Below are 115,343 nucleotides of genomic sequence, written 5' to 3' on the forward strand. Positions count from 1 at the left end.
CCACGTTGCGTGAGTTGGGGAAGATGTTCGCCATGCCCACCGTCGCCCGCCCTTCGGCACCCTGCTCCAGGCCGATCTGGTTCACCGCCTCCACCACCCGCGCAAACCCGAGCAACGCATCTAGGCGATGATCCATCGGCGTCGTCCCGGCATGGGCACTGCGCCCGCTCAGTTCCACTTCATACCAGCGCTGGCCCTGGGCACCGGTGACCACACCAATGGTGAGGTCCTGGGCTTCAAGAATCGGCCCCTGCTCAATATGCAGCTCAAACGCCGCATGCACCGCCTGGCCACCCACTTGATGCGGACCGGCATAACCAATCTGCTGCAACGCCTGGCCGATGGTGATGCCAGCCTTGTCTTCCCGGGACAGGCCGTACTCCAGGTCAAACACCCCGGCATACACCCCCGAGGAAATCATCGCCGGGGCAAACCGCGAGCCTTCTTCGTTGGTCCAGTTGACCACTTCGATAGGCCGCTCGGTCTCGATCCCCAGGTCATTCAAAGTGCGCAGCACTTCCAGCCCGGCCAGCACGCCGTAGATACCGTCGTACTTGCCACCCGCCGGCTGGGAGTCGCCGTGGGAGCCGGTCAGCACCGGGGCCAGGTGATCCTGCCGCCCGGCGCGTCGGGCAAAGATATTGCCCATGGCATCCACCCGGATACTGCAACCCGCCGCCTCGCACCACTGCACAAACAGGTCACGTCCCCGACGATCCTCATCGGTGAGGGCCAGGCGCGAGACCCCGCCCTTTTCGGTGCCGCCGATCTGCGCCATTTCCATCAGCGAGTCCCACAGGCGCTCGCCATTGACCCGTGCCAAGTCGCTCATGAACGCGGCTCCTGGGGTTTGGCCCGGTAGCGGAAGTCACAGTGATGGGCGCCGCCCATGATGGTCTGGGTTCGGGTCAGCTTGATGTCCGGGTTGTAGCCGACGATAAACAACTCATCGCGGTTGCACGACAGCAAGTGCCCGATCTCCCCCAGGCCCATCTCGTGGTACATCTCGGCGTAGCGGCAGCGCTTCACGTCGTAGTCGTAGTGCTCGGCGTCGCTGGCGATGATCTCGACCTTGAGCGCATCGTCTTTTTCCCAGAGCACCTGCAGCTCGACGAAGCTCTTGAGGTCGGCGCCCTGCTCTTCCAGCTCGGCAAAGTGCTTGCCGGCCTGGATCGCCGCATTGCCCACCGCCTCGCCGATCACCGCCGCCGCAAAGTCCTTGCCCTGCTCGCGTACCAGGATCTCGTAGATCGGCTTGATGATTTCAGCTTCGATCCGCCGCCGGGCCAGGATGCCCAGTTCACCTTCCAGCTTGCTCATTGTGTGCCTCCTACAGGGGTGGGTTGTTACTTGCCGCCCGCCACACTGACTGGCTGCCACTGATTACTTTTGACCTGATACACGGTGAACGACGGCTTCTTCAGATTGCCCTCGGCATCAAACGCAATGGTCCCGGTCACGCCCTGATAGCTGATGGCGCGCAACACCGGCAGGTACTTTTGCGGGTCGACCGAATCGGCCTTCTCAATTGCCGCCACCAATACCCCGACGCCGTCATAGGCAAACGGCGCATGCAGTTCGATCGGCGCCTTGTAGCGATCCTTGTAAGCCTGTTCAAACGCATTGCCACCGGGCATCTGCGACACCGCCAGACCCGGCTCCAGGGCAATCACGCCCTCGCCTTCGTTCTGCGCCAGTTGCAGGAAGGTCTGGCTGACAAACCCACCGGCGCCCATCAACGGTGCCTTAATGCCCAGTTGCTTGATACGCCTGGCCAAAGGCGCGGCCTGGGAATCGACGCCACCAAAGAAAATCAGGTCCGGGTTCTGGCTGCGGATGTTGGTCAGCACCGCGCTGAAGTCGATGGTCTTGTCGTCCACGTATTCACGGGAGACGACCTTGGCGCCACCGGCCTCAATGGATTTGACGAACTGGTCCGCCAGGCCCTGGCCGAACGCGGTACGGTCGTCGATCACCGCAATGCGCCGGGCCTTGAGGGTGTTCAAAGCATAGTCGCCGGCCACCTGGCCGCCATCGTCGTCATGGCCCATGATCCGGAAGCTGGTGTCGAAGCCCTGCTGGGTGTACGCATGCCCGGTGGCCACCGGCGCCACCTGGGCGATACCCGCATCGTGATAAACCCGTGCAGCAGGAATGCTGGTGCCGGTATTCCAGTGGCCGACCACGCCCACCACGCCTTCGTCCACCAGGCGCTGGGCCACGGTGACGGCAGTGCGCGGGTCGGATTGATCGTCTTCGGACAGCAGCTTGAAGGTCACCGCCTCGCCGTTGATTTTCGGGTGTTTGGCGTTGGCCGCGTCGATGGCCAGTTGCGCGCCGTTTTCCAGGTCCTTACCGATCCGCGCCGACGGACCGGTCAACGGCCCGGCCAGGCCGATCAATACGGTCTGGTCGGCCTGGGCCATGGCACTCGCCAGGCTGCTCAGGGCCAGGCCGATCACTAGGGTGTGCTTGAAAGTCTTCATAAGGGGTTCCTGTTTCTTTACGGGCTGGTCGGAACACGCTGGGCGTCCGGTAGCGTCAGGGTTGATTCATTCACCGAGGTAGGCACTGCGCACCTCGGGGTGGTCGAGCAATTCATGGGACGGGCCAGTGAGGCTGATGCGCCCGGTGTCCATTACATAGGCGCGGTCGGTGACCTGCAGCGCGAGCCGGGCGTTCTGCTCCACCAGCAGCAGGGTCATGCCCTGGCGGCACACGTCGTCGATCACCTGGAAGATCTTCTCCACCATGATCGGCGCCAGGCCCATGGACGGCTCATCCAGCACCAGCAAGCGCGGCTTGGAGAGCAGTGCCCGAGCCAGGGCGAGCATTTGCTGCTCGCCACCGGAGAGCAGGCCGGCGGACTGTTGCAGGCGCTCTTCCAAACGCGGGAAGTGCTCGAACAGCTGGCGGATCTCGCGGTTGACCTGCTCGGTGTCACGACGCAGGAAGGCTCCGGCCTGGAGGTTTTCCAGCACGCTCATGCGCGCAAAAATGCCGCGCCCTTCCGGCACCATGGCAATGCCCTGGCGCAGCAGTTGGTCCGGTGCCTGGCCGAGGATCGAACGCCCGGCAAAATGGATCTGCCCCGCCGCTGCCGGCAGCAGTCCGGTGAGGGCCTTGAGGCTGGATGTCTTGCCGGCCCCGTTGGCACCAATCAAGGTCACTCGCTCGCCTTCGCCGATCTGCAAATCCAGGGACTTGACTGCTTCGATGGCGCCGTAACGCACCTGCAAGCCGACAACATTCAAGAGTGCTTCAGACATGGGCACTGGCTCCCAGATAAGCCTGGATCACCGCCGGATCGCGGCGCACCTCGGCAGGCGCGCCCACGGCAATCACTTGCCCGTAATCCAGCACGCTGATGCGGTCGCAAACTCCCATCACCAGCTTTACGTCGTGCTCGATCAGCAGCAGCGTGTGGCCATCGTCGCGGATCTTTTCCAGCAGGCCGCGCAGTTGCACTTTCTCGGCAGCATTCATCCCGGCGGCGGGTTCGTCGAGGGCGAGCAGGCGCGGTTCGGTGGCCAAGGCACGGGCGATTTCCAGGCGGCGTTGATGACCGTAGGACAGGCTGTCGGCGCGGTAATTGGCGAACCCCGCCAGCCCGACATACGCCAACAGGCGATGGGCATGGGCGCGGGTTTGCGCTTCTTCTTCCCGGGCCTGGCGATGCCGACTCAAGGCGGCCCACAAGCCGTTACGGGTGCGCACATGGCGGCCGACCATGACGTTTTCCAACGCGCTCATGGCGTTGAACAGGCGGATATTCTGGAAAGTCCGGGCAATGCCGGCCTGGGCAACCTGATGTACGCTGGTCGGTTTGTAGTCCTGGCCGTCCAGCTGAAAGCGGCCGGAATCCGGGGTATAGAGGCCGGTCATCACGTTGAAGAAGGTAGTTTTACCGGCGCCATTCGGCCCGATCAATCCGTAGATTTCGCCAGGCTGGATACTCAGACTCACGTTCGTCAGCGCCGCCACGCCGCCGAAGTGTTTGTTCACCTGATCGATCTGCAACAACGGCTGATTCATCGCGCAACTCCTTTCGGCCACAGGCCTGCCGGGCGATAGAGCATCGCCAGGATCAAGGCCAGCCCGTAGAACAACTGGCGGATGATCTCCGGGTCCACCAGCACCTGGCCGAACAGCGCCTGCTGCAACGGCCCCATGCTGGCGCGCAACGCTTCAGGCAACGCCGCCAGCAGTACACAGCCAAGAATCACCCCAGGGATGTGGCCCATGCCGCCGAGCACCACCATCGCCAGCACCGCGATCGACTCGTTGAGGGTGAAGGATTCCGGCGAGACAAAGCCCTGGAACGCGGCAAACAGCGCCCCGCTCACACCACCAAACCCGGCGCCGATGGCGAACGCCAACAGCTTCAAGCGCAGGGTGTTGACGCCCATGGCCTGGGCCGCCTCTTCGTCTTCGCGAATAGCCACCCAGGCCCGCCCGATGCGCGAGCGCTCCAGGCGGATGCAGGCAAACAGGATCAGCACCACCAGCGCGGCGAACAGGTAGTAATACAGATAGACCGAAGGCAGGCGCAGGCCGAACAGCTCCTGGGTGCGCCCGAGGTTGATCCCCAGCAGGTTGATCGGATCGACCTGGGAAATACCTTTGGGCCCGTTGGTGATGTTCACCGGACGGTCGAGGTTGCGCAGCAGGATGCGGATGATTTCACCAAAGCCCAGGGTCACGATGGCCAGGTAATCGCCACGCAGGCGCAGGGTCGGCGCGCCCAGCAATACGCCAAAACCCGCCGCCAGCAACGCGGCCAATGGCAGGATCAACCAGATAGAGGTGTGCATGCCCGCCGGCAGCAGCGCCATCAGCGCCGGGAATTGCTGCAACAGATGCGGCGAGGACAGCAATGCGGCGAGGTACGCGCCCACTGCGTAGAACGCGATAAAGCCCATGTCCAGCAGCCCGGCGTAGCCCACGACGATATTCAGGCCCAGGGCCAACATGATGTACAGCAACGCGAAATCGAGGGTGCGCACCCAGGTATTGCCGCCGGCATGCCCGACAATCCACGGCGCCAGCACCAGCGCCACGGCGAACAATACAAGGCCAAAGCTGGCGCGCTGTCGGGAGGTATTCAGGAAACTCATGCGCGGGTCGCCAGTCGTTCACCCAACAGCCCCGAAGGACGAAATACCAGCACCGCGATCAACACGATAAAGGCAAACACATCCTGGTAATTGCTGCCGAACACACCATGGGTGGCGGCGCCCAGGTAGCCGGTACCCAGGGCCTCGATCAACCCCAGCAGCAGGCCGCCAAGCATCGCGCCCTTGAGGTTGCCGATACCGCCCAATACTGCCGCGGTGAACGCCTTGATGCCCGGCAGGAAGCCCATGTAGAAATGTGCACTGCCGTAGTTGCTCGCCATCATGATCCCGGCCAACGCCGCCAGGGCGCCGCCGATGGCGAAGGTCAGCACGATGATGCGGTTCGGGTTGATGCCCATCAGGCTCGCCACCTGCGGGTTCTCGGCCACGGCGCGCATGGCCCGGCCAAAGCGTGTGCGCTCCACCAGCACCAGCAGCGCGACCATCACCGACAGCGCCACGGCGATGGTGGTCAGGGCAGTGGCGTTGGTGATCGCCGGATGCGCCGAAGCCCCGGCGAGGACTTCAATCGGTTCCAGCGGCAGCAGTTGCGGGAACATCTGCGGGTTACGCGTCCACACCAACATGGCGATGGTTTGCAGCAACAACGAGACACCGATGCCGCTGATCAATGGCGCCAGGCGCGGCGCATTGCGCAGGCGCCGATACGCGACCCGCTCAATCAGCACTGCAAGGACCGCGCAGAACGCCATGGCAATCACGGTGGCCACCAGCAGCACCAGCACCGGCGGCATCGCCGGCCATGTCGCCTGCAGCAGGCGAATCACCGAGAGGCCCACCAACGCGCCAATCATCAACACATCGCCGTGGGCAAAGTTGATGATCCGCAAAATGCCGTAGACCATGGTGTAACCCAAGGCCACTAGCGCATAGAGACTGCCCGTCATCAAGCCATTGAGCAGTTGCTGGATAAACGCATCCATGAAAACCATCGACCTCATTTCTTACGAGGGCGGCACACTAAGCATCTATTCTATTTTTATCAAATATCAGAAATTCATATGGTTATGCCAAATGCATTAAGCGCTATAACCGCCATAAATACGGCATTTATGGCTCTTTATTTGCCACATCACTTAGTATTTAATTCAACACATGAATAATTTAGAACAGTTAGCTAATGACCCACCACTGCGTGCCGTGCGCACCTTCGAAGCGTTCGCCCGCCACGGCGGAGTGAATTCCGCCGCCCGCGAGCTGGACGTGTCGCCCTCCGCCGTCAGCCATCAACTGCACCTGCTGGAAAGCTTTCTGCAGCAACCGCTGACCTTGCGTCAGGGCCGCAACCTGGTGCTCACCGAAGAAGGCCGCGAGTACTACCGGGCAATCCGCTCGGCCTTCGCCGTGCTGCGCAGCGCCACCGAACACGTGCGGGAAAAAAGCGCCACGCGCCAGGTCACCATCAGCCTGATCCCGCTGTTCGGCATCAACCTGTTCATCCCGCGCCTGGCACAGTTCCTCAAGGACCACCCGGCGCTGGACATCAACGTCACCTACGCCAACCACCGCAGCTACCCCAGCGACGCCGCCGACCTGTCGATCCGCTTCGGCACCGGGCACTGGCCGGGATACCACAGCGAACCGCTGATCTCGGGCGCCGTCACGCCGTATTGCAGCCGCGCCTTCCTGGAGCAACACGGCCCGATCGACACACCTGAGGCGTTGAGTGAATTGCCGTTGCTGCATGACGAAGAGCGCGGCACCTGGAGCCAATGGTTCCAGGCCGCCGACGTGCATCACGGGACCGCGCTGAATGGTTTGCTGCTGGAGGATGGTCAGTTGGCGCTGACGGCCACGCTGACCGGGTTGGGCTGCGCACTGCTGCGCGAGCCGCTGGTGGCGCCGCATGAGGCAAATGGGGAGTTGGTGAAGCTGTTTGATCTACAGGTCGATGATGGCCGCCAGTACTACCTGTGCCGCCGGGCCAGCAGCGAGTTGTCGAGTGAGGGGAATCACTTGTATGACTGGATCAAGAGCAACCTGGCAGGAACCTGAAAACACCGCAGATCCAATGTGGGAGCTGGCTTGCCTGCTCCCACATTTTGTACTCATTTCAATTCGAGACAGAGTCAGCTGCCGTTCCCGCCATGCGCCTCTTCAAAGAAGTAATCCTTCCAGCTCCCCGCCTTGTTCTTCAACACCCCCAACTCCTGCAATTTCTCGGCATAGATATAGGTACGCTGCGGCACGATGGTGAAGTCGATTTCCGGGTCCTGCACAATCTTCTCCACCAGCGCCAGCGGCAGCTTCGACTGCTCGACACGAATGTATGCCTGGGCCGCTGCCGGTTTGTCAGCCTTGATAATCTTCTCCGCCTCGGCCAACGCGTCGTAGAACGCCTTGTAGGTCTTGGGGTTTTCGTCGTGGAATTTCTCGGTGGTGTACAGCACGTTGAACGTGGCCGGGCCGCCGAGGATGTCGTAGGAACTCAGCACCTTGTGCACCTTGGGATTCAACAGTTCCTGGTACTGGAACGGCGGGCTGGAAAAGTGCGCGTTGATCTCTGAGCCGCCGGCAATCAACGCCGCGGTGGCATCCGGATGCGCCAGGCTGATGGAGATGTCATCGAACTTCTTGTAGTTGGCATCACCGAACTGCTTGGCCGTTTCAATCTGCAAGGTGCGCGACTGGAAACCCACGCCCGCCGCCGGCACGGCGATGCGGTCTTTTTCGCTGAAGTCCTTGAGGGTCTTCACGTCCGGGTTATTGGTCAGCAGGTAGTTGGGCATCGACCCCAGCGAGGCGATGGCCTTGACGTTCTGCTTGCCCTTGGTGCGGTCCCACAGCGTCAGCATCGGCGGTACACCCGCCGAGACCACGTCCAGCGCGCCGGCCAGCAGCGACTCGTTCATCGCCGTGGCGCCGGAGATGCTGTTCCACTCCACCTTGATGTCCAGGCCCTGCTCCTTGCCGTGCTTCTCGATCAGGTTCTGGTCGCGCACCACATCGAGGATCAAGTAGCCAATGCCGAATTGCTGGGCGATGCTGATTTTGCCTTCGGCGTGTGCACCAAGGCTGAGGAGCACGCTGGCTGCTGCCAGGAGCGTCAGGGTGGGTCGTTTTATTATCATGAGAACGCTGCCGCGATGTTGAGAAGGGATGCGAGCGTAGCGACCTACGTACGGTGCGAAAAAGAATATCGGGATCTATGGATATACGAAAAACACTGCCAGCCGGCACTGCTATATTGCGCGCCTGTTCCTGATGATGTGCCTCGGAGCCAACTGAATGCTGCGCACCAACCTCAACGAGATGCTGATCTTCATGGCGGTGGTCGATGGCGCCAGCTTCGTCGCCGGTGGCCAGGCCATGGGGCTGACCCGTTCGGCGGCCGGCAAGGCGGTGGCGCGCCTGGAGGACAGCCTTGGCGTGCGCCTGCTGAACCGCACCACCCGCACCTTGAGTCTCACCGACGAAGGCCGCGCGCTGTATGACCAGGGGCTGGAGATCCTCGCCGCGGTGGACAACGCCCAAAGCAGCATCGGCCAGCCCACCGGCGTACCGCGTGGGCTGCTGAGGCTTACGGTGCCGGACGCCTTCGGGCGCAAGGTGCTTCTACCGTTGTTGAAAAAATACCTGCAAGCCTGGCCCGAGGTGCAGGTGGAGGTCAGCTTCACCGACCGCATGGCCGATATTGTCGAAGACGGCTTCGACCTGGCGATCCGCATCGGCGGCGCCAACACTGACCGCCAGTTGGTGTCCCGGGTGGTTGCCCGCTACCAGGCGCTTCTCTGCGCCTCACCCGAGTATCTCGCTGAGCACAGCGCCCCCCGAGACATGGACGCCCTCGCCCACCACAACTGCCTGTATTTCAGCAGCCGCACGCGCAAGCAAAGCTGGCGTTTTCGTGAGGCGGACGGCACCTGGGCCAAGGCTTATGGGCGCAGCCGCCTGCGCCTGGACAGCGGCGAAGCACTGCGCGACGCCGCCGTGTCCGGGCTGGGCATCGCCTTGCTGCCCGATTTCGTAGTGGCCGAAGACCTGGCTGCCGGGCGCCTCGTGCAGGTGCTGCCCGGCCTGGACGCAGGCGATGTGGAGATTCTGGCGATGTACCCGAGCAAACGCTTTCTGGAGCCACGGGTACGGCGCTTTATCGACCTGATGGTGGATGAACTGGCGGGCTGATCAAGCCGCGTGGGCAATCACCTTGATCTCGACGATCTGCGCATCTGACGCCAGGTAATTCACACCGACCAGGGTCGCCGCCGGGCGATGCTCGCCGATATACGCCTTCCACACATTGACCACCGCTTCAAAATCGCGCTTGGCGTGCACCAGAAAGAAATCCACCGCAGCAATGTTCGAACGATCGACGCCAAAGCCGGCCAGCACATGGTCCAGGTTCTCCAGGGTTTGACGCGTCTGGACGGCGGCATCACCGTCAACGAACTCACCTTCCAAGGTGTGAGAAAACTGCCCGGCAATGTAAATCGTACCGTTCACGCGGTAGCCCTGGCTGACGCTGTTACCCTCTTCCCATGAAACGCCGTGGTTGTAGACCGTGGGTTTGCTGCTCATGTCGGTTTCCTTGGGGATGATTTAAGGAAACTGTAACAAGGGCATTGGCGAATGGACGTCCCCACTGAAGCGACCAAAAATTACCCGCCCACGGCCTTCGGCTGGTATCGTGCCGCCCTTGAAAAAACCGCTGCGAGGAAATCGACCTTGAACACTGACGAAAAAATGACCGGGGACCTGTTCGAGGTGGACAAGCGCCTGTCACTCAAGCCCGTGGTGGACTTCAACAACTACTTGCGCAGCGCCTTCGGCGATGGCCCCTGCACTTGCATCCGCTGCGTCGCCAGCGAAGGCAGCGAGGCCGGTTACGAGTTCCAGCACACCTTCGACTTCGACGGTAAAAAGACCCACCGCCGCTTTGCCTCCACCGCCGGCAGCGACGTGCTGCTGATGCTGAAAAAGGCCTGGCTGTCCTACACCAAGGCCGAGCTGCCGCTGAGTGGCGCGCTGGCCCTGGACACGGTGAAAGAATTTGTCGAGCCACAGCTGCACAAGCGCGTGGCGCCGCTGTTCCTGGCCAGTGGGTTGGTCAAGGATGTGGAAGGTGAGTGGCGGATGCAGCCGCAGGCAGCGGGCTGATCGTCACCCTTTTCGGTGGCTATCGCTGAGCGTGCTGCCAGTTCTTGTAGACAAATTCCAGGCTGTAGCCGTCGGGGTCCAGGACGTTGGCGGCGTAGTAGTTCGGGTCATAGTGCAAACGTGCACCCGGTGCGCCGTTGTCAATAGCGCCGGCATTGATTGCCGCCAGGTAAGCCCCATCGACCTCTGCCCTGCTGCTGGCGACAAACCCCACATGCACCGCCCTGCCCTCAACCACGCCCTCGCGCAGCCAGAAGAAGATCCGCCCATTGGCGCCGAAACCCTTGAGGTCCGGATGGCCCGGCGGGCCGTCCTTGCCGTCGTAGTCGTGGCGCGTGGTGATGCCCAGCGTTGTCAGTGCCGCCTGGTAGAAATCGATAGAGCGTTGAATGTCGCTGACCGACAAAAAGATATGATCCAGCATGCTGTCGCCTCGCCCTTCAGATGATGTAGCCACCCGCGACCTCGATCGTCTGGGCATTGACCCAACGGCCTTCCTCCGACAGCAACATGGCGATCACGCGCGCCACATCCTCGGGTTCGCCCACTCGGCCGAGGGCCGTTTGGGAAGCCAGCAGCGCCTCGAATTCATCATTGAGCCCGCCGCCCAGTTCGGTGCGGATGGCTCCCGGGGAGACGGCATTCGCACGGATCTGCCGCTCGCCAAACTCCTTGGCCATGTAACGGGTCAGTACATCCAGCGCGCCCTTGAAGGCTGCATAAGGCGCAACTCCGGCGGTGGCCACGCGAGTCGTGGCACTGGTGAGGTTGACGATGCAGGCCTGTGCTTGCAGCAACGGCAATAACGTTTGAGTCAGGAAAAAAGGGCCTTTGAGGTGCACATTCAGCAGGCCGTCGAACTGGGCCTCGGTGACCGACTCCAGGGGGTTGAACAGGCCATAGCCGGCGTTATTCACCAGCCCACTCAAGCCACTTACGCCCCAGGTCGCCGACAACGCCCGTTTTACCGCCTCGCCAAAACCGTCAAAGGAACTCACGTCAGCCACGTCCAATGGCAGCGCGACCGCCTTGCCGCCTGCAACCTCAATCTTCTGCACTACGGCGTGTGCGGCCTCTGGATGGCTGTTGTAGGTCAGGATCACGCCCATGCCTTGCCGGGCACACAACTCTGCAGTGCTGGCACCAATGCCACGGCTGCCGCCGGTGATGAGGATAACGCCCATGTGTGGCTCCACTGCTTGCTCAAATGAGTCACCACAGTAGGCCTGCGCGCCTGCGCCGGCGCAGCGGTTCCTGCTCGAAACCTGCCTGTTTCTGCTTTTTTCTTGCACAGGGCCCACCTGGGCGCTCAGCATGCCCGGCATGAACACACAACTGATCGAACTGCGTGCCTTGGCCGCCAAGACCGAAAACCGCCGCACTGAAACGGGTATACCGCGGGTGGCCATGGTCCAGGGCGCGATTCCCGAGCATATGCTGGCCGCCGTGTATGACCCGATGATCAACCTGATCCTGCAGGGCAGCAAATCCATGACCGTGGGCGACCGCACCCTGCGGTACGACCCGGCGACGTATTTCGTGATGTCCATCGAGCTGCCCGCGGTGGGCACTGTGCACCCGGCGGCGACCGGTGAACCCTACCTGGCGGTCAGCCTGACACTGGACCCGACGGTACTCGCGACGCTGCTGAGCGACTTGCCCGAACCTGCCGGGCGCTACGACCACAATGCCGGCTTTTCCGTGGCCGCCGTCACTCCGGAGTTGATGGACGCCTGGCTGCGCATGCTGCGGCTGATGGGCAACCCCGAGGCGATCGCCGCCCTCGCGCCGGTTTACGAGCGCGAGATTCTCTACCGTGTACTGCAAGGCCCCCACGGCTGGATGCTGCGTGAAATCGCCGCGCCGGACACCGCCATGGCTCGGGTGAGCCAGGCCATCCAGTGGATTCGCCGGGACTTCGCCGAACCGATCCGGGTAGAAGCCCTGGCGCAGAAAGCCGCGATGAGCGTGTCAGCCTTCCACCGCCACTTCAAGGCCGTCACCAACCTGAGCCCGTTGCAGTATCAAAAACGCGTGCGCTTGCTGCAGGCCCGCACACTGATGGTAGCCAGCGCCAAAAACGTCACCAGCGCCGCCTTCGAAGTCGGCTATGAAAGCGCCACCCAGTTCAGCCGGGATTACGCCCGAGTGTTCGGCCTGCCACCGGCTCGGGACGCGGCGCGAATCCTGGGAGAAAACCGAGGCCCGAAGGCGCAGTGACCACAACATGCTAGCCTGCCTTCGCACGCCCCACGACAAGGAGTTGCCGATGGCCGAGCCAAGCAAAAAGATGAGCCTGATGGGCCTGACCACCCTGGTGGCGATCAACATGATGGGCTCGGGCATCATCATGCTGCCCGCCAGCATGGCGCAGTTGGGCGCGATCTCGCTGCTGTCGTGGCTGATCACCGCCGTGGGCTCGATGGCCATTGCGTACTGCTTTGCCCAGTGCGGCCTGTTCTGTACCCGCACGGGCGGCATGTCGGCCTACACCGAAGAGGCCCACGGCAAGTCCGGGTTCTTCCTCTGTTCGTTTCTGTATTTCCTGTCGCTGATCATTGCCAATGTGGCGATTGCGATTTCGGCGGTGGGCTATCTATCGTCCTTCATCCCGTGGCTGGGCAGCGGGCCGATCCCGTTGTTTATCGGCACCCTTGCGCTGATCTGGCTGACCACCATTGCCAACTTCGGCGGCCCGCGCCTGACTGGCCGGATCGGCGTGGTCACCGTATGGGGCGTGATCATTCCCGTGGCGGGCTTGAGCGTGTTCGGCTGGTTCTATTTCAAAGCCGAGGTGTTCAGCGACGCCTGGAACCCCAACCAACTTCAACTGTGGGATGCGATTGGCGCGAGTATTCCGCTGACCCTCTGGGCGTTCCTCGGCATGGAGTCCGCGGCCCAGGGCTATGACGCGGTGGAAGATCCCAAGCGTACCGTGCCGCTGGCCTGCCTGTTGGGCACCCTCGGCGCGGCGCTGGTGTATGTGCTGTCGACCACGGTGATTCAGGGCATCGTGCCCAATGCTGAACTGGCCGAGTCTTCTGCGCCGTTTGCCCTGGTGTATGCGCAGATTTTCACGCCGCTGGTGGGCGATATCATCATGGCGCTGGCGGTGGTGGCGTGCATGGGTTCGCTGTTGGGCTGGCAATTCACCTTGGCGCAAACGGCCAAGATGTCGGCGGACCAGCGTCTGTTTCCGCGGTTCTTCAGCCGGGTGAGCCGTGCCCAGGCACCCGTGTGGGGGCTGATTGCCTGCGCGGCGTTGCAGAGCCTGATTGCCTTGTCGACCGTCTCGCCCACGGCCAGTGCGCAGTTTGGCAAGTTGGTGAACCTGGCGGTGGTGACTAATTTGATTCCTTACGTCACTGCGCTGACTGGGCTGCTGGTGATGATGCACAAAGCGCGGGTGGCGGCCTCGATTTATGCACGCAATACCACGGTGTTGCTGATTGCCGTGGGGTATTCGCTGTATGCGATTTATGCGTGTGGTGAGGAGGCGGTGTTTGGTGCGACGCTGGTGTTGGCGTTTGGGTATCTGTTGTATGGGTTTTTGGCGCGGCGGTTTGTTACGGCCGGTGGGGGGTGAATATCCGTTATTTAGGTAACGGCCGCTTATGGTTCCGCTCTTACAGCGGCTCACTTTTGAAAAGCGCAAAAGTAAGCAAAACGCTCTTGCCCCACCACTCGGCACCTCGCCTAGGCTCGGTGTGCCCTCACTCCGGCTTTGGACCGTGGGCCGCCGCGATGGGCCATCCATGGCCCAGCGCGGCTAACCCGGCGTCCTGCCGGGTTACCCACGCTCCAAAGCCTGCGTTCGGCCAGCGTGGTTTAACGGGGCGCCTAAGATCAAGATCAAAAGCAGATCAAGGGCACAGCGGCCTCCCGGCCGGCTTGAGTGTTTTAGAGCAACAGCAAAATCAAAAGCTAAAGCGGGCATGGTCAAATGTGGGAGCTGGCTTGCCTGCGATGGCATCAACTGGGTGTACCTGATGCACCGAGTTGTCTGCATCGCAGGCAAGCCAGCTCCCACAGAAAAGCAGAGCTGCATCCGCTTCAGATTTGGCTTTCGCTCTGGATCTTGCCTTTGCTTTCAACACTCAAGCCGGCCGGTAGGCCGCTGTGCTCTTGCTTTTGATCTTGATCTGACTGCCCCAATAAGCCCGAGGCCGAACGCAGGTATTGCGGAGCGGGTAAACCGGCAGGACGCCGGTTTAGCCGCGCCGGGCCATGGATGGCCCGTCGCGGCGGCCCGCGGAGCAATGCCGGAGTGAGGGAACGCCGAGCCCCAGCGAGGCGCCGACAGGCGGGGCAGAGCCCTTTGCTTACTTTGGGGCTTTTCCAAAGTGAGTCGCTGTAAGAGCGAAACCATAAGCAGCCGTTACCGAAGAAACGGATATGTACTCAATCAATCAAACCACTCCCCCGCTCAAGAAACGTATTCCGAATCATCTCCACCACCCACCCCACCTCCTGCGGATGCCGCACCTGAGCACTCACCCCCATCCAAACCTGCCGCTGCATCCCCTCCAGAAACACCCCATCCAACGCCGTCAACCCACGATCAAAACAACTCATATACCGCGGCAACAACCCAATACACGCACTGCACCGAATCATCTCCAGCATCAACGGATACGCCTGCACCTGCACCACCCCCGCCAACCGCTGCTCCACCAGACTGTTCCAGGGCCGCAACGCTTCCACCTGCCGGTCCGGCTGCCACTGCACCAGCATGTAATCCGCGAGATCTTCAATGCTGTCGGGCCGCACCGCCAACCGCGAATACCGCTTGGCAATATGCGGCGAATAATCCAGCCGCGCCAACACCTCAGGCGCATCAATGGCAAAGCTCGGCCCGGCCCCCGGCGAATCCATCCCCGACAACCACACCACCACATCCGCATCCAACGCCTGCAACCCCAACTCGCTGTCGATGGAAATAATCTCCAACCGCACACTCGCATTGCGCCGCAGCAGCGCAATCAGGTCGCGCCCCAGAATGTCATGCAGGATCGACTCGGCAACCGCCAGGCGAATCAACGGTTGCTCCAGTACCGGCAAGCGTCGCTCATGGGACAGGGCAATCAGTTGCGCCTGCAGCTGCTGCCCTTCACGACTCAGGGTCAGGACATTGCCCTGATAGCTGAACAGCGAACGCCGGAGCTGCTCTTCCAGTTGCGCCAGGCGCTTGCGCAATTGCGTGGCCTTGATATTGAGGCTGCGAGCCGCCTGCATGAAACACCCACAGCGCGCGCTGATCAGGAAATATTGCGCCACCTCGGGTTCGATGGTGGCCGCCACGGCCAGCCAGGCCTCGCGGGACTCTGTCAGCCCGCGATAGGGCGTGGTGCCGTGGGGTACAGCCGGGTCAAGAAATACCATGGGAGACTCCCTGTCTTGTGGGTACTGTGCATCCAATGCAGTGAGACGTTTTTTACTCGAGCACCTTGTTCAGCTCGGCACCGTCGATGCTCAAGGTGGCGGTATTCAGCATGCCTTCCAGGTAGGCCTTGGCGATTTGCTCCTGGCGTTGCGTACGCAGGGCCTCCGTCAGGCGGCCCCGCAGTTCATCCAGCGTGGCGGTGCGCGCCGGTTGTTGCCCGGTGAGCTTGAGCACGTGAAAACCCGCAGCACTTTGTACCGGCTCGGACACCGCGCCCGTCTTGAGTCGCGCCACCACACTGCGCATTTCGGGCACCAGTTGCTGCAATGGCTGCATCCCGGAATCGCCACCGCGCCGGGCGCTGTCGGGGTCCTGGGAATATTGGCTGGCCAACGCGGCAAACTCGCCTGGCGAGGCTTGCGCCTTGCGGCTTAATTCCTGCGCTTGACGGCGTACGGTGTCGACGGCTTGGGGGTCGGTCACGGCCAGGAAAATCTGGCTTACCTGGTACAACGGCGGTGTCACCCATTGCGCCTTGCCGCTGTCATAGGCTTGCTGCAATTCGGCGGCGCTGGGGTAATCCGCCGGCACCTGGCTGACCGACAGCATGTAGTCGCGAAACACGATCTGTTCGGCGGCGGCGCGGGTTTGCTGCTCCACTTCCGGGCGCTGGCGCCAGCCCTGGGCATCGGCCTGTTCAAGCACGGCCTTTTGCGCCAGGCGTGAACGCAGCCAGGTTTCCAGGGCGCCACGGTTGCCACGCAGTTGCTCGCGGGTTTCAACCGGCAAGGCAGCCAGCACCGACTTGAGCTCGGTGAGGTCGATCTGTTGGTTGCCCAGGCGCGCCACCGCCGGCCCGTCCTTCACGGCCACCGGCGCCGGCTGCTGGGCTGCAACCGGGTCACTGCCCGGTCGCAGGCTCAACCCCACCGCGACCGCCAGCACCACCAGGGCGCCGGCGCCGACCACCAGGGTTGGTTTCTTCACAGGGCAGGCGCCTCTTCACGGGCATCGACGGCAGGCGTGGGGGCGGCCTGGGCCTGGGCCTGAAGCTGTGCGGCTTGCTGGCTGTATTCACGCAGGTAGACGATGAATTCCTGCAGCAGCCGGTCCCACAGTTCCAGCTGGTTGCGCAGGTACGGGGCGCCCACGCCGGCGGCCACCACGTCCATCTCCATCAGCAGGAACTCACCCTGCAACGACAAGCGGGCAAAACGCCGGGAAGCGTTCCAGACCTGGGCCAAACCCTCGGGCAACTCGCCCTGCACCCGCAGCGCGCAGCTGTAGGTGAAGTCCACATAGCTGCCCTGCTCTGCCGCCGGGTTGCCGAAACGCACGGCAAAGCCAATGCCCTGGCTGGCGCTGAGCAATTGCACGATACCGTTCTGCTCGGTGTGGTTGACCCGGTAGCCGGCTTCCTGCAGCAGCTCGGTCAAGGCATGCGGGGTCACGCTGGTGATCAGTTGTACGTCGCTCATAGTGGTCTCTTCCTTGTTGATCAATGATTAGTGACGGTCTGTGGAGCATCGAACCGATTAAGGTATAGACCATCACCAAAACCCTGGGCGAGTTCCTCGAACTTGACCCGGGTGCTGCTGGCGAACGGTTGGCGGATGCTCATCACGTCGGCCACGTCGATTTTTTCGTAGGCCGTCAGCAATTGCTGGGCCACGCCGTACATCTGTTGATTCTTGGCTGAACATTGCTGCACTTGTGTGTCACGTTCCGTAAGTTGCGCCTGCAAGCGCGCCCGCTCGGTTTCTTTGCCCCGGGCGATCACCAGCAAATCTTCATAGGCTTTCTTGAACTTGCCCACCTGTTCATTGCTGGCGGCAACCTGAGCCTGGGCCTGGCTGTGCAGGTTCTGTTGCTGGCCGACCAGTTGCTCAGCCACGCCCCGGGACTTTTCCAGCTCGGCGGTCAGTTGCTTGATCTGCGCCTGAGCCTGCTTGGCCTGGGTTTCGGCGGCGATACGCGCGGCACTGGCCTGGGCCTGCTCGCTTTGCAGCGCCTGCAACTGCTGGGTAGTGCTGCGCAGTTGGGTGCGCAGGCGCTCCTCCATGCCTTCAGCCGAAGCGCCGGTGGTGACGAGCAGCAAAAGCAGGCCGCAAATTCGCGTGTTCATGAGCTTTCTCCGGCGCATCAGAAGCGCGTGTTGAGTTCCAGTTGCATGACATCCACTTCAAACGGCGCGCCATACACTTCGGAGGCACTGAGCCAACGGGCGCTGGCGTAGATGTTCTTGTCGAGGCCGTAGTTGGCACCGATGAAATAGCCCTTGGCGTTGGTGCCGCCGAGGTGGAAGGAGGAGTCGTTGAAGCCGTCCGGCAAGGCATCCGGCTGGATGTATTTGTAGCCGGCCAGCACGTTCCAGTCGCCCTTCCTGCGCATCTCCAGCGCACTGCCGAGGGTGAACTGCACCAGCAATGCGTTGCCGCCGCTTTCAAACTGGCCGTCGCTGTTGAGGTTGTTGACGATCTGGCCTTCGCTGCGCTTGAGCATCTCGCCCTTGTCGTAGGCCAGGTTGTGAATGAAGTTGGTCTGGCTGCGCAGCTTGAGGTCTTCCGGCAGCTCGCTGTCCCACGCCAGGTTCAGGTCCAGCACATTGAACTTGGACGCCAGGCCGACGAATTGCGGTTGCGGGGTCAGGCCCGGTGTCGCCGGGTTGGGGGCGATGTCCCGCAGCAGGAATACGCTGTTGCCCTTCTGCATGAAGGCCAGGCGCGTGCCGTCGGTGTCGCACGCCGGCTGGCCGGCCCACGGCGAGCAAGGGCTGGAGCGTTCGCCCTGAATGTCACCGAAGTGGTAGTAGGCCATCGAGCCTTTCAGGCTGTTGCTGCGGTTGATCTTCCAGTCGGCGCCGATCTGCCCGCCGAACATCCATTTGTTTTCACTCTCGTCCTTGTCGAAACCGTTGGTGGTGGCCGTGTCGGGGCTGTACTCCACCGGGAATGCGCCGAGGGTGCCGAACAGGCCCCAGTCGCTGTTGAGCTTGTGGTTGAAGATCGCCGCCACACCGTCGAAGTTGAGGTCGCCGGAATACATCATGTCGGTGGAATAAAACGGGTTGGCGAAGCGCCCGGCGGTCAGGGTCATGTAGTCGGTGGTTTTCCAGGTGAGGTAACCCTGGTCGAGCCAGATGTCTTTCTTGCCAAAGCCGCCGCCCAACGTTTGGGTGGTGGACACCGGGTTGTTGTCGTTGCCGGTGCCAAGGCGAATCCCGGCGGTCCATTCGGGCGAGATCACGGCCTTCATGCCCAGGCGGGCGCGCAGGCGGAACAGGTTTTCGCGGTCTTCGCGGGTGTTGAGCAACGGCGGCAGTTGGGTGTTGGTGTTCTTGTTGACGTCGTAGGGCCCGTTTTGATTGAGCTTGGCGTAGTCGACGATTTCGTTGCTGTTGTTGCCCGAGAAATAGCGCGACTCATCCCGCAGGCGAATGTCGCCGTCGAAGCTGATGCGCGAGACCCAGTCCGGAAAGGTGTTGGGCTGGGCCCAGTTTTCCTGCTTGGCGGTGGCCATGACCTCGGCCTTGACCTGGTCGCGAATCTGGTCGCGCACCGCTGCCGGCACGTACTGCACCCGCACATCGCCGGGGGCCGCAGTTGGACCTGCCGCTACTGCTGTGGCGGTGCTGGCCTGGCGTGCCTGCTGGGCTTCTTTTTCAGCCTGGGCGATCAGCCCGTCGGCCTGTTCCTGCTTGAGCACACCTTGCTGCACCAGCAGGCGGATCAGGTTGATCGTGGCGTTTTCCGAAGGCGCGGCCGTGGCTGCCGTCGCCTGGCCGACCAGGGTCGCGATGACCATGCCGACCGCCAGGGTCAATCGATTCACGTGGGAAATCATCTGCACACAACTCCTGTAGAAAACTGCAAAAAAGGGTTCGATCAATCCGGGCGCCGGCCCTTGAGGGACAGGCGTACCGGCAGGGTCAATGACGCGGGTGCGCGTTCCTTCAGGCGCGGTGTGGCGCGCAATGCGGCCAACACCTGAGCGTCGGTCTCGGTGTCGCCGCTGGACTTGGCCAGCTCCACGCGGGTCACCTCGCCGTCTGCGCTCAGCCACAGGTCGGCCTGCACCGTGTAGGCCTTCTTGCGCAACTCCGGGTCTTCCCGCAGCAGGCGCTGGAACACCCCGGCCAGGTACTGCTTGAACGTCCCGGTCCCCAGGCCGCCACCGCCAGAACCGGCCATGCCGCCGCCCTTGCCGGCACCGATGTTGAAACCGTCATTGCCGGACTGCGCGTCGCCGTCGATCTGCATCGGGTTGGCCAGGTCGTCCGCCGGTGAAGGCGGTGCTTCTTCCTCGGGCTTGACCTCATCCGGGGTTGGCGTGGGCTCCGGCTCGGGGACTTTCTCCTGCACCTCGGGCTCCGGTTCCTTGGGTTTTTCCGGCGGCGGTGGTGGCGGTGGCGGCAGCGGAATAATCGTCGGCACCTTGGGCGCTTCACGGCGCACGCCACTCATGTCATTGGCCCATTGCCAGAGAAACCAGGCAGCCACGGCCCCCAGCAGCAGGCCAATGCCCCACTTCAGCGGGCGTAACGGCGGCTTGTTCTTCAGCGGCGTCGGCGTGATCGGCATCTGTGCGGTCATGGCTCAGCCCTGGCTCGGTTTGCCGGTGACCAGCCCGACCTGGGACAGCTCCAGGCGACGCAGCAAGTCGAGCACTTCGATGACCTTCTGGTACTGCACCATGGCGTCGCCGCGCACGATTACCGGGAAGTCCGGGTTCAGCGCTTTCTCGATGCGCAGGCGTTCCTCCAGCTCCGGCAAGGTCACCGGGTAAGCGTCGAGAAACACCTGGCCGCCATCGTTCACCGAGATCGCCTTGGTCTTGGCCTCGGACAGCGACACCGAAGCACTGGCCTTGGGCAGGTGGATCTGGATCCCCGAGACCTGGGCGGTGGCAGTGAGGATAAACATCACCAACACCACCATCAGCACGTCCACCAGGGGCGTGATGTTGATGCTGTCGACGGGTGCGTCATCGTCATCGTCGTGGGAGGCATTCACGGAAGCCATGCTGATTCTCCTCAGGCCGGGACGTGGGCGTGGTGGTCGCGACGGTGCGCCGCTTCACTGTGCTGGCTCTCGCCGTGCATCTCCGCCAGGCGGGTGATGAACTCGTCGACGAACACACGCATGTCGGCGCTGACTTCCTTGTTGCGGGTAATCAGGCGGTTGTAGCCAAACAGCGCCGGGATCGCGACAAACAGGCCCATGGCCGTGGCCAGCAGGGCCGCCGCCATGCCCGGAGCGATGGCGTTAATGTTCACGTCACCGGCCATCGCCGTGCCGAGGAACACCACCATGATCCCCAGCACGGTGCCGAGCAGGCCGATATACGGGCCACCGGCGATGGCGTTGGACAGGGTCGACAACTTGGCGCCGAGTTGCTGGTTTTCCCGGGTGCGCACGCCGTCCATGGAGCAGCGGATGGCTTCGATGGTGGCTGCCGAGACCGACGAGGTGTCGGCGCCCTGGGCCCGGCGGGTGCGAATTTCCTTGACCGCGACCCGGTACAGGCGCCACAGCGAGGAATGGGTCAGGCGCTCAGCCAGCAACGCGTCGTCGTAGTACATCTCCAGGCGCGTACCGATCTGCGCGAACTCCTCGCGGAAGAGATCGTTGGCGGCACTCACGCGGCTGACCTGGCGGTTCTTGCGAATCATGATGAACCACGACTGGAACATCATCCCCACCAGCACCAGGATGATCACCCAGGCGTCCACCGGCACCGCCTTGAGCAGGAAACCCAGGCTGCCGAAACCGAAGCCCGACTGTTCTTCATCCACGCCATAAGTCACCAGTTTCGACTCGGCGCCCTGGGCGGTGGCATCGGCCAGCAACAGCGCTGCCGGGCGCGCGACCTTGGACAGGCGCAGCTCGTCCATGGCTCCGGTAAACGGCAGGTGACCGCCGGTGGCTTCCGGCAAATCGGCACCGATCACCAGTTGCGAATTGAACGCCGGCATCGCCACTGCGAGGGTCGCCGTCTCACGGCCGTTGACGTACAGCGAGACCTTGTCGCCCTCGGCGGTGAACGCCAGGTGCTGCCATTGGCCCGGGTTCAGCGGCTGGGTCGAGACGGCGCGCTGGCCGTCGATTTCAATAAACGGCATGCCCTGGTTCAAGCCCAGCAACAGGCTGTGAGCGCCCTCGCGACGGGCCATGACCAGTTGCTCGCCGCCGGCCTGGTCCAGGCGCAGCCAGGCACTGAAGGTAAACGCACCGCCCGCGACGTGTTGCAGCGACGGGCTGGCCGGCAACAGCAACGGCTGGCCACTGAACTGCAACGCACGACCGATCACCCCGTCGATGCTCGCACCGGTGGCGTTCACGGCGGTGTTGCCATAGGCCGTGGTGTCCCGGGGCGGCGTGCCGTTGGCGCCGTCGAAGTGGTAGAGCGCGGTGTAGTTCGGGTCGAAAGTCAGTTGGCCGTTGGCAGTGGCCGGAGCCTTCTGGTTGCCGTAGTACATCCACAGGTCCTGGCGCTGGCCGCCTTCGACCTTGGGCACATCGACCCAGATCAGCGCCATGCCCATCAGCGGGTCGAAACTTTCGATCTGGTGGTTGAACACGGTCTTGTCATCGGCGCTGACAAAGCGCAGGTCGGCGCCGTCGTCCTTGACCCCGTCAAAGGTGAAGTTGCCGGTGTGCAGGCGCACCAGCAACGCGGTACGGCCCAGGGCCTGGCTGATGGCTGCGCCCTGGGAGGTGGTGTCCACTGTGATCTGTTTACGGTAGTGCCAATCGTCCTGCCACCAGGCGTGGGCGGTGGCCGGAAGCGCGAAGCCCAGGCAGATCAACAGGCTCAGAAATAGGCGTTGCATGTCAGGAGTCTCCGAAAAAAGGGGTCAGAAAGTCGCCTGCACACTGAAGTGCAGTCGCGAGTCCTGTTTCTGGGTGTTTGGGCCGTCGAGCAGCGGGTAGCCCCAATCCAGGCTGCCGGACAACCACTTGCTCAAACTGGCGCGGGTGCCGAGGCCGACACTGGCCAGGCTGTATTCGTCTTCCTGCTCGGGCAGCGGGTCATGCAGGCGCAGGCGCGCGCCTTCGGCAAACGCGTAGAAGCGCCACTCCTGCACGTAACTGCCGAGGAACTTGGCCAGCGAAGGCGTACGCAGCTCCTGGGAGAGCAGGTAGCCTTCATCGCCGGTGCGCTCGGCGGCGAGATAACCGCGTACCGACGTGGCGCCACCGGCGGAATATTGCTCGTTGGACACCAGCGGCCCCGAGGCCAACTGGAAGCCGGCCTTGGACGCCGATTGCCAGTCGTTGCCGAAGGTGTAGGTGTAATTCAGGTCGCCCTTGAGCACCGCAAAACTCGGGCTGGCCTTGTCGCGCTTGTACTGGAACTCCTCGGCGTCGCTCCCGTAGCCGAAGAACGCGCGTGTACCCACCACCAGGCTCAAGCCCAGCCCCAATTGCGACTGCTCGGTGTAGCGGTAGCCGTTGTAGCCGAAGGTCAGCGGTGCGTACTTCAGCGGGATATCGTCCGTGCTGCCGCCAAACTTCATCTGCTCCTTGAAGTCCTTGAAGTCGACCCCGACGGAGAACGAATTGGCCCAATTGCCACTGGCCGGCAGGCTGTAGATCGCCGACACGCCGTAGGAATGGCCCTTGCCCAACACGTTGCTGCCGCCGATGGTGGCGATGTTGCTGTCGGACTGATAACCGGAGAACTGCAGGCTCCAGCGATCAGTCAGCGGCGCGGTGTAGGCGCCCGACCAGACCTTGGCGTTGTCGCTGTCCTGGGGCGCGGTGAAGTAGGTCAGGGAAATGCTGTGGCCCAGTTGCCAGAGGTTGTCGTAACCCAGGGTGGCAACGCTGCGCAGTTCCTTGGTGTCGGCGCTGTAGTCGTTGTTCAGGCCAAGGCTGGCGTGCCAGGGATTCTGGTCTTCCACCTGCAGGTCGACGTCCATGGTGCCGGGGCGCTGGCCTTCGCGGACCAGCGGCGTGACCTGCCGCCCGGCGCTGCGATTGAGGCCGGCCAGTTGGGTTTGCACGCGGGTGAAATCCGGGACGGCGCCCTCCTTCAGGCCCGGCACTTCGTCGCGGATTTCTACCGGCGAATAGTGCTTGGCGCCGACCACGCGGACGCGGCCGACCTTGGTTTCGCTGACTTGCAGGTAGACGATACCGTCATCGACCTTCTGCTCCGGCAGTTCGACGAACACCGACTGGTAGCCGCGTTCCTGATAGATCTTCTGCAAGGCATCCCGGGCGCCTTCGATATCGGCGAGGGTCTTTTGCGGGCCGAGGAACGGGTACACCGCCTCTTCGATGGCGCGGGCATCGAGCACGGTGTTGCCGCGCACGAAGTACTCGTTGACGTCCACCAGCCGTGCCGGAGGCTCGCCTTCGGCCTGCGCCGGTTGCGCCAGTGCACCCAGCGTCAGCCAGCACAGCGCCAGCGTTGATTTGAACAGATGCTCCACACCGCCCCCTGGTCTACTAAGAATGATTGCCGTCGCCGTTTGCCCGGCGTTTGGCCTGTTCAATTGCTGGATATCGAGGTGTTGCCGTGCCGGGCGAGCCAGGTGTGCAGCAGGGCGAAGTTCAGGGAGAACTCCGGCATGTGCAGCAAGGCGCCACAGAACACTTCACCGATGATTTTCTGGATCAACTGCACCGCCTGCGGGTTATTCAGGAACGTGGCGATGTCGCGTTGCAGGAGGTTGATGCTCCAGACTTTCTGATTGAGGTCGAGGCCGACGAACCAGCGGAACAGCAGGTTGTAGTTGAGTTGTTCATGCAGTTGCTGTTCGTTGGGGACCGCGTACAGGAGTTGCAGCAGCAGGATCTGCAAGATGGTTTGCGGGGCGATCTGGGTGCCGGGTTCGGGCTGGAGCAGGTCGCGGTGGTGGTCGAGGATTTCGTCGATCTGCGGACGTAGCAGGACCAGTGAATGGCCTGCGGGGATGTAGCTGGAGACTTCCTTGAGGGCGCCTTGCCAGTCGTCCTGGGAGACGATCCATACCCACGGTGCGCCATAGCGGTAGACCGAGACCGGTTTTTTGCGCGCGGCTTCGACGATCTTTGACAGGCGCTGGTCGAGCTCCTGCATGCCGACTTTCGAGTAACGTTCCATAGTTCCCATTCGCCCCACTCCTGGCATCCTGCTTGCGCTTCTGTCATCGCCTGTTTGGCGGTGTCGAGCGCGTTACATAGCCAAGACTGGGGGCACCGGGGGCTACCGAACTTTTGTCATAAAAGCTTCTTTTTTGGCGGGGGTGGGGTGTGTATATCCATTATTTAGGTAACGGCCGCTTATGGTTCCGCTCTTACAGCGGCTCACTTTTGAAAAGCGCAAAAGTAAGCAAAACGCTCTTGCCCCACCACTCGGCACCTCGCCCAGGCTCGGTGTGCCCTCACTCCGGCTTTGGACCGTGGGCCGCCGCGATGGGCCATCCTTGGCCCAGCGCGGCTAACCCGGCGTCCTGCCGGGTTACCCACGCTCCAAAGCCTGCGTTCGGCCAGCGTGGTTTAACGGGGCGCCTAAGATCAAGATCAAAAGCAGATCAAGAGCACAGCGGCCTACCGGCCGGCTTGAGTGTTGAAGAGCAAAAGCAAAAGCCAAATCAAAAGCGGGCACGGTCAAATGTGGGAGCTGGCTTGCCTGCGATAGCATCAACTGGGTGTACCTGATACACCGAGGTGTCTGCATCGCAGGCAAGCCAGCTCCCACAGAAAAGCAGAGCTGCATCAGCTTCAGATTTGGCTTTCGCTCTGGATCTTGCCTTTGCTTTTAACACTCAAGCCGGCCGGTAGGCCGCTGTGCCCTTGCTTTTGATCTGGCTTTTGATTTTGATCTGCGGCGCCCCGTTAACCACGATGGCCGCAAGTAGGCACGGTGGAGCGGGTAAACCGGCAGGACGCCGGTTTAGCCGCGCTGGGCCAGGGATGGCCCATCGCGGCGACCCGCGGAGCCGGGCCGGAGTGCGGGCATGCCGAGCCTGGGCGAGGCACCGAGTGGTGGGGCAAAGACCTTTTGGTTACTTTTGGGGCGTTTGCCAAAAGTGACCCGCTGTAAGAGCGGAACCATAAGCGGCCGTTACCGAAGAAACGGATATGTACTCAAACCAAAGACCCCGGCAACGGCAACTCATAAGACTTCTTAACCGTCCTGACCACCAAAGTAGACGAATAAGTACGAATCGGAATATCCCGATAAATGTCTAAAAACCGATAGATATAATCAGTGTACTCAGTGGCATCCCGAAACTTCGCCACCATCACAAAATCAAACTCCCCGGTCAGCAAATAACAGTCCTGAATCTCCGGATGACTCGCCAGGATATGCTGCATCTTGCGGTCGATATCATTACTGTCCCTATCAAGCTTAATCAGGAAGAACGCCGTGACCTGAATCCCAAGCTTGCGCTCATCCAGCACCGCCACCTTCGCCTTGATAATCCCGACACTCTCCAATCGCCTGATACGCCGGTAACAACTGGTCGAAGACAGCCCGACACTGTCACTCAACAACTCCAGACTCTGACTGCAATCCCTTTGCAACTTCCCCAGAATCTTCAAATCCATGGCATCTGTCATTTTTTCCATATCTTCCTTGAAAAAACTGCAATGAATCCACCGTAAACACCCACCAATTTGCAGAAATCCTGCGCGGTGGCGCACTAACATCAATCCAGCTTAGCAGCCCAGCCAAATCAGGCACTGGGGCGGCATGAGAGGGATCTTATGATAGTCGCGAAACCGACATGGGCCACCGACATCCACGGCCTCTTCAGCGCCCCCTACTGGATACCGCCCGCCCAACGCGCCGCCGTCGCCGCCTCCTGGGTGGGCTGCATGAACGCCTACTTCGTGTTCCTCGAAGACCCCGCCTCGGTCAAGACCTGGTCCGAAACCATCTACCAGCACCTGGCCTCCCGCAGCATGCCGCTGACCCTCGACCAGCAACAGTTCTGGCCCATCGATGCCCTGGAAACCTTCAGGCTGTGGGTCAACCAAGGCTGGCGCCTGACCCCCAGTTCACCGTTCGACATCGCCGAGCGCATTCCCCCTCCCGACCTGCCCCACCCGGTCAAACGGGTGCGTCAGGACATTCGCGCCCTGACACAGGAACAACTGAACCTGTACCGCTCGCGCCTGGATGACGTGATGCAGGTAAGCGACCCCGACAGCGGTTCGCCCTGGCAGCGCTACGCGTATATCCATACCAACTGGTGCCTGCATTACCAGGAAGCGTTTGCCCTGTGGCACCGGGCCTATCTGCTGTACCTCGAAGCACTGATCGACTGCCCGATTCCCTATTGGGACTGGATGGCCGCAGACGCCAGTGTCGACGGCAGCCCCCAGGCCGGTTTGCCCCAGGCGTTTCTCGATGAAACCTACGTGCACCCGCACACCGGTGAGGTCCGGCCTAACCCGCTGCGCTATGCGGCGGCCAAGGACGGTAGCTCGAAGGTGTGTGCCAGGGGTGATGTCAACGGCGTGGACTGCCGCTTCGTGCAACGCAACTCGCTGTTTTATACCCACGGCGAGCCGTTCCGGCGGGAACGCACCGAGTTGTATGCCATGAGCCGGATTTTCCAGCAGCAGGTGGTCGATGCACTGAAGTTCACCTCGTTCAGCCAGCCCCAAGGCGTACCGGGTTATCCATGGGCGAATATTCCGGTGTTTGACCCGCCGCAAAAAGATGACCTGTACCCCAACCGTGCCCTGAATTTCGACGGGCTCTACGAGCAACCCCACGACAACTATCACGGCTGGATCGGCGGTGACATGGCCGACAACGCCTACACCGCATTCGACCCGGTGTTCAGCTCCTACCACGCCAATATCGACCGGATGCTGGAGGTCTGGATCCGGGCCAATCCGGCGGCGCAGTACACCACCCAATGCCTGCTCCAGCCGTTCGCCGGGAGTGAGGCCAGCACCGTGACCTTCACCAGCGCCGATGCCTGGCGCTATACCACCCTTGGTGACATGGCCCAGGACAGCCGCCATATCGGCTACGACTACGGCACGCCCGTCGCCCCACAGTTTGGCGAGACCAAAGCGGCTGCAAAGGCGTGCTGCCAACACAGTTCGGCACCCGCCTCGGCCACCGGCAACGCGGCCGGGCTCGGGCCGTGGGTGGTGTTCGACCATGTGCGCTGCACCCACGACACCTACCTGATCGACGTATTCCTCAACCAGCCCGACGCCACGCCGCAGCAGGTGAGTGCCGACAATCCGCACTATGTCGGGCGTTTCAGTCGCATCGGCATGGGCCTGGTGGATGACAAGGGCCGCTGCATCACCCACGGCGTGTCCCGCGCGCTGAATGCCGCGCGTAATGCCAGCGCGCTGAACCTTCGCCCCACTGACGCCACGCAGTTATCCGTGGTGGTGACCCATCTCGATAGTGCCCGGGTGTTGACGCCGCAAGAGTACGCGCCGCTGCCAGGCTTTATCGCCCAACTGGTGTGGGACGACCCGCGCCAGGCCATCACCGGCCCTGCCCCCAGTGCCGGTTGCTGCTCTGCTTCCACCCACACGACACCTGGAGAATCGCCATGAGCACACCCTTCAAACAATTCACCTCCCCCGCCGGGCAAGCCCCCAAGGACTACAACAAGCTGGGCCTGGAAAACCAGCTGCCGCAGTTTGAAACCGACTGGAACAATGACCTCACCGGCTGGACCCAGTCCGCAATCATCGGCAACCCGTGGTCGGGCCTCAATGACGCGCCGCGCTCGGGCTATTACAACCCGCTGGTGGAAGGCTACGGCCCCACCACACCGCCGGCGATTACCTGGGCGCCCTTCCCCAATCGGCTGTGGACGTTCTTCTACAACAACGGCACGGCGGTGATTCCGCAATTGGGCGGCAAGGCCATGTCCATGCAACAGGTGATGGAGCTGACCGACAACGGCCAGATTACGATCAACAACACCCTGTACATGCTCTACGACCCGAACAAGCAAGGCACCCTGCTGCAACTGCCCGTCACCCGCTGCCCGACCATCGACTGGCAAGGCAAGTACAAGGATTTCTCGCCCTCGGGGCCCCGTGGCTGGCTTGACGAATACTGCGAGTGGTCCATCGTGCGCGATGCCGACGGCAACATGCGCAAGATCACCTTCACCTGCGAAAACCCGGCGTATTTCCTGGCCATGTGGCGCATTGATCCAAATGCAGTGCTGGGCCTGTACCGCGACTACATCGACCCGCAGGTGCAGCTCGAAGACCTGTACTTGCGCTACACCGCCGACTGTCCGACCGGCAAAGCGGGCGATCCGGTCATCGACCCTACCACCGGCCAACCGGCCTACGACACGGTCAACAAATGGAACGCCGGCACCGCCTGCGTACCCGGCCAATACGGCGGGGCGATGCACCTGACCTCCGGCCCCAACACCCTGAGCGCCGAGGTGTACCTGGCCGCCGCGGCGACCATCCTGCGTCCACTGGCCAGCAGCCAGAATTCCCAGGCATTGATCTGCTGCGCGCAATACGGGCAGAACTACCGCAACTCCGACCCGCATATCGGTTTCTCGGCCAACAGCGTGGCGGTGAATAACCGGCTGTCCCTGACCAATCCCATCGGCCTTTACCTGCAACAACCCACCGATTTCTCGGCGTGGAAAGGCCCTCAAGGCCAGGACGTCAGCCAGTACTGGAAAATCACCCGTGGCACCGCCAAGTCCGCCTCCAACGGCTCCGACCAGATCCTGCAAGCGGTGTTTGAAGTGCCGGTCAGCGCCGGGTTTTCGATCAACGACATCACCATCAGTGGCCAGCCGATCGACTATGTGTGGGTGATTGCCCAGCAGTTGCTGGTGGGCCTGAGTGTGACAACCACGCCCATCAGCCCGACGCCGGATTCCTGCCCCTGCGTGAAGGATCGGGTCAACGGCGTGCAACCCTGGCCGGTGCAACTGCTGCCCCTGGATCTGTTCTACGGGCAGTCGCCTACCGACCTGCCGGCCTGGCTGGCACCCGGCACCAGCGGACAGTTCGCCCTGGTGGTGCAAGGCGCCGATCTCAAGACCACCGCCGAGACGGCGCGGGTGCAATTTTCCAATCCCGGCGTGACGGCGCAGGTCACCCAGTTCCTGCCGGATGCCTCCGCCATCCCCGGGCAAACCAACTCCGGCGGCACCCAGGGCTACTTGCTGACCATCACCGTAAGCCCCACTGCCGCTCCGGGGCTGGTGACGGTGCGCGCGCTCAACCCGGGCGAAGCCGATAACCCCAGCGCGACGGAACACCCATGGGAATCCGGATTGGCGCTGGTGCCTGGCGCCTGACTGATACGGCCCATCAGCCGCATCCACCCAGGGTGCGGCTTTACCTGCTTGCAAGGAGCGCGATGATGTCCAGGTTACGCTTAAGTGTTTTATCGCTGCTGACCAGTGTGGTGCTGAGCCTGTTCGCCATGCAGGCCGCCTACGCATCCCCAACGTCCGACGCCGACGCTTGCGTGCAGCAACAGTTGGTGTTCAATCCGAAAAGCGGCGGGTTCCTGCCGATCAACAACTTCAACGCCACCGGCCAGAGCTTTATGAATTGCTTTGGCTGGCAGTTGTTCATTGCCCTGAACTGGCCGGTGAATCCCGGTTGGCCAGCCACGCCCGCCCTCGCGGGTGAGCCGGACATGAACAGTACATTGGCGCAATTCGGTGTACCGACTGCCTCCGGGCAGCCGATGAGCGTGGCGCCCGTGTGGGCCAGCTACAAGGATGCCAACGATATCTTCCTGCCCGGCGCGCCCGCGCCCACCGGCTGGGGCGTGCAAACCCTGGTGCCGTCCAATTGCAGCACCCAGGGCAGCCTCAGGGCGATGTCGGTGGGGGCGCGCAAGTTCATGACCGCCACCTCCGAAAGCGCGATCAACGCGCGGCATGGGTTTCACCTGTCCAGCGGCACCCTCGCCTCGATTCCAGACCCGATCATGGAAGCCTCCGGCGGCTGGCTGACGGACCAGTCGCAGAACCTGGTGTTTTTTGAACGCAAGGTGGGCAAGGCCGAGTTCGACTACATCGTCAGCAAAGGGCTGTACGACGCAGCCAACCAGCTGAAAGTCGCGCAGAACCTCGACAACCAGAACCCGGGCGGGCTGTCTCTGCCCATCGGTGAACCCATGCGCTCGCTGCCGCCCAACCCGGTGCCGCAGGAGCAACTGGGAGCCCTGGAGGTCAAGGCGGCGTGGCGGATCCTTACCGGCAAACCCGAGCTCTACGGGCGTTACCTGACCACCGTCGCCTGGCTCAAAAACCCGGCCACCTTGCAGTGCACCCAACAAGTGGTGGGCCTGGTGGGCCTGCATATCATCAACAAGACCCAAGCCTCGCCCAACTTCATCTGGACCACCTTCGAGCAGGTGGACAACGTGCCGGAACCCAACCAGGTGCCGCCACAACAGACGCCGCCCGACAGCTTTGCCTTCAACAACCCGAACTGCGGCACCGGCCCCGAATGCACGCCGAACGTGGCGCGTATCCAGTGCAAACAGCACCATCCCGACCGCGACTGCACCGAGCCGTTTCCACGGGACCAACCCGTGCAGACCACCCGGGAACATCCGCTGCCCACTGAACTGCAGGCGCTTAACGGCGCGGTGCAGGCCAACTTCGCCCAGCAGAGCCAGGGCAAGTCGGTGTTCCAGTACTACAAACTGATCAACGTACTCTGGACCCTCACCCCCAACCCGCCCACCCAGCCGGAACCGGGTGTCAGTGCGCAAGTGCCGCTATCCTACGGGCCGTTTATCAGCCAGGGCAACGTACCGGTGGCCAACACCACCCTGGAGACCTACGTCCAGGGCGATAACTGCAATGCCTGTCATCAGTACGCGACCATCGCCGGCAGCTCCACCCTGGCTTCGGACTTTTCGTTCCTGTTCAACAGCGCCGACTCGGCCAGCAAGAACAGCCTGGTCAAGCGCGTGAAAGCCTTCCAGACCCTCAAGGATCAACCGTGATCCAGACGAAAAAAAGGGGCGATCAATGATCGCCCCAAATACAACGAGAGGTCCTTTTCTAACACTACAAACTGATCTGCTGACGCTCCTCATCCGTTAACCGCGCCCGTGCCTGGTCACTCAATGGCCCGGCACCGAGCACCTGCACCGGGCTGTTGGGGTTGTAGCCCGAGGTCTTCTGGCCGTCCTCCGACTTGCGCTCCACCGGCTCGCTGCCAAAGCTCAACACCTCCACCGTAACAATCGACGCCCGGCCCTGTTTGGCCGCCGCTTGCTGGCTGCGCGCGGCATCTTCCGCCGCCTGGGACGCCGCTGCACCGGCCGCGCTCGCCGAGGTCATGGCCCCGGCATTCACCGCTGCCGACACCGGCACGCCGGACGACTTGCCCTGGGTCTGGATGTTCGCCGCGTTCACCACCCGCAACGCGGCGATGTTGATGTTGCCGGAGACCCGAATCCCCGCCTCGCCCGCGTCGATGGTACCCAGCGGGGCGATCAGGTCGATGTCGCCGGCCGGCACTTCAGGAATCGGATTCAACGTCGCAATCCCCGCCCCGGTGCTCGGCACCGCTGGCGACAGCGTGACGTTGCCCCAGTTGTCATAGACACGCTTGGGCGGCGTGTACACCACAGTGGTCTTGGAACCGCGACCGGCGTTGATGTCACCCTCGCCGGACCAGCCCATGATCGAGCCGCCGAAGGTGGTCATGATGCGGCTTTGGCCCAGCAGGATGCTGCCCATGGAATACAGCTGGATATCGCCGGCGCCCTGGGTGATCACACCCGCCGTGGACGGCGGTGCCGCGCCTTCGATGCCGAAGGTTTGCCCGCCGCCCGGGGTCAGCATCTGGATCGAACCACCGAAATTGGTGTGCACGCCGGAGCCGCCGAACAGCGTGATATCGCCCTTGTAGGTGATCGGGTTGCCGGCCACGTCCTTGTCCGGGAACAGCGCGGCAATCGCCGCCCGCCCCCGTACATAACTGCCCTGGCGCACGCCGCCCACCGCGTTGTACTCACGGCCGGCGGCCTTGAGTTCAGCGAAGTACACATCACGGGCGAACACCCGTTGCTGCTCGGCGGGCAGTGCCGCGTAAACCGCACGGGCCTGCTCGCTGCTGCCGACGAAACCGAAGCGCTCGGCGAGCCAGGTGACCAGTTCGTTTTCGTAGGCCTTGGCAACCTTGCCACCCTGGATCGACAGGGGTTCGCCTGGCTGGACGAGGTTGACCGGGTCCAGGTAGGCCTCGACAAAGCGCCGGTAATCCGGGCCGTTGGGGCCGACGCCAGCTTGCATGACGATGCCTGCGCCAGGGCGGTTGTCGCCCGCGACCACCGGGCCAAGGCTGGTGATGCTGACTTCGCCACCCTTCGCCGGATCACGCCCGGACATCAGGATATTGCCGCCCGCCGTCACTTCCAGCAGGCCGGGACCGGCAACCTGGAAGTTGCTGTACAGAATGTCGCGCCCGGCGGAGACGATGGAGATGTCAGCGGGGTTGTTGTGGATAAACAGGTTACCGGTCGACTGCTCGCTGACCGCACCAGGGGCCGTATTAAAACGACTGCCACTGCTGACAATGTCTCGCCCCGCCATCATCCAAACCGGCCCGTTACCCTCGTACCAGGTCTGCCCCGAATGCAAAAACGAGGGAGAAGAATTGAACGTCAGGGTCCGGCCGCTGCTGACCCCCACCAGGTCGCCGGTCAAGGCATAGAACCGCGCCGGTTCCGTTGGCGCGTAAGCGGCTGCCGACGCCGTGGCGGAGCCAAAGGCAAACAAAGGCCGCGGAATGGAACCCGGCGAGCTACCGTTTTCCGACAGATTGTTGCCATCGACAACCACCTGACCATCAATCGTCCCGACGAACGCCGGCCGCCAAGGTGTGGCCATGATGCTGGGGTCGGCCCCGGAAGGCGTGACAAACATACCGCCCGCATAAATCGAGTTATGGGCCAGGAATTGCAACTGGCTGCTGGCACCTGGGGCGAGCACCAAGGCATTTATCGGACTCGTATCGGCTTGGGACCCCAGGACGGCGTTTCCGTAATAAATACTGCCGCCAGCCGCCGTCGCTCGAACGATCGATGGGTAGACAGTTGCCAGGTCGGACGCTGCGGCGGAGACAGCTGGCGTCAAATTGCCCCCCGCCGAAAACAGGTTGATTGCCGTGTGCCCGGTCCACAATGAGAACCAACTTTCGCCGGTCCCACTCGTCCCGCCACGGGTAAACGATGAGTTGTTCAGCAGGACGACACGGCCCGGGTCAATCACTTGCTGCAGCACCAGGTCACCCAATGTGGTCAGGTTGAATGTGGCATCCCCCGGTACCAGGGTGATGCCCCCCACTGCCCGGCCACGGGTCGCCTGGAACGGATCGAATGCGCGGGTTTCGCCCGGGCTCTGCTCAGAGCTGTTGCTGCCGTAGGTCAGGTCGATCCGGCCCGTGGTTGCACTTTGCAGTTGGGCATTGCCCCGGATATTCACCAACTGGCCGTTCTGATCGTTTACGTCAACCACGCTGCCAGGGTTCAGGGCGCCACCGATACGCACCCGTAAATCACCACCGCCCGTCAACTGCAGGCTGCCATCACCGGCAACCCGCCCGGTACTGCCAACCGCCAGCACCAGCCCTTGGCTGCGCGGGTTGGCAGAGGCCGACATTTGATTGCCGTCCATGCGCCGAAGCACACCGGCATCACCGCCTACCTGTACGTCCACGTCACCGCCGCCGAGGGTGCCGAAACCGGTAAACCCGACAAACGCATCAGCCTTGGAGGCATTGGCGGTATAGCTACCGAAATTGATCCACCAGGCCGTCGGCTGCGCCTGCCCACCGGTGTTCACCGTGCCGCTGCCCTGGCGCCACAGCCAGTTGGCCACATCGGCGGAGTCGATACCGTTATCCAAGGGGTTGGGCCGACTTGGGTTGAAGACGCTTCCCAGGATATTCCCCGTCAGGTTGCCCCCCACGTTCACGCTCAGGTTCCCCCCGCCTCCGGGTACCAGGCACGGTACAGGCTGTCAGATGAACCATTGACGAACTGTTCAAAATAACTGTTGGTATCGTTGAGCACCGTCTTGCCGCTGTTCAGGGCCTTGGGCTGGTTGTAGGGGTCACCGGCACCGGTTGCGGTGGACGATGTACCGGCGGTGTAGACCCCGTACAGGGAGTCCATGCTCAAGTTGCCGGCACTCAGCAGTTCGAGGTCGCCCGTACCGGTGCGAATCACACTGAAACGGCTGCTGGACGGGGTCGCCGCATACTCTTTGCCGCTCTGGGCCAGGCAGTAGGCGGGCGAGCTTGCACAGAACTCATCGATGGAAGGGATACCGAACTGGTCCAGGATGCTTTGCTCGATCGGCGTTCCGACGGTGACGATAATCCCGTTGTCCGCCAGGTCCTTGGCGCCGAATTCGGTCCAGACATAGCCCACTTTCACTGCGCAGTACGCCGGATTGCCCGCACAGAAATCATCAATCGAACCCAGCCCGAAATCATCGAGGGTCTTTTGGTCGATCGGATCGCCTTCCTTGACCACCACCCCGTTGGCCGCAAAGTCCTCCACCGCAAAGGCGGTCCAGGTCAACTTGCCCTTGGCGGGCATTTCCTTGGCAAACATGCCGTAGTGGCTGTCGGCCAAACGCAGGTCGCCGCTGCGCGGATGGGCTTGCAGGATACGGCTGTCGGCCGCCTCGGTGTCGGCACCTGCCACCAACCGCAGCGACCAGGATTGCGAACCTTCGGCCAGCATCGGCGAGAGAGCCCACAGCTTGCCCTGGCGCCCCGCCACTTCCGGGCGCAACGCCACCGACTCAGCCCCGCCCGGCAACTTGACGTTGGTGCCGGAAGGAATCAACGCGCCGCGCGACAGCGGCATGTCGCCATTGAGCGTCACGACGTTGAACGATGGGTTGATCGCCTGAGAATTCGTCGGCAACGGCACACCTTTGGGCCAGATCAGCGCCCCGAGCTGGGTGTTTTGGGTCAGCAGGCTGCCGGCGTCCAGCTGTGAACCGGCCGCCAGGGTGTGTGCCTGGCTCAATAACGTGCCGGCTGCAAACAGCACATTGCCGGCGCTGTCGAACACTGCTGCGGCCAGCACCGTACCGGCAGGCAGCGTCAGGTCCTGGTTCAGCGTCGCTCGGGTCGGCAAGCGCGTACCGGCGGCCACGCCCACGGCCTTGATCGGCAGGTCGTAGTTGAGCACGGTGCCAGCCGGGAAAGTCGTGCCGTCCGCCAGGGTGATGCCGTTACCCGGCACGATGATCGTGCCGCCGGTAAAGTCGATGCCCGGCAACAACACCCAGCCCTTGTCATCGACGGTCTGTGGCGGCGGCGCAAAACCATCGTTGATGCTGCCGTAGATGTTCAGGTCGCCACCGGCGCGCAGGGTCAGGCTGCCCGACTCACCGGAGCCATACACCGAGGTTTTCTGGCTGTTGGGGTTGAGGCTGGCGTAGCGATAGCCGGACAGGTCCAGATCGCCCTGCACCACCAGGTCACCGTCCGGGGTCTTGCTGACGATTTCCACCCCGGGCCGCAGGTGGAAGGCATCGGCATAGGTTGAGTTGTTAAGCCCGGCAAGTTTGTTTTGCAGCAGGTTCTGGTTGAGCAATGCACCGTTGATAAAAGCCGTGCTCAGCACATGCTTGCCATCCAGGTAGGCCTGGTCGATCTGCTGGTAAGGCCGCCCGCTGGCCGTCGGGTCGGTAACGAGTGGCGCATCGTCGTAGCTGATCATGCCGTTGAGGGCGATCGAGCGCGCGCCCTGGATCGTCAGGCGGCCATGGGCATCAATGTTGATGTCGTTGCTGGTGCCATCGGCGTTGATCAGCCGTGGTGCATTCAGTTCCAGGGTGCCGCGGTTGCGCCCGTCATTGCCCTGGACCACCTCGGTGCCGTGACGCAGGTCGATGCGTGCACCATCGGCCAGGGTCAACTGGCCGGTGCCGGAGCCGAGCACCACCATGGCCCGGTTGGGCGAGTCGATGATCTTGCCGTAGCTGTCCACCCGCAGCTGGCTGCCATGGGCGTCGAGTACCGCGCCGCCGTCCAGGGTCAGGCCGTGCTTGCCGGCCAGGTTGATGCTGCCGACGCGCTCGCCACTGGCGTCCACCAGGCCGGTGACCCGCAGGCTGCCATTGTCCACGGAGACGTTGAGGGTGCCGGCCTTGAGGCCATTGCCGATGGTCAAGTCGCCCTGCTTGAGCTGGAAGCTGCGTGTGCCGAACACCTGGCCTTGATTCAGGCGCTGGTTGAGGTCGGCGAACTGCTGGTCCAGGGAGCCGCTGCTGCCCAGGCGCTGGGCCTGGATTTCCACGGTGCCGGCCTCATAAGGCATCCTGGTCCCGCCCGCATCGTAATAGCCACTGCTGCCGGCGAGGATCGTGCCTTGCAGGTCGACAATACCGCCCGCCGCGTCCACCGCAACCGCCCGCAGTTTGCCGGCCTGGTTGTTTTTGGCGGAGAGGTCGATGATCGAGCCGGCGGCCTGCAGGATATTGCCGCTGCCGCTGTCCAGCAGCACAGTGCCGCCCGCGCCGTACTGGGTCACATCGTTGAACACGATGGCGCGACCGGCCACGTCGACCATGGCCGCGTCGGTCAACACCACATCGCCCCGGGCCCCCAGGCTGACCTTGCCGCTGGGCAATACCACCGCCGTGGCCAGGCGAATGCTGTCGCCTTGCAGGGACAGTTCGGCGCCCTGGCCGTTGGCCTTGCCCCGTGCGCCCGTGGACGCTGCAAGATCAATCGCCCCACCTGCGGTGATGCGGTTCACCGAACCGGCTTCGCCGGTCATCAGGGGCGTGATGATATTCAGGTCGCCACCGCTGTACTGGAAGCCCTTCACCGGGTCATAGGCGCCCTGGCTCTGATACACCGAGAGGCTGCCCTTGTGGTTGGCGGTAATGCGCTCGCTGGCATTGAGGTTCACCCTGGCAAAGCCCAAAGCCAGGCGGTCGAAACTGCTCACGGTATTGGTCTGGGCAAAGGCGCCGTAGCCGAACTCAATACGCTCGGCGTTGATATCCAGGCGCCCGCTGCCAGTGCCCGCCCCGCCGCCTATCACGCTACCCGGTGGTGTGGTCGCGCCCTGCCAGATCAGGTTGGCGGTATGAATGCTGGCCACGTCACCAGCGCCGCCGGCACCATAGATCGCCGGGGTGGAGAGCATCAGGTTGCTCAGCCGCGATTTACCCGTCAGTGGGTCATAGGTGTCCAGGGAGGTACTGCCGTAGAAGTTGAAAGTGTCCCGCGCCGAGAGCTGCAGGGTTTCCAGGGCCGGCGCACCGAACTGGGTATCACCCTTGAGCAGGCGATCAAGAAGCGCCTGGGTGAGTGTCAGGCCGGCGGGCAACTGATTGGCCGCAGCGGCAGCAGCCAGGGCGTCCACGCTGCCCAGGTTAATGGTGTTGACCCCCAGGTTGAGGTGGCGGGTGCCGTAGCGCACCTGGTCGCCGAGCTGGAAGGTATTGTTGGTCAGCGCCACGATACTGCCTTCGGAGTACAGCCCGGTTTGCCCGCTGCACACGACCGTGTCACACACCCCGACCCTGATCCCGCCGCTGGGAAACGCCGAACCGGATGAAATGACATTGAGCAAGCCGTTGGACACCGCCAGCATATTGGTGACCTTGTAGATAAACCCATCGCGGGCATCGTAGCTGGCCTGGCCACGGCCGATGGTGTTGATCGATGCCCCTTGCTCCAGAACGATCGCTTTCGTGTCGCTCAACAGAAAAACTTCCGGCGCGGCGAGCGTCACGCCTTCCCGTAGCGTGATTGCGCTGTCGGCCTGATTGGTACCGCCTGCCAGAACGATGTAGTTGCCGGACTGGCCATACTGCACCGCCGTCATGCCCCCCACCATCAGGCGCGAGGCTCCGAGGGCGTTGAGGCTGTCGTCGCTGAAGGTAATACCGCTAAAGCCGGCGGTTGCGGAGCTGCCCGCCGCGACGACTTCAATACCGCGTTTGCTTGGATCAATCACCGCCACGGCGCCACCGTAGCCACCCGCCGCCGCCTCAAAACGGCCTATGCCCTGGAACGAAAACCCATCAGCGCCGCCCCCGGGCCGCAAGGCCAGTTTCAGGGTCTTGGCGTCGACGGCGAGCATCGGGCGTGGCACCCCCTGTTTCGCGGCGTCGGCGATTGCGAACTGTGCGTAGCTGGTTTCGTTGTATTGGGAATAGCGGCGCAAGGTATCGGCCGAGGTCAAAATCAACTGGCTGGCGACGCTGTTGCTGATCCCGGTGTTGGCGATGGACAAGCGCCCGGCGGTGGACCAGGAGCCATTGCGCATCCGTTGGGTGGCGGCATCACTGCCGAGCCCGGCCAGGCCGTTGATCTCGACGCGGAAAGCACCGGGCAACAAGGCGTAGGTGGACGGCATCAGGGTATAAGTGCCCGCCGGCAGCCCCGGCACTCCGGCGCCGATGGTGACCTGCTGGCCCACCAACGGATCGACCGCCCCCTTCTCCGGCGCCACCGGCGCCGCGCCGGGCTGCACGCCGGACACGATGGCGTAAATCGGGTTGGTGCCCAGGCCTGGCAACACAAAACCGCCATTGGCGCCGAACTGCACCAACGGGCTGTAGCGCGCATCCGTAGAGCCGCCACGCCCGGAGACGAACCCGGCCCCCAGCAACTCGCCACCGCCGGACAGGTCCAGGGTAGCCTCAGGCTGCACCTGCACCGACTGGCCGCCGAGCATCACCCCGACGCTGAGTTCCGCGTTCTGATTGACCAGCCCGCCTTGACCGACAAACGTCACGGTCTTGCCGTTGTACGTGTAGACCTGCCCATCCAGGGTGCCGCCATACGGCAGCACAAGGCCTTTGCCACTCACCGACGTCACGCTGCCCGGCAACAATTGCACCTGGCTGCTGCCCATGGTGCCGATATCGATCAACCCCAGGGGCGCCCGTACCACGCCGCCCTGCCGCACCGTCGCGGCGCCCAGTTGCAGGCGCCCGAATGCCGAGTAAGGCACCGCGGCATCCGCGCTGCCGGTACGGCCAATGGTCAGGGTACGCAGCGGGTCGAACGTGATGTTGAGGCTGTTGAATTCGCTCAAGTAGCCCGCGATGACCCGCGCACCGACCTCCGTGGCCGGGTACAACTGCGCCGCGCGCAAGGTCATATCGCCCTGGGTCAATAACTGGGTGCTGACCTTCAAGGCCACGCCGTCCGGGTTGGCGCCCGCCAGGAAGCGCAGATCGCCCTGGCTGGTCAGGTTGACCAGATCAAAGCCGCGACGCTCAAGGCCCGCCAGGCTGTCGTCGGCCTGGCGCAGTTTGCCCTTGCTGCCAAACAACACGCTGCCGCGCACATCGATCAAGCTGCCACTGGCATTGAACTGCGCCTCGGTGGCGCGCAGCGATGGTAAAGGCAACACCGACACCGGGTTCACGTAGAACTCCCGGGCCGGCGAATCCATGCCGGACAGCAGCAGATAGGGTGCCGACAGATTCACCCGAGCATTGGCCGCCGCGCCCTCACTGAGGTTGAAGGCACCGCTGTACAGGCGCAGGCCCTGGCCCATGGCCAAGGACACATCGCCGTCGAAACTCAACAGGCCGTTGTTCATCAACGCCAGGTTGTCGAAACCGCCCGCACTGACCTGGTCTACACCCAGGCGAGCATGGCCATATTCCAGGCTGTCTGCTGCGTCGGCGGCGGTGCCGGCAAGTGGGTGGGCCTGATGGGTCTGGCCGAGCACCAGTTCGCGCACCTTGAGTACCCGGTCCGTGACATCGCCCTTGGTGTAATACGGGCTGTCCAGCGCCACGTTCAGGCTGCCGCCCGCTGCGCCGGCACCGCCGGCCCGGGCTACCAGACTGCCGTCCAGGTACAAGCCATTGTTGGACGCCAGGCTGATGCTGCCGCCATTGCTGGCCACCCGGGTTGCGCCCTGCCCCGGCACATCCAACACCGCTTGTGTGCCCGACGCGTCCAGCCGGGCGCCCTCGCGTACCACCACAAACAGGTCACTGGCAGTGACCGTCCCGGTGCTCAGGTTGATCTCGCCACCGATGCTGATCTTGCCGCCGTCGCGGACCAGCCCGTATTGGCTGCCACGATTGTCCACAGCGGTCGCGGCCCGGGTAGCGACATCGATCAGTGCGTTTTCACCCAGCCAGATGGAGCGGCCATGCCCGATCGCGTTGGCTTGCTCGAACGCCCGCGTGGTCAGGCCGTTCAGGTTGACACTGCCACCCCAGGCATTGAGCGTGCCGTCGACCGTCAGTTGGCCGATGCTGCGCAGATTGATTGCCTGGCCCGGGTCGACGCTGATCACCGCACCCTTGCCCACCACCAGCGCCGTTGTCGGCAATTGCGCGGCAGGCGACTCCAGGTGGCCGGCGGAAAGGGTCAGGCTGGCGCCCCGCCGTTGAGTGAGTACGCCCTTGCTGGCGTCTTCCTGGTACAGCGGCGGAGTCCAGCGTTCCATGACGCTGGCCGCATCGCCGCCGCCCGGCGTCGTGGCGGCCTGCTCCGAGAGCCGGTAGGCCGGCACGCTCACATCAACCTGAGTGCCATCGGTGACCAGCAACCCTTCGTTGCCGGTAATGTCATAGGCCGAAAAACCCTTGTTGAAAAAATCCCCGGCCAACTGCAAGGTCTTGGCGTCCGGCGCCTGCGAGCTCTCGCCGATCTGCACCTGATTGGCCTGCAAGGTCAAGGTGCCGCCTGCGCTGACGCCATAGCCGCGAATCTCAGCGCCCAGGTCCAAAGCCCCCAGTGCGCCCACGGTCACGTCGCCGCCCTTGCCGCCCCGGACTTTGCCATCCAGGCCGATGGTTGCCCCGGACGACGTGTCCACCCGGCTGCTCGCTGCGAGGTTCACGTCCCCGGAGCTGCGCAACGACACTTTGCCACCGTTGATATACGCCACCCCGTCAGTGGCCGATGGGTCCAGCGCCAGATTATTCCAGCGCCCGGAACTGTCCAGCCTGACCCCGGCGGCCACATCGAGCCGCCCGGTGCCCGGCAGAATCACGTCGCCGACGACATTGGAGCGATTGAGGTCGACCTGATTCAACAGGTTGCCCGCGTTGATGCTGCCACCGTGGGCCGTGAGGTTGGCATTGACTGAAACCACAGGGCCGAACAGGGTGATGTCGCCGCCGTCCGCCACCTTGAGTGCGCCATGGACGTCAATCTGCTGCTTGGCGCCGACCTTGATCGCGCCCAACCGGTAACCATTGAGCAGGTCACTGTCGAGCACCAGTTTGCCCTGACGCTCGGTCGGCAGCGCGGTGGCCAGGTCCAGGCCGTCGGCGATTTTTTGCGTGGAGCTCTCGATCAGCACCTGGTCGATGGTCGGGGTCAAGGCGTAGCGCAAGGTGCCGGTGGCCTTGTTGTAGACCGGCGTGTACTGGCCAATGATCAACTGCGCCCGCTGGGCCATGGCCTGCTGTGACTGCTGATAACCATCAAGGTTGATATTGGGGGCCTGGGTCTGGCGATCGCCCTGGAATACATCGCTGATCAACTGGCCTTCCAGCACCGCGTTGGTGGTGCCCACCACCAGCTTGCCGGCGTCGCGGCCCACGGTGTAGCCCGCCTCGTAGCGGCTTTGCTGGGCCACCAGCGGGTTGTAGTAAAAATCACTGCGGCCCCAGCGGGCGCTGGTGTCTTCAAAGCCTTTGTAGATCCCCGCGTAGAGGATGTCCGCAGGGGCTTTCGACAGTTCATAGAGCTGGCCGTCAGGCCCCTTGAGCCAAGTCTGGCGGATGTAGCCGGCCTGCACATCGACGGTACCGCCCGACAGATTGACCTGGGCCCCCTGCTGGGTCACCACGTCCTTGCCGGTGAACGTCACGGTGCCGCCCTGGGCCATCCACTCGCCGATCGAGTGGCCCTGGGTGCCCAGGTAACCGCCGACTTCCAGCAGCCCGCCAGCGGTGTACCAGCGGTCCGTCGCATAGCCGTTGGTGCCCGCCGGGACGAACACCAGGTCCCGCAGGTCGACCCATACGTCGTTGTTGATCAATTGCCCGCCGTCACGGTTGACCGGCGCATCGCGCTGCTCGTTGCCCTGCACGTTGATCTTGATGTTGTTGGCTTCCATCGCCACCTTGACGCCAATCGCGCCAGACACATCAATCATCGCGCCGTCGCGTACCAGGCTGCGTTGGCTGGCGCTGACGGCCACTTGGCCGCCGGTGGCCAGGGTGATCGAGCCTTTCTGGAAGTCCACGGTGCCGCCGCTGACGATCTCGATCCGCGATTGGTCGGTGCGGTCGGCCACCGCACTGAGGTTGTTGAACTGGCCGGTGATCAGGTTGGCGGGCAGGCCGTCGAGCTTGCTCAAGCCATTGTCCTTCTGGCTGTTGAGGGCGGTGCTGCCACTGGCGTCCAGCAGGATCGCCGTGGTGCTGCCCTCGCCCAGGGTCACGCTGCCGTTGGCATCGCTGGAGGCGTTGAGCAAGTGAATCGTGCCGCGGGTATCCACCGAGGTGCTGGCCAGGGCCACGCCGTTCTGCTGCACCTGGTGCCCGGTGAGGGTGATGTCGCCGGTCGACGCCATGATCAGGCCGTTGTTGCTGACCTTGCCCGACGTGCTGCTGGCCTTGAGGCGGGTGGCCACTTCATTGCCACGGGTGGTGGAGCGGTCGTTGCCGGTGGTGCCGACGCCCTTGCGGATATAAAAACTGTCGCCGGCGGCCAGGGTGGCCTGGCCCTTGGCGGTGATGATGCTGCCGGCGTTCTCGACTTCCGAGCCCAGCAGCAAGGCATAGCCACCGGCGTCGGTGGAGGTGGCCGGGTTGTGAGTCTGGATCAACGCGCCGCGCTGCACCTCGACCTTGCCCGCCGCGTCGGTGAAAGTCGGCTGGGTGCCGTTGGCATCCACATAAATCCCGCGCTGGGTGAATTGGTCATCGCTGATGGTGGCAGCCGCCGCCACCAGGTTGCGCACATTGACCTGGCTGCTGCCGCTGAAGATCACCCCGTTACGGTTCATGATCATCACGGTGCCGGGGGCGTTGATCTGGCCCTGGATTTCGCTGGGGCGCGCGTTGGGATCATTGACGCGGTTGAGCACCGCCCAATTCGACTGCTGCTGGAAATCGACCGTGGTGTTGCGCCCGACGTTGAAGGTTTCCCAGTTGAGGATCGCCTTGTCGGCGGTCTGCTCGATGCTGACGGTGGTCTTGCCACCGGACTGGCTTTGGGTCGGGCCCTTGGCGTTGGTCCAGCCCTGGGTCAGGCTGTTGTCCACCTGCAAGCCGCCCTTGCCGAGGCCGTCAGGAATCGTCGAGACCTGGCCGAGCGCCGCTTGCCGGCCTGCCGCTTGTGCCGCCTGCTGGGCCGCAATCGCCGCAACACTGTTGTTGAGCGTGCTGATGGAACGTGACAGCTGCTGGTTCGCCCGCGCCTGCTGATTCAACGACGGAATTCCCGGCACCTGCGCCCCGTTGAGGCGGGCCGCAGTCGCCGCCTGGGCGGCACCCTTGTCGGCAAACCAGCCGGAGCTGAACGCTGTCGCCGCGTGGGCGCTGCCTGCCACCATGAACAAGGCAATCGCTTGGGCCAGTGGCTTGAGGCGCAGGATCGTCTGGCCGCCAGGGCCTTGGGCATTCAGGTTGACCGGTGGTTTGCAGCGGACCATCAGGAAGCTTCCTTCTTTGTTATTGCCCATGGGGAACTGGCGATGTGCGTCACGTATGGGAGTTAGGCGGTTGGCGAGGGGCGGGACTGAACTTCTGTCATGGAAAGTTCATGTAAGGCTGCTAGCCCGGCCGCCAACGCAAAAAATCAGCAACGGCACAGGCCGTTGCTGATCGGGTGTTGCCGGTCGGTAAAAGCGTGGTTTACAGCGGACGACCGATGGCGTTGCAGACATCAGACTTGCCGATGCTCAGCGCGCTGGCTGCGGTGACGAAGTTGCTGGTGATCGCGGCTTTCCAGGCAGTTGGCAGCGGCACAAAGCGGTTGGCCTTGATGGCGTTGTCGTTGGTGTTGAGGGCGCTGGCACCGTAGTGACGGGTGAAGAACGCACGCACTTGCGAGGTTTGGGTGGCGTCGGCGTAGCACTGGCTGAAGATCAGGTTGGTGAAGCCCAGGATTGGATAGCCGGTGCTTGGGTAAGGCACGACGCTTGGGTCATTGGCGTCGGCAGCAGCAGCAAATACTGGTACCCAGGCGTTCTGCAGGGCGACGTTGGCAGCCGCCGGTACTGGCACAGCAGCAATGGCAGCGGAAACGTTGTCAGGGGCTGGAGAAACACCGGCGACCTTGGCCACTTTGGTGGCGTCATCCAGGCCAGCCAAGGTAGGAGCGGCATAGTCCGGGCTCATGTAAGTGATGCGACCATCACCGGCGTTCAGCGCGTCCATCACGCCTTGGCTGGTAACGGCAGGCACGGCACCAGCCGGCACGCCGAAGCTGTCTGCAAAGTTGGTGGTGACCACAAACTTCTTGGACTCATTGACGCACTTGGCTGCCAGGAAACGGGTGAACAGCTCGGTGGTGCCACTGGCTTCGTTACGGTAAACCACCACGATGTTACCGGTGCGACCGGTAGCCGGGAGTTGGTCCCAGGTGGTGATACGGCCCGAGAACACGCCGCACAGTTGATCAACGCTCAGGTCAACCGCGTTGGTACCGGCCTTGTTGAATGGAATGGCAACCGAAGTGGCTACCGAAGGCACTTGAATCAGCTTGCCCCAGGCCGCTTGTTTGGTGGAGGCGTAGGTGGACAGTTCAGTCGAGGTCAGCTTGGAGTCGCTGCCCGCCCAGTGCACGTTCTTGGTGCCGGTCCCGAACTGGCTGTAGTCGTTGTTCAGGAACGCCAGTTTGCCTTTGCCGCTGCCCACACCGATGTACGGGGCGAAACCGGCAGTCAATACGCCGGAGGTCTGGTACAGCGGTTGTGGCAGGGTGGCGCCGCCGCCGTTGATGTCTGCCATGGCAGCCTGGGCCGAGCACAGTGCAGCGAGGGTCATGGATACCGCGAGAACGTTGCGCTTAAACATGAAGAAGCTCCTTTCGTCGTGTTTGTACGTTGGGGTAGATGACGCTATGGCTTCGGTCCCGGGCTGTGGTTCGGGGGTAGCGAGGGGTGAGGCCATGGGTATGAAATCTCGCAGCATCCGATGACAGCTAAAGGAAAAAACCTCGGGAGGAACGGCTTGATTTTTAAAAAGATTCTCGGGTGTTTTGGTCATGCTTTTGGACGGTTTGGAGGTGAGATGACAGCGGGGTTTCAGCGCGGATTTCGAGTGCCGGGCTGGAGGCGGCACAGGCCGTGTTGCGGGGTTGGGCAGATGACAGAATGAGGAACCCGAGTTTGGGACCCGCGTGTCAGGCGCGCGAAAATAGTCTTGAAGAAACGCAGTTAAAATGTGGGAGCTGGCTTGCCTGCGATGACGGCGGGTCAGCTTGCATCCTGGGCGACTGACACACCGCTATCTCAGGCAAGCCAGCTCCCACATTTTTGACCGCGTTTCGCCAGCGACTAGGTCACCAGTTGGTTGATTTCGATGATCGGCAGCAGTACCGCCATGACGATGACCAACACAACGGCGCCCATCACCACGATCATCAAGGGTTCAAGCAACGCCGTCATGCCCATCGCCCGACGTTCGATATCCCGGGACAGGGTTTGCGCCGCACGCTCGAGCATCGGCGGCAGGGAGCCGGTTTTTTCGCCGCTGGCGATCAGGTGGATCAGCACCGGCGGAAAGACCTTTTCCACCGCCAGCGCCGGCGCCAGATTGACGCCCTCGCGCACCTTGGCGGTGGCGTCGCTGACGCACTGGCTCAGGCGGTCGTTGGACAGGGTCTGGCGCGCGGCTTCCAGCGCCCGCAGCAACGGCACACCTGCCCCGCCGAGAATCGCCAGGGTCGAGGCAAAACGCGCGGTGTTGAGCCCCAGCACAAAGCGCCCGATCAGCGGCAGGCGCAGCACCCGGCTGTGCCAGTTCAACCGCGCCACCGGGTTGCGCAGGTACAGGCGCCAGCTCCAGAAACCACCCACGATCCCGGCAAAACACAGCCAGCCCCAGGCGCGGATAAAATCACTGGCGTTGAGCATCGCCAACGTCAGCCCCGGCAGGTCCTGGCGGGCCTGGGAAAACGCACTGACCACCTGCGGCACCACGTAGCTGAGCAGGAAAATCACGATGCCGATGGACACCAGCCCCACCACGCCCGGGTAAATAAACGCCGTGAGGATCTTGCCCCGCAGGTTATTGCGTTCCTCGATGTAGTCGGCGAGGCGCTCCATGACCTGGGCCAGGTCGCCGGACTCCTCCCCCGCCGCGATCAACGCCCGATAGATCGACGGAAAGTCCCGAGGCCGCGCGGCCAACGCATCAGCCAGGCGCATGCCGCTGCGCACATCGGCGCGAACCGCGCTCAAGGTCTGGGCGATGTGTTTTTCTCGGCTTGCTCCACCGTGGCGCTCAACGCGGCCTCCAGTGGCAAGCTCGCACCGAGCAGGCTCGCCAGCTGGCGCGTGGCCCAGGCCAGGTCATTGTCCGAGAGCTTGGCACCGAACCGGCTGCTGCCGCCGGCTTGCGGGTTGTTGTTCTCGATCTGCACCTGCAAGGCCGTCAGGCCCCGGCTGCGCAGGTTGGCAAAGGCGCCGCTCTGGCTGTCTGCCTCAAGGTGCCCGGACTCCAGCTTGCCGGTGGCGTCGGCGGCTTCGTAGCGGTATCGGTTCATCAGGCGTCCCGTGTTACGCGCAGGATTTCTTCGGGGGCAGTGGCGCCGCTGCGTACCCAGCGTTCGCCATCCTCACGCATGCTGAACATGCCGGCGCGGCGTGCGGCGGCTTTCAACGCCTGCTCGCCGGCGCCCTGGTGGATCAGCCCGCGCAGCTCGTCGTCGATGCAGAACAATTCATGGATACCGGTACGCCCGCTGTAACCGATCTGGTTGCACTGCGCGCACCCGACAGGCCGCCAGGTGCCGGGCGCGGCCGGGTCTTCCTGCTTGCAGTGCGGGCACAGCCGACGCACCAGGCGCTGGGCCAATACGCCGAGCAGTGACGAGGCCAGCAGGAACGGTTCGACGCCCATGTCGATCAAGCGGTTGACCGCCGAGACGGCGTCGTTGGTGTGCAGGGTGGCGAGCACCAGGTGGCCCGTGAGTGAGGCCTGGACGGCAATTTGTGCGGTCTCCAGGTCGCGGATTTCGCCGATCATGATGATGTCCGGATCCTGGCGCAGGATTGCCCGCAGGGCCAGGGCGAAGGTCATGTCGATCTTGGCGTTGACCTGGATCTGGCTGATGCCCGGCAGGTCGTATTCCACCGGGTCTTCGACGGTCAGGATATTGCTGGTGCTCGCATCCAGCCGGGCCAGGGCGGCGTAGAGGCTGGTGGTCTTGCCGCTGCCGGTGGGGCCGGTGACCAGCACGATGCCGTGGGGTTGGCGGATCAGGGTGTCGAGTTTGGCCAGGACGGCAGGGTCCATGCCGAGGGTTTCCAGCTGCAGGCGGCCGGCTTGTTTGTCCAGCAGGCGCATCACTACGCGCTCGCCATGGCCGGTGGGCACGGTGGAGACGCGGATATCGATGGGGCGACCGGCCACGCGCAGGGCGATGCGGCCGTCCTGGGGCAGGCGTTTTTCGGCGATATCGAGTTGGGCCATGATCTTGATGCGTGAGACCAGGGCGCCGTGCAGGGCCTTGCGCGGGGACACCACGTCACGCAGGGTGCCGTCGACGCGGTAGCGCACCACGGAGTGGGTTTCGTAGGGTTCGATGTGGATGTCGCTGGCTTCGTCGCGGGCGGCCTGGGTGAGCAAGGCGTTGATCATGCGGATCACCGGGGCGCCGTCCTGGGTGTCGAGCAGGTCGGTGATTTCGGGGATGTCTTGCATGAGGCGGTCGAGGTCGACTTCGTTTTCGGCGGCGCCCACGACGGCGGCGGCGCTGCCGGTGTCGGCGTAGGCAGTGGCCAGGAGGCCGTCGAGTTCGTCGTCGCGCACCTGGATCAGGTGGGTTTGGCCGAACTGGCGGTGGACTTCGCTGATGGACCAGCCGGGGGTCGAGGGGCAGATGGTCAGCGTCGGGCCCTGGGTTCCCGGGTGGAGGAGGATGCGTTGGGATTTGGCCCAGGCGTAGGGCAGGAGGCTCATGCTTTTGGGCTTCGTTTGGTTGAGTACATATCCATTCCTTCGGTTACGGCTTCGATTGGTTCCGCTCTTACAGCGGCTCACTTTTGAACAGCGCAAAAGTAAGCAAAACGCTCTTGCCCCACCACTCGGCACCTCGCCTAGGCTCGGTGTGCCCTCACTCCGGCTTTGGACCGTGGGCCGCCGTCATGGGCCATCCTTGGCCCAGGACGGCTAACCCGGCGTCCTGCCGGGTTACCCACGCTCCAAAGCCTGCGTTCGGCCAGCGTGGTTTAACGGGGCGCCTAAGATCAAGATCAAAAGCAAGAGCACAGCGGCCTACCGGCCGGCTTGAGTGTTAAAAGCAAAATCAAAATCTAAAGCGGGCACGGTCCACTGTAGGAGCTGGCTTGCCGGCGATGGCATCAACTGGGTGTACCTGATGCACCGAGGTGTCTGCATCGCCGGCAAGCCAGCTCCTACAAAAAGCAGCTCTGCTTTCGCTCTGGTTTTTGATTTGGCTTTTAACACTCAGGTCGGCTTTCAGGCCGCCGTGCTCTTGCTTTTGATTTTGATCTGCGGGCCCCGTCAACCACGATGGCCGCAAGCAGGCACGGTGGAGCGGGTAAACCGGCAAGGATGCCGGTTTAGCCGCGCCGGGCCATGGATGGCCCGTCGCGGCGGCCCGCGGAACCGGGCCGGAGTGCGGGCATGCCGAGCCTAGGCGAGGCGCCGAGTGGTGGGGCAAAGACCTTTTGGTTACTTTTGGGGCGTTTGCCAAAAGTGACCCGCTGTAAGAGCGGAACCATAGGTGGCCGTTACCGCAGCAACGGATATGCCCCCATCCAAAACCCAAATCACCGCGGCACCGCCCGAATCACCGCCCTAACCCCCTGCCCCCGGGAATCGCCTTATCCACCGAAGGCAACTGCGGCGCCTGCACATCCGGCATCGCCCAACTATGCTCCGGCTGCAACCCACCCTGGGCCCTGCGCATAAACTCATAGCGATTCAGCGTAATACTGCGCCCCGCCCCACCGTCACGAATAATGTAGGGCCGCAAAAACACCATCAAATTAGTCTTCGTCACACTGCGCTTTTCATTCCTGAACAGCGCCCCCAACCCCGGAATATCCGACAACCAAGGCACCGCGTCATTGCTCTGGCTATACCCATCCTGCAACAGCCCGCCAAGTACCATGATCTGCCCGTCATCCAGCAAAATACTCGTATCAATCGCCCGCTTGTTCGTCACCGTCCCGGCATCCACCGAAGCCCGCGTGTCGACGCTGCTGACCTCCTGATAAATATCCAGCTTCACCGTCCCCCCTCGGAAATCTGCGGCCGCACGTTCAGCTTCAGCCCCACTTCCTCGCGCTGCACCGTCTGGAACGGGTTATTGCTCGTGCCGCCGCCGCCCGTCACATAACTGCCGGTGACAAACGGAATCGTCTGCCCCACAAAAATACTCGCCGCCTCGTTATCCAGGGTCAGCAGGTTCGGCGTCGACAACACATTGGTCCCGCCCTTGCTCTTCAATGCCCGGGCCAGCACCTTGAGGTCCAGCACCTTGCCAATCCCCGGAATGTCCACCGAGCCATTCACCAGCCCGATGTTCAAACCCTTGGGCAACACATCAATGCTGGTCTTGCTGGTGGGGGTTCCATTCAAGCCGCTGCCCCCCAGGTTCACCCCGCCAAAGCCCCCCTTCCCGCCCAGGTTGCCCGCCTGCCACTGCACCCCGAACTCGCTGGCATCGTCCTCACCCACTTCGACGATCAGGCTCTCGATCACCACCTGGGCGCGACGCTGGTCGAGCATGTCGATCACCTCCCGCAGGTTGCGATACAGCGGGTCCGGCGCCGAGATCAGCAAGGTGTTGGTGGTGGCGTCCGCCTGGATCGTCACGCCACCGGCGCTGAACGCGGTGTTCTGGTCGGTAGGGGAAGAGGCTCCGGTGCTGCTGGTGTCCTGCCCGTAACCACTGGGCTGGACAGTGCCGCTGCCGGTGGGAGTGCCGCTGCTGTTCTGGGTACTGCCCTGGCCACCCTGGGTGTTGCCGCCCATGCTGCTCAACTTGCCACGGGCATTATCACTGGTACCGGTGTCGCTCTCACCAGTGAGCAAACCCCGTAGCGACTGCGCCAACTTGCCGGCCTGGGCGTTGCGCAGGTACACCACGTGCATATTGCTCGGGTTGCTCTGGGCGTTGTCGAGCTTGTAGATCAGGTTGCGCGCCAGTTCCGTGCGCTCCGGGCTGCCGGCGCGGATGATGATGGAGTTGGAGCGCGGGTCGCCGATCACGTTGATCTTCTGGGTCTGGTCGGCGCCCTGGGTTTCGAGGAGTTCCGAGACCATGGCGGCGATGTCCACGGCGATGCCGTTCTGCACTTTCACCACGTCGGTGTCGATGGCGCTCGGGGTGTCGATGCCGTCGATGATCTGTGCCACCCGCGCCAGGTTTTCCGCGTAGTCGGTGATCACGATGCTGTTGTTGCCGGGGTAGGCGTTGATCGGGTTGTTCGGCGACACGATCGGGCGCAGCACCGGGATCAGGTTCACCGCGTTTTCGTATTGCAGGCGGAAGGTGCGGGTCTGCATGCCCTGCCCGTCCGGGTTGGCGCCGCTGTAGATCGGCCCGCCCAGCAGCTTGGCGTCCGCCTCAGGCACCACCTGGGCCACGCCGCCTACGTCGACCACGCTGAAGCCCTGCATACGCAGCGCCGCCAGCAGCATGTCGTAGGCCTGGTGCGCCGGTACCTGGCCTTCGCTGACCAACGTGAGGTTGCCTTTGACACGCGGGTCCACCAGGAATTGCTGGCCGGTGGCGCGGGACAAGGCGCGCACCACCGCCTGGATATCGGCGTCGACGAAGTTCAGTTGTACCGGTTGATCACCCAGCGGGTTGCGCGCCCTGGCCGGTGCGGCGCCATGGCTGCGGGCGCTGTTGGTCACCGGGTGTTGCACCCGGGGTGGCGGCACGGTTTCGCGCTGGCGGTCCAGTGGTGTGTCGCCGCTGCGCCGGGTGTCGGCCAGGGGTTGGCCGAGCTCGCTGTCCACCAGCAACGGCGCGGAGGATTGGGGGTTGCTGCACGCTCCCAGCGCCAACAAGAGCAAAGGGGCGACCTTGCGATAAGGCGCAGCGTTGGGCAATGACCACTTCATGAAGCTTCCTTAGCGCCAGGCGCCTGATCCATGCGAACGGTCCCGGACAAGGTGCCGGCCGAGTTTGAAGGGGTGGCCTCGCCTGCGCGTTGCAGGCGGGCCGCAGAGACTTCCAGGGAGAACGGCCGGGGGTTGGCCAGCAGCCAGTCGATCACCGCGTCCGCCGGGGCATCGTCGAAGGTCAGGCGCCAGCTGCCGGTGTCCTGCGGCTGCAATTGATAGCGGCCCTGCAACCCGGCGTTGTCGAGGGACTGGTGCAAGGCGGTTTCCAGGTCACTGCTGCGCGGGGCTGGGGCGACGCCTTGCAGCAGCACCTGCAAGGCCTCGGCCTGGCTGCGCAGTTTCGGGGTTTCGGCTTGCCAGTAGTCGATTTTCTTCAGCGGTGGCTGGATCAACAGCAACCAGGTCAGCAGCCCCGCCAGCACCAGGCCGGCACCCACCAGCAGACGTTTTTCACGCACGGCCAGGCCATTCCAGAACACCTGAGCCCGGCTGCGCATAAGCTGCCAACGCTTATTCATCTTCGGCCTCATCGTCTGCATCGGCTTCAACGCGCTCGGCGAGCGGGCCGAGGGTCCAGCCCTGGTCGTCGCGGGTGGCGCTGAACCCGGCCTGGGCCAGCAGCGCCTGCGCGTCCGCCGCCAGCGCCGGACTGCAGGTGTCGGGCAGCAGGCTCACCTGCAAACGGCCTTGCTCGTAGCTCAGGCTCTCGACGCTGCCCGCCATGGACGGCAGGCTGCTACCCGCCAGCGCCAGCAAGCCGGTAAAACGCTGGCCCGGCTCAGCCGCCGCGCCACTCTGGCGTGCGGCCAATTGCTGACGGGCTTGTTGCAGCGGGTTGAGAATCACCGGCAGCTCGGGAAAGGCCTGGCGCACTTGCTGGCTCATCTGCGCCTTGAGGCGCTGGCCTTCCTCGACCTGGCGGGTGGCGTAGAGATTCAGGCCCAGGGTCCAGATGGCGACCGCCAGCATCGTGCACGCCGCCGCCCTGCCCCAGCCACCGGTGGCCGCCTGCTGAAGCCGACCGTGCAAACCCCAGCCCGGCAATGGCCCAGCCCAACGGGCATCGCCGGTCACTTGATGCACATCGACGCCGGTGGCGAGCAGATCATCCAGCGCGGGCTGTCCCAACGGATGCACCGCACCCTGCTGGACACTGAGGCGCAGCAGCAAATGCCCGTCGCTGAATGCCGCGCTGGGTGGCTCGCTGACTGGCAACGCATACGGTGCCGGGTATAGGCCGCGCACTTTGATTTTCAATTGGGTGGTTATCCGGCCCAGGTGTTCAAGGCTGCTTTTGGGCAACCAGCCCACCTGCACCCGTCCGCTGCTTTCCCGTGGACCGTGGGCCACATGCATCAACTCCAACGGGCCCAGGATCAATGCCTGGGCCGCGCACGTCACTGCGTCGTCAACCTTGGCGGAGGGCAATTGCGGCAGCTCCAGGCTGGTCAGCAGGCTGTCCCGCGGGTGCAGAAAAAACGCCGCCGGATTATTCGCCAGTTGCGCCAGGCTGCCCTGGCCTAGCTGGCTGACCTGTCCGGCGCGGTCCAGCCAGGCGAACTGCACCTGGCTCTCGGTGGTGAGTTCATCCAGTGGCGGCAAGCCGATTCGCAAACGCTTCATACGCCCACCCGCGACCAGATCACCTGGGGCTGACGGTCTTCCGGGCGATACAGCAACGCCTCCAACGTCACCCGACGCTGCTCGCGACGGACCTGGCCCTGCACGCGAAACCACTCACTGGTGATCCCCACCTGCACCGTGTCCACCGCGACCTGTGGCATGCGCAACCGGTTGACGAAATCTCCGCGATTGATAAACCAGCGCCCGCCGTCGCGCTCGGCCACCAGGGCCTGGGCCTGCGACAGGCTAAGCCCCGGCACCACGCTACTGAGCACCTCGGCGCTGGCGGTATTGCCGTTGACCCATGTATTGCCGGGCAGCACGCTGACGTAGCTCGCCATGCGCCGCAGTTGGCGCGGGTCGAGGCCTTCGATACCACTGAGGTCAATGAGGCTGCGCAGCATGGGGTACTTGGCTGGAATCAATGGCGCCGCCGTTCCGGGCGAGGTATCGCGGCTGCTGTTGAAGCCGCCGGTGAGTGAGGCGCCGAGCTCGCGCTGGTCGTATGAGTCGATCACTCGCCGGCTGATGCGGCGACTCACGGCCGGCTCGATGCCGATCAACTGGCACAGGCGTTCGAAGCTCTGCAATTGCACGGCGTCCGGGTGTTGTTGGGTCACAAGATTGCGCAGGTTGAACTTGCCCTGCTCATCCTCAATCCGCCCCTCGAAAGCACCGCCGAGGGGCCGTGCCCACGGTTGATCGAGCCGGGTTAATACATCCTGGCGGCGCGCATCCCACAGGAGTTGGCGACTGGTTTCCAGGCCACCATTCAACAACCATTGCCCCTGGATACGCAGTTGTTCGGCTTCCAGGCTGCGGGTGAACACGGTCTGCCGGGTGAGCATGGCACCGGCAATCACCGCGACCACGGCCGCGATCAGCAAGGCGCTGATAATCGCCATGCCGCGCTGCTTCGCCGCTGGGGGCGAATGGCTGTTCATCGCCGGCCTTACAGCTGCCAGGAGCCGATATCGGCATTCACGCCGTCACCATCGGGTTTCCCGTCGGCGCCGAGGGAGAACACATCCACTTCGCCGTTGGCCCCTGGGTTGAGGTAGTGATAGGGGTTGCCCCACGGGTCGTTGGGCAGGCGCTCGAGGTAGGCATGCCAGTTGCTGTTTTTCGCGTCGGCCGGGCGCTCCACCAACACCTTCAAGCCCTGGTTCATGGTGGGATAAGAACCGTGGTCAAGGCGGTAGAGTTTCAGGGCCTGCATCAGCCCGCCAATGTCCTGTTTGGCGGCCGTGGCCCGCGCCTGGTCCGGGCGGTCGAGCACCTTGGGCACCACCAGCGCCGCCAGAATCCCCAGGATCACCACGACCACCATGATCTCGATCAAGGTGAAACCACGCTGCCTGCGTGGGGAGGTGAAGTGTGCGATATCCATCTCGACATTCCTTGGCTTGAGTGCATTTCGTGGCGCAGTGTTGCAAGAACACATGTCAGTCATGTTGAAAATCCTCGGGAGCTTTGGTCGCCAATCGGTCAACTGCGGGGGCTAGTCTGCGGGCCTGATTCCCGGTTTTGAGTACGCCATGGGCGGCCCCCGCAACGAGCAAGGTTTCACCCTGATTGAAGTGTTGGTGGCACTGGCGATCATCGCCGTGGCCATGGCCGCAGCCGTGCGCGTGGCCGGGCTGATGACCACCAGCAACGGGCTGCTGCGGGACAAGTCGATGGCGCTGCTGGCGGCCCAGAGTCGCCTGGCGGAACTGCGCCTGGAAGGTCGGGTGAGTCCCGGGCGCAAGACCTTCGACTGCGACCAGGGCCGGCTGAAATTGCGCTGCGAACAGACCATCAGCAACGGGCCGGATGGGCGGCTGTTCCAAGTCAGCGTTCGGGTGCTGGACGCGACCCGTGAAGCGCCACCCCTGGCGCGCCTGGAAACCTTGATGGGGCGCCCGCCGGTGAAGCGCGCGGTTACTGCCGAGTGAGGCTTGGCAAGGCCGGGCCGTCGGGCAACTTGTCGAGGGGCACGCGGATTTTTTCATTACCACGTTCGATCTCCACGCTATCGCCTTCAATGGCCGTCAAGCGCACGCCGGGGCTTAGCCGCTCACCCAACAAAAAACTGCGGGGCGGCCCGTCGTTGAGGCTGAGGATGGCCACCGCACCACGGGCACCGGCAAGCACCCCGGAGACCTTGATCTGCATCACCGCCGGGGTATTGGAAAACCACTGCACGGCAGGGTTGTCACTGCGGGAGACTAATGCCTGGGGCGCGGCCTGCGGGGTGTGGGACTCGGCCGACGTGAGCAGCAACGGCGTCCAGGTCGCCACCCCTGCCAGCGCTGCCAGCAACGCCAAGGCCTGGACGCCATGGGCGGGTGAAAAACGATGGGTGAATGCCATGGGCGGGACCTCCTGTTTGTCCGTCGCCTCAGGCTACAGGGCAATTCACACCTTTTTATTTCAGCGGTTGATCAGGGAGCAAAAAATGAAACAGCAGGGCTTCACGTTGATCGAGCTGATGGTGGTGTTGGTGATCATCGGCATCGCCAGTGCGGCCATCAGCCTGAGCATCAAGCCTGATCCGCTGCACCTGCTGCGCAAGGACGCGGAACGCCTGAGCCAGTTGCTGCAGGTGGCCCAGGCCGAGGCTCGCGCGGATGGCCGGGCGATTACCTGGAAGGCGGATGCCAAGGGGTTTCGCTTTAGCCGCGTGACGGATGACGGGTTGGGGTTGGAGGACTTCAGTGGCGATCAGCAACTGCGCCCGCGGGCCTGGGACAGCACGCCGATGCAGGTGCGCATCGAGCCCGGGAAGAACCTGGTGCTGGATGCCGAATGGGTAAACCCGCCGATGCGGGTGGTGCTGTCGGATGGGCAACACAGCCTGAGTTTGCAACGGGATGCGGCGGGGTTGTTGCGGGTGGTGAGTCATGAGTGACCAGAAGGGTTTTACGCTGATTGAGGTGATGGTGGCGATCATGTTGATGGCGGTGGTCAGTGTGATTGCCTGGCGTGGGCTGGACAGTGTGACCCGTGCTGATCAGCACTTGCAGGCCAGCAGTGAGGAGACTGAGACCTTGTTGCGGGCGCTGAACCAGATGCAGCTGGATCTGAGTTTGCGTGCGGGGGTTGAGTTGGGGCCGCCGATTGGGGATGAGGCGCCGAAGCCTGGGGGGTTGGCGGCGGTGTCGGTGAGGAGTTCGGATAGCAAGGGGTTTCGGTTGGAGGTGATCCGGAGTGCGCCGGTTCCTGGGGATGGGTTGCAGCGGGTGCGGTGGTGGCTCAAGGGGGACACGCTGTATCGGGCGGCGGCACCGGCGCGGGATCGGTATCCGCTACCGGCACCCAGGGATACGGTGGCGGTGCTTGGGCAGGTCAGGGATTTGCAGGTGCGGGTTTGGGACAAGGGGTGGCGGCAGTTGAGTGGGAATCGGCAGGAGGAACCGCTGGGGGTTGAGGTGGTTCTGGTGCGGGAGGCGGGTCAGGGGGTGGAGCGGTATCGGCAGGTTTTTGGGCTCCTGCGGTAGGGCTTTTTGGGGGGCGTGTACATATCCGTTATTTGGGTGATGGCTGATATTGGTTCCGCTCTTACAGCGGCTCACTTTTGAAAAGCGCAAAAGTAAGCAAAACGCTCTTGCCCCACCACTCGGCACCTCGCCTAGGCTCGGTGTGCCCTCACTCCGGCTTTGGACCGTGGGCCGCCGTCATGGGCCATCCTTGGCCCAGGACGGCTAACCTGGCGTCCTGCCAGGTTACCCACGCTCCAAAGCCTGCGTTCGGCCAGCGTGGTTTAACGGGGCGCCTAAGATCAAAATCAAGATCAAAAGCAAAAGCACAGCGGCCTCCCGGCCGGCTTGAGTGTTGAAGAGCAAAAGCCAAATCAAAATCTAAAGCGGGCGCGGTCCAAATGTGGGAGCTGGCTTGCCTGCGATGGCATCAACTGGGTGTACCTGATGTACCGAGTTGTCTGCATCGCAGGCAAGCCAGCTCCCACAGAAAAGCAGCTTTGCTTTCGCTCTGGCTTTTGATCTGGCTTCTAACACTCAAGCCGGCCGGGAGGCCGCTGTGCTGTTGCTTTTGATCTTGATCTGACTGCCCCAATAAGCCCGAGGCCGAACGCAGGCAGTGCGGAGCGGGTAAACCGGCAGGACGCCGGTTTAGCCGCGCCGGGCCATGGATGGCCCGTCGCGGCGGCCCGCGGAGCAATGCCGGAGTGAGGGAACGCCGAGCCCCAGCGAGGCGCCGACAGGCGGGGCAGAGCCCTTTGCTTACTTTGGGGCTTTTCCAAAGTGAGTCGCTGTAAGAGCGAAACCATAAGCAGCCGTTACCTAAATAACGGATATTCACACCACCGCTTAACTCAACAAAACCACCCCCCGGCAACTCCGTACACTTGGCCCCATACGCATCGCGAATCAAAAGCGCCACCCCCGCCAACTGATGCAAACTAAACCGCGCCTGCACCCGCCGCTTGCCCAACTCCGCATTCATCAGCAGCAACATCCCCGGCCGATAGCGATTAATCTCATCCACCACCGTCGCCAACGTCGCGTTATCAAACACCAACACCTGCTCCCGCCAGGCCACCACCGCCTGCACATCCACCGCCACCGGCTCACCCACACCGCCAGCGTCATAAGTCAGTTGCCGCCCACCCTCAAGCCGAACCGTACGCCCACCCACAGCCACCAACAGCGCCCCATCAATGCACGTCACACACACACTGTGATCCGTATTGCGCACATTGAACCGCGCCCGAGCCGCACTCAACCACCCTCCACCAGCCTGAACCTGGAGCGGCATCGCCGCATTGGCAACCACCTCAACCTCCCCCTCCACCAACTCAATCCCCCCTCACGCCGACTGATCCGCGTCTGGGTATTGAGCTCCAGCCGAACCCCCTCACCCAACTCCACCCGCCGCTGCTCCCCAACCTCGGTGCGATAATCCGCCGTCAACCCCGCAAACCCACCCGGCGCGGTAAACCGCACCATAAACACCGCCGCCGACGCCGCAATCGCCCCACCCAAAAACGCCCGCCGCCCAAAATGCCGTGGACGGGAAACCTGCTCGGCGGCCGGAGCCAATTGCTGCCACAACACCTTGGCCTGCTCGAACGCCCGGGCATGTTCCGGACTCTGGGCGCACCACTGGCGCAACGCTTTGGCATCCGCAACGGTGGCCCGGCCCGAAGTCAGCAGCACCAGCCAGTCACGCGCTTCATCGTGCAGGGGGCTGTCTGGGGTATTCCGGGCAGCGGAGAAGTTAAAAATGTTCAAGCGCGCAGGTACTCAACGGATTATCAGGGACTCAATCACTAAGACGGTTTTCCGGCCCCGGGACCGAACCGCTGGATCACTTTTCTTTCAAGGCGCTGCGCGCAGTGGCCCAGCCCGGCCTTGATTTCCTTTTCGACCATGCGCGTGGAAATCCCGAAACGCTTGGAGATTTCCAGGTGCGGCGCCTCTTCCAGGCGCGCAGCGATGAGGATCTGGCGCCGTCGCGCCGGCAGTTCGTAGAGGGCCTTGAGCAAGGACTGGATTTCCCGCTGGCCACCCACCACCCGCGAGGGGTCCTGGGCTTCATCGGCTGTCTGCAGCAGCTCTTCGACTTCACTGCCGGTCAGCAGCCGCGCATCCGCCTGGCGTCGGTCGGCGGCGATGTTCAGGGCCATGCGGTACAGGTAGGCATTGGGTTGCGCCAGGTTCGGCGGCACGTCCATGCGGTCGACCCGCAGGTAGGTTTCGTGCAGCACGTCGTTGGCCAGGTCCTCGGACCCGAGGCGCTTGCGCAGGCGTACCTTGAAGTCCTCGTAGGACGCCAGGAACAGGCTGACCATCGTGCTGTGGCCGGTGTCTTTCATGCCCCGGAAACTCCTTCCCCTGCTGTGCATTCCATGCGTGTTCCTGTTGAATCGGGCATCAAAAGTAAGGTCACCGGCAAGCGCAGTGAACTGGGCGCCGGGCGTTCGACACGGGTGGCGCCCAAGCCGCGTACCAGCGCTTCGTCACGCTGCAGGTCACCGGTGGAGCTGACCAGGCGGCTGTGTTCGATCACCCCGTCACCGCTGACCCACACCTGCACCAGCGCGCGGTAACTGCCGGGGCGGGTCAGGGGCGAACGGCACAAACTGCGCTCGATCGCCTGCTGCAAGGCCGTGGCGTAGCTGTTGTTGATCCGTGCTGCATGGCCGGCCTTCAGTCCCCGCGTCGTTGCCGGCTGGCTGACCTCGGGGACTTGCAGGGTGAACGCATCGCTGCGGGCATAACGCGCCATCAAGCCACTCCCTGTCAGCAGCAGGCCCAGGGCTTGCTGCGCGCTGTAGCGGCCATGTACACCGATGGAACGCCGGCCCCGGGTCAATTCGCGATCCACCAGCACCGCCATGCCGGTGGCACGGCTGAACGCTTGGAGGGCGTTGTCCAGGTTCTGGGCAGGCAGGTCCAGGATCACTTCGGCGCGCACGCTTTGCGCCAGCCCCAACAGCAGAGCCAGGCAGCAGCCCGCGCGCCTCCAAGCCCCCCTGCTCAGCATCGCAACACGTCCGACATAGCCTACAAAACCGTCATCCTGAGGCCCGTTTATGAACCTGATGTTACGGTGCCAGCAAAAAAAACATCACGGTGACGGGCAGCCCGCTGCACTACACTTTCGCCCCATACCCGCCCATTTCCCAAGGCGCGCCAGGAGGCACCGATGAACCTGTTCCCGACCCTCGCCAGCCTGTTGCTGTGTGCAACCCTGCCGCTGATGGCCCACGCCGAAGGCACACCCGGTGGCTGCGCCGAGGTCAATGTGGATGGCTATAAGGCGCCGGACTATGGCTGCCTGAGCCAGCAGATGGGTAACAACCCGGACGCCGCCAAGGCCACGCAAAAGAACCAGGAAGCGCAACAGGTGCCCATCGAAAAACGCAAGCCGAACCAGATCGGGCTCTCTACCCCGGCGGCGACCAGCGTGCGCATGGGCAATACCTTTGGTACTTCGGTGAAACCCCAGCGGCCTTGATCGCCGCTGTCCCCCTCCTGCGTACCCGCTCGAAAAAAAGCCATTGTGTTATCGCGATTGCCGATGTTATGTTTCTAACAGACATCAAAATCATGAAATCTGAGTAACATCAATGACCGGTCTGCGCGAAAACGTCATGGATAAAAACAGCTTCCAGCGCACGCTGGAACAGCAGTTCCCGACGCTGACGCCCACCGGCAAACGCATCGCCACCTACCTGCTGGGCAACCTGCAACAGCTGCCGTTCGAAACCGCCGACAGCATCGCCCAGCAAGCCGGCACCACCGGGATTTCAGTGGGGCGTTTTTTGCGCGCCTTGGGTTATCGCAACCTCGATGACGTCAAGCAAGGCCTGCGCGGCGACCCGCAAGCGTCCTGGCTGATCACCGACCGCCTGGGTGCCTTTCGCCAGGAGAACGATCAGGAAGACGCCCTCGACCGCTCCCTCAACCGCGAGATCGAAGCCATCCAGCACGTCTATGGCCTGGCCCGCAGCCAGGGTTTCGCCGACATCGTGCAGCACATCGTGGACGCCGACGCCGTGTTCATCCTCGGCATCCAGTCCACCCGGGGCATCCTCAACGCGTTCCACAGTCACCTGGAATACATTCGCCCCAAGGTCTATTACGTCGACGGCCTGTCGGGGATCTACGCCGAAACCCTGAACTCCGGTTTTGAAAAACCCTACGCCATCACGGCGGACTTCCGCGCGTATTCGAGCATCACGCCCACGTTCTGCGAGACCGCGAATGCCCAGGGTCTACCCTTGGCGCTGATCACCGATTTGCAATGCCCCTGGGCCCGGGACTACGACCTGGACCTGCTGCAACTGAAAACCGATGTCGGCCAATTCTGGGACTCCATGGCCCCCCTGACGTGCCTGTTCAACCTGATGGTGTCTGCCGTCGCTGACCGCTACGGCGAGCGACTGGATGCACGCCTGGCAAAAAACCGCGCCCTGCAACAGGCCTTCGGCCAGTTCGAATCCTGACCCTGGAAAGGAAATCTTTGAGTGAATACCAGCCCATTGGTAGAAATCGCCCCACCGGAATACCCGGTACAGGTCGACCTGATCTACGCCAGTGCCGACAACCTGGCAGGCACCGTTATCTACCGCAACGCCCGCTGCCTGCTGCACACCGAAGCGGCGGCCTGCCTGCGCAAGGCAAGCCTGTTGGCACGCCAGGCCGGCATGACCCTGCTGATCTACGACGCCTATCGGCCGGCCTACGCCCAGCAACTGCTGTGGCAAGCCCTGCCCAACCCGGACTACGTGCGCGACCCGCGCCTGGGCTCGCATCACACCCGTGGCGTGGCCGTCGACCTGACACTGATTGATGAACACGGCACACCCCTGGACATGGGCACGGCGTTTGATGCCATGGAGCCCAAGTCCCACCAGTTCTACCCCGACCTGCCGCCGCAGGTGCAGCGCAACCGCCTGCTGTTGCTGGGCATCATGCTCGGCGCCGGCTTCAAGGCGATTGCCACCGAGTGGTGGCATTACGAATTGCCGGATGCCGAACTTTTCCCATTAATTGAGGAGTCACACTGATCACAAGGACCGTACCATCACAATAATTAGCAGCACCCTTTAGCTCCAACTGCCCGGTTATAGATTTCATAAAAATAAACCAACCCGCTTTTTCCTCTAAATAATCAAGGAAACCGGCATGACCCCAAGCAACCGCAAGACCCTCGCACTCTCCCTGCTGTGCGCCGCCCTGAGCCTGGGCGCGTGGCAATCGGCAAGTGCCGCCGCCCCCAAAGACACCCTGATGATCGGCAAGGCCGCCGACCCGCAAACCCTCGACCCGGCCGTGACCATCGACAATAACGATTGGGCGGTGACGTACCCGGCGTACCAGAAACTGGTGGCCTACAAAGTCGAAAACGGCAAGGGCAGCACCGACGTCAAGGGCGACCTGGCCGACAGCTGGACCACCTCGGCCGACGGCCTGGTGTGGGACTTCAAACTCAAGCCCGGCAACAAGTTCGATGACGGCGCCGAGGTCGACGCCAATGCGGTGAAGTTCTCCTTCGACCGCGTGATGCAGCTCAAGCAAGGCCCGTCGGGCGCGTTCCCGGATGACATGAAAGTCACCGTGGTCGACCCGCTGACCGTGCGCTTCACCCTGACCAAACCCTACGCGCCCTTCCTCTACACCCTCGCCCACAACGGCGCCGGCATCATCAACCCGGACGTGGTGAAACAGGGCGACGTCAACGCCTACCTGTCCACCCACACCGCCGGTTCCGGCGCGTTCCGCCTGACCAACTGGCAGAAAGGCCAGAGCCTGACCCTGGAACCCAACACCTACTACGCCGGCGCCAAGCCCGCGCTGAACAAGGTGGTGATCAAGATCATCAGCGAAGCCTCGGTACGCCGCCTGCAACTGGAACGCGGTGACCTGGACATTGCCGAAGACATGCCCCAGGACCAGCTCACCAACCTGGCCAAAAAGAAAGACGTGGTGATCAAGGAGTTCCCGTCGCTGCGGGTGACCTACCTGTACCTGAACAACCAGAAAGCCCCGCTGAACAACCAGAACGCCCGCCAGGCAATCGTTGATGCGGTGGACTACAAAGGCATTGTCGACGGCATCCTCAAGGGCCAGGCCAAGTTGATGAACGGGCCGATTCCCGCCGGCATGTGGGCCAATGACCCGAGCCTGCCAATGATGAAACAGGACCTGGACAGCGCCGGCGCCAACCTGAAGAAGCTCCCGACAAAAATCACCACCCTGAACTACATGTACTCCGACAAGGACCCTGACTGGGAATCCATCGGCCTGACCCTGCAAGCCAGCCTGGCGCCGCTGGGGATCAACCTGAAGATGGAAAAACTGGCCAACGCCACCATGCGCGAGCGCCTGGGCAAGGGTGACTTCGACGTGTCCATCGGCTCATGGGCGCCGGACTTCTCCGATCCCTACATGTACATGAACTTCTGGTTCGACTCGTCCCTGCAAGGGCTGCCGGGCAACCGCTCGTTCTACAGCAACCCGGTGGTGGACAAGTTGATTCGCGACGCGGCGGCCAACAATGACACGGCCAAGCGCACCGAGCTGTACCAGGAAGCCCAGAAGATCGTGCTCAAGGACAGCGTGTACGCCTACCTGTATCAGAAGAACTACACCCTGCCGATGCGTGATTCGGTGAAGGGTTATGTGTTCCATCCGATGCTGGAGCAGGTGTTCAACGTGGCTGAGATCAGCAAGTAACACGCGATCAAATGTGGGAGCGGGCTTGTGTGGGAGCTGGCTTGCCTGCGATAGCATCACCTCAGCCTGCCTGACAGACCGAGGTGCCTGCATCGCGGGCGAGCCCGGCTCCCACACAAGCCAGCGCGCCTGGATGAATGCCGTCTGTCCTGTGTTACCGAGGAGCCCTCATGGCCTTCCTGAATATGTTGCGCAAACGCCTGTTCGGCCTGATTTTGGTCGTCGTCGGCGTTTCGCTGATTACCTTTTGCATCTCTCACCTGATCCCGGGTGACCCGGCACGCCTGATTGCCGGCGACCGGGCCAGCGACGCCATCGTCGAGAACATCCGTCATCAACTGGGCCTCGACCTGCCGCTGTACCAGCAATATGGCCGCTACATGAGCGACCTGCTGCACGGCGACCTCGGCACGTCGATCCGCACCAGCCGCCCGGTGCTTGAAGACCTGAAAGCTTTCTTCCCCGCGACCCTGGAACTGGCGGTCGCCGCCCTGTTGCTCTCCGTATTGGTAGGCGTCCCCCTTGGCGTGCTGTCAGCGGTGTATCACAACCGCGCCATCGACCAGATCGCCCGAACGCTGGCGGTCACCGGTATTTCCACGCCGGCCTTCTGGCTCGGCCTGGGCCTGATCGTATTGTTTTACGGCCAACTCGGCTGGCTGCCCGGCAGCGGTCGGCTGGATGAAGGCCTCGAACCGCCCCGCACCATTACCGGGTTCTACCTGATCGACTCGCTGCTGGCCGGCGATATCCCGCTGTTCCTGAATGCCTTGGAGCACCTGATCCTGCCCGCCGTCACCCTGGGTTTCGTCAACCTCGGCGTGGTCGCCCGGCAGATCCGTTCGGCGATGCTCGACCAGTTGGGCGAGGACTACATCCGTACCGCCCGTGCCTACGGCCTGTCGCGCTGGGCGGTGATCCTGCGCCACGCCCTGCCCAATGCGCTGATCCCGTCGATCACCGTGCTCGGCCTGACCCTCGGTGACCTGCTGTACGGCGCCGTGCTCACCGAAACCGTGTTCGCCTGGCCAGGCATGGGCGCCTATGTGGTGAAGTCGATCCAGTCCCTGGATTTCCCGGCGGTGATGGGCTTCGCGATCATGGTGTCGTTTATTTATGTGCTGCTGAACATACTGATCGACCTGCTCTACCGGGTGGTCGACCCACGCATCGGCGAGGTGAACTGAGATGACCGCACCCGTGACCATGCCCGTACCGGTGCCCCTCGAGCAACGCCCCACCTGGCGTGCGCGAATGGAGTACCTGGGCTATCAAATACGCCGCAGCCCGCTGACCATCGCCGGCCTGACCATCACCTTGATCGTGCTGATCTGCATGGCCTTCGCTCCGTGGCTGGCCAGCCATGATCCCAACGCGTTGAACCTGGCCCAACGCCTGGCCGAGCCCTCCGCCGAACATTGGTTCGGCACTGATGAAGTCGGCCGCGACCTGTTCAGCCGGGTGTTGTACGGCAGCCGCCAGTCGGTGGGCGTCGGCTTGTTCGTGGCGTTTTCCTCGTGCCTGGTGGGCGGGCTGCTGGGCTGCCTGTCGGGGATCATCGGCGGGCGTTTCGACAGCCTGATCATGCGCCTGATGGACATCATGCTGTCGGTGCCGTCCCTGGTGCTGATCATGGCGCTGGCCGCCGCCCTGGGCCCGAGCCTGTTCAACGCGATGCTGGCGATCACCGTGGTGCGCATTCCGTTCTACGTGCGCCTGGCCCGCGGGCAAGCCCTGAGCATTCGCCAGATGGGCTACGTCAAGGCGTCCCAGACCTTCGGCGCCGGGCGCTGGCACATCGTGTCGTGGCACGTGGGCCGCAACGCCATGCCGCCGTTGCTGGTGCAACTGAGCCTGGACATCGGCAGCGCGATCCTGATGGCCTCGGCCCTGGGCTTCATCGGCCTGGGCGCGCAACAGCCCACCGCCGAATGGGGCGCGATGGTTGCCACCGGGCGCAATTTCATTCTCGACAACTGGTGGTACTCGACCTTTCCGGGGCTGGCGATCCTGGTCACCGCGACCGGTTTCAACCTGCTGGGTGACGGTGTTCGTGACCTGCTCGACCCACGGCAACAGGGGAAATGACCATGTCTAGTCCGGCAGTCCTTGCCATCGATAACCTGAGCCTGGAATTCCCGGCTTACCGTAACAACGTCCAGGCACTCAACGGCGTGTCGTTGCACGTCAACCCCGGCGAAGTCGTCGGCGTGGTGGGAGAGTCCGGCTCCGGTAAATCCGTGACCGCGATGCTCAGCCTGCGCCTGCTGCCGGAGCGCAGTTACCGGATCACCGCCGGCAGCTTGCAGATGCTTGGCCGCGACATGCTCGGCGCCAGCGAAAAAGAGCTGTTGCAGATTCGCGGGCGTGACGCGGCGATGATCTTCCAGGAGCCGATGACCGCGCTGAACCCGACCCGGCGCATTGGCCGGCAGATGCTCGACGTGATCATCCACCACCAGCGCCTGAGCAAGGCTGCCGCCCGCGCCAAGGCCATCGCCCTGCTGCGGGACATGCACATCGCCGACCCCGAGCAAGTGCTCGACAGTTACCCTTTCGAACTGTCCGGCGGCATGCGCCAGCGGGTGATGATCGCCCTGGCGTTTTCCTGCGACCCGCAGTTGCTGATCGCCGACGAACCCACCACCGCCCTCGACGTCACCGTGCAACGCCAGGTGCTGTTGCTGCTGCGGGAAAAAGCCCGGGAGCGCGGCACCGCGATCTTGCTGATCACCCACGACATGGCCGTGGTCTCGCAGTTCTGCGACCGGGTCTACGTGATGTACACCGGCGCGGTGGTAGAAGAAGGCCCGACCGCCCAGGTGATGAGCGATCCGCGCCATCCCTACACCCAAGGCCTGCTCAGCGGCTTGCCGGAACAGGTAAAGCCCGGCGACGACCTGCTGACCATCCCCGGCCAGGTGCCCAACCTCGCCGCCCTGCCCTCAGGCTGCACCTTCCGCGAACGCTGCCCCCAGGCCATGAGCCAATGCATCGAGCGCCCGCGCCTGAACCTGATCAACCCTGTCGGCACCCGCAAAAGCGCGTGCTGGCTGACTGCCGGGGAGTCGGTGTAATGACAGTGCCTCAAGATTCACTGCTGGCCCTGCGGGATGTACGGGTCAAGTTCCCGGTAAAAACCGACTGGCTGGGCCGCCCGCGCGGTTATGCCCACGCCCTCAACGGCATCGACTTGCAGGTGCGCCGTGGGGAAACCCTGGGGATTGTCGGCGAATCCGGCTGCGGTAAAAGCACCCTCGCCCAACTGTTGATGGGCCTGGTCAAGCCCAGCGACGGCGAAGTCGACTGGGTCTATGAAAGCGCCCGGGAACGTCACCGTCATGTACAGATCGTGTTCCAGGACCCGCAATCGTCCCTCGACCCGCGCCTGCCCATCTGGAAAATCATCACCGAGCCGCTGTTCGCCCTCGGCGACACGCCCAAGGGTGAAATGCGCACCATCGCCGCCAAGGTCGCCGCCCAAGTGGGCATCCGCGCCGAATACCTGGACCGCTACCCGCACCAGTTTTCCGGTGGCCAGCGCCAACGCATCGCCATCGCCCGCGCGCTCGCCTCCAACCCGAGCATCCTGGTGCTGGACGAACCGACCTCGGCCCTGGATATCTCGGTCCAGGCGCAAATCCTCAACCTGCTGGCCGAGCTGCAACGCCGGCTGGGGCTGACCTACATCCTGATCTCCCACAACGTGTCCGTGGTGCGGCATATGGCCGACCGGGTGGCGGTGATGTACCTGGGGCAGATTGTGGAACTGGGGTGTGCCGAGCAAGTGCTGGAGCAGCCGAAGCATCCCTACACCCAACTGCTGCTGGAGGCCGTCCCCAAGCTGGGGGTGGCACTGGATGATGCCTACGTCAGTGCGCCCACCGAGTTGCCGGGGAACCGGGTATTGCCGGGCGGGTGCTTTTTCCTGGATCGCTGCCCGCGCCGCACCCAAGGGTGCGAACGGCCGCAGCGATTGACCGGCGGGATGAGTCAGCAAGTGCGGTGTCATCTGGAGCATCCATGAACCGCTCCTGCCGAGGCCTCAGGGTGTAGGTGCCATCCCCAGTGTTGCCGACGCGACACTGGGGACTGCGACTGGACTGCCGCTGGCGACAAAATCCTCTTTGCGCAGCACCACCAATGCAATCAACGACACCGCCCCAGTCGCCACATAAAAGTACCAGGGTGACGTGATGTCGCCGGTGACCTTGATCAGCCAGGTGGAGATCAGCGGCGCACTGCCGCCGAACACCGCCACCGGGATGTTGTACGCCACCGCGATCCCGGTGGAGCGAATGCGCGTGGGCAACAGCTCGCTCATCAACGCGTACGTCGACGAGGCATACAGCCCGAACAGAATCGCCACCGCCATCAGCGGCCAGAAGAACGAGGCCGGCGTGGCCGTGGGCGCCGATTTGAACATCCAGAACATGGCCAGGGTGGCCAGCGTGCCGATCACCAGCAAGAACGGTTTGCGCCCGTATTTGTCGGTGAAGGCACCACCAAACGGCATCACGAATGCCGCCGAGAAGCTGGCGACGAAGACGTAGAGCAAAGTGGTGCCGCTGTCGAACTTGAGGATTTTCGACATGTAGGTCGAGGCGAAGGTCAGCACGAGGTAAAAGATCGAGCTGTGCAGGGTGATGATGAAGAACACCAGGGCGATCGCCCGCTTCCACTGCCAGACTTCACGCAGGGGCGCCTTGGAGGTTTCACCGGCGCGTTGCAGGGCCAGGAACTCGGGGCTGTCTTCCAGCTTCAAGCGGATGTACATGGAGATCATGCCCAGTGGCGCGGCGATCAGAAAGGGAATGCGCCATGCCCATTCCTGCATCAAATCAGCGCCCAGGATCCAGGTCATGCCATTGGCGACCGCACCGCCGAGCAACAGGCCGAGCACCGCCGTGACCATCAGCCAGCAAGTGGCAAACCCGCGGCGGCCGGGACCGGCGTATTCAGAGATAAAGCTGGTGACAGTGCCAATCTCGCCGCCGGCCGAGAAGCCCTGCACGCAACGCACCAGGATCAGCAACACCGGCGCGGCGATGCCCAGGGTCGCGTAAGTCGGCAACAGCCCCAGCAGGCAGGTCGAGCCGGTCATCATCACCAGGGCCATGATCAGGGTTTTGCGTCGACCGATCTTGTCCGCCAGCGGGCCGAAAAACAGCCCGCCCAGAGGCCGGATGAAGAAGCTCAGGGCAAATGCCGCAAAGCTCGCCAGCAGGCTGGTGGTGGGGTCGTCGGAGACAAAAAACGCCTGGCCGATGTAGACCGCCAGAAAGCCGTAGACGCCGTAGTCGTACCACTCGATCAAGTGACCGGAAGTGGCACCGAGAAACGCACGGCGCCGCTTGCGGGCCGTGTCTTGCTGTTGAATGCCCATCGATGGGACTCCTTGTCTGATGTCTATCCATGAAAAGCGGGGTCAGTGAGCGGCGGTGATGCTCTGCTGTTTCAGCCACGCCCGCAAGTCGGTCTTGAGGATTTTGCCGTAACTGTTCTTGGGAAGCTCGTCGCGAAACACGTATTTCCTGGGCTTTTTGAACGAAGCCATGCGCTCGATAAACCAGGCACCCAGTAGCTTTTCATCGAGGGTTTGCGCGCCGCGGGTCACCACAAAAGCAACCACCGACTCGCCCCACTGCGCATCCGGCTCGCCCACCACGCACACTTCAAACACATCGGGATGCTGGGCCAAAACCTCTTCCACTTCACGGGGGTAGACGTTGCTGCCACCGGTAATGATGACGTCCTTGGAGCGATCCGTGAGGGTCAGGTAGCCGGCCGAATCGAGAAAACCGATGTCGCCGGTCAAGAGCCAGCCATCCACCAGGGCCTGGCGGGAGGCCGCTTCGTTGCGCCAGTAACCCTGCATGACGGTCGCGCCACGCACGGCAATTTCACCGCGCTGCCCCGCCGGCAGGGGCTGGTGATCGGCGTCCAGGATGCGGATTTCCATACAGGACTGCGCCTGGCCAACGGAGGCCGCCAGGGTCACCCAGTCCGGGCGCTGCCGGTCGGCGATCAGTGCGCGGGGCAGCACGCTGATGGTCATCGGGGTTTCGCCCTGGCCGTAGATCTGCACCAGGCGCGGGCCGAAGGTGTCGACGGCCTCTTGCAGGTCAGCCAGGTACATCGGGCCACCACCGTAGACGATGGTCTTGATCCCTTCCCCGCCATAGCCCTCGCGCCGCGCCTGTTCCACCATCCGCTTGACCATGGTGGGCGCGGCAAACAGCGAGACATTGCCCAGTCCGGCAGCCAGCACGAACAACTCGCCAGCGTCGAAACCACGGGACTCAGGGACCACGTGCCGTGCACCGCAGCGCACATGGATAAAGTTGTAGAGCCCGGCGCCATGGGACATCGGCGCGGCGTACACCACCGCGTCATCGCCGCTGACCGGGTCAACATCCGTGGGGTAACACAGCGACATGGCAATCAGATTGCCGTGACACAGCATCACCCCCTTGGAACGCCCGGTGGTGCCGGAGGTGTAGAACAGCCAGGCCAGGTCCTGATCCTCGCGGCGGCAAGGCTGATCCAGCGTCGGGCCGGCGAACGCGGTCGGCAAGACACGCCCATCCCACTCGCTACAGCCTTCAGGCAAAGCCCCGTGCGCAAACACCTGGCCGCCGTCGGTAAAGATCAATCGCGCCTGGGCGTTATCGGTAATCCAGGCCGCTTCCGCCGGGTGCAATTTGCTGTTGATCGGCACTGCTACACCGCCGATCCACCAGATGGCGTAGAGCAGTTCCAGGTACTCGCAGCAATTCTTCATCAGCAGCGCCACATGATCGCCGGGCACCAGGCCGTGCTGGTCGACCAAGGCGGCAGCGCGTTGCCGCACCCGTGCCGCGAAGGTCGCGTAGTCCGCCACCTGGCGAGTCCCTTCGAACAACGCAGGTCGTTGCGAATCACGGCGTTGGGTGTCGTGCAGCCAGTTGGCAATATTCATCTCAGTACCGCCGTGCTTGCAGCACCGAGGCGTAGTTGGCCACGGCCATGCCGCCCATGTTGAACACCAGGCCGAACTCGGGATTGGGCACCGACAGGCCGATTGCCTCCCCCGTCAGTTGCCGAAATGCCAGGGCATGCATCGACACGCCCGTGGCGCCTACCGGATGCCCCTTGGCCTTGAGCCCGCCGGACAGGTTCACCGGCAAACGCCCTCCCGCCCGCACGGAGCCGTTATCCAGGGCACGATGCCCTTCGCCCTTGGGCGCAAGGCCCATGGCTTCATAGATCAGCAACTCGGCGATGGTAAAGCAGTCATGCACCTCGGCAAAACTCAGGTCTGCCAGGGTTACATTGGCCCCACGCAACGCCGAGTGGATCGCCCGCTGCGGGCCCTCAAACGCCAGGATGTCGCGCTGGGCGATCGGCAGAAAGTCGTTCACCTGGGTCATTGCCCTGATCTGCACATCACGACGAAACGCCCGGGCCCGCTGGGGCGAGGCCAGGATAATCGCCGCGGCGCCGTCGCTGATCAGCGAGCAGTCCGTCAGGCGCAACGACGGCGCCACCAGCGGATTGCCCTGGGAGACGTTGTTGCAGTATTCGAAATCCATCACCCGGTGCATCTGCGCCAAGGGGTTGGCCATGGCATTGGAGTGGTTCTTGGTGGCGATGGCCGCCATGGATGACAGCGGGCAATGGTAGCGCTCGGCGTATTGGCGGGCCGCCATGCCGAACAGTTGCGGGAAACTCAGGCCCGCCTCGGCCGGGTCATTCTGATAGCCGGCACCGGCCAGCGCGTGGGTCACCTGCGCGGTGGTGTTGTGGGTCATCTTTTCGGCCCCCACCACCAGCACCAGTTCGGCGCTGCCGGACAGGATGGCATTGACCCCCGCCTGAATCGCTGCCGAACCGGATGCGCAGGCATTTTCACAACGGCTGGCAGGCGTGAAACGAAATCCCGGGTCGGCTTGCAGCAGCAACGAGGCGGCGAAACCGTCGGGCACCATCCCCGCGTTGAAATGCCCGAGAAACAACGCGTCGATTTCCGACGCATCAAGGGCGGCATCCGCCAGGGCTTCGCGGGTGACCTGAACGATCAAGTCTTCCAGGGTAGAGCCTTCCAGGCGGCCAAACCGTGAGTGGCCGGCGGCAACAATCGAAACGCAATCAACGGGCATGTGTATTTTCTTCTGTGCTTGGTGCGGACATTCCTTAGAATGACCCACCGAACAGCCCCCTTGCCAGTTCGTGCAACTACTTACATGGATAAGTAGCGTGGGCCGGATACCCCCTGAGGCAGGATGCCCGATGAGCGTTTTCGCACACCAACTCCAAGACATCGAACGCCTGGCGTTCAGAGTGTCCCCGGCCCCACAGCTGATCACCAGCCACCGGGTGATACTCGATTGCAACGAAGCCTTCCTGCAGCTGTTCGGCTACCCGCGTGAAGCACTGCTCAACCAGTTGACCCTGTTGATCTACCCCTCCCAGGCCGACTATCACGCCATCGGCAAGCGCAGCCATGACTGGTTGCTCGACAGCAAGAACGGCTCCTACTCCGATGAGCGCTTCATGCAGCACCACAGCGGCGAAGTGTTTTGGGCCAGGTCCCACGGCTACACTTTGACCCCGCACGACCCTTTCAAGCTGATGGTCTGGCACTTCGAGCGCCTCAACCGTACCCACCAGGGCACGGACGACCTGACGCCCCGGGAGCGGGAGATCGCCATGCACATCGTCAACGGGCTCAAGTCCAAGGAAATCGCCCAGCGCCTGGGTATCTCCCACCGCACCGTGGAGGTTCACCGGGCACGCCTGATGAAAAAGTTGCAGGCGAAGACCATTGTCGAGCTGGTATCGAAAATTATCCGGGTGGGCTGAAGCACCTGGCTTGAACCACAGAGGATTACCCCGCCGCCCACACCGGCTGGCGTTCAAACTCCTCGAACAACTCCAGGATCGTCTCCCTGACTCTCTGCACCGCGTTGCTCTGCACCGCCGTGTCCGGCCAGCACAGGGACAGTTCACGGGTGAACAACCGGTGATCGATCCGCGCCAGCTTGAGTTGCTGCTGCTCCAGCTCAACATGGGCCGCCGCCCACGGCAAAATCGTCACCCCCAACCGCGCCTGCACCGCCGAGAACAACAGGTTGGTGGAGTTGGCTTCGAACTCCACCTCAAACGGCAACCCGGCTTCCTGCATGGCGGCCTCGACACGGCTGCGAATGGTGTTGGGCGCACACGGCAGCACCAGCGGCATGTTCGCCAGCGCCTCGATGCTGACGGGCATGTCCGCCAGGGCAAACTCCGGCCACGCCACCAGGTACAGGGTTTCGGTGAGCAAGCGTCGGGACGCCACGCTCCGGGTCGGCACCCCGTCGACAATCACCGCCATCGCCACCCGCCCCACGGTAATCAGCCCACCCAGGTCGGCGCTGGGAGCGTCGATCAGTTCCAGCTTGATCCCCGGATAGCGGCTGCGGATGGTGCGTGCCAAGGGAATCGCGAGCATCCGTGCGGTACTCGATGGCATGCCGACCGAGACCTTGCCCTGGGGATATTCGGCGTCCTGGCGCAGCAGTTCGCGGGTGCCGTCGGCCTGGCGCAACAACTCGATGGCATGCCGGTACAACGTCTGGCCCGCGGCGGTGGGCACCACGCCCTGCACGCTGCGCTCGAGCAGTTGCATGTCCATGTCCCGCTCCAGGTTACGCATCTGCTGGCTGATGGCGGGCTGGGCAATGTGCAGCGCCTCGCTGGCGCGGGTGATGTTGGCGCACTCGACCACTTTGACGAAGTAGCGCAACTGGCGCAGGTCCATGGGAGCCTCCCAAAAAAATCGACTCTATATAAAAATCCGATGGGACCAAAGGAATTTCATATTTGTTGCTTATGTAGGACCGGCATAGATTGATTTCACAATAAACGAAGCGCCTCGCCGCGCTTCTATAGGCCCGATCAGGGTCAATGGGAGGTCGTCATGTCCAAAGCGTTAACCGCATCGGCAACGAGGGTAAAACCCCACAAAACACCGCTGTCCCGCGAGCAGATTCGTGGCTTCTGGGCGGTGTACCTGGGCTGGGTCCTGGATGGTGTGGATTCGGTGATCTTCGCCCTGGTGCTGATTCCCGCCCTGACCGAGTTGCTGCCCAATTCCGGGCTCGCCCCCACGGCGGCGAACATCGCCATGTATGGCTCGATCATGTTCGGCCTGTTCCTGGTGGGCTGGGGCTTGTCGTTTATCTGGGGCCCGCTGGCCGACCGCTTCGGACGGGTCAAGGTGCTGGCCGCGAGCATCCTGGTGTACTCGATTTTTACCGGTGCGGCGGCCTTCTCCGACAACATCTGGCAACTGGCGATTTTCCGCTTGATCGCCGGGATTGGCGTCGGCGGTGAGTGGGCGCTGGCGGGCACCTACGTGGCCGAGAGCTGGCCCGAGGACCGGCGCAAGATGGGCGCCGGGTATCTGCAAACCGGTTACTACCTGGGCTTTTTCATCGCCGCGCTGCTCAATTACACCGTCGGCGCCACTTACGGCTGGCGCGTGATGTTCTTGTGCGGGCTGTTTCCGGCGGTCGTGGCGATCTACACCGCGCTGAAGGTCAAGGAGCCGCAAGCCGTGCGCAGCGCACCCAAGGCAGGTGCATCTGCGCCCTGGTGGGAAATTTTCGCCCCGGCCTTTCGCCGTCGCACTTTGACCAGCTCGGCCTTGGTCGGGGTGGCAATTGTCGGTCTATGGGCCGGTTCCGTGTATGAAGCCACCGCCGTGGTCACCCTGGCGACCCGCGCCGGTATCGACCACGTGGGCGCCGTGCACCTGGCGTCGATTGGCGCGGCGGTGCTGTCCCTGAGCACCATTCTCGGTTGCCTGGTGGCGCCCTGGTTGGCCGAACAACTCGGTCGGCGAATGGCCCTGGGGATTTATTTCAGCGGCATGGCGGCGTCGATCATCTTTGCTTTTGGCTGGGTGTTTTACCTGGACGATGGCCTGCACCTGTTCATGGTGTCGCTGGTCTTCCTCGGCTTTTTCGGCGGCAATTTCGCGATCTTTTCCCTGTGGTTGCCGGAACAATATCCCACCCGGATCCGCGCCACCGCATTTGCCTTCAACGCGTCGGTGGGGCGTTTCATCGGCGCCGGCGTCAACTTCCTGCTGGCCGCCGCCATTCATTGGTATGGCTCCATCGGCGCGCCGATTGCCTGGACCGCCGCAGCCTTTGTACTGGGCGTGCTGATCCTGCCGTTTGCCGTCGAAACCCGTCATCAGACATTGCCGCAATAACCCCGACTGGAGAAGCCCATGCAAGCGTTGCAAGGCATCAAGATCATCGACCTCAGCCGCGCCCTCTCGGGACCGTTCTGCACCATGGTGCTGGCGGATCTGGGCGCCGATGTGATCAAGGTAGAGCCCGGGCCGGCCGGGGACATGAGCCGGACCTGGGGCCCGTTCGACCGGGGTACCAGCACCTACTACCTCTCGTGCAACCGCAACAAGCGCGGCCTGTGCGTGGACTTTCGCAACCCCAAGGGCCTGGACACGATCCAGCAGTTGATCGACGACGCCGACGTGGTCATCGAGAACTTCAAGCCCGGCACCCTGGAGAGCATGGGCCTGGGTTATGAGGTGCTCAGCACGCGAAATCCACGGTTGATCCTGGGCAGCATCAATGCATTTGGCAGCGACGGGCCGATGAGCAGTTGGCCGGGGTTCGACCAGATTGCCCAAGGCTATTCCGGGCTGATGAGCCTGACGGGTTTCAACGAGGGCGATCCGACCCGTACCGGCACCGCCATCGGTGACCTGACTTCGGGCATGTGGCTGGTGAGTGCGGTGCTGGCGGCACTGCTGGAACGCGAGCGCACCGGGCGCGGCCAGCACGTCAACACGTCGCTGCTGGCCAGCCTGGTGGGCCTGCTGAGTGTGCACGGCCAGCGTTACCTGAGCCTGGGCGATGTGCCTCGGCGCACCGGTAATGCCCATGCGGTGATTGCACCCTACGGCGTGTTCCAGACCCTGGATGGCCCGTTGAACCTGGCGCCGATCACCTCGGCGATGTGGGGCCGGTTGTGCGTGTTGCTGGACCTGCCCGAGCTGCCGGACGACCCGCGCTTCGCCAGCAACGAAGCCCGGGTGGAACGCCGGGATGAGTTGAAAGCAATCCTGGAAACCCGCCTGAAAACCCGCGGCAAACGTGACTGGACCGAACGCTTTATTGCCGCCGGATTGCCTGCCGGCCCGATCAACACCCTCGACGAAGTATTCGCCGACCCGCAGGTGCTGCACAGCCAGTTGACCCGCACCCTGAACCATCCCAACCTGGGTGCGTTGCGCCAGGTCGTCACGCCGATCTTCAGCGACGCCGCGCCGACCGAGCTGCAACGACCCCCGCCGCTGCTTGGGGAGCACAGTGTCGAAATCCTCCAGCAAGCCGGTTTCGACCCGGCCTCGATCCAGGCCTTGCTCAACTCCCATGTCATCTTGCAAGCCACGCACCCCGAACACGCCACAGGAGTCGCACCATGACCGTTAACGTTTCCCTCACACTGCTCGACAAGCGTATCGCCCGCCTGGTGTTCAGCAACCCGAGCCAGCGCAATGCCCTCAGCGCGCAACTGCTCAACGGTCTCGACGAAAGCCTGGTCGCCCTCGCCGCCCAGGGCGTCGGCGTGGTGATCCTCGGCGCTGAGGTTGGCCATTCGGTGTGGAGCGCCGGCCACGACATCGGCGAAGTGGCGCACGACCGCGACCCGGTGGCCTACGGCAAGCCGCTGGAGCAAGTGCTGCGGCGCATCCGCGCCTACCCCGGCGTGGTGATCGCGGCGATCTCGGGCTCAGCCTGGGGCGGCGCCGTGGACCTGGCCATGAGCTGCGATATGGTGGTCGCCGACCACAGCGCCAGCTTCGCCATGACCCCGGCCAATATCGGCCTGCCCTACACCACCAGCGGCCTGCTGCGGTTCTTCAACAACCTGCCGATTCACGTGCTCAAGGAAATGTTCTTCTGCGCCCAGAAGCTCGACGCCGAACGCGCCGAACGCTTCGGCGTGATCAACCGCTTGGTGGCCACCGACGCCCTGGAAGCCACCGCCCTGGAGATAGCCCGGGGCATCGCCGCCAAGGCACCGTTGGCAATCCAGGCAGTGAAGGAGCAACTGCGTATCCTCGAAGACCTGCAACCGATGCCGGTACAGGCCATGGAGCAGATCGCCGAACTGCGACGCCAGGCCTGTGAGAGTGCCGACTTCGGCGAAGGGTTGGCGGCGTTTGCCGAACGGCGACCGCCGGTGTTTGAGGGGCGCTGATGCGTTATTAACAAAATTTTCATGTTTGCGCGGCTATGATCCGCCACCTCGTTGGGGAGTAGCCTGCTTCGGATTCTCGAAGCGTTCGTATCAACATTCTCGGCAACATGCCGTGGTGCGAACACCATTTTGGTTGGTGAGACCAGCGACACAGCCATGCCTAAAGTCGGGCGTGTGGTTGTGTCGTTGACTCATATAGCCCGACTGGAAGCCTTACCGTGAACCCCATTTCCCTCATCCTTCTCGCCCTTGCCATGTCCACGGACGCCTTTGCGGCGGCCATCGGCAAAGGTTCCAGCCTGCACAAACCCCGTTTGACCGAAGCCCTGCGGGCCGGTCTGATCTTTGGTGTGATTGAAGCCATCACGCCGATCATCGGCTGGGCTATCGGCCAGGCCGCCACCCGCTGGGTGGAACAGTGGGACCACTGGATCGCCTTTACCCTGCTGGTAGCCTTGGGCCTGCACATGATCTACAACGGCTTGAAAGCCGATGATCCAGAAGAAGAGAAACCGAGCCAGCACTCGTTCATGATTCTTGCCGTGACGGCGTTTGCCACCAGCATTGATGCCCTGGCGGTCGGTGTGGGCCTGGCGTTTGTTGACGTGAATATTCTGGTGGCCGCTGCTGCGATCGGCTTGGCGACCATGACCATGGTGACCATCGGCATGATGCTCGGCCGGGTGTTGGGGACTGTGGTGGGCAAGCGCGCCGAGATGGTCGGCGGCGTGGTGCTGATGCTGGTGGGTGCGACGATTTTGTATGAGCACCTGTCGGTCTGACCGACGCATAACAAATGTGGGAGCTGGCTTGCCTGCGATAGCGGAGTGTCAGTCAGCAACGATGTTGACGGGTACACCGCCATCGCAGGCAAGCCAGCTCCCACACTGGATCTACTGGAACTTATGGAGCGTATTTCAGGCCGCGTGTTTTTCTTTCTTCAAACTCTCGATGTCGATCACAAACCGATACTTCACATCGCCCTTGAGCATGCGCTCGTAGGCTTCATTGATGCTCTGGATGTCGATCATCTCAATGTCCGAAACGATCCCGTGCCTGGCGCAGAAATCCAGCATGTCCTGGGTTTCCTGGATGCCGCCGATCAACGATCCGGCCAGGCTGCGGCGCTTGAAGATCAGGTTGAACACAGTCGGTGACGGGTGTGGGCTGTCCGGCGCGCCTACCAGGGTCATGGTGCCGTCGCGCTTGAGCAGGTTGAGGAAGGCATCGAGGTTGTGGGACGCGGCCACGGTGTTGAGGATGAAGTCCAGGGAGTTGGCAACCTTGGCCATTTCATCCGGGTTCTTCGACACCACTACTTCGTCGGCTCCCAGGCGCAGGCCGTCTTCGCGCTTGTTCGGCGAGGTCGTGAACAGCACCACGTAGGCGCCCATGGCGTGGGCGATTTTCACCGCCATATGCCCCAGGCCACCCAGGCCGACGACGCCGACGCGCTTGCCCGGCCCGACCTTCCAGTGGTGCAGCGGTGAGTAGGTGGTAATGCCTGCACACAGCAGCGGCGCGACCGCCGCCAGGTTGCTCTCGTCGTGGGAGATGCGCAGGACGAACTTCTCCTTGACCACGATATTGTCCGAGTAGCCGCCGAAGGTGTTTTCGCCGCCAAACACCGGGCCGTTGTAAGTGCCGGTGAAGCCGTTTTCACAGTACTGCTCTTCGCCCTCGGCGCAGGATTCGCAGTGTTGGCAACTGTCGACCATGCAGCCGACGCCGGCCAAATCGCCCACCTTGAACTTGCTGACATTGGCGCCCACGGCTGTCACTCGGCCAACGATTTCATGGCCCGGCACCGATGGGTACAAGGTGTTGTGCCATTCGTCGCGCACGGTGTGCAGGTCCGAGTGGCAGACGCCGCAGTAGAGGATGTCGATTTGCACGTCGTCGGCCCCGGGGGCGCGACGTTCGAATGTGAAGGGTTTGAGTGAGTCCTTGGAGTCACGAGCGGCGTAGCTGTAAGTCTTGGCCATTTCGTTCACCTGTTTGTTCAGACGGTTGAAGTCAGTTGACCAGCATAGACGCTGAACCGTTCAACCGAGCACGCCCATACAATCCGCACGGCAGCCCGGCCCCTAAGCTGGCGACTTTTCGATCACGCTGAAAAGTGCTGGAGAATGGGCATGTGCAAGAAAGTGACGACGATATCCCTGGCCTTGACGCTGTTGGGCGCGCAGATGATGGGCAGCGCGTTGGCGGCAACACCGAATGTGGCCGTGGCGCCGCAATACGACACCAGTCACGTCTATGTCGCCCCGGCTGACGTGGACCGCTTTGCCCAGAGTTTCCTCGCCACATTCGGCGGAAAAAGCACGCCCCAGGTGGTGGTGAATGTACTGCCGGTGCCCAGCAGCACCACCTCGCAACTCCTGCAGACACCGGCGGGCACGGTGTCGCTGTTCGGCTTCACCACACCTGTCCCGCACCCGTTCGGCCAGGAGCGCAACGGCTACCTGGTCAAGGACATGGACGTTGCACTCAAGGCTGCCCGGGAAAACGGCGCGGCGGTGATTGTCAGTGATTTTCCCGACCCCATCGGCCGTGATGCGGTGATCCAGTGGCCAGGCGGCGTGAATATGCAGCTCTACTGGCACACCAAGGCCCCGGATTACGCGGCGTTCCAGACCGTTCCGGAGAACCGTGTGTATGTCTCCAACGACCGCGCCGACACGTTCATCAAGTCTTTCGTCGGGTTTTCCCACGGCAAGGTCCTGGCCGATGACAAGCATGCCCCGGCGGTGGATATCGGCCAGGCCAGCGGGAGCTATCGCCGCGTCGATATCGAGTCGCCGTTCGGACGCATGGCGGTGCTGGTCACCAACGGCCAACTGCCCTACCCCTTCGGCCATGAAACCACCGGCTACCAAGTGGCCGACCTGACCGACACGCTGGGCAAAGCCACTGGTTCCGGCGCCAAGGTGCTGGTGCCTGCGTTTGACACTAAGGGCCGGCGCAGCGCGCTGGTGGAATTCCCGGGCGGTTACGTCGCGGAGATTCACCAGCTCAGCGGCGCAAAATGATCCGCGGCACAGGCTGGGGCCTGGCGGTGCTGTGGCCGTTGCTGGCCGGCAGCGCCCACGCCGACGATCAACCGACGCGGCCGGACATCAAAGCCAACCGCTGGCAGGAAGACTGGTCCGTGCTCAAGCACCCGACGCTGCGCACCCAACCCCTGGACAGCCTGAAATACATCCCGCTGTCCAGTGCCAACCCGTTCACTTACCTGTCCCTGGGCGCGACCTTGCGTGAGCGCTTCGAGATGAACGACGCCGCCGGTTTCGGCGCGAAGAACGTGGCCCGTGACCAGTACCTGATCCAGCGTTTCCAGGTACACGCCGACCTGCACCTGGATGAAAACTGGCGGGTGTTTACCCAGCTGGAGGACGCGCGGGCCTATGACAAGACGACGATCGGCGGCGCCGACCAGAACCGCGTCGACCTGCGCCTGGCCTTTGCCGAATACATCAACACCTTCAGTGCCGGTACGTTCAAGGGACGCGTCGGTCGCCAGGACTTTGCCTTCGACTTGCAGCGCTTTATTTCTTCACGGGACGGACCGAATGTGCGCCAGTCCTTTGATGCGCTATGGGCTGACTGGGAAACCTCGAACTGGCGTTTAATCGGAATCGCCAGCCACCCGGTGCAGTACCAGGACGAGCGGCACTTCGACGATAAATCCAACGCTGACGCGCAGTTTCACATGCTGCGGGTCGAGCGGCTGATAGGTGGCAAAAATGAGCTGTCGGCCTATTACGGGGTGTATGAACGCAGCGATGCCCACTATCTGGACGGCGACGGCGATGAGAAACGCCAGTTGTTCGACGCCCGGCTGGGGGGCGCGGCCCTGGGGTTCGATTGGGACATTGAAGCCATGCTGCAAGGTGGCTCAGTGGGCCACAAGGATATTCGCGCCTGGGGTGGCGGCAGCCGCGTGGGCTACACCTTCGACAGCCTGGCCTGGACACCGCGCCTGGGGCTGCAGATGGATATCGCCTCGGGCGACCGCCACGCCGGTGACGGCACGGTGGGGACGTTCAACCCGCTGTTCCCCAATGGCTACTACTTTTCCCTGGCGGGTTATACGGGCTACAGCAACCTGATTCACGTCAAGCCGTCGATCACCGTCAAGCCCATCGCCAAGCTCAGCGTTCAGACCGCCGTAGGCCTGCTCTGGCGGCAAACCACCGCAGACGCGGTCTACACTCAGCCCAACCTGCCGGTTGCCGGCACCGCAGGCCAAGGTGAACGCTGGACCGGCGCCTACGCTCAAGTTCGCACCGACTATGGTTTTACCCCCAACCTCACCGGCGCCGTCGAGGCCGTGCACTACGCGGTCGGCCAGACGCTGCGGGATGCCGGCAGCCATGACAGCAATTACCTGGGGGTGGAACTCAAGTTCAGTTGGTAACCCCAACCAAGCACACCCGTACAAGCGCTGCCTGCGCCTGTTCGACAATAGTCAGCCTTTGCCTTCGTACTCACCCAAGGAGTTTCCATGAGCACTTTACTCACCAAAGACGGCACCGAAATCTACTTCAAGGACTGGGGCAGCGGTAAACCCGTGCTGTTCAGCCATGGCTGGCCGCTGGACGCCGACATGTGGGAATACCAGATGGAGTACCTGAGCAGCCGCGGCTACCGCACCATCGCGTTTGACCGCCGTGGTTTTGGCCGCTCGGACCAACCCTGGACCGGTAACGACTACGATACCTTCGCCGACGATATCGCCGAACTGATCAACCACCTGGACCTGCAGGACGTGACGCTGGTGGGCTTTTCCATGGGCGGTGGCGACGTCGCCCGCTATATCGCGCGCCATGGCAGCGCGCGCGTCGCCGGCCTGGTGTTGCTGGGGGCGGTGACGCCGCTGTTCGGCCAGAAACCCGACTACCCGCAAGGTGTTCCCAAGGATGTATTCGACGGCATCAAGGCCGGCCTGCTGAAGGACCGCGCGCAGTTCATTTCCGACTTCAACACGCCGTTCTTCGGCATCAACAAGGGCCAGAAAGTCTCCGACGGTGTACTGACCCAGACCTTGCAGATCGCCCTGCTCGCCTCGCTCAAGTCCACCGTGGATTGCGTCACTGCGTTCTCGGAAACCGACTTCCGTCCAGACATGGCCAAGATCGACGTACCGACCCTGGTCATCCACGGAGACGGCGACCAGATCGTACCGTTCGAAACCACCGGCAAGGTGGCTGCCGAGATGATCAAGAACGCTGAATTGAAAGTGTACAAGGATGCGCCACACGGCTTCGCGGTCACCCACGCCGAAGCCTTGAACGCAGACCTGCTGGCGTTCCTGAAACGCTGAACCGACTGCATCACGCTGCTACACCTCCTTTTGGCCGGGCTTGCACCCGGCCTTTTTTATTCAGGCGTAACGCAGGGCGCCGACCCACCGCTGGTTGAACGCTATTCGCCCGGGCCCGGCAATCAGGATGCTGGTGAAAATGATCAACAGCAGCCAGCCAAACTGCCCTTCGAGCAGTGTCCATTGCGGATGCACCACCAGCATGGCGATCAGCAGCACACTCAGGATCGGCAGGCAGGCCAGGCGCACCAGCACCCCGGCGATGATCAACAGCGGGCACAGCACTTCGGCGAAAATCGCCAGCAACAGTGTCACGCTCGCCCCCAGGTGGAAGGGATCCTCGATCACCTTCAACTGTTCACCATAGTCCAGCAGCTTGGGCAGGCCATGGACCCACAGCAGGAACAATCCTCCGCTGACCCGCAAAAACAGCAGCCCTAAATCCCGTGCCCCGTCATCCCGTAGTAATGCGTTCATAAGCGACCTGTTCCCGTGACGTTTTACCGACGTTTTTACGCCGGAACCGGAGCTGATTGTGCCGCCACGGACGCCTCGGAAATTGCAGCGATGTGCTGACCTGGGAGCTCACTCACCCGTGCCGGCAAACCCCGCGACGATCTCGTCGATCACCACCCGCACCCGCGCGGTGTGCCGCAGGTCGGCATGGGTCACCAGCCACACATCGTAGGGTAACGGCCGCGTACGGTCCGGCCACAGCCGCACCAGACCGTCCCGCTCGCCGGTAATCAGCGGAATTTCACCGATGCCCAGGCCCGCAGCGATGGACCGGCGCACCAGCAGGCTGGAACTCATGGCCGCAACGATGCGCCCGCGCCCCAGCGGCTCGGAGACCAGGGTCAGGTCTTTTTGGCTTTGCAGGTGTGGCTGGTACACCACCAGATCGTGTCCTTCGAACAGGCTGCCAGGCTGCGGTGCGCCGTGGCGGTCGATATACGCCTGCGAGGCAAATAGCCCCACCGGCCAGCGGGCGATGCGCCGGGCGATAAGGTCGGGGTTGTCCGGGCGAGTGTTGCGCACGGCGATGTCGGCTTCGCGCTTGGCCAGGCTCAGGATCTGGGTCGAAGCGTCCATCTGCACCCGCACGTCAGGGTGCGCGTCGTGCAGCCGGGCGATGGCCGGGATCAAGAAGTCGATGGCCAGGGAGTCGGTGGTGGTCACCCGCACGGTGCCGGTCAGACGGTCGTCCAGGCCCTGGACCTGACGTTCCAGGTCAATGGCCGAACGCTCCATTTTCTCCACTGATTGCAAGGCGGCCTCACCCACGGCTGTCAGCGCATAGCCTTCGGAGGTGCGCAAAAACAACGTCGCGTTCAACGACTTTTCCAGGGCATTGACCCGCCGCCCCACGGTGGCTTGATCCACCCCCAGCACCCGCGCGGCACCGCGTAATGTGGACTCGCGGCACACCGCGAGAAATACCCGGGCATCGTCCCAGTTCATGATTTCCCCCTTTTGATGCATTTATGCATCACTGTGACGTGTAATCGCAGCATTATTGCATCACTTATCCCGGATATGCTGGGCGCCAGAGAAAATCCTCCGGATCGCCAGCCTGCTGAACCGCCCGGTACCGGGCGCGGTCCCAACCCATACGTTCATTGCTACAGGTGCGCTCAAATGAATCTGCCCCACGAAATGACCCTGATCGAAATCACTAGCCCCGGCGGCCCCGAGGTTCTGCAACCGCGCCAGGAGCCCATGCCTGTTGCCGGCCCCGGCGAAGTACTGATCCGCGTGCACGCCGCCGGCGTCAATCGCCCGGACGCCCTGCAACGCGCCGGCACCTACCCGATGAAACCCGGCATGAGCCCGTTCCCCGGGCTGGAAGTGGCCGGTGTGGTGGTCGCGCTGGGCGAAGGCGTCAACGAGTACGCATTGGGCGACAAGGTCTGCGCCCTGACCAATGGCGGCGGGTATGCACAGTACTGCGCGGTACCCGCCAGCCAGACCTTGCCGGTTCCCGATGGTCTGGACTGGATTCAGGCGGCAGCGATTCCGGAAACCTTCTTCACCGTATGGGCCAACCTGTTCGGCATCGGCGGCGCGCATAAAGACCAGCGCGTACTGATCCACGGCGGCACCAGCGGCATCGGCACCACCGCGCTGATGCTGTGCCGCGAGTTTGGTATCGAAGCCTTCGCCACCGCCGGCAGTGCAGAAAAATGCGCCACCATCCGCGAACTGGGGGCCGAACCGATCAACTACCGGGAACAGGATTTCGCCCAGGTCATCGCTGACAAAACCGCTGGCGAGGGCGTCAACGTGATCCTCGACATCATGGGTGGCTCCTACCTGAACAACAACATCAGCGCCCTGGCCATGGAGGGTCGGCTGGTGATGCTGGGCTTCCTGGGCGGCGCACGCGCCAAGGACATCGACCTGCTGGCGATCCTCGGCAAACGCGCGATCGTGACCGGCTCGTTGCTGCGCTCGCGCACCCGGGAAGAAAAAGCCGCGATTGCCGCACAGCTGCGCGAACACGTGTGGCCGGTGCTGTCGGCCGGGCGTTGCCTGCCGATGATCGATGAGGTGTATGCCTATACCGACGCCGCGAAGGCCCATGCGCGGATGGAAGGTGGTGACCATATCGGCAAGATTGTGTTGCGGGTGGACTGAAAAAAACGCTGCGGGTCAGGCCTGGGGTTTCAAAAGGGCCTGATACGCTTGCGCCTCGGCGAACAACCACTCGGAAAACTCTCGCTGCTTGTTCGCCGCACGCTCCCGGGGCGGCCACACCAGCCAATACGGATAAGGGTACGGTGCGGTGATCTCACTCAACTGCACCAATTCACCTCGCCCAATGGCGTCCTGCACCAGGCTGCGCCGGTCCAGCGCGATGCCCTGCCCCAGCCGCACCGCCTCCAGCACCAGGTTCGAATCGTTGCTGCACAGGCCTTGGCGCTCCACAGCCATTTCCACACCCGCCGCCTGGCACCAGGGCAACCAGGATTCGGTGCTGTGAATAATCCGGCTCGCGATGATCTGCGCGGGCGTGCGCGGCAGTTGCCCGCCATTGAAGTGCGGCGCCGCGACTACCACCACTTCGTCATGAAACAGTAACGCCTGTTCCACCCCCTCCCAATCGCCTTTGCCCATGCGAATGCCGATATCCACCGACTCCTGATGCAGGTTGGAAACCGTCAGGCTGGCTTGCAGGCGGATGTTGATGTCCGGGTAACGCTGCTGAAACGCCGGCAGCCTGGGGATCAACCAGGCGCGGGCAAACGAGGGGATGACGGCCACCACCAGTTCGCCCATTTTCGGCTGGGCCTGGATTGTCCGGGTGGCGTGCTCGATGTCCGCCAACGCCTGGCGGATTTGCAGCGCGTACAAGCGGCCATCCTCGCTGACACGCAGCCCGCGACCTTCACGCACAAACAGGGTAAGGCCGACCATCTCCTCCAGCGCCTTGATCTGCTGGCTGATTGCCGAGTGGGTGACGTGCAATTCCTTGGCGGCCAGGGTCACGCTCCCGAGCCTGGAGGTGGCTTCGAAACTACGCAGTGCGGCCAGGGGTGGGAAAGCGTTCATGTAAGCGCGGCTAACCTTTCGTGATAAAAAAGATCGATATTGCAGGGATGGATGCCCCGATAAAGTAATCTGAATTTAACACTGCGGTAAATGGAGGCTACATGAAACTGGTCGGCATGCTGGACTCGCCCTACGTGCGCCGCGTGGCAATTTCCCTGGAGCTTTATGGTGTCGCGTTTGAACACCAGTCACTGTCGGTGTTCAGCACCTTCGACGAGTTCTCCAGGATCAACCCGGTGGTCAAGGCCCCGACACTGGTGCTCGACGACGGTACGGTGCTGATGGATTCCGGCCTGATCCTCGAATACCTGGAAGCCCTGGCGCCAGCTGACAAAAAGCTGTTGCCCCAGCAAGCAGTGGCACTTGCCCGGGATCTGCAAGTGATCGGCCTGGCGCTGGCCGCGTGCGAAAAGACCGTGCAGATCGTCTACGAACATCACCTGCGGCCTGCCGAAAAACTTCACCAGCCTTGGATCGACCGTGTGACCGAGCAACTGCTGGCCGCTTATTCGTTATTGGAGACGCTGGTGGCCGATCGCAACAGCGACACGCCGCTGAACCAGGCGAGCCTGACGGTGGCGGTCGCCTGGTCCTTCACCCAGCTCAAGATAGCCGACGTCGTGAAGGCCGATGCGTTCCCGCACTTGCAGCGCCATGCGGCACGTGCGGAACAACATTCGGCGTTTCACAAGTACCCGACCGAGTAGCCGCGTTTACCCGGCGTACACCGGGTAATCGGTAAAGCCCACTTCCGTGCCGCCATACAGGCCGGCAGCGTTCAACGGGTTCAGCGGCCAACCGTTGAGCAGGCGCTGGGGCAAGTCGGGGTTGGCAATGTATGGCCGGCCAAATGCAATCAGGTCCGCCAGCCCCGCCTCTACCAGTCGTACGCCGCGCTCTGCGGTGTAGCGGCCGGCGTAGATGATGCGACCGGTGAAGGTGTCGCGCACAGCCCGACGGAACGACTCGGGCAATTCCGGCGCGTTGTCCCAGTCAGCCTCGGCGATGGACACGTAAGCGATGCCGGTGGCCTCAAGTATCTTGATCGCCTCAATGTAGGTGTGATGCGGATCTTCCTCGACCAGGCCGATGTAAACCCGGTCCTGGTCAGTGCCACTGAACAACGGCGCAAAGCGCACACCCAGGCGCTCCGGGCCGACCACTTCGGCCACCGCCTCGACGATTTCCCGCAGGAAGCGCAGGCGGTTGTGCAGCGAGCCGCCGTATTCATCGTCGCGCTGGTTGGAATGCGCCGAGATGAACTGGTTGACCAGATAGCCGTTGGCCGAATGAATCTCCACGCCATCGAACCCGGCGGCCAACGCGTTTTTTGCAGCCTGGACATACAGCCCCACCAGCTCCTTGACCTCTGCGGTAGTCAAGGCGCGGGGCTCTGGCGGCTGCACCAACTCACCGGTGCCGGGCCCGGTTGCAACGAATGCCTTGGCTTGTTGCGGCTGGATCGCCGACGGCGCGACGGGGGCTGCGCCGTCGGGTTGCAGGTCGTGATGGGACACGCGGCCCACGTGCCAAAGCTGGGCGAAGATCACACCGCCTTCGGCATGCACGGCATCGGTCACGGTGCGCCAGCCGTCGATTTGCTCCGGCGTGTAGATGCCCGGAGTCCAGGCATAACCCTGGCCGCGAGGCTCGATCTGCGTGCCTTCGCTGACCATAAAGCCGGCGGTGGCGCGCTGGCGGTAATAGAGCGCCATCAAGTCCGTGGCGATATCACCGGGCTGGGCACTTCGCTGGCGGGTCAGTGGCGGCAGGACGATGCGGTTTTTCAGGGTGTGGTGCCCCAATTTGATCGGGGTACCTAAAGCGCTGTTACTCATGATGGGGGTTCCAGAAGCGAATTTCGGGCGTGCAGAAGTGGCCGGCTCCCGCTCAGGGGAGCCGCCAACCACTTACTTTGGGGGGATTTAGCGGGTTACGCGGTCAGCTTCAACAGCGCTTTGGCGACGTCGCTGGAACTGGCAGGATTCTGCCCGGTGACCAGCAGGCCATCTTCAATCACAAAGGACTGCCAATCGGCACCCTTTTCATACTTGCCGCCCAGTGCCTTGAAATCGTCCTCGATCAGGAACGGCACTACGTCGGTCAGGCCAACCGCGGCTTCTTCGGAGTTGGAGAAGCCGGTGACGCGTCGACCCTTGACCAGCGGTTCGCCGTTGACGGCCTTGACGTGACGCAAGGCGCCCGGGGCATGGCACACAAAGCCAATCGGCTTGCCGGCACGCTCGAAGGCTTCGATCAGGGCGATGGAGATTTTCGACTCTGCCAGGTCCCACAGCGGGCCATGGCCGCCTGGGTAGAAGACGGTGTCGAAGTCGTCAGCGTTGACCGAGTCCAGCTTCAGCGTGGTGGCCAGGGCCTGCTGTGCCGCCGGGTCGGTGGCGAAGCGGCGGGTCTGGTCGGTTTGCGAATCCGGCAGGTCGCTGACCGGATCCAACGGCGGCTGACCACCGGCTGGCGAGGCCAGGGTCACGTCGGCCCCGGCGTCCTTGAACGCGTAGTAGGGAGCAGCAAATTCTTCGAGCCAGAACCCGGTCTTGCGGCCGGTGTTGCCAAGCTGGTCGTGAGAAGTCAAAACCATCAATACTTTCATGTGCCAGTGCCTCGGGGTGATGTGGGGTGGAATGGAGTGAAGCTTAGGAGCCGGGTCAACACCGCACAATGTCATGTCCGCAAGGATTCCGGACATTGCGCCAAGCCGGTTGCCGTTTACCGGTTACACGCCGACAATCACCGCTCCGCGCCCCTTGGAGAGATGAGATGCACAGCATTGCGCTGATGGTTTACCCGAACTTTCAATCCCTCAGCCTTAGCCTGGGCTCGGTGTTCGAGTGCGCGAATCTGCTGCGGGGCGAGCAGGCCTATGAGTTTCACCTTGTGTCGGAGAGTGGCGGCCCGATCATGACGTCCCAGGGGTTCTCGGTGAACAGCACACCGATCCGGCCCGAGGGTTATGACACATTGATCGTCAGCGGCTACCTGGAGTTCCAACTGCCTGATGCCAACCTGCTGAGGCTGGTCCAGGCGGCCTCCAAGCAGTCCCGACGGATTGCGTCGCTGTGCATGGGCATCTTCGTGCTGGCCGAAGCCGGGTTGCTCGAGGGCAAGCGCGCCACCACCCACTGGCTGCATGCGCCGGCGTTCGCCAAGCGTTACCCGCAGATTCGCCTGGAAGAAGACAAACTGTTCGTCGTCGACGGCCAGATCTGGACCGGCGCCGGCATGAGCGCCGGGGTGGACCTGGCGCTGGCGATGGTGGAGAACGACCTGGGCAGCGACCTCGCCCGCCGCATCGCGCGCAAGTTGGTGATTGCCCAGCGGCGCGGCAGCGAACAGTCGCAACTGTCGGCGCTGCTGGAACTGGACCCCAAATCCGACCGCGTGCAGCTGGCCCTGGCCTACGCTCGGGAGAATCTGACTCACGACCTTTCAGTCGAAGCGCTGGCGGCCGTGGCGCGCCTCAGCCCGCGCCAGTTCAGTCGGGTGTTTCGCGAGGAGACCGGGCAAACCCCGGCCAAGGCCATTGAGTCCCTGCGAGTAGAAGCTGCGCGGGCGATGATGGAAACCAGTCGCCATCCGGTGGAAGTGGTCGCCCGCGAGACCGGGTTCGGTGATCGCGAACGGATGCGCCAGGCGTTCCTGCGCGCATTCGGGCAGCCGCCTCAGGCGATGCAGGCGGCATTGTTCAGCGCAGGGGCTGGCGCAGCGTTTAGCTGAGGCCTCAGTGCAGCGCCGCCCGCGTCACCAGGAAGCTCAGCAGGTTCGGCTCATCATCCAGCTCAATGGCCTGCACCGGACGGGGCAGGTTATCCAATACCGTGCGCCAGAACGCCTGGCTCACTTCATCCTGATCATAGAAACGCACCAGCCAGTTCGCCTCGCCACTGCTCAATACCTGAGTAGCGATGGCGCGGCCGATGCCCTTGCGGCGGTAGCGTTTCAAGATGAACAGGTCAGCCAGTTCCAGCGCATCAATCCCCGGCAATTCGCTGCCTTCAATCAGCAGGAAGCCGGCGATATAGCCGTCCACCAGCAGTAGGTTGGCACTCCACTGCGGGTCTTCCCAATAGCGGGCCAGGTGCTCCTCATGGATGTAGAAGCGGCCGTCCACCTCGACGTCTTCCTGTTCCCAGTCCGAGGACTCGTAGGCGTAGAACTGGTAAAGGTTGGCGATCAGCGCGGCGTGTTCCGGGCCGGCCTCGATCAATTCGACGGTGGTATCGGGGATTGCAGGCATGGGCATCTCGGCAAAAAAACAGGGCGCCATTGTCAACAAAGCCACAGGCAATGCCAATACACCGGCGAAGCTTTCTGTTGGCTGAACCGATCGCGCTTTTCTCTTGTCAACGACAAAATCATTACAAAGTTAGACTAAACTCCGCAGCACTTCCCTCCCCTCGTTTTCAGGATAAGTACTTTGACAAACGTCTGCACCAGCGGCCTCGATGTCGGCTTTGCATCCCTGGATTACCTGCAAATCGGCATCCTGGGCATCATTCAGGGCATCACCGAATTGCTGCCCGTGTCTTCCACCGCCCACATGCGCATCGTGCCCGCCCTGCTCGGCTGGCCGGATCCCGGCTCGGCGTTTTCCGCGGCCATGCAGCTGGCCGCACTGGCGGCGGTGGTCAGTTACTTCTGGAAGGATGTGCGCCAGGTCACCGTGGGCAGCATCAGCGCGGTGCGCCAGGGCGACTACAACAACCAGTGGTTCAAGCTGGCGGTGGCGATTGTGCTGGCGACTATTCCGATTGGTATAGCCGGGATTGCCTTGTCGTCGACGCTCAACTCGTGCAACTCGCCGTTGCGCGGGCTGATGGTGATCGGGATTTCCTGCCTGGTGATGGCGGTGCTGCTGGCGGCGGCTGAACTCAGCGCAAGGCACAAGCGCACGGTGGGCGAAATGCGCCTGCGGGATGCGCTGATTGTCGGCATTGCGCAGATCGGCGCGCTGATTCCCGGGGTTTCCCGCTCGGGCTCGACCCTGACCGCCGCACTGTTCCTCAACTTCAAGCGTGAAGAAGCGGCGCGGTTTTCGTTCCTGCTGGGCTTGCCGGCGATCGCCCTGGCGGGATTGAAGGAGCTGTGGGTGTTGTTCCACGCCGACCTTCCGGCCCATGCCTGGCCGCACCTGATCTTTGGCCTGGTGGTCGCCAGTGTCTCGGCGTTCTTCGCGATCTGGGGCCTGATGAAGTTCCTGGAACGGTTCTCCACCTGGCCGTTCGTGATCTACCGTGCGGTGCTGGGGGTGTTCCTGATTGTGGCGGTGAGCACCGGGTTGTTGGCTTAAGGCAAGCGGTCGGCCAGTTCCTCGAGCAAATCCGCAGACGGTATGAAGAACAGGCCGCCGGTGACCGCCGTGCTGAAGTCCAGCAGGCGGTCATAGTTGCCGGTCGGTCGGCCGACAAACATGTTCTCCAGCATCAACTCCAAAGGCTCCGGCGACCGCGCGTAGCCGATGAAGTACGTCCCGAATTCCCCCGCACCCAGCCGGCCAAAGGGCATATTGTCCCGCAGGATCTTCACTTCCTCGCCGTCCTTGGTGATGGTGGTCAGCGCACTGTGGGAGTTGGTCGGCTTGGCCGCGTCGTCGAGTTCGATGTCCGACAGTTTCGTGCGCCCGATCACCCGCTCTTGAGCCTCGACTGACAATGCGTTCCAGGCCGTCATGTTGTGCAGGTACTTCTGCACCAACACATAGCTGCCGCCGCTGAAGTCCGGGTCCTCATCACCGACAATGGTAAAGCCCACCGCCTTGCGCCCGACCGGGTTCTCGGTACCGTCGACAAAACCGATGATGCTGCGCATGTCGAAGTAACGGAAACCCTGGACCTCGTCCACCACCGTCACCGCATCGCCCAACGCCGCCATCAACTGCGTAGCCAGCTCAAAACACAGGTCCATCTGATCGGCACGGATGTGCAGCAGGATATCCCCCGGCGTAGCGGGTGCCAGACGACCTGCCACGCCCACTTCCCTGAACGGATGCAGCGCTGCCGGGCGCGGGCTGCCGAACAGCGCGTCCCAGGCCTTGGAGCCAAAACCTGCAACACAGGACAGGTTGCCCGCCGGCACACGCTTACCGACTGAACGCACCAGGCCGGCAATATCAGCGCACCAACTGCGTACCGCCTCCGCCGAGTCGCTGCCAGGAGCCAAGGTGGCGACCATGAAAATGGCGCTGCTGGTGATCGGGCTGCAGACGGATTGGGGTTCAAGGTTTGGATCGGTTGGGGTTGTCATTGAGAGGTCCACGGGTGGCGGTCGATATTTCAACGTCGGGAGATTAGCAGACCACCAAACCCTGTGGGAGCTGTCGAGCCTTAGCGAGGCTGCGAAGGCGGCAGCAGTGTCAACATTGATGCTGCCTGAACCACCGCTATCGCAGCCTCGCTAAAGCTCGACAGCTCCCACACTGGATTTTCGTTTATGCGCCACTTGCGCATTTCCTTCGGACAAACCCCACAACAGGGACTCCCCTCCTACGGCCTCCCGATGGTAGTGTGTGAAATTGTTTCTGACCTTCTGATCAGACATTTCTCACTCACTCCCTGCAAAGGAATGCCCCCAGCAATGGATTTTTCCCTCAAGCAACTGGCCGTAGCCACCCTGATGGCCGCCAGCCTTTCGGTGTTCACCACCCAAGCGCAAGCCAACCTCACCCCGCAACAGAACGCGATCATCCTGAAGACCTTCAGCGATGCTTCGGTGAAGGATTTCAGGCAGTTTCTCGGCAGCCTGGCCAAGAGTGACGTGGCGAAGAGCGACAACCTCGGCCCGGCCATCAGCGCGTTCCTCGACAACAAGGACCTGACCGCCGACCAGCAGAATGAAATCCATCGCCTGCTGGGCCTGTATGCGCGAGTGAAGTACGGCGCTGCCGCCACTGAAACCCTGCGCGAACTGGTGGAGATCCCGACCTTCCAAGTGGCCGGCGTGGCCCAGCACGACAACCCCGAGTTCATCAAGATCGCCGCCAAGATCAAGAGCCTGGCCGAGTCGTTCAACCTGAACTTCCGCAATATCGATAACCGTGTCTATGAGATCTCCCTGGAAGGCAGCGGCGATGAAGTCGTCGGCATCCATGCTCACGCCGATGTGGTACCGGTAACCCCGGAAAACTGGGTGCTCAAGGACGGCACCAAGCTCGATCCGTTCAAGGTCACGCTGATTGGCGATCGCATGTATGGCCGCGGCACCGAGGACGACAAGAACGGCATCGTGGTAGCGATGTATGCGATGAAGGTGATCAAGGAAGAGAAGCTGCCACTGGCACGCAATTTCAAGCTGCTGGTGGACACCACCGAGGAAACCTCTGGCGACGCAATCCCGTACTACTTCGAACACAACCCAACGCCCAACTACAACCTGGCGCTGGATGGCGGCTACCCGGTGGTGATCGCCGAGAAAGGCTACGGCACGGTCATGGCCAAGTTCCCCAAGCGCAAGGCTGAAGGCAAAGGCGCAGAAATCATCTCGATGACCGGCGGCAAGGCCACCAACCAGATTCCATCGGCGTCGGTGGTGACATTGCTCAGCGACAAGCCTGCCGAACTCGCCGCCAGCCTGCAAAAGGCCGGTAGCGAATACGCCAAGCGCAATGGCGGCGACTTTGAAGTAGCGGCCAAGGTGGTCGGCAAGGACGTCCAACTGACCGTCACCGGCGTGTCCGCCCACTCCTCCGAGCCGGAATCCGGGGTGAACCCGGTGGCCCGGATGCTCGATTTCCTCAACAGCCTCGACGGCAAAGTCACGCTCAAGCACAACCAGTTCACCGACGCCGCGCGTTATGCCGCCAACAACTGGGGCCTGGATTACCTGGGCGGCAAACTGGGTGTGGGCTTCTCCGATGCGTTCATGGGGCCGCTGACTACGTCGCTGACCTATGTGGGTGAGGATGACAAAGCCTTCAAGCTGGCAGTCAACCTGCGGGTGCCAAAAGGCAAGTCGCCGGAAGCGCTCAAGGCTGAAATTGCTGACAAGCTGGCTGCGTGGACCAAGAAGAGCCACGTAGCCGTGAGCTTCGACTACTCGATCGCCGAGCCGATGTACCGCAACCCTGAAGGCGAGTGGGTCAAGGCGCTGTTGGCGGTGGCCAGCGAGAACCTGGGCATGGAACACAAGTACGGCACTTCCGCCGGTGCGACCTCGGTGCATGAGCTGCCTAATGGCGTGCAATTCGGCCTGGCGCGGCCGGAGGTCAAGTACACCGGCCACACCGACAGCGAGTTCAAGACCGTCGACCAGTTCCTGCTGGACCTGCAGATTGTCACCGAAATGATGGGCCGCATCGGGCAACTGCCGAAGCTCTGACCCTGCGCTCGGACCCGCCGTCCTGGCGGGTCCACTAGGCGATACGCCACCCCTTCGACGCCCGCCGCTGTGCCAGGAACCGGGCATAGCGCCCCTGGCGGGCCGTCAGTTGTTCAGGCGTGCCGTGCTCTACGATCCGGCCCTCTTCAAGCACCACGATCTGGTCGGCCATCACCACCGTCGACAGCTGATGCGCGATCACGATCAACGTGCACGTGCCGCGCAAGCGTGACAGGGTTTCGGCGATGACCGCCTGGTTCTCGGCGTCCAATGCAGCCGTAGCTTCGTCCACCAACAGGATCGGCGCGCCCTTGACCAGCGCCCGGGCGATCGCAACACGCTGGCGCTCGCCACCGGACAGGCGTGCTCCGCCCTCGCCCACGGTGGTCGACAGGCCCATGGGCAGGCGCTCGATGATTTCTTGCACGCCGGCCTGTCGCGCGGCCTTCAATACTTGCGCATCGCTGGCATCGGGCTTGCCGAGGCGAATGTTGTCGGCGACGCTGCCCTGGAACAGGTAGGTGTCCTGGAAAATCTGGCTGATCTGCGCGTTGAGTTGCTCGCCGGACATCTGTCGCACATCCACGCCACCGATACACACCTGGCCCTGGCTGACCTCGAAAAATCGCGCGACCAACCGCAAGAGCGTGGTCTTGCCGGAGCCGGATTCCCCTACGAGTGCGGTCATGCTGCCAGGCTCAATACGCAGGTTCACGCCGCGCAACACGTCCCGAGGACTACCCGGGTGACGAAAGCTGACGTCGCACAATTCCACGGAGGCATCCCGCGGACACTGCGGCGCGCTGGGTTCCTTCATCGGCAAAGCTGCAAGGATCTCGCGCACCGCCTCAAGTTGTATCCCGGCGCCGCGCAACGTCTCGCCATAGCCGGCCACCTCCAGCAGCGGGTCAACGAAGCGGCTGACCAGCAACAGCGAGACCATCACCGCGATCACCGAACCCACGTACAAGGCATTCCCCAGGTAGGCGTCAAGCCACAACGCGGCGGCGATCAACAAGGCGGCGAACACCACCTGCACCGACCACATATTCAGCAGTACCGAGGTTGCAGACAGCAGGATCAGGCGTGCCCCTGTCGCGTGTTGCTGTTCAATCGCCCGCTGCAGGAACACCGAGCTACCGCCGCCACTGAACGCACGCAACACCGACTGCGATTGGGCGAACTCCAGCATGCGTTGGCTGGTGTCGGCCGAGCTGCGCTGGAACGCCCGGTCGGCACGCCGGCCCAGCCGCGCGCTGAACCAGAACGCAGCACCGAGAATCGGCAATGCCAACAAGGCGATCAGGCCCATTTTCCAGTTCAACACAAACAACGCCAGCACCAGCACCAACGGCGTCACCACACCGCTGAGCACCGGGGTAAATACATGGGCCGGCAGTTGGGCCACGGTCATCATGCCCTGGGTCACCACCTGGTTGAGCCGCGCGGTGTTATCCGGCGTAAACCAGCCGACGGGCAGCCCGGCCACATGATCGCCAATCCGCTGGCGACCGCCTTGCAGCACCGCCACGCCCACCGCGACGCCGGCCTTTTCAACTTCCCGTCGCGTAGCCCAACACGTCGCCACCGCCGCCAGAAACACCACCAGCCACAACGCGGCTTCGGCAAGATCACCGTTGAGCATATCGGTCAGTACCGGCACCAGCGCAGCGATGGTCAGCCCACAGAGCGCGCCGTAGAACACCACCTTTCCCACATAGCGACGCAAGACTGGCCCGTCGTCGCCCGACAGTTCGATAAAGGTTTTCAGCATGTCGGCAGCGCCTGTTCGCGAGTCTGTTTGTAGCCGCCCGACGCCCACAGGCGCGCGTAGCGGCCCTCCTGCGCGATCAGTCGGGGATGGTTGCCCTGTTCAACGATGCGGCCGTTTTCCAGCACGATGATGTGGTCGGCGTGCATCACGGTGTCGAGGCGGTGGGCGATCACCAGCAGCGTGCGCCCTTGGGCAACGCGTGACAGCGCGTCCTGGATCGCCACCTCGTTCCCGGCATCGGCGGCGGCCGTGGGCTCGTCCAGCACCAGCACCGGCGGCGCCAGCAATACCGCGCGGGCGATGCTGATGCGCTGCTGCTCACCGCCGGACAACTGCGCGTCCTCGCCGATCACCGAGGCGTAGCCCCGTGGCAAGCCGATGATGCATTCGTGGATATTCGCGGCCCGGGCGGCCGCTTCGATTTCCTTGCGGCTCGCGCTGGGCCGGCCGAGGGCGATGTTTTCCGCAATGCTGGCGTGGACCAGGCGCACCTCTTGCAACACGAATCCAATCAGGTTGTAGAGCTGCGAGGTCTCGATCTGCCGCAGGTCGACGCCGCCCAGGGTGATACGCCCCTCGGTCGGGTCAAAAAAGCGCAGCAGCAGGCGCGCCAGGGTCGACTTGCCCGAGCCCGAAGCGCCGACGATGGCGGTGACGGTGCCGGGCTTGAGGGTCAAGCTGATATTCGACAGTACCGGGTTCTGCGGGTCGTAGGCGTACCCGAGGTTTTCCACGCGCACCTCGGCGTCCTTGGGCAGCCGCTCGGAACCCGGTTCCACCTGTGCCAGCACCGGTGTCGCCAGCAGTGCCTGTACACGCTCGGCGGCGCCAACGGCGTTGTTCAGGTCGTGAGTGATGTAACTCAGCAGCATCAGCGGCGCACAAATACCCGGCGCAACAATGGCGAACGGCAGCACCTCTACGGCGCTGATCCAGCCCAGGCTGATAAACACCAGGCCGAACGTCAGCACCGTTGCCAGCACCGTCACCGGGGCGATCATTGCATTGGCGTTGGCCATCGTCCCCACCAGCGGCCGGGTGAATTCAACGAAGGCTTTGCTGAAATCATCCACCGCTTTGCGGTAGCTTGCGTGGGCCTTGCCGATGGCACCGAAGGCCTTGACCACCGGAATGCCGTTGACGAACTCGACGACTGCGTTATTGACCCGGGTCATGCGTTCGACAAAGGCCTGCCTGGTGCGGCCGCTGGCGTTCATCGCACGATTGAAGAACAGGAAGAACCCCGGAAACGGCAACAGCGATACCAGCGCCATGCGCCAGTCGACCGAGAACAGATACACCGCCGACAACAACACTGCCCCGGCGCAACGCCCGGCGGTGGTATAGAAATGCGCAGTCAGGCTGTGCAGGGTACCGATGTCGTCCTGCATCGCCTGCTTGACCTCGCCCGACGCCCGCTCGGTGAACCAGCCCAGCGGCACCTGGCTCAGTCGCTGGGCGATTGCCAGGCGCAGGTGGCGAGTGATGTGGTTGTCGGCCAGGTGCGCGACCGTCTCCGCAACCGTCATCAACAGCAGGCCCGCGAACAGGCTCGCCAGGCTGACACAGAGGGTCAACCACACCTCCCCCGACGCCTGGGCCATGGACGGCCCGCCGAGGGCAACCCTGGCGATATGCACGATGCCGCCCAGCGGCACCAACGTCAGCATACTGCCCACACCGGCCAGCAGTGCCGCAGCGATCAGTCGCCCGCGCACCGGCCGCAACACTTGCGAGACCGCGCCCCGCCCCCTGGGTTTGGCCGCAGCCACATCCTTGTTACTCATGAAGTCTCCCTGACTGAATGAGCCTTTGCTCGCCCTTATCTTATCTTCCGAACGAGCCGCCAAAACCCTCAATCAAACCTCAAGTTTTTTCAGGCAGGGGCACGTACTGTCACCCAATAGCGGGTGCGCCTCACCACTTGTATCGGCAACGCGGCGGCCAGGTTGTTCAGGGCCAGGTCGGTATTGTCCAGGTGCAACACGCCGCTGACCCGCAGCGTCGCCACCTCCGGCGCACAGCGCAGCACTCCGGGGCGGTAGCGCGCCAGCTCGGCGATCAGCTCGTCGAGCCGGGTACCATCAGCCACCAACAGCCCCTTGACCCAGGCGATGCTGCGGTCAGTCACCGCCGCAGTCGGGTGCACCTTGTCCCTGGAAACCGTGGCACCTTGCCCCGCCTCCACTCGCACCGCTGGGCCATGGTCCGGCTGCACGTGTACGGCGCCCTCAAGCACTGCCAACTGACAGTTGTCGTCGCATTGGCGGACGCTGAAGCGCGTGCCTAGGGCCTGAAACACGCCTTGGCGACTCTGCACCCGAAACGGTCGAGGTGACGGCGCGGTAGTGATGAACACCTCGCCGGCCCGCAACCGTACCAGGCGTTGACGGTCGTCGAATTGCACGTCAATCGCCGAGGCCGAGCCCAACACCAGGCGGGTACCGTCGGGCAATACGACTTCGCGGATTTCGCCAGTGCGGGTGCTGTGGCCGGCACTTGCCAGTTGCCAGGCGTCGGTGCGGCGCACGCCGTAGGTGAGGCCACCGGCTGCTACCAACAGGCCCAGCAGGCGCAGGGTGCTCCGGCGATCGGGGGAGTCGGGAGCGTCGGGTTCGGCCAGGCTGTGCCTGGCTACTGCGGCGGGGACGCTGTAGAGTTTTTGCTCGAAGCCCAGCAGGCGTGTCCAGGCCAGTTCGTGATGGGGGTGTTCGGCACGCCAGCGCAGGCAGTTGGCGTGGTCTTGGGCGCTGGCGTCATCGGCCCACAGGCGGGCCATCCAGGCGGTGGCGCGCTCGATAATATCGGGGGCGATTGGCTGTTCGGTCGACATCGCCGTGGGTCAGCCGTGCAGGGTCTGGTAGCAGGCCAGCAGGCCGGCGGCGATGTACTTTTCTACCGAGGAGACGGAGACCTGCAGCTCGGCGGCGATCTCGCGGTAGCTCAGGCCGTCGAGTTTGCACAGCAACAGGGCCTGGCGTGCCTTGGGTGGCAGGTTGTGCAGGGCGGCGTCGATTTCGATCAGGGCTTCGATGGCCAGGGCGCGGGTTTCTTCATCGGGGGCGCAGGGTTCGGGCAAGAGGGTCAGGGCTTGCAGGTAGGCGGATTCGATCTGGCGACGGCGGTAGAGGTCGATGACCAGGCCGTTGGCGATTTGGGTCAGGTGGCGGCGGGATTCGCCGGTGGGCGGGAGTTGGCCCTTGCGCATGAGTTGCAGGTAGACGTCGTGGGCCAGGTCGGCGGCGTCGAATGCATTGCCCAGCTTGCGCCTTAGTACGGTGCGCAGCCAGCTGTTGTGGTCGACGTATAGGGTTTCAACCTGGCGTTGAAAGGCGAACTGTCCGATGTTCACAAACCTCTCCTTTTACCCAATGGGCCCGGGGGCGTTGGGGTTTTGGTAATGGTTGGCAAGACTATCGGCTCTGGGGCGTGGGTGCAATGTGGAGGGGCTGGGCGGGGTGGTGTGTGCATATCCGTTATTTAGGTAACGGCGGCTTATGGTTCCGCTCTTACAGCGGCTCACTTTTGAACAGCGCAAAAGTAAGCAAAACGCTCTTGCCCCACCACTCGGCACCTCGCTTAGGCTCGGTGTGCTCACTCCGGCTTTGGACCGTGGGCCGCCGCGATGGGCCATCCTTGGCCCTGCGCGGCTAACCCGGCGTCCTGCCGGGTTACCCACGCTCCAAAGCCTGCGTTCGGCCAGCGTGGTTTAACGGGGCGCCTAAGATCAAGATCAAAAGCAAGAGCACAGCGGCCTACCGGCCGGCTTGAGTGTGGTGAAGCAACAGCAAGAGCAACAGCAAAATCAGAAGCGGGCACGGTCAAATGTGGGAGCTGGCTTGCCTGCGATGGCATCAACTGGGTGTACCTGATGCACCGAGGTGTCTGCATCGCAGGCAAGCCAGCTCCCACAGAAAAGCAGCTCTGTTTTCGCTCTGGCTTTTGATCTGGCTTTTAACACTCAAGCCGGCCGGGAGGCCGCTGTGCTCTGCTTTTGATCTGCTTTTGATTTTGATCTGACTGCCCCAATAAGCCCGAGGCCGAACGCAGGTATTGCGGAGCGGGTAAACCGGCAGGACGCCGGTTTAGCCGCGCCGGGCCATGGATGGCCCGTCGCGGCGGCCCGCGGAGCAATGCCGGAGTGAGGGAACGCCGAGCCACAGCGAGGCGCCGACAGGCGGGGCAGAGCGCTTTGGTTACTTTGCCGCTTTTGCAAAGTGACTCGCTGTAAGAGCGAAACCATAAGTCGCCGTTACCTAAATAACGGATATGCCCCCAATCAATGCGCAATACACACCGACTTCAGCTCGGTATAAGCCTCAATCACCGCCCGCCCAAACTCCCGCCCCATCCCCGATTGCTTCACCCCGCCAAACGGCATCGCCGGATCCAGCAACACATGCGCATTCACCCAAACCGTCCCCGCCTCGATTCGCGGCACCAGGTTCATCGCCTTACCCAGATCATTGGTCCAAAGACTGGCCGCCAACCCATACCGATTGTCATTGGCCAATTCAATCACCGCATCCTCATCATCAAACGCCATCACCCCCAACACCGGCCCAAACACCTCCTCCCGAGCCACCGCCATCCCATGATCGATATCCGCCAAAATCGTCGGCCGCACATAAAACCCCTCACCCGCGACCTCATCCCCACCGATCACCACCCGCGCCCCTTCAGCCCGGGCCTGCTCGATATGGCGCAGTACGCCTTGCTGCTGCTTGCGCGACACCAACGGATTAATCGCCGCCTCACCATCCATCCCCGCCCCCAACGGCATCGCCGACACCGCCGCCGCCAACCCCTCGACAAACCGGTCATAAACCGAACGATGCACATAAAAGCGCGAAGCCGCCGCACACACCTGCCCGTTGTTCAGCAACCCACCCAGGATCGCCCCCTGGATCGCCTTATCAATATCCGCATCCGCCAACACGATCATCGGATTCTTGCCCCCAACTCCAGGGCAAACCGCGTCATGTTCTCCATGCACGCCACCCCCACACTCTTGCCCACGGCAGTCGAACCGGTAAACGACACCTTGCTCACCAACGGATGAGCAGTCAGAACGCCCCCACCGACGCCCCGCCGCCGGTCACCACGTTGAACACCCCCGCCGGAATCCCCGCCTCCAGCGCCAGCTCCGCCAGGCGCATCGCCGTCAGCGGCGTTTCCATCGCCGGCTTGATGATCACCGTGCACCCGGTCGCCAGCGCCGGCATCAACTTCCAGGCCGCAATCAGCAGCGGGAAATTCCACGGCACGATGCCCACCACCACGCCCACCGGCTCACGCTTGGTGAACGCAGTGAACCTGGCCCCCGGCGGCAAAGGGATCGACACGTCAAAGGTCTGCCCTTCAATCTTGGTCGCCCACCCCGACATGTAGCGCATGAACTCCACAGTGGCGTTCAGATCCAGCCCCCGCGCCAGGTTGATCGACTTGCCCTGGCTCAGGGTTTCCAGCTGCGCCAGTTCCTCGGCATGGGCCTCAACCAACGCGGTGAAGTTCAGCAAAATCCGCTCACGGTCGGCCGGGCGCAAGCCAGACCACACGCGGGACTTGAACGCCGCATGGGATGACTGCACCGCCTGTTCCACCACGTGCAGCGGCGCATCGAGGGTTTCGCACAGGGTTTGCCCGGTGGCCGGGTTGACCACCTTGATGTGTTCGCCCTCGGCAAATACCCACTGGCCATCGATAAAGCAGCCATGACGACGGTCCAGGAATGCAGCCACCTGCGGCAGGATTTCAACGTTGCTCATGATTCACCTGTATTCAATGTTGTTCTTTGAGAAAGCAGGCGACCGCTTGGCGATCGTCGGCCGAAGCCAGGCCCATGTAGGGCATGTAGGTGCCGGGCACAAACGCCTGGGGCTGGGTGATGAATTGCGCGATGGTCTCGGCTTGCCACTCGACGTTTTTGTCACGCATCGCCTGGGAGTAGCTGAAGCCCGCCAGGGAGCCGGATTTACGCCCGTAAATGCCCGCCAGGTTTGGCCCCATCATTGTCGTGCCGCCCTTCGCCACCGCATGGCACACGCCGCATTCGTTGGCGAAAACCTGGGCGCCACGGCTCTGGTCAGGGCCGCATTCAGCGGCGAATGCGCTGTGGGCCAGGACCAGCGACAGCACGCCGGCCAGGGACAATCTGTGTGCAGTGAACATAGAAAAACGACCTTGGAAATCATCGAAGTTGCCGACGATTGTCAGGGCTCAAGGTCGCTCGGGTTTTGCCCTGCGTGCCAGTCGTATTGGCCGGGCTGCCAAACCGTGGATTCTGGCAAGCACAGTCAAGTCTTTGGCAACCAGACAAAAGGCACGTCACTTCGCCAGCATTAGTATCGCGGCAGACCCCAACCCTGTGGTCATGAACAAGAATGGATGCCACACCATGCTCAAGTCCCCCTTGCTTCGTCTCTCGACCCTCGCGCTGATGATCGGTGCCAACCCGGCCGGCGCTTATGAGCTGTACGCCGATGACAGCAGTCATCTGAACGCCACGCTGGAAGCGGTATTCGGTGTCTTCCACAGCCAGCAGAACTACAGTCAATCCGGCCGCCTCGCCAAGGGCTCCTCGTCCTGGCGCGAGGGCTACGTGAAGTACGGCCTGAGCTTCGACAAGAGCTTCAGCGGCGCCGGCACCACCTACGGTGCGGCCAACCTGCTGAGTTCCGGTACCTGGGGCGACGGCGATGCCGCAGGTTTCAGCGACGGTTCGGAGCGCACCACAAAATTCGAAGACGCCTACCTTGGCTGGCGCTCGGGCACGTTGTTTGAGGCTCTGGGCGAGAATGGCGTGGACCTGTCCTTCGGCCGCCAGAACATCGTGGTCGGCGACGGTTTCCTGATTGACGGCGACGCGCTGAACTTCGGCAAGGGCGTGGCCGATGGCGACCTCAATCGCGGCGGCGGCTACTACATCGCCGCCCGCAAGGCCTTCGACGAAACCGCCGTGTTGCGCCTGGGCGGCAAGGACGGCTGGCGCAGCGACCTGATGTGGCTCAAGTCCGACAACCGTGCCCAGGCCAAGACCGAGATGTACGTCGCCACCCTCGAACACGTGGCCGCCGAAGGCACCGTGGGGCTGACGTACATCGACACCACCGATGTCGACAAGCAGTATGCCTCCCCCACGCAGCTGGAACGCGATGGCATGAAGACCTACAGCCTGCGGGCCACGGGCAATGCCGGGGTGACCAACCTGTTCCTGTCCGGCGAATACGCCTGGCAGGACAAGCCCCACACCGGCAACGAAGACGCCTGGTACCTGGAAGCCGGCTGGGCCTTCTCCGACGTGACCTGGACGCCGTATGTGAGCTACCGCTACAGCCGTTTCTCGGAAGGCTTCGACCCGCTGTTCTACGGTTTCAGCCGTGGCTACGGCACCTGGTTCCAGGGTGAAGTGGCGGGCAACTACGCCGGGCCGTTCAACAACAACTCACGCATCCAGAACGTCACGTTCAAGGTTTCGCCCCTGCAGAACCTCAACGTCGGCGCGGTGTTGTTCGACTTCAAGACCATCGACCGCAACCTCGGCAACAACGACGGCCACGAGCTGGACCTGTATGCCGAATGGCACGTCAACGACCACCTGACGGTGATGCCGCTGATCGGCCTGTACCAGCCGGACAAGAGCGCCGAGCAAGGCGGCACGCAGCTGGGCAACCACGATAAAAACCTCTACAGCCAAGTGGTGTTCGCCACTAACTTCTAACCAACGAAGCACGTCCCCTGTGGGAGCTGTCGAGTTTTAGCGAGGCTGCGATGACGTCGGCACAGTCAATAAACAGGGTGCCTGACCCTCCGCTATCGCAGCCTCGCTAAAGCTCGACAGCTCCCACATTTGATCCTCTGCATCTTCAGCAATGGGCGCCAGCATGTTCAATTCGGTGAAACAGCCGATTGAAGTACACCAGGCTGTCACCCTCCTCCCGAACGCCTATCCGCGACAACTCCACAAACATCACTGAATGGGAGCCCACTTCCTTGCACTCACTGATCCGCCCTTCCAGCTGCACCAACGCGTCCCGAAGCACCGGCACACCTGTCTCGCCGCCATCCCACAGATCCCAGGCAAACCGCTCCGCCATGGGCACCTGGGTCATCCCGGCAAAATGCCGCGCCAGTTCCTCCTGCTCCCCGCACAGTACGTTCACACACAGCTGACCATTGGTACGGAACACATCATGGGTCGCACTCCCACGGTTCACGCACACCAACACCGTGGGTGGCGAATCCGTCACCGAGCACACCGCACTCGCCGTGATCCCGCAACGCCCGCCCGGGCCGTTGGTGGTGATGATGTTCACCGCGGCCGGCAGTTGCGCCATGGCGTTGCGAAAGTCGATTTGCTGCTGGCTCAGGTCGGCCATGTCGGTGCCCCTTTACGGTCCGTGGGTGATGCCACAAGACTAAGACGCCCCATGCAGCGCGACCATTCAGACGATCCCCATGCCGACTAGGTGGTTTCTTTATCGTCAGGGCCGTTCACACTGGGTATTCTGCTGGCAAGGCTCCACAGATGAGCCAATGTCCGCCGCAGCGTGCCCGCGTGCGAAAACAATAATTAGAAATTCTCGTGGCAGTCCCTGATGGAAATTCGCACACCGATCGTTTACATCGTTGATGACGACAAAGACCTGCGTACCTCGCTGGCCTGGCTGCTGGAGTCGGTCAGCGTAAAGGCCCAATGCTTCGCCGGGGCCGAAGAGTTCCTTGAGCACTACGACCCGCGACAGCCCGCCTGCCTGGTGCTGGATGTGCGCATGCCGCAGACCAGCGGCTTCCAGTTGCAGGAGATCCTCAACCGGCGCGGCAGTACCTTGCCGACCATCTTCGTGTCGGCCCACGGCGACATACCGATGTCGGTCACCGCAATGAAAAACGGCGCGCTGGATTTCGTCGAGAAGCCCTACAACCCGCAACAGATGATCGACCGCATCCAGGCCGCGCTGAAGACCGCTGTACAGGCCCAGGCCGACCAGGAACAGCGCGAGCACCTGCAAGGCAAGCTGGCGCTGCTGACGAGCCGGGAGCGAGAAGTGTTGATGCTGGTGGTGGACGGCAAGGCGAGCAAAGTGATTGCCCGCGAGCTGAACATCAGCGTGAAGACCGTTGACGTGCACCGCACCAAGATCAAGGAAAAGATGGGCGTGACCAGCATCGCCATGCTGGTCCGCGAGGTGTTGTATCCGTAGCGCGCGATGATTGAATGTGGGAGCTGTCGAGCTTTAGCGAGGCTGCGATGGGACCGCTGCGGTGTACCTGTCAGACCGAGTGGCCTGCATCGCAGGCAAGCCAGCTCCCACAGTTGACCTCATTCCAATGTGGGAGCTGTCGAGCTTTAGCGAGGCTGCGATGGGATCGCTGCGGTGTACCTGTCAGACCGAGTGGCCTGCATCGCAGGCAAGCCAGCTCCCACAGATGACCTCATTCCAATGTGGGAGCTGTCGAGCCTTGGCGAGGCTGCGATGGGATCGATGCGGTGTACCTGTCAGACCGAGTGGCCTGCATCGCGGGCAAGCCCGGCTCCCACAGGAAAATGCATTGAATGTGGGAGCTGTCGAGCTTTAGCGAGGCTGCGATGGGATCGCTGCGGTGTACCTGTCAGACCGAGTGGCCTGCATCGCGGGCAAGCCAGCTCCCACAGTTGACCTCATTCCAATGTGGGAGCTGTCGAGCTTTAGCGAGGCTGCGATGGGACCGCTGCGGTGTACCTGTCAGACCGAGTGGCCTGCATCGCAGGCAAGCCAGCTCCCACAGTTGACCTCATTCCAATGTGGGAGCTGTCGAGCCTTGGCGAGGCTGCGATGGGATCGCTGCGGTGTACCTGTCAGACCGAGTGGTCTGCATCGCAGGCAAGCCAGCTCCCACAGTTGACCTTCATTCCAATGTGGGAGCTGTCGAGCTTTAGCGAGGCTGCGATGGGACCGCTGCGGTGTACCTGTCAGACCGAGTGGTCTGCATCGCAGGCAAGCCAGCCCACAGTTGACCTCATTCCAATGTGGGAGCTGTCGAGCTTTAGCGAGGCTGCGATGGGATCGCTGCGGTATACCTGTCAGACCGAGCGGCCTGCATCGCGGGCAAGCCCGGCTCCCACAGGAAAATGCATTCAATGTGGGAGCTGTCGAGCTTTAGCGAGGCTGCGATGGGATCGATGCGGTGTACCTGTCAGACCGAGTGGCCTGCATTGCGGGCAAGCCCGGCTCCCACAGGAAAATGCATTCCAGGTCCGGGGGCGGCACGCATCAATGATGGCTATAGCGCTTGCGGTACTCGCCCGGTGACACGCCGAAGCGTAACTTGAACGCCGATGAGAAGTAGCTGGAATCGGAGAAGCCCCAGGCATAACAGAGTGCCGACAGCTTCTGCTCCGCCGGCGAATGGCGCAAGGTTTCGGCGCAGAAATCCAGGCGTCGGTGCTTGATGTATTGCGCCACCACCAGCCCGCGCTTGGAAAACATCCGGTACAGCCCGCGCACCGACACCCCGACTTCCCGGGCAATCAGCTCGGGGCAGAGTTCTTCAGCGCCGATGTGCGCGTCGATGTAGGCGATAGTCTTGCGAAACTGCCGTTCCTGGGTATCCACGCCGTTGTCCCGGGCGCTGATCCCCGGCAGCAACAGGCTGACCAATGCATCCAGCACGGCTTCGCTTTCCTGCATGCCCAGGTCGTTTTGCTGGCGGGTGTCGAGCACCATCTGGCTGGCCATCAGCGCCAACGGCGTGCGCGCCGAGATACGGGTCGCGCAGTTGACCGCAGTGAAGTGCGAACCGCGCTCCACCACCTGGCGCGGCAGGATCAGCGACAATTGCCGGGAGTTGTCGTGGTAGGTCATGTCACTGGGACGGCAAGCGTCGATCAGGGCGATGTCACCGCAGCCCAGTTGCGCACGGTTGTCACCCTGCTCCAGCTGCGCGCTGCCCTGCAACTGGAACACCGCGTAATAGTGCCCCTCGTTGCCGGTACTGACTTCCTTGCTGCTGCGATACAGATGCACCTGGGCCATATCAACCACGCTGAGCTTGATCGCGCCGCTGCGAAACTCGCTCAACTCCCCATAAAACCCCGCGCCCAGGGCCCGGGCATCGAAGCGTCCACAGGCCTGGTTAACCTGCTGTAACCAACGCTCGAACGATTCATTACGTTGCACCGTTGAACTCATCATGACCGCAAGGCCTCACGTTTTTTATTTTTTTGGTCCAAGCAATCTTACGGGTAGCGCCGATCAAATATCCAATACCAGACGAGCGGAAACTGCCCGGGAAACACACGCACAAATCTGCCGGTTGGCGGCCTTCTCCTTGGTCGACAGGCAATTGTCACGGTGCTCGGGCACGCCTTCCAGCACCTCGACAATGCAGGTGCCGCAGATGCCTTCGCGGCACTCGGTGTCGATGTCGCAACCATGGGCCTGCAGCACGTCCACCAGGCTGGAATTCGCCGGTACTTGCAGCACCACGCCGGAGCTGGCCAGCTCCACCTCGAAACCACCACTGGACCCGGCGTTCGCCGCCGGATCGGCCTGGAAGTGCTCCAGGTGGATCGCCTCCTCGGGGCGGCTGCGGGCCGCCACTTCCACCACCTTGTGCATGAACGGTGCGGGGCCGCAGGTGTAGACGTGGGCAGACGCGCCCGCCTGCTCCAGGCAGGTGCTCAAGGCCGCATCCAGCGCACCCGGCTCGACGCCATAGTGAAACTGCACATGCTCACCGAACGTATCGGCCAACAGCTGGGTAAACGCCGCGTACTGCGCCGAACGTGCAAAATAGTGCAGGCGCCACGGCTGGCCGCTGCCGGCCAGTCGATAGGCCATGCTCAACAGCGGCGTCACCCCGATACCGGCGGCAAACAGCGCATGGGCCGGCGCATCCGGGTCGAGGCGGAACAGGTTGCGCGGCGCACCCATCTCCAGTTCCATGCCCTCCTGCACCTGCTCATGCAGGGCCAGGGAGCCGCCACGGGATTGCGCCTCTTTCTTCACCGCCACCAGGTACGCGCGGCCATCGTGGGGCGGGCTGCACAGCGAATACTGGCGGGTGACGCCGGTCGGCCCGGTAAGGTCCACATGGGCCCCGGGTTCATAACTGTCGAGAGGCTGGCCGTCACTGCGCACGAGGCGAAAGGAACGGATATCCAGCGCTTCATCGACGATGCGTTCGATCTTCACCTTCATCATTGCAGCACCTGAATCCTGTTGTTTCGGTTGAACGCTATCCTGTGGCGAGGGAGTTTGCTCTCGCTGGACTGCGCAGCAGGCCCACTCTCTTCGGGGGTGACTAGCGCATGAACAGCCCGCCATTGATGTCCCAGCACGCGCCCGTGATCGAGGCGGCGTGGTCGGCGATCAACAGCAGCACGGTGTCGGCGATGGTGCGCGGGTCACCGAGGGTGCCCGTGGGGATGATCTTGAGGATCTGCTCCAGGCGCTCCGGGGCCACGGTTTCGTGCACCACCGGCAAATCAAGCGGGCCTGGCGAAATGCTGTTGACCGTCACGCCCCGGGGCGCCAGTTCACGGGCGAAGACCTTGGTCAGCGTGGCCACGCCGCCCTTGGCCGCCGCGTAATGCGCGCCAGTGGCAGTGCCGCCGTTTTGCCCGGCGAGGGAGGCGATATTGACGATGCGCCCGAACCCTCGTTCGGCGAAATGCGCACCAAACACCTGGCAGGCCACGAACGTGCCCCGCAGGTTGATCGCCATCGATTCATCGAATTCCTCGGGTGTGATGTCCATCAGCGCCGCAACTTTCGACACCCCGGCGTTGTTTACCAGGATATCGGTGCCGCCCCAACGCTCGCTGAGCAGGTCCCGGGCGCGAATAAAATCCGCCTTGTTGCGCACGTCCAGCTCGATGGCGCCGGCGGTTTCGCCGTGGTTGTCGAGTTCAGAGGCCAGGCGCTGCACGCCGTCCAGGTGCACATCCGCCAGGCCCACGCGGTAGCCTGCGGCGTGCAGGCGCCGGGCGATGCATTCGCCAAGGCCGCGGGAGGCGCCGGTTACAAGGGCGATTCGGTTCATCAGGGTGTCCTCATTTCAAATGTGGGAGCTGGCTTGCCTGCGATAGCGGTGGGTCAGTACCTGAAGGGCTGGCTCACACACCGCTATCGCAGGCAAGCCAGCTCCCACATTGGTTCTGTGTGGTGGGTCAGATCGGGTTCACAGCAGGAAGCCGAGTGCACTCAGGCTGTCGGTGGAATTGATCAGCCGCACCACCTTGCGCTCCAGGGTCACCACCCCGGCGCTGAAGCGGATGCGGTAATTCAGGTCAGCCACGAACGGCGTGTGCACCCCACGCTTGTAGGCATACAGCAACTGCGTGCAGTTAACTTCCACCACCTCTCCCGCTGCTTCCACCAAGGTGAATCGCGAAACGCTGCGCACGGTTTTCGCCGCATCCACCGCCGACGGTGAATACCCCGCCGTCAGCCGTTCGATGCGCAAGTCACGCATGCGCGCATCATCAAAGGCGTAGTTGAGGTTGGCTTCAAAATCGTCAGTGTCCGGGTCGATCGGCACGACGTAGCGCCCGCTCTCGCTCCACAACGCGGCCCATTGCACGTAGTCCTTGTGGTCCAGCAGTTCGGCTTCACGCCAGATGAATTCGATGGCCTGGGCCAGCGGTGCGGTAAAACCAGTCAGGGTGTTCATTGGCTCATCATCCTTTTCCACATGTCATAGGCCCCGCGCATGCCGCCTTCATCAGTGGCGTGGGATACCTTGTCGCCGTTGTCGGCCAGCACTTCGCGGTTCAGGCCACGGTTGACCAGGATCGGCGCATCCACGCCGGCATACGAGCCGCGTTGCACCCGGTCCCAGGCCTCGGCGTCGTCGGGGCTGCCAAAGCCGAACGGGCCCTGGAAGTGTTCGTGGATGCGCAGGCGCTCGCGGTTGGCAACCTGCGGGCCGCCCTCCATGCCCAGGGCGACGTGGCGGATTTCGGTCTCGGTGACCGACACCGGGCGCAGCACCCGGAAGAACGACATCGACATGGCGACGTTGGGAAACAGGTTGAGGTTGAACCCGGCGCCGTGCAGCGAGCGCACGATGCGTCGCACCTGGGCCGGCTCCATGGTTTTCGACAGTTCTTCGGTGACGTGGGCGAAACGCTCCTGCAACTGCTCGGTACCGTCGTCATGGTCCAGGTCGACATGCTCGGGCACCATCACCATCACGCTGTGGCCATTGCCCAGGGAGTGGGTGACGGCCTGCTCGTCGGTCATGAACGAGAGCATTTCCGAAGTCTCGGCGTCCACCGACGACATGAACGACTTGTGCACGATCGGAAAGTGGTAGCCGTCGGTGGTGTTTTCCAGCTGGATCTTCCAGTTGCCCTTGAAGCTGAACTTGTGTTCGCCCTGGGTCTTGATCGGGTAGCCGGCGCCCTGCTTCATGAACAGGTCCATCCAGTGTTTGGCCCCGCCGAGGAAGTCGGCCAACGGTTCAATGTCGTCGTTGTAGCTGGCGAATACCATTCCCGCGTAGCTGTCGACCCGCAGGCTGGTCAGGGGTAATTCGGACTTTTCCAGGATGCCTTCGTAGCCGTCCGGGTAAGGCAGCGCCCGCAGCTTGCCGTCCAAACCATAGGACCAGCTGTGATACGGGCAGGTGAAACCGGTGGCGTTGCCCTTGTGCTTCTCGCAAACCGTAGCGCCACGGTGGCGGCAGCGGTTTTCCAGCACGTTGATCGCGCCTTTCTTGTCGCGCACCACGATCACCGGGCGCCGGCCGATGGTCGCGGTCTTGAAGTCGCCGCTGTTGCGCACTTCGCTTTCATGGGCGACCCAGACCCAGGTGCGGTAGAAGATCTTTTCCAGTTCGGCCTCGAACAGCGCCGGGTCGTTGTACAGCGAGACGTCGACGCGATCGTGCTTGACCAACTCGTCGAGGCTTTTCGATTTGGCAATCAGCCGGTATTCATGGGTACTCATGGAGCCCTCCTCAAGGCGTTGTTCTTATTGGCGAGCCGTGATGCTCTGTTGCAGCTGTGCGCCAAGGGCACACACCCATTCGTCCTGGCCCTTGCGGCCGACAATCTGCAGCCCCACCTTCAGCCCGCTGTCGGCCAGGGTCACCGGCACCGTCAGCGCCGGGTGGCCGCTGAGGTTGAATGGCCGCACCAATGGCGTCATGCGGGCCACGGCCTGGCTGCCGTTGCGGGCTTCGGCCAGGGTCGGCGGCAGGTCAGGCATCGTCGGCAGCAGCAGCACGGAGAATTCTTCGAGCGCGGCGTCCACCTGGTGGCTGAAGCGGGTGCGCACGACTTCGGCTTCGGCCAAATCAGCGGCGCTGGTGCGGCTGGCAGCCAACAAGCGTTGTTCGACATCCGCACCGATCAGTCCCTTACCGGTGAGGTGACCGAAGGCTGCCCAGTTTTCGACGTTAATCACCGTAAGGCCCGCACCGAACGCTGCATCGAAATCCTCCAGATGCAGACGCTGCTGACGCCAGCCGGCCGCGTCGACGGCAGCCATCAGGCTCGCCTTCAGCCATGGCTCACAGGCAACATCCAGAAAGCCCACCTGCACGCTGCCGGACGGCGCCGCCTGTGGCTGGAAACCCGGGCAAATCACCTGCATCGCGGCGATCAGGTCCTGCATGTTCGCGGCAAACGGACCGACGCAATCGAGGCTGGATACCGCCGGTTGCGCACCAGTGCGGCTGACTCGGCCATAGGTCGGCTTCAAACCGGCAACCCCGCAGCACGCGGCCGGGACTCGCACCGAGCCGCCGGTATCGGTGCCAATGGCGATATCCGCCAGGCCCGCCGCAACGGCCGCGGCCGAACCGCTGGATGAGCCGCCCGGTACCCGGTCAGGCGCCTGGGGATTGATCGGCGTACCGCTCCAGTCGTTGATGCCGGTGACCCCAAATGCCAGTTCATGCAGGTTGGTCTTGCCTACGATCTGCCAGCCGGCGTCGAGGACCAACCGCACCACGTCTGCATGCCGGGTCGCGGGCGACGCATCATCAAAGGCACGGCTGCCCGAGCGGGTCGGATACCCGGCGATGTCGATGGAGTCCTTGATGGCTACGCGTTTTCCGCTGCCACCCAAGAGAAATTCGCTGACGAAGGTACTCATGGGTTCACCCCCAACATGCTATTGAACAGGCGCTGCGTACGGAAATGCGCGATCAGCCAGGTGCCGTCGACGCGACGAAAATCGATGGTCAGCCGCGTGCCGAACAACTCGCTGCGCTGGTCGGCGTAGGTGGAAATCTGCTGCATGATCCACTGCCCCGCAGCGGTGTTGCCGTCCACCTGAATCGACTCACTGGTGAGGTAATGCAGGTTCAACGCGAAGTGATCCGACGGTGGCAGGTAGCTGCCGACAAACGCCGCCACCGCGTCGCGCCCCTGATGCTGGCCGAAGGTCTGCGCGGCACTTGTGCCAATGCCTTCCCAGACCGCATCCACGGTGAACAACCCGGCCAACTCGCGGACGTTCATCGCCGCCCGGGGCACGTCGCACAGGTCCATGTAGCGCGCCATCAAGCGCCTTACCTGGCTCTCCCCTTCAAGGGTTTCAACACGCTGCAACAGGTCCATGGCTCACACCCTGGCCGCTTCGGGAATGGTCAGCGGACGGCCAATCCGCGCTTCAACCTTGGCGTAGCGCCACAGGCTGTATTCACCCACCGGCGTGGTACGGAACAGGTTGCAGGCGTCGATCACCGACTGGTGGCAGTCAACGTCGGCCATGATGTAGACGGTCCACGGCGAGGTGGTCGACGGGCCGACCATCAAGCGGTCGTCATCCATCGCCCCCAGCACGTTGATGCCCGGCATGGCGCCGAGGTCGCCCATCATCTGGCTGAAGCCTTTCCACACGCTCAGGCCTTCGCCGGTAGGCAGGTCGAAAAAGTTCTGGGTGATGCCGATGCAAAACACAACGCGCAGCGGTTCTTGAGTGGCTTGGGACATGGGTTGATCCTTGAAAGTCAGATGTAGCCAGGAAATGGAGGAACGCCGAGGAACACCGAGCCCGCGCCGTCGTACAGTCCTTCGCTGAGGAAGGCGTGCTGGGTCACCACCATGGCGTCGCGCAGGTAGCGTTGCAGCGGGTGGCGCAGGTAGATCGCGGTGGTGCCCGCCAGGCTGTAGGCGCTCTGCACCACGGCGGCGCCGGCCTGGGACACGTGAATGGCGGTCAGGCGCAGCAGGCTGGTTTGCTCGGCCGTGACCGGGTTGCCGGCGAGGATCGAGTTCCACACTTGTTCGGTGGCGCCGTAGAAAAAGCCCCGAGCGGCGCTCAGCCGGGCTTCGGCCTTGGCGATTTCGATGCGCACGTAGGCGCGGTCCGCCAGTTTCGGTGCGCCGGTGATGCCGCTGCCGCTGGCCATGGCGCTGATTTCATCGAGGGCCGCACGGGCCAGGCCCAGGTTGACCACCGCCAGCACCTGGGCGGCATAGGCAATCGACGGGTAACGGAATAGCGGCTCATCAATGGTGGCAGCGCCGCCACGGATGAAGGTCCAGCGCTCGTCGATGAATTGGTCGGTAACGCGCAAGTCATGGCTGCCGGTGCCCTTGAGGCCGACCACGTCCCAGTTTTCGATGATTTCAACCTGGCTGGGGTTGAACACGGCAGTGCGTGGCTTGCCGCCCGCCGCGCCGATGCCCACGCCCAGCAAGTCGGCGCCTTTGCAGCCGCTGGCAAACTTCCAGGTGCCGGTGACCTGCCAGCCGCCCTCGACGGTTTCTGCCGGTTGCAACGGGAACAGGCCACCGGCAAACACCAGGTCGGGGCTGTCGGCGTACAGCTCGGTGAGGGTTTCCTGGGGTAAGGCCGCGAGATACACCCCGGCGCTGCCAAAGCTGGCGACCCAACCGGCGGAGCCATCGGCTTCGGATATGCGCTCGATCATCTGCAAGAACGTTGCGGGGGCCAGGGCATCGCCGCCGAAACAACGCGGCGTGGCCGCCCGGTAGATGCCCACCTGCTTGAAGCGTTCGATCATGTCCCGTGGCACGTGAGAGCCGGCGTCGAACTCGTCGCGGCGCTGACGCACCTCATCGAGCACCTGCTGGAACAGCGTGGGCTGCACGTCGGGTAAAGCGTCTGGTTGCACGAGGGCCGAACGCAGCATGGGCTTTCTCCGTTGTAGTTGTTATGGACGCCGTGGCAGGCGTTGATGGGGCCAGTGTAAAAAGCCCGTCCACCGTCAACTATTGGGGCGTGCAGCCCACCGGCTAAAGAAATCCCCTACTGCGCCCCCGATTACTTCTGAGCGTGCCCCCGGCTGCAAACCGGTATAACTTGCCACCGTAGTCGTCCCCTCCACCGCCAAGGGCTACGCGATGTACCTACCCAATAACAATGATTTCCACACCCTGATCGAAGCCATGCCGATCTGCACCATCCTTCACGATGCGCAGAGCAAGGACATCCTCTGGGCCAACACCGCGGCACTGTCGGCGCTGGGGTTTACCCTGGAAGAACTGATCCCGCTCAAAGCTCCGGACATGACCCGGGACGCACCGAAGTACAAGCGTTCCATCGGCCTGCGTTGGCTTGAGCGCGCGGCCCGCAGTGGCCAGCGCACCATCGAGTGGTGTTATCGCTCCAAGGCCGGGGTGGAGATTCTTTCGGAAGCGGTCGCGACGCTGGTGCACCTGGACGGGCGCGACGTGCTGATGGTGCAGTTCCGTGATATTTCCCGGGAAGACAAGGTGAAGCGGGACCTGATTCGCGCTGAGGAAGCCCGGCGTGTCAGTGAACAGCAGCTTGAATACCTGGCCCGATACAACGCCATGGGCGAGATGGCGGTGGCGATTGCCCATGAATTGAGCCAGCCGTTGGCGGCCACCCGCAATTTTATCGAGGGGGTTTTGATTCGTCTGGGCGATACCCACAGTGCCGACCAGGGAGTGAACTGGGGGCTGCAAAGTGCCGTGCGACAGGTCGAGCATGCGTCAACGATCATCAAGAGTGTGCGTGATTATGTGGTCAAGCTGGAGCGGAGCGCGGAGTGGGTGGACCTCAATGAGTTGCTGCAGGAAACCCAATATTTCATCAGCCTGCGGGCCGAGCCGAGTCAGGTTCGGCTGGAACTGTTCCCCAGTATTGAACCGCTGATGGTGCTTTGTGAAAAAGTGCTGATCGGGCAGGTGATTCTGAACCTGGCATTCAATGCTATTGAAGAGATGAGCGAGCTGCCCGTCGAACGTCGGGTGCTGCGGTTGCATGCCTGCCGTGATGGAAACGTGGCGCGGTTGAGTGTCGAGGATTGTGGACGCGGGATTCAGGCCGTGGCGCGGGAGAAAATCTTTGACGGGTTCTTTTCGTCGAAGGTGGGTGGTAACGGGATTGGGCTGGCGTTGTGCAAGAACATCATTGGTCGGCATCAGGGGGATATCTGGGCGCAGAATCTGGAGCCGTGTGGGGCGGTGTTTAGTTTTTCGTTGCCTTTGGTGGGTTCTTGAGAGGGGGGGTATATCCGTTTCTTCGGTAACGGCCACCTATGGTTCCGCTC

92 protein-coding genes, 6 pseudogenes and 1 riboswitch are annotated in these 115,343 nt (G+C 62.9%); of the genes and pseudogenes, 35 read left to right on the forward strand and 63 right to left on the reverse strand.

All coding sequences use genetic code 11. From position 1 onward, the window contains the following. From JFU58_RS24315 to JFU58_RS24345, 7 genes are all read right to left on the reverse strand, one after another. Positions 1 to 832, reverse strand: an 832-nt coding sequence (locus JFU58_RS24315; protein WP_201142586.1) for an allantoate amidohydrolase, incomplete at its 3' end; no start/stop codon positions are given. Further along, on the reverse strand, positions 829 to 1,320 hold the full coding sequence (locus JFU58_RS24320; RefSeq protein WP_010173377.1) for an L-2-amino-thiazoline-4-carboxylic acid hydrolase: 492 nt from the start codon (positions 1,318 to 1,320) through the stop codon (positions 829 to 831). The genes JFU58_RS24315 and JFU58_RS24320, both read right to left, overlap by 4 nt. A 26-nt stretch (positions 1,321 to 1,346) precedes the next feature. Continuing rightward, the gene (locus JFU58_RS24325; RefSeq protein WP_093208791.1) at positions 1,347 to 2,486 is read right to left on the reverse strand and encodes a branched-chain amino acid ABC transporter substrate-binding protein; all 1,140 of its coding nucleotides are present in this window, start codon (positions 2,484 to 2,486) and stop codon (positions 1,347 to 1,349) included. A 66-nt stretch (positions 2,487 to 2,552) separates the two neighbouring features. Further along, complete coding sequence (locus JFU58_RS24330) at positions 2,553 to 3,269, reverse strand: ABC transporter ATP-binding protein (protein WP_201142587.1); 717 nt, start codon at positions 3,267 to 3,269, stop codon at positions 2,553 to 2,555. Continuing rightward, positions 3,262 to 4,035 (reverse strand): ABC transporter ATP-binding protein, encoded by a 774-nt coding sequence (locus JFU58_RS24335; protein WP_201142588.1) that lies wholly within the window; start codon positions 4,033 to 4,035, stop codon positions 3,262 to 3,264. Before JFU58_RS24335 ends, JFU58_RS24330 begins: the two co-directional genes overlap by 8 nt. After that, positions 4,032 to 5,117 (reverse strand): ABC transporter permease subunit, encoded by a 1,086-nt coding sequence (locus tag JFU58_RS24340; protein ID WP_201142589.1) that lies wholly within the window; start codon positions 5,115 to 5,117, stop codon positions 4,032 to 4,034. The genes JFU58_RS24335 and JFU58_RS24340 overlap by 4 nt, the downstream gene beginning before the upstream one ends. Then, complete coding sequence (locus JFU58_RS24345) at positions 5,114 to 6,061, reverse strand: ABC transporter permease subunit (protein WP_177026420.1); 948 nt, start codon at positions 6,059 to 6,061, stop codon at positions 5,114 to 5,116. The genes JFU58_RS24340 and JFU58_RS24345 overlap by 4 nt, the downstream gene beginning before the upstream one ends. Before the next feature lie 172 nt (positions 6,062 to 6,233). Between JFU58_RS24345 and JFU58_RS24350 the strand changes: the two genes are divergently transcribed. Next, the gene (locus tag JFU58_RS24350) at positions 6,234 to 7,133 is read left to right on the forward strand and encodes a LysR substrate-binding domain-containing protein (protein WP_177026331.1); all 900 of its coding nucleotides are present in this window, start codon (positions 6,234 to 6,236) and stop codon (positions 7,131 to 7,133) included. Positions 7,134 to 7,207: 74 nt separating this feature from the next. Here JFU58_RS24350 and JFU58_RS24355 read toward each other — a convergent pair whose 3' ends face one another. Beyond that, a complete protein-coding gene (locus JFU58_RS24355) occupies positions 7,208 to 8,209 on the reverse strand; it encodes an ABC transporter substrate-binding protein (protein ID WP_201142590.1) in 1,002 nt (333 codons plus the stop codon). Positions 8,210 to 8,366: 157 nt separating this feature from the next. Between JFU58_RS24355 and JFU58_RS24360 the strand changes: the two genes are divergently transcribed. Continuing rightward, positions 8,367 to 9,263, forward strand: a complete 897-nt coding sequence (locus JFU58_RS24360) for a LysR family transcriptional regulator (RefSeq protein ID WP_201142591.1) — start codon at positions 8,367 to 8,369, stop codon at positions 9,261 to 9,263. Here JFU58_RS24360 and JFU58_RS24365 read toward each other — a convergent pair whose 3' ends face one another. After that, on the reverse strand, positions 9,264 to 9,656 hold the full coding sequence (locus JFU58_RS24365; RefSeq protein ID WP_201142592.1) for a RidA family protein: 393 nt from the start codon (positions 9,654 to 9,656) through the stop codon (positions 9,264 to 9,266). 147 nt (positions 9,657 to 9,803) lie between these two features. On the opposite strand from JFU58_RS24365, the gene JFU58_RS24370 reads away from it, so the two are divergent. Further along, positions 9,804 to 10,235, forward strand: a complete 432-nt coding sequence (locus tag JFU58_RS24370; protein ID WP_093210210.1) for a hypothetical protein — start codon at positions 9,804 to 9,806, stop codon at positions 10,233 to 10,235. 19 nt (positions 10,236 to 10,254) lie between these two features. Here JFU58_RS24370 and JFU58_RS24375 read toward each other — a convergent pair whose 3' ends face one another. Both JFU58_RS24375 and JFU58_RS24380 read right to left on the reverse strand, forming a co-directional pair. Next, positions 10,255 to 10,659: a VOC family protein gene (locus tag JFU58_RS24375; protein ID WP_093208752.1), complete on the reverse strand. Its 405-nt coding sequence runs from the start codon at positions 10,657 to 10,659 to the stop codon at positions 10,255 to 10,257. Between the two features lie 16 nt (positions 10,660 to 10,675). Continuing rightward, positions 10,676 to 11,419 carry an SDR family NAD(P)-dependent oxidoreductase gene (locus JFU58_RS24380; protein WP_093208747.1) on the reverse strand — a complete coding sequence of 248 codons (744 nt, stop codon included), beginning with the start codon at positions 11,417 to 11,419 and terminating at the stop codon, positions 10,676 to 10,678. 139 nt (positions 11,420 to 11,558) lie between these two features. Between JFU58_RS24380 and JFU58_RS24385 the strand changes: the two genes are divergently transcribed. Together JFU58_RS24385 and potE are read left to right on the forward strand one after the other, a co-directional pair. Then, positions 11,559 to 12,455 (forward strand): AraC family transcriptional regulator, encoded by an 897-nt coding sequence (locus JFU58_RS24385; protein ID WP_201142593.1) that lies wholly within the window; start codon positions 11,559 to 11,561, stop codon positions 12,453 to 12,455. A 49-nt stretch (positions 12,456 to 12,504) separates the two neighbouring features. After that, on the forward strand, positions 12,505 to 13,821 hold the full coding sequence (gene potE, locus JFU58_RS24390) for a putrescine-ornithine antiporter (RefSeq protein ID WP_201142681.1): 1,317 nt from the start codon (positions 12,505 to 12,507) through the stop codon (positions 13,819 to 13,821). Between the two features lie 819 nt (positions 13,822 to 14,640). Here the strand turns inward: potE and JFU58_RS24395 are convergent. The 11 genes and pseudogenes from JFU58_RS24395 to JFU58_RS24445 form a co-directional block, all read right to left on the reverse strand. Beyond that, positions 14,641 to 15,617 (reverse strand): annotated as a pseudogene (locus JFU58_RS24395) (LysR family transcriptional regulator). Positions 15,618 to 15,669: 52 nt separating this feature from the next. Next, the gene (locus JFU58_RS24400; RefSeq protein WP_063029177.1) at positions 15,670 to 16,605 is read right to left on the reverse strand and encodes a peptidylprolyl isomerase; all 936 of its coding nucleotides are present in this window, start codon (positions 16,603 to 16,605) and stop codon (positions 15,670 to 15,672) included. Continuing rightward, entirely contained in the window at positions 16,602 to 17,096 is a 495-nt protein-coding gene (locus tag JFU58_RS24405) for a YbjN domain-containing protein (RefSeq protein WP_177072246.1), read from the reverse strand. The genes JFU58_RS24400 and JFU58_RS24405 overlap by 4 nt, the downstream gene beginning before the upstream one ends. Positions 17,097 to 17,116: 20 nt before the next feature. Next, positions 17,117 to 17,743 (reverse strand): DNA repair protein, encoded by a 627-nt coding sequence (locus JFU58_RS24410; protein ID WP_177027207.1) that lies wholly within the window; start codon positions 17,741 to 17,743, stop codon positions 17,117 to 17,119. 17 nt (positions 17,744 to 17,760) lie between these two features. Then, on the reverse strand, positions 17,761 to 19,461 hold the full coding sequence (locus tag JFU58_RS24415) for a putative porin (RefSeq protein WP_201142595.1): 1,701 nt from the start codon (positions 19,459 to 19,461) through the stop codon (positions 17,761 to 17,763). Positions 19,462 to 19,502: 41 nt separating this feature from the next. Further along, positions 19,503 to 20,210: an energy transducer TonB family protein gene (locus tag JFU58_RS24420; protein ID WP_063029169.1), complete on the reverse strand. Its 708-nt coding sequence runs from the start codon at positions 20,208 to 20,210 to the stop codon at positions 19,503 to 19,505. Positions 20,211 to 20,213: 3 nt separating this feature from the next. Next, on the reverse strand, positions 20,214 to 20,639 hold the full coding sequence (locus JFU58_RS24425; RefSeq protein WP_003211540.1) for an ExbD/TolR family protein: 426 nt from the start codon (positions 20,637 to 20,639) through the stop codon (positions 20,214 to 20,216). Between the two features lie 11 nt (positions 20,640 to 20,650). Continuing rightward, entirely contained in the window at positions 20,651 to 22,450 is a 1,800-nt protein-coding gene (locus JFU58_RS24430) for a DUF2341 domain-containing protein (protein ID WP_201142596.1), read from the reverse strand. Positions 22,451 to 22,474: 24 nt separating this feature from the next. After that, positions 22,475 to 24,058 (reverse strand): ShlB/FhaC/HecB family hemolysin secretion/activation protein, encoded by a 1,584-nt coding sequence (locus JFU58_RS24435; RefSeq protein ID WP_093208724.1) that lies wholly within the window; start codon positions 24,056 to 24,058, stop codon positions 22,475 to 22,477. Between the two features lie 59 nt (positions 24,059 to 24,117). Beyond that, positions 24,118 to 24,711 (reverse strand): transposase, encoded by a 594-nt coding sequence (locus JFU58_RS24440; RefSeq protein WP_063029163.1) that lies wholly within the window; start codon positions 24,709 to 24,711, stop codon positions 24,118 to 24,120. Between the two features lie 986 nt (positions 24,712 to 25,697). Further along, on the reverse strand, positions 25,698 to 26,162 hold the full coding sequence (locus JFU58_RS24445; protein ID WP_063033945.1) for an Lrp/AsnC family transcriptional regulator: 465 nt from the start codon (positions 26,160 to 26,162) through the stop codon (positions 25,698 to 25,700). 159 nt (positions 26,163 to 26,321) lie between these two features. Between JFU58_RS24445 and JFU58_RS24450 the strand changes: the two genes are divergently transcribed. From JFU58_RS24450 to JFU58_RS24460, 3 genes are all read left to right on the forward strand, one after another. Continuing rightward, positions 26,322 to 28,148 (forward strand): tyrosinase family protein, encoded by a 1,827-nt coding sequence (locus JFU58_RS24450; protein WP_201142597.1) that lies wholly within the window; start codon positions 26,322 to 26,324, stop codon positions 28,146 to 28,148. Then, positions 28,145 to 29,881 (forward strand): hypothetical protein, encoded by a 1,737-nt coding sequence (locus tag JFU58_RS24455; protein ID WP_201142598.1) that lies wholly within the window; start codon positions 28,145 to 28,147, stop codon positions 29,879 to 29,881. Before JFU58_RS24450 ends, JFU58_RS24455 begins: the two co-directional genes overlap by 4 nt. A 65-nt stretch (positions 29,882 to 29,946) precedes the next feature. Then, positions 29,947 to 31,554 carry a hypothetical protein gene (locus JFU58_RS24460; protein ID WP_201142599.1) on the forward strand — a complete coding sequence of 536 codons (1,608 nt, stop codon included), beginning with the start codon at positions 29,947 to 29,949 and terminating at the stop codon, positions 31,552 to 31,554. A 64-nt stretch (positions 31,555 to 31,618) separates the two neighbouring features. Here JFU58_RS24460 and JFU58_RS24465 read toward each other — a convergent pair. The 9 genes and pseudogenes from JFU58_RS24465 to gspG form a co-directional block, all read right to left on the reverse strand. Next, positions 31,619 to 44,181, reverse strand: a pseudogene (locus JFU58_RS24465) (filamentous haemagglutinin family protein). A gap of 202 nt (positions 44,182 to 44,383) precedes the next feature. Further along, on the reverse strand, positions 44,384 to 45,547 hold the full coding sequence (locus JFU58_RS24470; protein WP_201142600.1) for a substrate-binding domain-containing protein: 1,164 nt from the start codon (positions 45,545 to 45,547) through the stop codon (positions 44,384 to 44,386). 482 nt (positions 45,548 to 46,029) lie between these two features. Then, positions 46,030 to 47,240, reverse strand: a pseudogene (gspF, locus tag JFU58_RS24475) (type II secretion system inner membrane protein GspF). Then, complete coding sequence (gene gspE, locus JFU58_RS24480; protein ID WP_003210467.1) at positions 47,240 to 48,658, reverse strand: type II secretion system ATPase GspE; 1,419 nt, start codon at positions 48,656 to 48,658, stop codon at positions 47,240 to 47,242. The pseudogene gspF and the gene gspE overlap by 1 nt, the downstream one beginning before the upstream one ends. A gap of 833 nt (positions 48,659 to 49,491) precedes the next feature. Beyond that, positions 49,492 to 51,799 (reverse strand): annotated as a pseudogene (gspD, locus tag JFU58_RS24485) (type II secretion system secretin GspD). After that, complete coding sequence (gene gspM, locus JFU58_RS24490) at positions 51,796 to 52,320, reverse strand: type II secretion system protein GspM (protein WP_201142601.1); 525 nt, start codon at positions 52,318 to 52,320, stop codon at positions 51,796 to 51,798. The pseudogene gspD and the gene gspM overlap by 4 nt, the downstream one beginning before the upstream one ends. Beyond that, positions 52,313 to 53,425 (reverse strand): type II secretion system protein GspL, encoded by a 1,113-nt coding sequence (gspL, locus tag JFU58_RS24495; RefSeq protein WP_201142602.1) that lies wholly within the window; start codon positions 53,423 to 53,425, stop codon positions 52,313 to 52,315. Before gspL ends, gspM begins: the two co-directional genes overlap by 8 nt. Then, complete coding sequence (gspK, locus tag JFU58_RS24500; protein ID WP_158536942.1) at positions 53,422 to 54,369, reverse strand: type II secretion system minor pseudopilin GspK; 948 nt, start codon at positions 54,367 to 54,369, stop codon at positions 53,422 to 53,424. Before gspK ends, gspL begins: the two co-directional genes overlap by 4 nt. An 8-nt stretch (positions 54,370 to 54,377) precedes the next feature. Beyond that, positions 54,378 to 54,815, reverse strand: a complete 438-nt coding sequence (gene gspG / locus JFU58_RS24505) for a type II secretion system major pseudopilin GspG (protein WP_201142603.1) — start codon at positions 54,813 to 54,815, stop codon at positions 54,378 to 54,380. 148 nt (positions 54,816 to 54,963) lie between these two features. On the opposite strand from gspG, the gene gspI reads away from it, so the two are divergent. Further along, complete coding sequence (gene gspI / locus JFU58_RS24510) at positions 54,964 to 55,362, forward strand: type II secretion system minor pseudopilin GspI (protein WP_063029140.1); 399 nt, start codon at positions 54,964 to 54,966, stop codon at positions 55,360 to 55,362. Here gspI and JFU58_RS24515 read toward each other — a convergent pair. Then, positions 55,349 to 55,780, reverse strand: a complete 432-nt coding sequence (locus tag JFU58_RS24515) for a type II secretion system protein N (RefSeq protein ID WP_201142604.1) — start codon at positions 55,778 to 55,780, stop codon at positions 55,349 to 55,351. The two genes, gspI and JFU58_RS24515, sit on opposite strands and share 14 nt — an antisense overlap. 85 nt (positions 55,781 to 55,865) lie before the next feature. On the opposite strand from JFU58_RS24515, the gene gspH reads away from it, so the two are divergent. Both gspH and JFU58_RS24525 read left to right on the forward strand, forming a co-directional pair. Beyond that, positions 55,866 to 56,318, forward strand: coding sequence for a type II secretion system minor pseudopilin GspH (gspH, locus tag JFU58_RS24520; RefSeq protein WP_063029136.1), 453 nt, complete (start codon positions 55,866 to 55,868; stop codon positions 56,316 to 56,318). Beyond that, positions 56,311 to 56,907: a type II secretion system protein GspJ gene (locus JFU58_RS24525; protein ID WP_201142605.1), complete on the forward strand. Its 597-nt coding sequence runs from the start codon at positions 56,311 to 56,313 to the stop codon at positions 56,905 to 56,907. The genes gspH and JFU58_RS24525 overlap by 8 nt, the downstream gene beginning before the upstream one ends. Positions 56,908 to 57,751: 844 nt before the next feature. On the opposite strand, the pseudogene JFU58_RS24530 reads toward JFU58_RS24525, so the two are convergent. The 3 genes and pseudogenes from JFU58_RS24530 to JFU58_RS24540 form a co-directional block, all read right to left on the reverse strand. Beyond that, positions 57,752 to 58,659: pseudogene (locus JFU58_RS24530) on the reverse strand (FecR family protein); the annotation flags it as partial. A 38-nt stretch (positions 58,660 to 58,697) separates the two neighbouring features. Next, positions 58,698 to 59,243 (reverse strand): RNA polymerase sigma factor, encoded by a 546-nt coding sequence (locus JFU58_RS24535; protein WP_017475334.1) that lies wholly within the window; start codon positions 59,241 to 59,243, stop codon positions 58,698 to 58,700. Then, complete coding sequence (locus JFU58_RS24540) at positions 59,240 to 59,914, reverse strand: secretin and TonB N-terminal domain-containing protein (protein WP_063029130.1); 675 nt, start codon at positions 59,912 to 59,914, stop codon at positions 59,240 to 59,242. The genes JFU58_RS24535 and JFU58_RS24540 overlap by 4 nt, the downstream gene beginning before the upstream one ends. Positions 59,915 to 60,076: 162 nt before the next feature. On the opposite strand from JFU58_RS24540, the gene JFU58_RS24545 reads away from it, so the two are divergent. The 8 genes from JFU58_RS24545 to JFU58_RS24580 all read left to right on the forward strand — a co-directional run bounded on the left by JFU58_RS24545 (position 60,077) and on the right by JFU58_RS24580 (position 67,639). Continuing rightward, positions 60,077 to 60,388, forward strand: a complete 312-nt coding sequence (locus tag JFU58_RS24545) for a hypothetical protein (protein WP_063029128.1) — start codon at positions 60,077 to 60,079, stop codon at positions 60,386 to 60,388. A 136-nt stretch (positions 60,389 to 60,524) separates the two neighbouring features. After that, on the forward strand, positions 60,525 to 61,379 hold the full coding sequence (locus JFU58_RS24550) for a MurR/RpiR family transcriptional regulator (protein WP_063033943.1): 855 nt from the start codon (positions 60,525 to 60,527) through the stop codon (positions 61,377 to 61,379). 21 nt (positions 61,380 to 61,400) lie between these two features. Further along, the gene (gene ddpX / locus JFU58_RS24555; protein WP_063029126.1) at positions 61,401 to 61,943 is read left to right on the forward strand and encodes a D-alanyl-D-alanine dipeptidase; all 543 of its coding nucleotides are present in this window, start codon (positions 61,401 to 61,403) and stop codon (positions 61,941 to 61,943) included. Between the two features lie 118 nt (positions 61,944 to 62,061). Next, entirely contained in the window at positions 62,062 to 63,612 is a 1,551-nt protein-coding gene (locus JFU58_RS24560; protein ID WP_063029124.1) for an ABC transporter substrate-binding protein, read from the forward strand. A gap of 170 nt (positions 63,613 to 63,782) precedes the next feature. Beyond that, positions 63,783 to 64,799, forward strand: coding sequence for an ABC transporter permease (locus JFU58_RS24565; protein WP_201142606.1), 1,017 nt, complete (start codon positions 63,783 to 63,785; stop codon positions 64,797 to 64,799). Between the two features lie 19 nt (positions 64,800 to 64,818). Then, on the forward strand, positions 64,819 to 65,700 hold the full coding sequence (gene ddpC / locus JFU58_RS24570) for a D,D-dipeptide ABC transporter permease (protein WP_032868129.1): 882 nt from the start codon (positions 64,819 to 64,821) through the stop codon (positions 65,698 to 65,700). Then, positions 65,697 to 66,689 (forward strand): ABC transporter ATP-binding protein, encoded by a 993-nt coding sequence (locus JFU58_RS24575; RefSeq protein ID WP_093208668.1) that lies wholly within the window; start codon positions 65,697 to 65,699, stop codon positions 66,687 to 66,689. Before ddpC ends, JFU58_RS24575 begins: the two co-directional genes overlap by 4 nt. Continuing rightward, positions 66,689 to 67,639, forward strand: coding sequence for an oligopeptide/dipeptide ABC transporter ATP-binding protein (locus tag JFU58_RS24580; RefSeq protein WP_017475343.1), 951 nt, complete (start codon positions 66,689 to 66,691; stop codon positions 67,637 to 67,639). Before JFU58_RS24575 ends, JFU58_RS24580 begins: the two co-directional genes overlap by 1 nt. 18 nt (positions 67,640 to 67,657) lie before the next feature. Here the strand turns inward: JFU58_RS24580 and JFU58_RS24585 are convergent, their stop codons facing one another. The 3 genes from JFU58_RS24585 to JFU58_RS24595 are packed head-to-tail and all read right to left on the reverse strand — an operon-like array spanning position 67,658 to position 71,753. Continuing rightward, on the reverse strand, positions 67,658 to 68,998 hold the full coding sequence (locus JFU58_RS24585) for an MFS transporter (protein ID WP_093208662.1): 1,341 nt from the start codon (positions 68,996 to 68,998) through the stop codon (positions 67,658 to 67,660). A 42-nt stretch (positions 68,999 to 69,040) separates the two neighbouring features. After that, positions 69,041 to 70,573 carry a class I adenylate-forming enzyme family protein gene (locus JFU58_RS24590; RefSeq protein ID WP_201142607.1) on the reverse strand — a complete coding sequence of 511 codons (1,533 nt, stop codon included), beginning with the start codon at positions 70,571 to 70,573 and terminating at the stop codon, positions 69,041 to 69,043. A 1-nt stretch (position 70,574) separates the two neighbouring features. Next, complete coding sequence (locus JFU58_RS24595) at positions 70,575 to 71,753, reverse strand: acetyl-CoA acetyltransferase (RefSeq protein WP_017475346.1); 1,179 nt, start codon at positions 71,751 to 71,753, stop codon at positions 70,575 to 70,577. A 130-nt stretch (positions 71,754 to 71,883) separates the two neighbouring features. Between JFU58_RS24595 and JFU58_RS24600 the strand changes: the two genes are divergently transcribed. Beyond that, positions 71,884 to 72,456: a LuxR C-terminal-related transcriptional regulator gene (locus tag JFU58_RS24600; protein WP_063029114.1), complete on the forward strand. Its 573-nt coding sequence runs from the start codon at positions 71,884 to 71,886 to the stop codon at positions 72,454 to 72,456. Positions 72,457 to 72,481: 25 nt separating this feature from the next. Here the strand turns inward: JFU58_RS24600 and JFU58_RS24605 are convergent, their stop codons facing one another. After that, positions 72,482 to 73,396, reverse strand: a complete 915-nt coding sequence (locus JFU58_RS24605) for a LysR substrate-binding domain-containing protein (RefSeq protein WP_177027092.1) — start codon at positions 73,394 to 73,396, stop codon at positions 72,482 to 72,484. Between the two features lie 159 nt (positions 73,397 to 73,555). Between JFU58_RS24605 and JFU58_RS24610 the strand changes: the two genes are divergently transcribed. The 4 genes from JFU58_RS24610 to mntP all read left to right on the forward strand — a co-directional run bounded on the left by JFU58_RS24610 (position 73,556) and on the right by mntP (position 77,660). Further along, positions 73,556 to 74,857, forward strand: coding sequence for an MFS transporter (locus JFU58_RS24610; RefSeq protein ID WP_201142608.1), 1,302 nt, complete (start codon positions 73,556 to 73,558; stop codon positions 74,855 to 74,857). An 18-nt stretch (positions 74,858 to 74,875) separates the two neighbouring features. Then, a complete protein-coding gene (locus JFU58_RS24615; RefSeq protein WP_063029112.1) occupies positions 74,876 to 76,099 on the forward strand; it encodes a CaiB/BaiF CoA transferase family protein in 1,224 nt (407 codons plus the stop codon). Next, on the forward strand, positions 76,096 to 76,878 hold the full coding sequence (gene scpB / locus JFU58_RS24620; protein WP_063029110.1) for a methylmalonyl-CoA decarboxylase: 783 nt from the start codon (positions 76,096 to 76,098) through the stop codon (positions 76,876 to 76,878). The genes JFU58_RS24615 and scpB overlap by 4 nt, the downstream gene beginning before the upstream one ends. 40 nt (positions 76,879 to 76,918) lie before the next feature. After that, positions 76,919 to 77,086: riboswitch (yybP-ykoY riboswitch) on the forward strand. A gap of 10 nt (positions 77,087 to 77,096) precedes the next feature. Further along, on the forward strand, positions 77,097 to 77,660 hold the full coding sequence (gene mntP / locus JFU58_RS24625) for a manganese efflux pump MntP (protein WP_063029108.1): 564 nt from the start codon (positions 77,097 to 77,099) through the stop codon (positions 77,658 to 77,660). Between the two features lie 135 nt (positions 77,661 to 77,795). On the opposite strand, the gene JFU58_RS24630 is transcribed toward mntP, so the two are convergent. Continuing rightward, on the reverse strand, positions 77,796 to 78,863 hold the full coding sequence (locus JFU58_RS24630) for an NAD(P)-dependent alcohol dehydrogenase (protein ID WP_063029106.1): 1,068 nt from the start codon (positions 78,861 to 78,863) through the stop codon (positions 77,796 to 77,798). A 150-nt stretch (positions 78,864 to 79,013) separates the two neighbouring features. On the opposite strand from JFU58_RS24630, the gene JFU58_RS24635 reads away from it, so the two are divergent. The 3 genes from JFU58_RS24635 (at position 79,014) to JFU58_RS24645 (ending at position 82,204) form a co-directional block, all read left to right on the forward strand. After that, on the forward strand, positions 79,014 to 79,910 hold the full coding sequence (locus tag JFU58_RS24635; protein WP_093208641.1) for a VOC family protein: 897 nt from the start codon (positions 79,014 to 79,016) through the stop codon (positions 79,908 to 79,910). Next, a complete protein-coding gene (locus JFU58_RS24640) occupies positions 79,907 to 81,298 on the forward strand; it encodes an alginate export family protein (RefSeq protein ID WP_201142609.1) in 1,392 nt (463 codons plus the stop codon). The genes JFU58_RS24635 and JFU58_RS24640 overlap by 4 nt, the downstream gene beginning before the upstream one ends. Before the next feature lie 87 nt (positions 81,299 to 81,385). Then, positions 81,386 to 82,204: an alpha/beta fold hydrolase gene (locus JFU58_RS24645; RefSeq protein WP_063029101.1), complete on the forward strand. Its 819-nt coding sequence runs from the start codon at positions 81,386 to 81,388 to the stop codon at positions 82,202 to 82,204. A gap of 60 nt (positions 82,205 to 82,264) precedes the next feature. Here JFU58_RS24645 and JFU58_RS24650 read toward each other — a convergent pair whose 3' ends face one another. After that, positions 82,265 to 82,681: a DoxX family protein gene (locus tag JFU58_RS24650; RefSeq protein ID WP_201142610.1), complete on the reverse strand. Its 417-nt coding sequence runs from the start codon at positions 82,679 to 82,681 to the stop codon at positions 82,265 to 82,267. 108 nt (positions 82,682 to 82,789) lie between these two features. Continuing rightward, entirely contained in the window at positions 82,790 to 83,665 is an 876-nt protein-coding gene (locus JFU58_RS24655; protein WP_201142611.1) for a LysR family transcriptional regulator, read from the reverse strand. Positions 83,666 to 83,842: 177 nt separating this feature from the next. Between JFU58_RS24655 and JFU58_RS24660 the strand changes: the two genes are divergently transcribed. After that, positions 83,843 to 84,841 (forward strand): NAD(P)H-quinone oxidoreductase, encoded by a 999-nt coding sequence (locus JFU58_RS24660; RefSeq protein WP_093208619.1) that lies wholly within the window; start codon positions 83,843 to 83,845, stop codon positions 84,839 to 84,841. A gap of 15 nt (positions 84,842 to 84,856) precedes the next feature. Here JFU58_RS24660 and gcvA read toward each other — a convergent pair whose 3' ends face one another. After that, on the reverse strand, positions 84,857 to 85,756 hold the full coding sequence (gene gcvA / locus JFU58_RS24665) for a transcriptional regulator GcvA (RefSeq protein ID WP_201142612.1): 900 nt from the start codon (positions 85,754 to 85,756) through the stop codon (positions 84,857 to 84,859). Between the two features lie 101 nt (positions 85,757 to 85,857). On the opposite strand from gcvA, the gene JFU58_RS24670 reads away from it, so the two are divergent. Further along, positions 85,858 to 86,463 (forward strand): glutathione S-transferase, encoded by a 606-nt coding sequence (locus JFU58_RS24670; RefSeq protein WP_093208613.1) that lies wholly within the window; start codon positions 85,858 to 85,860, stop codon positions 86,461 to 86,463. 6 nt (positions 86,464 to 86,469) lie between these two features. On the opposite strand, the gene JFU58_RS24675 is transcribed toward JFU58_RS24670, so the two are convergent. Both JFU58_RS24675 and JFU58_RS24680 read right to left on the reverse strand, forming a co-directional pair. Then, positions 86,470 to 87,594, reverse strand: coding sequence for an alkene reductase (locus JFU58_RS24675; RefSeq protein WP_201142613.1), 1,125 nt, complete (start codon positions 87,592 to 87,594; stop codon positions 86,470 to 86,472). Between the two features lie 95 nt (positions 87,595 to 87,689). After that, entirely contained in the window at positions 87,690 to 88,367 is a 678-nt protein-coding gene (locus tag JFU58_RS24680) for a type 1 glutamine amidotransferase domain-containing protein (protein ID WP_201142614.1), read from the reverse strand. Positions 88,368 to 88,534: 167 nt separating this feature from the next. On the opposite strand from JFU58_RS24680, the gene JFU58_RS24685 reads away from it, so the two are divergent. Then, the gene (locus JFU58_RS24685; protein ID WP_063029087.1) at positions 88,535 to 89,491 is read left to right on the forward strand and encodes a GlxA family transcriptional regulator; all 957 of its coding nucleotides are present in this window, start codon (positions 88,535 to 88,537) and stop codon (positions 89,489 to 89,491) included. Between the two features lie 4 nt (positions 89,492 to 89,495). On the opposite strand, the gene JFU58_RS24690 is transcribed toward JFU58_RS24685, so the two are convergent. Then, entirely contained in the window at positions 89,496 to 90,011 is a 516-nt protein-coding gene (locus JFU58_RS24690; protein WP_081253123.1) for a GNAT family N-acetyltransferase, read from the reverse strand. A gap of 180 nt (positions 90,012 to 90,191) precedes the next feature. Between JFU58_RS24690 and JFU58_RS24695 the strand changes: the two genes are divergently transcribed. Then, positions 90,192 to 91,064, forward strand: coding sequence for an undecaprenyl-diphosphate phosphatase (locus JFU58_RS24695; RefSeq protein ID WP_093208602.1), 873 nt, complete (start codon positions 90,192 to 90,194; stop codon positions 91,062 to 91,064). Here JFU58_RS24695 and JFU58_RS24700 read toward each other — a convergent pair. After that, entirely contained in the window at positions 91,061 to 92,017 is a 957-nt protein-coding gene (locus JFU58_RS24700; protein WP_201142615.1) for a Dyp-type peroxidase, read from the reverse strand. The genes JFU58_RS24695 and JFU58_RS24700 overlap by 4 nt on opposite strands. Positions 92,018 to 92,347: 330 nt before the next feature. Between JFU58_RS24700 and JFU58_RS24705 the strand changes: the two genes are divergently transcribed. After that, positions 92,348 to 94,087: a dipeptidase gene (locus tag JFU58_RS24705; RefSeq protein ID WP_201142616.1), complete on the forward strand. Its 1,740-nt coding sequence runs from the start codon at positions 92,348 to 92,350 to the stop codon at positions 94,085 to 94,087. Between the two features lie 34 nt (positions 94,088 to 94,121). Here JFU58_RS24705 and JFU58_RS24710 read toward each other — a convergent pair whose 3' ends face one another. From JFU58_RS24710 to JFU58_RS24735, 6 genes and pseudogenes are all read right to left on the reverse strand, one after another. Further along, positions 94,122 to 95,861, reverse strand: coding sequence for an ABC transporter ATP-binding protein (locus tag JFU58_RS24710; RefSeq protein WP_201142617.1), 1,740 nt, complete (start codon positions 95,859 to 95,861; stop codon positions 94,122 to 94,124). Continuing rightward, positions 95,855 to 97,648: an ABC transporter ATP-binding protein gene (locus JFU58_RS24715; protein WP_201142618.1), complete on the reverse strand. Its 1,794-nt coding sequence runs from the start codon at positions 97,646 to 97,648 to the stop codon at positions 95,855 to 95,857. Before JFU58_RS24715 ends, JFU58_RS24710 begins: the two co-directional genes overlap by 7 nt. Before the next feature lie 89 nt (positions 97,649 to 97,737). After that, a complete protein-coding gene (locus tag JFU58_RS24720; protein ID WP_201142619.1) occupies positions 97,738 to 98,694 on the reverse strand; it encodes a FecR domain-containing protein in 957 nt (318 codons plus the stop codon). Between the two features lie 9 nt (positions 98,695 to 98,703). After that, positions 98,704 to 99,213 carry a sigma-70 family RNA polymerase sigma factor gene (locus tag JFU58_RS24725; protein ID WP_093208575.1) on the reverse strand — a complete coding sequence of 170 codons (510 nt, stop codon included), beginning with the start codon at positions 99,211 to 99,213 and terminating at the stop codon, positions 98,704 to 98,706. Between the two features lie 927 nt (positions 99,214 to 100,140). Then, positions 100,141 to 101,629, reverse strand: a pseudogene (locus tag JFU58_RS24730) (aldehyde dehydrogenase family protein). 13 nt (positions 101,630 to 101,642) lie between these two features. Then, on the reverse strand, positions 101,643 to 102,032 hold the full coding sequence (locus tag JFU58_RS24735; protein WP_063029061.1) for a c-type cytochrome: 390 nt from the start codon (positions 102,030 to 102,032) through the stop codon (positions 101,643 to 101,645). A gap of 226 nt (positions 102,033 to 102,258) precedes the next feature. Between JFU58_RS24735 and JFU58_RS24740 the strand changes: the two genes are divergently transcribed. Then, on the forward strand, positions 102,259 to 103,581 hold the full coding sequence (locus JFU58_RS24740; protein WP_093208567.1) for a hypothetical protein: 1,323 nt from the start codon (positions 102,259 to 102,261) through the stop codon (positions 103,579 to 103,581). Between the two features lie 145 nt (positions 103,582 to 103,726). On the opposite strand, the gene hpaC is transcribed toward JFU58_RS24740, so the two are convergent. Further along, the gene (gene hpaC, locus JFU58_RS24745) at positions 103,727 to 104,239 is read right to left on the reverse strand and encodes a 4-hydroxyphenylacetate 3-monooxygenase, reductase component (RefSeq protein ID WP_063029057.1); all 513 of its coding nucleotides are present in this window, start codon (positions 104,237 to 104,239) and stop codon (positions 103,727 to 103,729) included. 219 nt (positions 104,240 to 104,458) lie between these two features. Here hpaC and JFU58_RS24750 point away from each other — a divergent pair, with 219 nt between their 5' ends. Further along, positions 104,459 to 105,064: a response regulator transcription factor gene (locus JFU58_RS24750; protein WP_087695222.1), complete on the forward strand. Its 606-nt coding sequence runs from the start codon at positions 104,459 to 104,461 to the stop codon at positions 105,062 to 105,064. A 1,050-nt stretch (positions 105,065 to 106,114) separates the two neighbouring features. Here the strand turns inward: JFU58_RS24750 and feaR are convergent. The 9 genes from feaR to JFU58_RS24795 form a co-directional block, all read right to left on the reverse strand. Further along, positions 106,115 to 107,035, reverse strand: coding sequence for a transcriptional regulator FeaR (feaR, locus tag JFU58_RS24755; protein WP_063029053.1), 921 nt, complete (start codon positions 107,033 to 107,035; stop codon positions 106,115 to 106,117). A 60-nt stretch (positions 107,036 to 107,095) separates the two neighbouring features. After that, on the reverse strand, positions 107,096 to 108,046 hold the full coding sequence (locus JFU58_RS24760; protein ID WP_201142620.1) for a PDR/VanB family oxidoreductase: 951 nt from the start codon (positions 108,044 to 108,046) through the stop codon (positions 107,096 to 107,098). Positions 108,047 to 108,146: 100 nt separating this feature from the next. Then, on the reverse strand, positions 108,147 to 108,887 hold the full coding sequence (locus JFU58_RS24765; protein WP_201142621.1) for an SDR family NAD(P)-dependent oxidoreductase: 741 nt from the start codon (positions 108,885 to 108,887) through the stop codon (positions 108,147 to 108,149). A 138-nt stretch (positions 108,888 to 109,025) separates the two neighbouring features. Next, positions 109,026 to 109,517: an aromatic-ring-hydroxylating dioxygenase subunit beta gene (locus JFU58_RS24770; RefSeq protein WP_201142622.1), complete on the reverse strand. Its 492-nt coding sequence runs from the start codon at positions 109,515 to 109,517 to the stop codon at positions 109,026 to 109,028. Next, a complete protein-coding gene (locus JFU58_RS24775; RefSeq protein WP_003208861.1) occupies positions 109,514 to 110,797 on the reverse strand; it encodes an aromatic ring-hydroxylating oxygenase subunit alpha in 1,284 nt (427 codons plus the stop codon). Before JFU58_RS24775 ends, JFU58_RS24770 begins: the two co-directional genes overlap by 4 nt. A gap of 24 nt (positions 110,798 to 110,821) precedes the next feature. Continuing rightward, positions 110,822 to 111,949, reverse strand: coding sequence for an amidase (locus tag JFU58_RS24780; protein WP_093208554.1), 1,128 nt, complete (start codon positions 111,947 to 111,949; stop codon positions 110,822 to 110,824). Further along, positions 111,946 to 112,416: a nuclear transport factor 2 family protein gene (locus JFU58_RS24785; protein ID WP_201142623.1), complete on the reverse strand. Its 471-nt coding sequence runs from the start codon at positions 112,414 to 112,416 to the stop codon at positions 111,946 to 111,948. Before JFU58_RS24785 ends, JFU58_RS24780 begins: the two co-directional genes overlap by 4 nt. A gap of 3 nt (positions 112,417 to 112,419) precedes the next feature. Further along, positions 112,420 to 112,791: a hypothetical protein gene (locus JFU58_RS24790; RefSeq protein ID WP_003208867.1), complete on the reverse strand. Its 372-nt coding sequence runs from the start codon at positions 112,789 to 112,791 to the stop codon at positions 112,420 to 112,422. 17 nt (positions 112,792 to 112,808) lie between these two features. Continuing rightward, positions 112,809 to 113,957 carry an acyl-CoA dehydrogenase family protein gene (locus JFU58_RS24795; protein ID WP_201142624.1) on the reverse strand — a complete coding sequence of 383 codons (1,149 nt, stop codon included), beginning with the start codon at positions 113,955 to 113,957 and terminating at the stop codon, positions 112,809 to 112,811. Between the two features lie 211 nt (positions 113,958 to 114,168). Here JFU58_RS24795 and JFU58_RS24800 point away from each other — a divergent pair, with 211 nt between their 5' ends. Next, positions 114,169 to 115,293, forward strand: a complete 1,125-nt coding sequence (locus tag JFU58_RS24800; RefSeq protein ID WP_201142625.1) for a sensor histidine kinase — start codon at positions 114,169 to 114,171, stop codon at positions 115,291 to 115,293. Positions 115,294 to 115,343: the final 50 nt, after the last annotated feature.

It is taken from the genome of Pseudomonas sp. TH34, from assembly GCF_016650865.1.
Classification (GTDB): Bacteria; Pseudomonadota; Gammaproteobacteria; order Pseudomonadales; family Pseudomonadaceae; genus Aquipseudomonas; species Aquipseudomonas yamanorum.

What these genes read in the sequence shown, in the direction of transcription:
- gspE (WP_003210467.1), bottom strand. Translation starts at nt 48,658, where the DNA reads ATGAGCCTCCTGCCCTACGCCTGGGCCAAATCCCAACGCATCCTCCTC.
- JFU58_RS24355 (WP_201142590.1), bottom strand. Translation starts at nt 8,209, where the DNA reads ATGATAATAAAACGACCCACCCTGACGCTCCTGGCAGCAGCCAGCGTG.
- JFU58_RS24415 (WP_201142595.1), bottom strand. Translation starts at nt 19,461, where the DNA reads ATGATTTCCCACGTGAATCGATTGACCCTGGCGGTCGGCATGGTCATC.
- JFU58_RS24545 (WP_063029128.1), top strand. Translation starts at nt 60,077, where the DNA reads ATGAACCTGTTCCCGACCCTCGCCAGCCTGTTGCTGTGTGCAACCCTG.
- JFU58_RS24705 (WP_201142616.1), top strand. Translation starts at nt 92,348, where the DNA reads ATGGATTTTTCCCTCAAGCAACTGGCCGTAGCCACCCTGATGGCCGCC.
- JFU58_RS24575 (WP_093208668.1), top strand. Translation starts at nt 65,697, where the DNA reads ATGACCATGTCTAGTCCGGCAGTCCTTGCCATCGATAACCTGAGCCTG.
- gspK (WP_158536942.1), bottom strand. Translation starts at nt 54,369, where the DNA reads ATGAACAGCCATTCGCCCCCAGCGGCGAAGCAGCGCGGCATGGCGATT.
- JFU58_RS24595 (WP_017475346.1), bottom strand. Translation starts at nt 71,753, where the DNA reads ATGCCCGTTGATTGCGTTTCGATTGTTGCCGCCGGCCACTCACGGTTT.
- gspI (WP_063029140.1), top strand. Translation starts at nt 54,964, where the DNA reads ATGGGCGGCCCCCGCAACGAGCAAGGTTTCACCCTGATTGAAGTGTTG.
- JFU58_RS24515 (WP_201142604.1), bottom strand. Translation starts at nt 55,780, where the DNA reads ATGGCATTCACCCATCGTTTTTCACCCGCCCATGGCGTCCAGGCCTTG.
- JFU58_RS24345 (WP_177026420.1), bottom strand. Translation starts at nt 6,061, where the DNA reads ATGGATGCGTTTATCCAGCAACTGCTCAATGGCTTGATGACGGGCAGT.
- JFU58_RS24460 (WP_201142599.1), top strand. Translation starts at nt 29,947, where the DNA reads ATGTCCAGGTTACGCTTAAGTGTTTTATCGCTGCTGACCAGTGTGGTG.
- JFU58_RS24525 (WP_201142605.1), top strand. Translation starts at nt 56,311, where the DNA reads ATGAGTGACCAGAAGGGTTTTACGCTGATTGAGGTGATGGTGGCGATC.
- JFU58_RS24375 (WP_093208752.1), bottom strand. Translation starts at nt 10,659, where the DNA reads ATGCTGGATCATATCTTTTTGTCGGTCAGCGACATTCAACGCTCTATC.
- JFU58_RS24785 (WP_201142623.1), bottom strand. Translation starts at nt 112,416, where the DNA reads ATGGACCTGTTGCAGCGTGTTGAAACCCTTGAAGGGGAGAGCCAGGTA.
- gspH (WP_063029136.1), top strand. Translation starts at nt 55,866, where the DNA reads ATGAAACAGCAGGGCTTCACGTTGATCGAGCTGATGGTGGTGTTGGTG.
- JFU58_RS24350 (WP_177026331.1), top strand. Translation starts at nt 6,234, where the DNA reads ATGAATAATTTAGAACAGTTAGCTAATGACCCACCACTGCGTGCCGTG.
- JFU58_RS24600 (WP_063029114.1), top strand. Translation starts at nt 71,884, where the DNA reads ATGAGCGTTTTCGCACACCAACTCCAAGACATCGAACGCCTGGCGTTC.
- JFU58_RS24405 (WP_177072246.1), bottom strand. Translation starts at nt 17,096, where the DNA reads ATGAGCGACGTACAACTGATCACCAGCGTGACCCCGCATGCCTTGACC.
- JFU58_RS24640 (WP_201142609.1), top strand. Translation starts at nt 79,907, where the DNA reads ATGATCCGCGGCACAGGCTGGGGCCTGGCGGTGCTGTGGCCGTTGCTG.
- JFU58_RS24410 (WP_177027207.1), bottom strand. Translation starts at nt 17,743, where the DNA reads ATGAACACGCGAATTTGCGGCCTGCTTTTGCTGCTCGTCACCACCGGC.
- JFU58_RS24360 (WP_201142591.1), top strand. Translation starts at nt 8,367, where the DNA reads ATGCTGCGCACCAACCTCAACGAGATGCTGATCTTCATGGCGGTGGTC.
- JFU58_RS24760 (WP_201142620.1), bottom strand. Translation starts at nt 108,046, where the DNA reads ATGATGAAGGTGAAGATCGAACGCATCGTCGATGAAGCGCTGGATATC.
- JFU58_RS24340 (WP_201142589.1), bottom strand. Translation starts at nt 5,117, where the DNA reads ATGAGTTTCCTGAATACCTCCCGACAGCGCGCCAGCTTTGGCCTTGTA.
- JFU58_RS24700 (WP_201142615.1), bottom strand. Translation starts at nt 92,017, where the DNA reads ATGACAACCCCAACCGATCCAAACCTTGAACCCCAATCCGTCTGCAGC.
- JFU58_RS24535 (WP_017475334.1), bottom strand. Translation starts at nt 59,243, where the DNA reads ATGAAAGACACCGGCCACAGCACGATGGTCAGCCTGTTCCTGGCGTCC.
- gspL (WP_201142602.1), bottom strand. Translation starts at nt 53,425, where the DNA reads ATGAAGCGTTTGCGAATCGGCTTGCCGCCACTGGATGAACTCACCACC.
- JFU58_RS24630 (WP_063029106.1), bottom strand. Translation starts at nt 78,863, where the DNA reads ATGGCCAAGACTTACAGCTACGCCGCTCGTGACTCCAAGGACTCACTC.
- feaR (WP_063029053.1), bottom strand. Translation starts at nt 107,035, where the DNA reads ATGATGAGTTCAACGGTGCAACGTAATGAATCGTTCGAGCGTTGGTTA.
- JFU58_RS24420 (WP_063029169.1), bottom strand. Translation starts at nt 20,210, where the DNA reads ATGACCGCACAGATGCCGATCACGCCGACGCCGCTGAAGAACAAGCCG.
- JFU58_RS24650 (WP_201142610.1), bottom strand. Translation starts at nt 82,681, where the DNA reads ATGAACGCATTACTACGGGATGACGGGGCACGGGATTTAGGGCTGCTG.
- JFU58_RS24645 (WP_063029101.1), top strand. Translation starts at nt 81,386, where the DNA reads ATGAGCACTTTACTCACCAAAGACGGCACCGAAATCTACTTCAAGGAC.
- JFU58_RS24585 (WP_093208662.1), bottom strand. Translation starts at nt 68,998, where the DNA reads ATGGGCATTCAACAGCAAGACACGGCCCGCAAGCGGCGCCGTGCGTTT.
- hpaC (WP_063029057.1), bottom strand. Translation starts at nt 104,239, where the DNA reads ATGGCCGACCTGAGCCAGCAGCAAATCGACTTTCGCAACGCCATGGCG.
- JFU58_RS24445 (WP_063033945.1), bottom strand. Translation starts at nt 26,162, where the DNA reads ATGGATTTGAAGATTCTGGGGAAGTTGCAAAGGGATTGCAGTCAGAGT.
- JFU58_RS24540 (WP_063029130.1), bottom strand. Translation starts at nt 59,914, where the DNA reads ATGCTGAGCAGGGGGGCTTGGAGGCGCGCGGGCTGCTGCCTGGCTCTG.
- JFU58_RS24685 (WP_063029087.1), top strand. Translation starts at nt 88,535, where the DNA reads ATGCACAGCATTGCGCTGATGGTTTACCCGAACTTTCAATCCCTCAGC.
- JFU58_RS24710 (WP_201142617.1), bottom strand. Translation starts at nt 95,861, where the DNA reads ATGCTGAAAACCTTTATCGAACTGTCGGGCGACGACGGGCCAGTCTTG.
- ddpC (WP_032868129.1), top strand. Translation starts at nt 64,819, where the DNA reads ATGCCCGTACCGGTGCCCCTCGAGCAACGCCCCACCTGGCGTGCGCGA.
- gcvA (WP_201142612.1), bottom strand. Translation starts at nt 85,756, where the DNA reads ATGAACGCTTTCCCACCCCTGGCCGCACTGCGTAGTTTCGAAGCCACC.
- JFU58_RS24765 (WP_201142621.1), bottom strand. Translation starts at nt 108,887, where the DNA reads ATGAACCGAATCGCCCTTGTAACCGGCGCCTCCCGCGGCCTTGGCGAA.
- JFU58_RS24425 (WP_003211540.1), bottom strand. Translation starts at nt 20,639, where the DNA reads ATGGCTTCCGTGAATGCCTCCCACGACGATGACGATGACGCACCCGTC.
- JFU58_RS24670 (WP_093208613.1), top strand. Translation starts at nt 85,858, where the DNA reads ATGAAACTGGTCGGCATGCTGGACTCGCCCTACGTGCGCCGCGTGGCA.
- JFU58_RS24325 (WP_093208791.1), bottom strand. Translation starts at nt 2,486, where the DNA reads ATGAAGACTTTCAAGCACACCCTAGTGATCGGCCTGGCCCTGAGCAGC.
- JFU58_RS24605 (WP_177027092.1), bottom strand. Translation starts at nt 73,396, where the DNA reads ATGGACCTGCGCCAGTTGCGCTACTTCGTCAAAGTGGTCGAGTGCGCC.
- JFU58_RS24720 (WP_201142619.1), bottom strand. Translation starts at nt 98,694, where the DNA reads ATGTCGACCGAACAGCCAATCGCCCCCGATATTATCGAGCGCGCCACC.
- JFU58_RS24715 (WP_201142618.1), bottom strand. Translation starts at nt 97,648, where the DNA reads ATGAGTAACAAGGATGTGGCTGCGGCCAAACCCAGGGGGCGGGGCGCG.
- JFU58_RS24780 (WP_093208554.1), bottom strand. Translation starts at nt 111,949, where the DNA reads ATGAGTACCTTCGTCAGCGAATTTCTCTTGGGTGGCAGCGGAAAACGC.
- JFU58_RS24750 (WP_087695222.1), top strand. Translation starts at nt 104,459, where the DNA reads ATGGAAATTCGCACACCGATCGTTTACATCGTTGATGACGACAAAGAC.
- JFU58_RS24550 (WP_063033943.1), top strand. Translation starts at nt 60,525, where the DNA reads ATGGATAAAAACAGCTTCCAGCGCACGCTGGAACAGCAGTTCCCGACG.
- JFU58_RS24660 (WP_093208619.1), top strand. Translation starts at nt 83,843, where the DNA reads ATGAATCTGCCCCACGAAATGACCCTGATCGAAATCACTAGCCCCGGC.
- JFU58_RS24680 (WP_201142614.1), bottom strand. Translation starts at nt 88,367, where the DNA reads ATGAAAGTATTGATGGTTTTGACTTCTCACGACCAGCTTGGCAACACC.
- gspM (WP_201142601.1), bottom strand. Translation starts at nt 52,320, where the DNA reads ATGAATAAGCGTTGGCAGCTTATGCGCAGCCGGGCTCAGGTGTTCTGG.
- JFU58_RS24615 (WP_063029112.1), top strand. Translation starts at nt 74,876, where the DNA reads ATGCAAGCGTTGCAAGGCATCAAGATCATCGACCTCAGCCGCGCCCTC.
- JFU58_RS24450 (WP_201142597.1), top strand. Translation starts at nt 26,322, where the DNA reads ATGATAGTCGCGAAACCGACATGGGCCACCGACATCCACGGCCTCTTC.
- JFU58_RS24430 (WP_201142596.1), bottom strand. Translation starts at nt 22,450, where the DNA reads ATGCAACGCCTATTTCTGAGCCTGTTGATCTGCCTGGGCTTCGCGCTT.
- gspG (WP_201142603.1), bottom strand. Translation starts at nt 54,815, where the DNA reads ATGGATATCGCACACTTCACCTCCCCACGCAGGCAGCGTGGTTTCACC.
- JFU58_RS24690 (WP_081253123.1), bottom strand. Translation starts at nt 90,011, where the DNA reads ATGCCTGCAATCCCCGATACCACCGTCGAATTGATCGAGGCCGGCCCG.
- JFU58_RS24655 (WP_201142611.1), bottom strand. Translation starts at nt 83,665, where the DNA reads ATGAACTGGGACGATGCCCGGGTATTTCTCGCGGTGTGCCGCGAGTCC.
- JFU58_RS24800 (WP_201142625.1), top strand. Translation starts at nt 114,169, where the DNA reads ATGTACCTACCCAATAACAATGATTTCCACACCCTGATCGAAGCCATG.
- JFU58_RS24790 (WP_003208867.1), bottom strand. Translation starts at nt 112,791, where the DNA reads ATGTCCCAAGCCACTCAAGAACCGCTGCGCGTTGTGTTTTGCATCGGC.
- JFU58_RS24565 (WP_201142606.1), top strand. Translation starts at nt 63,783, where the DNA reads ATGGCCTTCCTGAATATGTTGCGCAAACGCCTGTTCGGCCTGATTTTG.
- potE (WP_201142681.1), top strand. Translation starts at nt 12,505, where the DNA reads ATGGCCGAGCCAAGCAAAAAGATGAGCCTGATGGGCCTGACCACCCTG.
- JFU58_RS24330 (WP_201142587.1), bottom strand. Translation starts at nt 3,269, where the DNA reads ATGTCTGAAGCACTCTTGAATGTTGTCGGCTTGCAGGTGCGTTACGGC.
- JFU58_RS24455 (WP_201142598.1), top strand. Translation starts at nt 28,145, where the DNA reads ATGAGCACACCCTTCAAACAATTCACCTCCCCCGCCGGGCAAGCCCCC.
- JFU58_RS24740 (WP_093208567.1), top strand. Translation starts at nt 102,259, where the DNA reads ATGCTCAAGTCCCCCTTGCTTCGTCTCTCGACCCTCGCGCTGATGATC.
- JFU58_RS24320 (WP_010173377.1), bottom strand. Translation starts at nt 1,320, where the DNA reads ATGAGCAAGCTGGAAGGTGAACTGGGCATCCTGGCCCGGCGGCGGATC.
- JFU58_RS24560 (WP_063029124.1), top strand. Translation starts at nt 62,062, where the DNA reads ATGACCCCAAGCAACCGCAAGACCCTCGCACTCTCCCTGCTGTGCGCC.
- JFU58_RS24590 (WP_201142607.1), bottom strand. Translation starts at nt 70,573, where the DNA reads ATGAATATTGCCAACTGGCTGCACGACACCCAACGCCGTGATTCGCAA.
- JFU58_RS24795 (WP_201142624.1), bottom strand. Translation starts at nt 113,957, where the DNA reads ATGCTGCGTTCGGCCCTCGTGCAACCAGACGCTTTACCCGACGTGCAG.
- JFU58_RS24335 (WP_201142588.1), bottom strand. Translation starts at nt 4,035, where the DNA reads ATGAATCAGCCGTTGTTGCAGATCGATCAGGTGAACAAACACTTCGGC.
- JFU58_RS24770 (WP_201142622.1), bottom strand. Translation starts at nt 109,517, where the DNA reads ATGAACACCCTGACTGGTTTTACCGCACCGCTGGCCCAGGCCATCGAA.
- JFU58_RS24775 (WP_003208861.1), bottom strand. Translation starts at nt 110,797, where the DNA reads ATGAGTACCCATGAATACCGGCTGATTGCCAAATCGAAAAGCCTCGAC.
- JFU58_RS24735 (WP_063029061.1), bottom strand. Translation starts at nt 102,032, where the DNA reads ATGTTCACTGCACACAGATTGTCCCTGGCCGGCGTGCTGTCGCTGGTC.
- scpB (WP_063029110.1), top strand. Translation starts at nt 76,096, where the DNA reads ATGACCGTTAACGTTTCCCTCACACTGCTCGACAAGCGTATCGCCCGC.
- JFU58_RS24440 (WP_063029163.1), bottom strand. Translation starts at nt 24,711, where the DNA reads ATGGAACGTTACTCGAAAGTCGGCATGCAGGAGCTCGACCAGCGCCTG.
- JFU58_RS24675 (WP_201142613.1), bottom strand. Translation starts at nt 87,594, where the DNA reads ATGAGTAACAGCGCTTTAGGTACCCCGATCAAATTGGGGCACCACACC.
- JFU58_RS24385 (WP_201142593.1), top strand. Translation starts at nt 11,559, where the DNA reads ATGAACACACAACTGATCGAACTGCGTGCCTTGGCCGCCAAGACCGAA.
- JFU58_RS24610 (WP_201142608.1), top strand. Translation starts at nt 73,556, where the DNA reads ATGTCCAAAGCGTTAACCGCATCGGCAACGAGGGTAAAACCCCACAAA.
- JFU58_RS24635 (WP_093208641.1), top strand. Translation starts at nt 79,014, where the DNA reads ATGTGCAAGAAAGTGACGACGATATCCCTGGCCTTGACGCTGTTGGGC.
- JFU58_RS24470 (WP_201142600.1), bottom strand. Translation starts at nt 45,547, where the DNA reads ATGTTTAAGCGCAACGTTCTCGCGGTATCCATGACCCTCGCTGCACTG.
- JFU58_RS24380 (WP_093208747.1), bottom strand. Translation starts at nt 11,419, where the DNA reads ATGGGCGTTATCCTCATCACCGGCGGCAGCCGTGGCATTGGTGCCAGC.
- JFU58_RS24580 (WP_017475343.1), top strand. Translation starts at nt 66,689, where the DNA reads ATGACAGTGCCTCAAGATTCACTGCTGGCCCTGCGGGATGTACGGGTC.
- JFU58_RS24365 (WP_201142592.1), bottom strand. Translation starts at nt 9,656, where the DNA reads ATGAGCAGCAAACCCACGGTCTACAACCACGGCGTTTCATGGGAAGAG.